The sequence below is a fragment of the Nostoc sp. GT001 genome, assembly GCF_030382115.1.
GTDB lineage: Bacteria > Cyanobacteriota > Cyanobacteriia > Cyanobacteriales > Nostocaceae > Nostoc.
In genome coordinates this window covers 2,165,315-2,279,042 of record NZ_JAUDRJ010000003.1, presented here as the reverse complement: position 1 = coordinate 2,279,042, position 113,728 = coordinate 2,165,315, and the positions used below count along the sequence as shown (strand labels likewise).

93 protein-coding genes, 1 tRNA gene, 5 pseudogenes and 2 riboswitches (1 of these 101 only partly in view) are annotated in these 113,728 nt (G+C 42.2%); of the genes and pseudogenes, 50 read left to right on the top strand and 49 right to left on the bottom strand.

Features of this window, described 5'->3' with window-relative positions; all coding sequences use genetic code 11:
- Window positions 1-221: 221 nt before the first annotated feature.
- The gene (locus QUD05_RS12610; protein WP_289796350.1) at window positions 222-2,438 is read right to left on the bottom strand and encodes an FUSC family protein; all 2,217 of its coding nucleotides are present in this window, start codon (window positions 2,436-2,438) and stop codon (window positions 222-224) included.
- A gap of 550 nt (window positions 2,439-2,988) precedes the next feature.
- Here QUD05_RS12610 and QUD05_RS12605 point away from each other — a divergent pair.
- From QUD05_RS12605 to QUD05_RS12595, 3 genes and pseudogenes are all read left to right on the top strand, one after another.
- Entirely contained in the window at window positions 2,989-3,747 is a 759-nt protein-coding gene (locus tag QUD05_RS12605) for an SDR family NAD(P)-dependent oxidoreductase (protein WP_289796349.1), read from the top strand.
- A 740-nt stretch (window positions 3,748-4,487) separates the two neighbouring features.
- Window positions 4,488-6,701, top strand: coding sequence for an alpha-glucan family phosphorylase (gene glgP / locus QUD05_RS12600; RefSeq protein WP_289796348.1), 2,214 nt, complete (start codon window positions 4,488-4,490; stop codon window positions 6,699-6,701).
- A gap of 195 nt (window positions 6,702-6,896) precedes the next feature.
- A pseudogene (locus QUD05_RS12595) lies at window positions 6,897-7,674 on the top strand (Uma2 family endonuclease).
- Between the two features lie 465 nt (window positions 7,675-8,139).
- On the opposite strand, the gene QUD05_RS12590 reads toward QUD05_RS12595, so the two are convergent.
- The 7 genes from QUD05_RS12590 to QUD05_RS12560 form a co-directional block, all read right to left on the bottom strand.
- Window positions 8,140-8,301 carry a hypothetical protein gene (locus QUD05_RS12590; RefSeq protein ID WP_289794484.1) on the bottom strand — a complete coding sequence of 54 codons (162 nt, stop codon included), beginning with the start codon at window positions 8,299-8,301 and terminating at the stop codon, window positions 8,140-8,142.
- A gap of 195 nt (window positions 8,302-8,496) precedes the next feature.
- Window positions 8,497-8,769, bottom strand: a complete 273-nt coding sequence (locus QUD05_RS12585) for a hypothetical protein (RefSeq protein ID WP_289794483.1) — start codon at window positions 8,767-8,769, stop codon at window positions 8,497-8,499.
- 129 nt (window positions 8,770-8,898) lie between these two features.
- The gene (locus tag QUD05_RS12580; RefSeq protein WP_289795575.1) at window positions 8,899-9,306 is read right to left on the bottom strand and encodes a transposase family protein; all 408 of its coding nucleotides are present in this window, start codon (window positions 9,304-9,306) and stop codon (window positions 8,899-8,901) included.
- 299 nt (window positions 9,307-9,605) lie between these two features.
- The gene (ligA, locus tag QUD05_RS12575) at window positions 9,606-11,642 is read right to left on the bottom strand and encodes an NAD-dependent DNA ligase LigA (RefSeq protein ID WP_289796347.1); all 2,037 of its coding nucleotides are present in this window, start codon (window positions 11,640-11,642) and stop codon (window positions 9,606-9,608) included.
- A 453-nt stretch (window positions 11,643-12,095) separates the two neighbouring features.
- On the bottom strand, window positions 12,096-14,387 hold the full coding sequence (gene glgB / locus QUD05_RS12570; RefSeq protein ID WP_289796346.1) for a 1,4-alpha-glucan branching enzyme: 2,292 nt from the start codon (window positions 14,385-14,387) through the stop codon (window positions 12,096-12,098).
- Window positions 14,388-14,676: 289 nt separating this feature from the next.
- Entirely contained in the window at window positions 14,677-15,009 is a 333-nt protein-coding gene (locus tag QUD05_RS12565; RefSeq protein WP_289796345.1) for a hypothetical protein, read from the bottom strand.
- A gap of 731 nt (window positions 15,010-15,740) precedes the next feature.
- Window positions 15,741-15,935, bottom strand: a complete 195-nt coding sequence (locus QUD05_RS12560; protein WP_289796344.1) for a hypothetical protein — start codon at window positions 15,933-15,935, stop codon at window positions 15,741-15,743.
- Between the two features lie 490 nt (window positions 15,936-16,425).
- On the opposite strand from QUD05_RS12560, the gene QUD05_RS12555 reads away from it, so the two are divergent.
- The 4 genes from QUD05_RS12555 (at window position 16,426) to QUD05_RS12540 (ending at window position 21,174) form a co-directional block, all read left to right on the top strand.
- A complete protein-coding gene (locus tag QUD05_RS12555) occupies window positions 16,426-17,106 on the top strand; it encodes a hypothetical protein (RefSeq protein ID WP_289796343.1) in 681 nt (226 codons plus the stop codon).
- Window positions 17,107-17,126: 20 nt separating this feature from the next.
- The gene (locus QUD05_RS12550) at window positions 17,127-18,971 is read left to right on the top strand and encodes a peptidoglycan D,D-transpeptidase FtsI family protein (RefSeq protein WP_289796342.1); all 1,845 of its coding nucleotides are present in this window, start codon (window positions 17,127-17,129) and stop codon (window positions 18,969-18,971) included.
- A 192-nt stretch (window positions 18,972-19,163) separates the two neighbouring features.
- Window positions 19,164-20,261 (top strand): iron-containing redox enzyme family protein, encoded by a 1,098-nt coding sequence (locus QUD05_RS12545; protein WP_289796341.1) that lies wholly within the window; start codon window positions 19,164-19,166, stop codon window positions 20,259-20,261.
- A 217-nt stretch (window positions 20,262-20,478) separates the two neighbouring features.
- On the top strand, window positions 20,479-21,174 hold the full coding sequence (locus tag QUD05_RS12540) for a class I SAM-dependent methyltransferase (protein ID WP_289796340.1): 696 nt from the start codon (window positions 20,479-20,481) through the stop codon (window positions 21,172-21,174).
- Between the two features lie 287 nt (window positions 21,175-21,461).
- Here the strand turns inward: QUD05_RS12540 and QUD05_RS12535 are convergent, their stop codons facing one another.
- Window positions 21,462-22,586, bottom strand: coding sequence for a DUF3466 family protein (locus tag QUD05_RS12535; protein WP_289796339.1), 1,125 nt, complete (start codon window positions 22,584-22,586; stop codon window positions 21,462-21,464).
- A 35-nt stretch (window positions 22,587-22,621) separates the two neighbouring features.
- Window positions 22,622-23,680 carry a glycerophosphodiester phosphodiesterase gene (locus QUD05_RS12530; RefSeq protein WP_289796338.1) on the bottom strand — a complete coding sequence of 353 codons (1,059 nt, stop codon included), beginning with the start codon at window positions 23,678-23,680 and terminating at the stop codon, window positions 22,622-22,624.
- A gap of 756 nt (window positions 23,681-24,436) precedes the next feature.
- On the opposite strand from QUD05_RS12530, the gene ovoA reads away from it, so the two are divergent.
- The 4 genes from ovoA to QUD05_RS12510 all read left to right on the top strand — a co-directional run bounded on the left by ovoA (window position 24,437) and on the right by QUD05_RS12510 (window position 29,406).
- Complete coding sequence (gene ovoA, locus QUD05_RS12525; RefSeq protein ID WP_289796337.1) at window positions 24,437-25,774, top strand: 5-histidylcysteine sulfoxide synthase; 1,338 nt, start codon at window positions 24,437-24,439, stop codon at window positions 25,772-25,774.
- 315 nt (window positions 25,775-26,089) lie between these two features.
- Window positions 26,090-26,971: a DMT family transporter gene (locus QUD05_RS12520; RefSeq protein WP_289796336.1), complete on the top strand. Its 882-nt coding sequence runs from the start codon at window positions 26,090-26,092 to the stop codon at window positions 26,969-26,971.
- Between the two features lie 862 nt (window positions 26,972-27,833).
- Window positions 27,834-28,544, top strand: a complete 711-nt coding sequence (locus tag QUD05_RS12515; RefSeq protein ID WP_289796335.1) for a HalD/BesD family halogenase — start codon at window positions 27,834-27,836, stop codon at window positions 28,542-28,544.
- 379 nt (window positions 28,545-28,923) lie between these two features.
- Complete coding sequence (locus QUD05_RS12510) at window positions 28,924-29,406, top strand: SET domain-containing protein (protein ID WP_289796334.1); 483 nt, start codon at window positions 28,924-28,926, stop codon at window positions 29,404-29,406.
- Window positions 29,407-29,518: 112 nt separating this feature from the next.
- On the opposite strand, the gene ilvC is transcribed toward QUD05_RS12510, so the two are convergent.
- Both ilvC and QUD05_RS12500 read right to left on the bottom strand, forming a co-directional pair.
- On the bottom strand, window positions 29,519-30,514 hold the full coding sequence (gene ilvC, locus QUD05_RS12505) for a ketol-acid reductoisomerase (protein WP_289796333.1): 996 nt from the start codon (window positions 30,512-30,514) through the stop codon (window positions 29,519-29,521).
- A gap of 95 nt (window positions 30,515-30,609) precedes the next feature.
- Entirely contained in the window at window positions 30,610-30,864 is a 255-nt protein-coding gene (locus QUD05_RS12500) for a hypothetical protein (RefSeq protein ID WP_289800144.1), read from the bottom strand.
- On the opposite strand from QUD05_RS12500, the gene QUD05_RS12495 reads away from it, so the two are divergent.
- The 4 genes and pseudogenes from QUD05_RS12495 to QUD05_RS12480 all read left to right on the top strand — a co-directional run bounded on the left by QUD05_RS12495 (window position 30,791) and on the right by QUD05_RS12480 (window position 35,508).
- Entirely contained in the window at window positions 30,791-31,717 is a 927-nt protein-coding gene (locus QUD05_RS12495) for a DUF4349 domain-containing protein (RefSeq protein WP_289796332.1), read from the top strand. The genes QUD05_RS12500 and QUD05_RS12495 overlap by 74 nt on opposite strands.
- A gap of 234 nt (window positions 31,718-31,951) precedes the next feature.
- Window positions 31,952-33,379, top strand: a complete 1,428-nt coding sequence (locus tag QUD05_RS12490) for an NAD(P)/FAD-dependent oxidoreductase (RefSeq protein WP_289796331.1) — start codon at window positions 31,952-31,954, stop codon at window positions 33,377-33,379.
- Between the two features lie 140 nt (window positions 33,380-33,519).
- Window positions 33,520-34,756 (top strand): annotated as a pseudogene (locus QUD05_RS12485) (LL-diaminopimelate aminotransferase).
- 113 nt (window positions 34,757-34,869) lie between these two features.
- Window positions 34,870-35,508 carry a Uma2 family endonuclease gene (locus tag QUD05_RS12480; RefSeq protein ID WP_502911430.1) on the top strand — a complete coding sequence of 213 codons (639 nt, stop codon included), beginning with the start codon at window positions 34,870-34,872 and terminating at the stop codon, window positions 35,506-35,508.
- 62 nt (window positions 35,509-35,570) lie between these two features.
- On the opposite strand, the gene QUD05_RS12475 is transcribed toward QUD05_RS12480, so the two are convergent.
- From QUD05_RS12475 to QUD05_RS12460, 4 genes are all read right to left on the bottom strand, one after another.
- Window positions 35,571-36,185, bottom strand: a complete 615-nt coding sequence (locus QUD05_RS12475) for an RloB family protein (RefSeq protein WP_289796330.1) — start codon at window positions 36,183-36,185, stop codon at window positions 35,571-35,573.
- Window positions 36,178-37,428, bottom strand: coding sequence for an AAA family ATPase (locus QUD05_RS12470; RefSeq protein ID WP_289796329.1), 1,251 nt, complete (start codon window positions 37,426-37,428; stop codon window positions 36,178-36,180). Before QUD05_RS12470 ends, QUD05_RS12475 begins: the two co-directional genes overlap by 8 nt.
- Before the next feature lie 158 nt (window positions 37,429-37,586).
- The gene (locus QUD05_RS12465; RefSeq protein ID WP_289796328.1) at window positions 37,587-38,915 is read right to left on the bottom strand and encodes a voltage-gated chloride channel family protein; all 1,329 of its coding nucleotides are present in this window, start codon (window positions 38,913-38,915) and stop codon (window positions 37,587-37,589) included.
- A 60-nt stretch (window positions 38,916-38,975) separates the two neighbouring features.
- Complete coding sequence (locus tag QUD05_RS12460; RefSeq protein WP_289796327.1) at window positions 38,976-40,625, bottom strand: cation:proton antiporter; 1,650 nt, start codon at window positions 40,623-40,625, stop codon at window positions 38,976-38,978.
- A 95-nt stretch (window positions 40,626-40,720) separates the two neighbouring features.
- Window positions 40,721-40,805, bottom strand: a riboswitch (Fluoride riboswitch).
- A gap of 104 nt (window positions 40,806-40,909) precedes the next feature.
- On the opposite strand from QUD05_RS12460, the gene QUD05_RS12455 reads away from it, so the two are divergent.
- Complete coding sequence (locus tag QUD05_RS12455) at window positions 40,910-42,979, top strand: potassium channel family protein (protein WP_289796326.1); 2,070 nt, start codon at window positions 40,910-40,912, stop codon at window positions 42,977-42,979.
- 67 nt (window positions 42,980-43,046) lie between these two features.
- Here the strand turns inward: QUD05_RS12455 and QUD05_RS12450 are convergent, their stop codons facing one another.
- Window positions 43,047-44,258: an MFS transporter gene (locus QUD05_RS12450; protein ID WP_289796325.1), complete on the bottom strand. Its 1,212-nt coding sequence runs from the start codon at window positions 44,256-44,258 to the stop codon at window positions 43,047-43,049.
- 82 nt (window positions 44,259-44,340) lie between these two features.
- Between QUD05_RS12450 and QUD05_RS12445 the strand changes: the two genes are divergently transcribed.
- The 5 genes from QUD05_RS12445 to lnt all read left to right on the top strand — a co-directional run bounded on the left by QUD05_RS12445 (window position 44,341) and on the right by lnt (window position 51,997).
- Window positions 44,341-44,892 (top strand): Chromate resistance protein ChrB, encoded by a 552-nt coding sequence (locus QUD05_RS12445; RefSeq protein ID WP_289796324.1) that lies wholly within the window; start codon window positions 44,341-44,343, stop codon window positions 44,890-44,892.
- A gap of 273 nt (window positions 44,893-45,165) precedes the next feature.
- Window positions 45,166-46,035, top strand: coding sequence for a zinc metalloprotease HtpX (locus tag QUD05_RS12440; protein WP_289796323.1), 870 nt, complete (start codon window positions 45,166-45,168; stop codon window positions 46,033-46,035).
- Between the two features lie 316 nt (window positions 46,036-46,351).
- Window positions 46,352-47,656, top strand: a complete 1,305-nt coding sequence (locus tag QUD05_RS12435; RefSeq protein ID WP_289796321.1) for a chloride channel protein — start codon at window positions 46,352-46,354, stop codon at window positions 47,654-47,656.
- Between the two features lie 152 nt (window positions 47,657-47,808).
- Window positions 47,809-50,412, top strand: a complete 2,604-nt coding sequence (gene gyrA / locus QUD05_RS12430; protein WP_289796320.1) for a DNA topoisomerase (ATP-hydrolyzing) subunit A — start codon at window positions 47,809-47,811, stop codon at window positions 50,410-50,412.
- The gene (lnt, locus tag QUD05_RS12425; protein WP_289796319.1) at window positions 50,393-51,997 is read left to right on the top strand and encodes an apolipoprotein N-acyltransferase; all 1,605 of its coding nucleotides are present in this window, start codon (window positions 50,393-50,395) and stop codon (window positions 51,995-51,997) included. Before gyrA ends, lnt begins: the two co-directional genes overlap by 20 nt.
- Before the next feature lie 276 nt (window positions 51,998-52,273).
- Here lnt and QUD05_RS12420 read toward each other — a convergent pair whose 3' ends face one another.
- From QUD05_RS12420 to QUD05_RS12410, 3 genes are read right to left on the bottom strand one after another with little or no spacing between them, the layout of a single operon-like run.
- Complete coding sequence (locus tag QUD05_RS12420) at window positions 52,274-52,885, bottom strand: rRNA large subunit pseudouridine synthase E (protein ID WP_289796318.1); 612 nt, start codon at window positions 52,883-52,885, stop codon at window positions 52,274-52,276.
- A 54-nt stretch (window positions 52,886-52,939) separates the two neighbouring features.
- The gene (locus QUD05_RS12415; RefSeq protein ID WP_289796317.1) at window positions 52,940-54,202 is read right to left on the bottom strand and encodes a sensor histidine kinase; all 1,263 of its coding nucleotides are present in this window, start codon (window positions 54,200-54,202) and stop codon (window positions 52,940-52,942) included.
- 45 nt (window positions 54,203-54,247) lie between these two features.
- Complete coding sequence (locus tag QUD05_RS12410; RefSeq protein WP_289796315.1) at window positions 54,248-54,922, bottom strand: response regulator transcription factor; 675 nt, start codon at window positions 54,920-54,922, stop codon at window positions 54,248-54,250.
- 212 nt (window positions 54,923-55,134) lie between these two features.
- Here QUD05_RS12410 and QUD05_RS12405 point away from each other — a divergent pair, with 212 nt between their 5' ends.
- Window positions 55,135-55,794: a hypothetical protein gene (locus tag QUD05_RS12405; RefSeq protein ID WP_289796314.1), complete on the top strand. Its 660-nt coding sequence runs from the start codon at window positions 55,135-55,137 to the stop codon at window positions 55,792-55,794.
- Window positions 55,795-57,525: 1,731 nt separating this feature from the next.
- Here QUD05_RS12405 and QUD05_RS12400 read toward each other — a convergent pair.
- Window positions 57,526-60,264, bottom strand: coding sequence for a cation-translocating P-type ATPase (locus QUD05_RS12400; RefSeq protein WP_289796313.1), 2,739 nt, complete (start codon window positions 60,262-60,264; stop codon window positions 57,526-57,528).
- Between the two features lie 481 nt (window positions 60,265-60,745).
- Here QUD05_RS12400 and QUD05_RS12395 point away from each other — a divergent pair, with 481 nt between their 5' ends.
- Together QUD05_RS12395 and thiC are read left to right on the top strand one after the other, a co-directional pair.
- Window positions 60,746-61,738 (top strand): 2-hydroxyacid dehydrogenase, encoded by a 993-nt coding sequence (locus QUD05_RS12395; protein ID WP_289796312.1) that lies wholly within the window; start codon window positions 60,746-60,748, stop codon window positions 61,736-61,738.
- Between the two features lie 77 nt (window positions 61,739-61,815).
- Window positions 61,816-61,912, top strand: a riboswitch (TPP riboswitch).
- A 7-nt stretch (window positions 61,913-61,919) separates the two neighbouring features.
- Entirely contained in the window at window positions 61,920-63,293 is a 1,374-nt protein-coding gene (gene thiC / locus QUD05_RS12390) for a phosphomethylpyrimidine synthase (protein WP_289796311.1), read from the top strand.
- Window positions 63,294-63,522: 229 nt separating this feature from the next.
- Here the strand turns inward: thiC and QUD05_RS12385 are convergent.
- Window positions 63,523-65,511 (bottom strand): annotated as a pseudogene (locus QUD05_RS12385) (S8 family serine peptidase).
- A 116-nt stretch (window positions 65,512-65,627) separates the two neighbouring features.
- On the opposite strand from QUD05_RS12385, the gene QUD05_RS12380 reads away from it, so the two are divergent.
- The 3 genes and pseudogenes from QUD05_RS12380 to QUD05_RS12370 form a co-directional block, all read left to right on the top strand.
- On the top strand, window positions 65,628-65,750 hold the full coding sequence (locus QUD05_RS12380) for a hypothetical protein (RefSeq protein ID WP_289796310.1): 123 nt from the start codon (window positions 65,628-65,630) through the stop codon (window positions 65,748-65,750).
- A gap of 71 nt (window positions 65,751-65,821) precedes the next feature.
- Window positions 65,822-66,106, top strand: coding sequence for a hypothetical protein (locus QUD05_RS12375; protein WP_289796309.1), 285 nt, complete (start codon window positions 65,822-65,824; stop codon window positions 66,104-66,106).
- Between the two features lie 75 nt (window positions 66,107-66,181).
- Window positions 66,182-66,733 (top strand): annotated as a pseudogene (locus QUD05_RS12370) (hypothetical protein); the annotation flags it as partial.
- A gap of 383 nt (window positions 66,734-67,116) precedes the next feature.
- On the opposite strand, the gene QUD05_RS12365 reads toward QUD05_RS12370, so the two are convergent.
- On the bottom strand, window positions 67,117-67,332 hold the full coding sequence (locus QUD05_RS12365; RefSeq protein ID WP_289796308.1) for a hypothetical protein: 216 nt from the start codon (window positions 67,330-67,332) through the stop codon (window positions 67,117-67,119).
- A gap of 166 nt (window positions 67,333-67,498) precedes the next feature.
- On the opposite strand from QUD05_RS12365, the gene QUD05_RS12360 reads away from it, so the two are divergent.
- Window positions 67,499-67,852 carry a hypothetical protein gene (locus QUD05_RS12360; RefSeq protein WP_289796306.1) on the top strand — a complete coding sequence of 118 codons (354 nt, stop codon included), beginning with the start codon at window positions 67,499-67,501 and terminating at the stop codon, window positions 67,850-67,852.
- A gap of 11 nt (window positions 67,853-67,863) precedes the next feature.
- Here the strand turns inward: QUD05_RS12360 and QUD05_RS12355 are convergent, their stop codons facing one another.
- From QUD05_RS12355 to QUD05_RS12285, 15 genes are all read right to left on the bottom strand, one after another.
- Entirely contained in the window at window positions 67,864-68,229 is a 366-nt protein-coding gene (locus QUD05_RS12355; RefSeq protein ID WP_289796305.1) for a hypothetical protein, read from the bottom strand.
- Window positions 68,230-68,306: 77 nt separating this feature from the next.
- Complete coding sequence (locus tag QUD05_RS12350) at window positions 68,307-68,753, bottom strand: hypothetical protein (RefSeq protein ID WP_289796303.1); 447 nt, start codon at window positions 68,751-68,753, stop codon at window positions 68,307-68,309.
- Between the two features lie 2 nt (window positions 68,754-68,755).
- On the bottom strand, window positions 68,756-69,067 hold the full coding sequence (locus QUD05_RS12345) for a hypothetical protein (protein ID WP_289796302.1): 312 nt from the start codon (window positions 69,065-69,067) through the stop codon (window positions 68,756-68,758).
- Window positions 69,067-69,381 (bottom strand): hypothetical protein, encoded by a 315-nt coding sequence (locus QUD05_RS12340; protein WP_289796301.1) that lies wholly within the window; start codon window positions 69,379-69,381, stop codon window positions 69,067-69,069. The genes QUD05_RS12345 and QUD05_RS12340 overlap by 1 nt, the downstream gene beginning before the upstream one ends.
- A 4-nt stretch (window positions 69,382-69,385) precedes the next feature.
- Entirely contained in the window at window positions 69,386-69,751 is a 366-nt protein-coding gene (locus QUD05_RS12335) for a hypothetical protein (protein WP_289796300.1), read from the bottom strand.
- Window positions 69,744-70,109, bottom strand: coding sequence for a hypothetical protein (locus QUD05_RS12330; RefSeq protein WP_289796299.1), 366 nt, complete (start codon window positions 70,107-70,109; stop codon window positions 69,744-69,746). Before QUD05_RS12330 ends, QUD05_RS12335 begins: the two co-directional genes overlap by 8 nt.
- 50 nt (window positions 70,110-70,159) lie before the next feature.
- Entirely contained in the window at window positions 70,160-70,516 is a 357-nt protein-coding gene (locus QUD05_RS12325; protein WP_289796298.1) for a hypothetical protein, read from the bottom strand.
- 113 nt (window positions 70,517-70,629) lie between these two features.
- The gene (locus tag QUD05_RS12320) at window positions 70,630-71,448 is read right to left on the bottom strand and encodes a hypothetical protein (RefSeq protein WP_289796297.1); all 819 of its coding nucleotides are present in this window, start codon (window positions 71,446-71,448) and stop codon (window positions 70,630-70,632) included.
- 2 nt (window positions 71,449-71,450) lie between these two features.
- Window positions 71,451-74,138: a hypothetical protein gene (locus QUD05_RS12315; protein ID WP_289796296.1), complete on the bottom strand. Its 2,688-nt coding sequence runs from the start codon at window positions 74,136-74,138 to the stop codon at window positions 71,451-71,453.
- Window position 74,139: 1 nt separating this feature from the next.
- Window positions 74,140-74,445, bottom strand: a complete 306-nt coding sequence (locus QUD05_RS12310; protein ID WP_289796295.1) for a glucose-6-phosphate dehydrogenase — start codon at window positions 74,443-74,445, stop codon at window positions 74,140-74,142.
- Window positions 74,446-75,108: 663 nt separating this feature from the next.
- Complete coding sequence (locus QUD05_RS12305; RefSeq protein WP_289796294.1) at window positions 75,109-77,493, bottom strand: VapE domain-containing protein; 2,385 nt, start codon at window positions 77,491-77,493, stop codon at window positions 75,109-75,111.
- A gap of 132 nt (window positions 77,494-77,625) precedes the next feature.
- Window positions 77,626-77,967 (bottom strand): hypothetical protein, encoded by a 342-nt coding sequence (locus tag QUD05_RS12300; protein ID WP_289796293.1) that lies wholly within the window; start codon window positions 77,965-77,967, stop codon window positions 77,626-77,628.
- Complete coding sequence (locus tag QUD05_RS12295; protein ID WP_289796292.1) at window positions 77,964-78,242, bottom strand: hypothetical protein; 279 nt, start codon at window positions 78,240-78,242, stop codon at window positions 77,964-77,966. The genes QUD05_RS12300 and QUD05_RS12295 overlap by 4 nt, the downstream gene beginning before the upstream one ends.
- Window positions 78,239-78,454 (bottom strand): hypothetical protein, encoded by a 216-nt coding sequence (locus QUD05_RS12290; protein WP_354666129.1) that lies wholly within the window; start codon window positions 78,452-78,454, stop codon window positions 78,239-78,241. Before QUD05_RS12290 ends, QUD05_RS12295 begins: the two co-directional genes overlap by 4 nt.
- Window positions 78,455-78,568: 114 nt before the next feature.
- Entirely contained in the window at window positions 78,569-78,715 is a 147-nt protein-coding gene (locus QUD05_RS12285) for a hypothetical protein (protein WP_289796291.1), read from the bottom strand.
- Window positions 78,716-78,812: 97 nt separating this feature from the next.
- Between QUD05_RS12285 and QUD05_RS12280 the strand changes: the two genes are divergently transcribed.
- Window positions 78,813-79,139, top strand: coding sequence for a KGK domain-containing protein (locus QUD05_RS12280; protein ID WP_289796290.1), 327 nt, complete (start codon window positions 78,813-78,815; stop codon window positions 79,137-79,139).
- A 221-nt stretch (window positions 79,140-79,360) separates the two neighbouring features.
- Here QUD05_RS12280 and QUD05_RS34025 read toward each other — a convergent pair whose 3' ends face one another.
- On the bottom strand, window positions 79,361-79,552 hold the full coding sequence (locus QUD05_RS34025) for a ribbon-helix-helix domain-containing protein (protein WP_354666128.1): 192 nt from the start codon (window positions 79,550-79,552) through the stop codon (window positions 79,361-79,363).
- Between the two features lie 233 nt (window positions 79,553-79,785).
- On the opposite strand from QUD05_RS34025, the gene QUD05_RS12270 reads away from it, so the two are divergent.
- From QUD05_RS12270 to QUD05_RS12215, 12 genes and pseudogenes are all read left to right on the top strand, one after another.
- Window positions 79,786-80,001 (top strand): hypothetical protein, encoded by a 216-nt coding sequence (locus tag QUD05_RS12270; RefSeq protein ID WP_289796288.1) that lies wholly within the window; start codon window positions 79,786-79,788, stop codon window positions 79,999-80,001.
- A gap of 187 nt (window positions 80,002-80,188) precedes the next feature.
- On the top strand, window positions 80,189-80,533 hold the full coding sequence (locus QUD05_RS12265) for a hypothetical protein (protein WP_289796287.1): 345 nt from the start codon (window positions 80,189-80,191) through the stop codon (window positions 80,531-80,533).
- A 6-nt stretch (window positions 80,534-80,539) separates the two neighbouring features.
- Window positions 80,540-80,905 (top strand): hypothetical protein, encoded by a 366-nt coding sequence (locus QUD05_RS12260; RefSeq protein WP_289795062.1) that lies wholly within the window; start codon window positions 80,540-80,542, stop codon window positions 80,903-80,905.
- Window positions 80,906-80,992: 87 nt separating this feature from the next.
- Window positions 80,993-81,223 (top strand): hypothetical protein, encoded by a 231-nt coding sequence (locus QUD05_RS12255; RefSeq protein WP_289795061.1) that lies wholly within the window; start codon window positions 80,993-80,995, stop codon window positions 81,221-81,223.
- The gene (locus tag QUD05_RS12250) at window positions 81,216-81,398 is read left to right on the top strand and encodes a hypothetical protein (RefSeq protein ID WP_289795060.1); all 183 of its coding nucleotides are present in this window, start codon (window positions 81,216-81,218) and stop codon (window positions 81,396-81,398) included. The genes QUD05_RS12255 and QUD05_RS12250 overlap by 8 nt, the downstream gene beginning before the upstream one ends.
- Window positions 81,395-81,517 carry a hypothetical protein gene (locus QUD05_RS12245; RefSeq protein WP_289796286.1) on the top strand — a complete coding sequence of 41 codons (123 nt, stop codon included), beginning with the start codon at window positions 81,395-81,397 and terminating at the stop codon, window positions 81,515-81,517. Before QUD05_RS12250 ends, QUD05_RS12245 begins: the two co-directional genes overlap by 4 nt.
- Entirely contained in the window at window positions 81,507-81,869 is a 363-nt protein-coding gene (locus QUD05_RS12240) for a hypothetical protein (protein ID WP_289796285.1), read from the top strand. The genes QUD05_RS12245 and QUD05_RS12240 overlap by 11 nt, the downstream gene beginning before the upstream one ends.
- The gene (locus tag QUD05_RS12235; RefSeq protein ID WP_289796284.1) at window positions 81,866-83,116 is read left to right on the top strand and encodes a P-loop NTPase family protein; all 1,251 of its coding nucleotides are present in this window, start codon (window positions 81,866-81,868) and stop codon (window positions 83,114-83,116) included. The genes QUD05_RS12240 and QUD05_RS12235 overlap by 4 nt, the downstream gene beginning before the upstream one ends.
- Before the next feature lie 307 nt (window positions 83,117-83,423).
- Window positions 83,424-83,918 carry a hypothetical protein gene (locus QUD05_RS12230; protein WP_289796283.1) on the top strand — a complete coding sequence of 165 codons (495 nt, stop codon included), beginning with the start codon at window positions 83,424-83,426 and terminating at the stop codon, window positions 83,916-83,918.
- A 22-nt stretch (window positions 83,919-83,940) separates the two neighbouring features.
- Window positions 83,941-84,219 (top strand): hypothetical protein, encoded by a 279-nt coding sequence (locus QUD05_RS12225; RefSeq protein ID WP_289796282.1) that lies wholly within the window; start codon window positions 83,941-83,943, stop codon window positions 84,217-84,219.
- Window positions 84,220-84,222: 3 nt separating this feature from the next.
- Window positions 84,223-85,392 carry a tyrosine-type recombinase/integrase gene (locus QUD05_RS12220; protein ID WP_289796281.1) on the top strand — a complete coding sequence of 390 codons (1,170 nt, stop codon included), beginning with the start codon at window positions 84,223-84,225 and terminating at the stop codon, window positions 85,390-85,392.
- A gap of 54 nt (window positions 85,393-85,446) precedes the next feature.
- Window positions 85,447-85,812 (top strand): annotated as a pseudogene (locus QUD05_RS12215) (DUF4351 domain-containing protein); the annotation flags it as partial.
- 98 nt (window positions 85,813-85,910) lie between these two features.
- Here QUD05_RS12215 and QUD05_RS12210 read toward each other — a convergent pair.
- The 6 genes from QUD05_RS12210 to QUD05_RS12185 all read right to left on the bottom strand — a co-directional run bounded on the left by QUD05_RS12210 (window position 85,911) and on the right by QUD05_RS12185 (window position 94,191).
- Entirely contained in the window at window positions 85,911-87,083 is a 1,173-nt protein-coding gene (locus QUD05_RS12210; RefSeq protein ID WP_354666127.1) for a toprim domain-containing protein, read from the bottom strand.
- Between the two features lie 169 nt (window positions 87,084-87,252).
- Complete coding sequence (locus QUD05_RS12205) at window positions 87,253-88,494, bottom strand: diaminopimelate decarboxylase family protein (protein WP_289796279.1); 1,242 nt, start codon at window positions 88,492-88,494, stop codon at window positions 87,253-87,255.
- Between the two features lie 39 nt (window positions 88,495-88,533).
- Window positions 88,534-90,432: an asparagine synthetase B family protein gene (locus QUD05_RS12200; protein WP_289796278.1), complete on the bottom strand. Its 1,899-nt coding sequence runs from the start codon at window positions 90,430-90,432 to the stop codon at window positions 88,534-88,536.
- A 5-nt stretch (window positions 90,433-90,437) separates the two neighbouring features.
- On the bottom strand, window positions 90,438-91,061 hold the full coding sequence (locus tag QUD05_RS12195) for a DUF3859 domain-containing protein (RefSeq protein ID WP_289796277.1): 624 nt from the start codon (window positions 91,059-91,061) through the stop codon (window positions 90,438-90,440).
- Window positions 91,062-91,838: 777 nt separating this feature from the next.
- Window positions 91,839-92,093, bottom strand: coding sequence for a DUF7219 family protein (locus QUD05_RS12190; protein ID WP_289796276.1), 255 nt, complete (start codon window positions 92,091-92,093; stop codon window positions 91,839-91,841).
- Window positions 92,094-92,376: 283 nt separating this feature from the next.
- Window positions 92,377-94,191 carry a ShlB/FhaC/HecB family hemolysin secretion/activation protein gene (locus QUD05_RS12185; RefSeq protein WP_289796275.1) on the bottom strand — a complete coding sequence of 605 codons (1,815 nt, stop codon included), beginning with the start codon at window positions 94,189-94,191 and terminating at the stop codon, window positions 92,377-92,379.
- A 207-nt stretch (window positions 94,192-94,398) separates the two neighbouring features.
- Here QUD05_RS12185 and QUD05_RS12180 point away from each other — a divergent pair, with 207 nt between their 5' ends.
- The 3 genes from QUD05_RS12180 (at window position 94,399) to QUD05_RS12170 (ending at window position 100,835) form a co-directional block, all read left to right on the top strand.
- Window positions 94,399-99,654: a CHAT domain-containing protein gene (locus tag QUD05_RS12180; RefSeq protein WP_289796274.1), complete on the top strand. Its 5,256-nt coding sequence runs from the start codon at window positions 94,399-94,401 to the stop codon at window positions 99,652-99,654.
- 116 nt (window positions 99,655-99,770) lie between these two features.
- Entirely contained in the window at window positions 99,771-100,391 is a 621-nt protein-coding gene (locus QUD05_RS12175) for a hypothetical protein (protein ID WP_289796273.1), read from the top strand.
- A 370-nt stretch (window positions 100,392-100,761) separates the two neighbouring features.
- Window positions 100,762-100,835, top strand: a tRNA-Val gene (locus tag QUD05_RS12170).
- Window positions 100,836-101,098: 263 nt separating this feature from the next.
- Here the strand turns inward: QUD05_RS12170 and QUD05_RS12165 are convergent.
- The 3 genes from QUD05_RS12165 to QUD05_RS12155 form a co-directional block, all read right to left on the bottom strand.
- Window positions 101,099-101,872, bottom strand: a complete 774-nt coding sequence (locus tag QUD05_RS12165) for a nucleoside phosphorylase (protein WP_289796272.1) — start codon at window positions 101,870-101,872, stop codon at window positions 101,099-101,101.
- A 109-nt stretch (window positions 101,873-101,981) separates the two neighbouring features.
- Window positions 101,982-103,058: an SAM-dependent methyltransferase gene (locus QUD05_RS12160; RefSeq protein ID WP_289796270.1), complete on the bottom strand. Its 1,077-nt coding sequence runs from the start codon at window positions 103,056-103,058 to the stop codon at window positions 101,982-101,984.
- 409 nt (window positions 103,059-103,467) lie between these two features.
- Entirely contained in the window at window positions 103,468-103,719 is a 252-nt protein-coding gene (locus QUD05_RS12155) for a hypothetical protein (protein WP_289796269.1), read from the bottom strand.
- A 49-nt stretch (window positions 103,720-103,768) separates the two neighbouring features.
- Between QUD05_RS12155 and fusA the strand changes: the two genes are divergently transcribed.
- From fusA to QUD05_RS12135, 4 genes are all read left to right on the top strand, one after another.
- Window positions 103,769-105,772 carry an elongation factor G gene (gene fusA, locus QUD05_RS12150; protein ID WP_289796268.1) on the top strand — a complete coding sequence of 668 codons (2,004 nt, stop codon included), beginning with the start codon at window positions 103,769-103,771 and terminating at the stop codon, window positions 105,770-105,772.
- A gap of 64 nt (window positions 105,773-105,836) precedes the next feature.
- Complete coding sequence (locus tag QUD05_RS12145; protein ID WP_289796267.1) at window positions 105,837-106,712, top strand: GNAT family N-acetyltransferase; 876 nt, start codon at window positions 105,837-105,839, stop codon at window positions 106,710-106,712.
- 123 nt (window positions 106,713-106,835) lie between these two features.
- On the top strand, window positions 106,836-107,717 hold the full coding sequence (locus QUD05_RS12140; RefSeq protein WP_289796266.1) for a GNAT family N-acetyltransferase: 882 nt from the start codon (window positions 106,836-106,838) through the stop codon (window positions 107,715-107,717).
- A gap of 62 nt (window positions 107,718-107,779) precedes the next feature.
- Window positions 107,780-108,520 carry a Uma2 family endonuclease gene (locus QUD05_RS12135; RefSeq protein WP_289799944.1) on the top strand — a complete coding sequence of 247 codons (741 nt, stop codon included), beginning with the start codon at window positions 107,780-107,782 and terminating at the stop codon, window positions 108,518-108,520.
- Window positions 108,521-108,566: 46 nt separating this feature from the next.
- On the opposite strand, the gene QUD05_RS12130 is transcribed toward QUD05_RS12135, so the two are convergent.
- Entirely contained in the window at window positions 108,567-109,286 is a 720-nt protein-coding gene (locus QUD05_RS12130; protein WP_289796265.1) for a molybdopterin-dependent oxidoreductase, read from the bottom strand.
- A 361-nt stretch (window positions 109,287-109,647) separates the two neighbouring features.
- Here QUD05_RS12130 and QUD05_RS12125 point away from each other — a divergent pair, with 361 nt between their 5' ends.
- Window positions 109,648-110,640, top strand: a complete 993-nt coding sequence (locus QUD05_RS12125; protein WP_289796264.1) for an NAD-dependent epimerase/dehydratase family protein — start codon at window positions 109,648-109,650, stop codon at window positions 110,638-110,640.
- A 379-nt stretch (window positions 110,641-111,019) separates the two neighbouring features.
- Window positions 111,020-113,728, top strand: the start of a protein-coding gene (locus QUD05_RS12120; protein ID WP_289796263.1) for an AAA family ATPase. The gene runs 2,937 nt beyond the window's last position; only the first 2,709 of its 5,646 coding nucleotides appear in the window; the start codon lies at window positions 111,020-111,022; its stop codon lies beyond the right edge, outside the window.

Genomic DNA, 113,728 nt, shown 5'->3' with positions numbered 1-113,728 from the left:
AATAACCCCACCCTCAACCCCCTCCCCGCTCTTCGGGGAGGGGAGACAAAGCACAGCTTTGGCGGGGTGGGGTTCTTCGGGTTTAATAAGCAATCAAGCGGACATGATATGATTTGGGTTATTGCGATCGCGCATGGTAAGCGCAAACCGAATTACTGGAAACAAAGAAATATTGAAATTTAATAAAAATACGGCGATTGCACTAAGAATTTTGTGGCTCTTTATTTACCTGATATTAGCCGTACCATTGCTGAGTGCATGGCAGTCAACCGCCGCACAATCTGGTCAATCTCCAAATCTAATATGCTGTAATCAATGACTGCCTGACGAATCGGTGTATGTCCTTGATTGAAAGCTAACTCTTCTATTCTGGCTGTACGCAGTGCTTGCAGGTGCGGCTGGATTTTTTGCAGTGTTTCTTCCAAATCAGGTAAGGGCGGTGGGGGAATTTCCTGCTGTACCGAATCAGCTAACTGCTCTAACACTAACGAAATTTGGCGGACAAAGGTTTCTAATTCCGGGAGTAGTACTGTTGCTCGGAAATGTTCGAGATGTACTGCCAAAACTGTCACGGCGTTAGTAAAACGTCCCATATACAGCAGTAGCGTCATTACTGGTTCTACTAATTCTTGGTGCATTTGGGGTTCGCGCAACAATCCTTGGAAGGAGGCTTGGGCATTGCCAATTGCTAGTCCAGTTTGTCGCCGTTGACTGATAATACTAGAGTCACGCTCCTTTATACCTTGGTAAACAGCCATCACATCCCGAAAGTATTTGTGACATTCTCGTAGCGCTGTGGCGAGTTGACTGGGTAAACGATCGCGTTCCCAATTTGGCCATAAAAAGTAATGACTCGCAAAAGCCAATCCCGCCCCAATTAATGTATTCAACACCCGAAAGCCAGCAAGTTGCCAACTAATAGGATGACCAATATCGATAATTAGTAAGACAAATATTGAGAAGAAAATCACTGAATACCCATAGTTGAAAGCGATTAGGGAAACACCAAAAAATACTGTCAGCAGAATAATGATGTCTAATACAGGCTTACTCGTGATGGTTGCAAGTAAGATAGCAGCTAAGACAGCTCCTAAGATTGTCCCGCCAACTCGCTGGAAAAACCGTTTGAAAGTTGCACCCAAGTTTGGTTTCAGGACTAATATAATTGTCAGTGTTACCCAATAGCCCATTGGTAAATTTGTAACACTGTATAATATCACGCCTACAGTTAGACTCGCACCAATGCGAAGAGCATGGCGAAAGATTGCTGAGTCTAAGGTAAGGTTTTCTTTGAGTAAACTTAAGAGCGATCGCTGTTCTTCTTCAAATAAAAGAAGTCTATCTATATCTCGTTGACTCATTTTGCTGCGATCTGCCAGAGATTTAGCTGTCTGAGCCGTGTATTGCAATTGCTCAATCAGCTTTTTGAGCGTCAGCACCAGGTTAGTGAAAGCAACGAGGGTTGTGTAGTCGGTTTCACTGCCAGCAATTGCTTTTCTTTGCAGACTTTCTTGTTCTTTCAGTGCTTCATAGATGCGCTTGAGATTTCCCAAGTCTATGCTAGCAGGCTTGCGAGATATGACTTTCGCTATGGCTTGAAGAATGACTGATATTTCTGCGAGTGCATCGTCTACTAATTGCTGGACTGTATGATATTGCTGTTGTTGGAAGTGAGTTTCTAGTAATTCTGTTAAGGCAACAACTAAACCAAGCAAGCGATCGCCATCCTGAATTAGCAGCAAAAATGGCTCATTTATCCAACTCCGAGACGACTGTCCAATCCGTAATGTACCTAAAGCAGTGCGTGCTGTTTCTAATGCTTTTCTAATTTCGAGAATATTTTCAGATGTTGCTACTTTACCTACAAATGCCTGAATGTAGTTGGCGATTGCACTGAAACAGTCAGCCAAAGCTAGCCGTATGGGATCGTAAGGTCTAAAAGGCCACATTACTAAGGAGAGTAGCATCGCCCATCCACCTGCAATTAGACATAACAGCGATCGCACGAGTGCAACTTCCAAGTTTCCTGGCTGTGCGATCGTGGTAATAAATGATATCCCTACTACCAGACCAACATTAGCACCAGCATTACCATACAGTGACGCAAAACCGGAAGCAAGCCCCCACAGAAGTGTCAGCACCACAGCTAGTACCGGAACTTGAGCGACTAGAGTACCCACAAATACTGAAACAGTTATTCCCAAAGTAGCCTGTGCCATTGTCTTAGCTTTGATTTGGTAAGGGCCACCAATATTCGCTAAGTTGACAAAGTGAGCCATTAAACCAACGAATAATCCGCTTTCTCTTTGGTTAATGAGTTGCCCAATTAGCATGGGAACTCCCAACGCTAACGCAGCTCGTAAGCCGTTGGATATTGCTGGTTTTCCTGGCTCTGATTGGATCAGAAATCTGAGGAAATTACTTCGATTCAACTGCATTATTTTTGTTAACAAAACAAAATTTTTATCGAAATTATCTTAATACTTTGATATATGCAGATTTATTTTAATTCATAGTAGGTACGTGAAAGCTTTTCCAGAAAGGTAATATTCAGATGCACATTTTGTTACTTTATAATTTATCCTTAATTCTTCGTTATACAGATATATATAACCCAGATTCCGCAGGTTAGTTTGAAAATTTTAGTATTTTCTATAAACTTACTCTGACAATGGTTTCAGACCTTGAACATCTATTCTGCACTCTGTGATCCCTTTCTTGCAGAACGCTACGCTAAGGCAACTCTGGTAAGTGTCAAAATTCAGGCGATTGATACTATTCTCAATAAACTTAGCCTGTTTGAGACTAAAAACTTCGCTCAGGGAAAAGGAAAATCTTGAATAAGAAAAAAGTTTTTGCCACAATGCCAAGAAGTCGATTTTTACTAACTATTGCTGATTTGTTGATAGCTTAGTCAAAATCTTGACAAAATTACCAGGTTGTTAAATAACTGAGGTGACAGGTTGCAACAATGAAGGAGCAAAAATCATGAATAGCAATATTAAGAAACTCACAGGTAAAGTTGCCCTCGTCACAGGTGGTTCACGGGGTATTGGTGCTGCGATCGCCAAACGTCTTGCTGAGGAAGGTGCAGACATTGCCATCAGTTACAGCGCCTCATCCGAAAAGGCCGCGCTCGTTGTCCGGGAACTCGAAGAAAATGGGGTTAGTGCCGCCGCCTTCAAAGCCGACCAAGCGGATTCTCTCCAGGTTGAGAATTTGGTTAAGATGGTCGCCGAACGCTTTGGTCGTCTCGATATTCTCGTGAACAACGCTGGAGTATTTGTCCTTGGTGTAGTTGGTGATCCTGCAAGCGATATTGCGTCCTTAGAACAGCAGTTAGCGATCAATGTGGGTGGCGTAGTGGCTGCCGTCCGCGCTGCTGCACCGCTTATGACTGAAGGTGGACGGATCATCTCCATCGGCTCCTGTGCTGGAAGCCATTCGCTCTGGGCAGGAATCTCCGATTATTCAGCAACTAAGGCCGCGATCGCTGGCTACACGCGGGGCTGGGCACGTGACCTGGGGCCGAGGGCGATCACAGTTAACACCGTACAGCCAGGTCCAATTGAAACTGATATGAACCCATCTGATAGTGATTTTGCGGTAATCCAAAAAGCAGCTACAGCGCTTGGGCGCTACGGCAAGCCAGAGGAAGTTGCGGCTGCGGTCGCTTTTCTGGCCAGTCCTGACGCGGCTTTCATCACCGGTGCAACATTCGATGTTGATGGCGGTATGAATGCTTAGATGTTTTAACCAATTGTGTGCAACAATCTGCTGCGGCTCTATTAAATGGTCGTATTACCAAAGTCTGTATTTGATTGATATCATGTCCGCTTGATTGCTTATTAAACCGGAAGAACCCCACCCCCGCCAAAGCTACGCTTTGTCTCCCCTCCCGAAGAGCGGGGAGGGGATTAAGGGGAGCCAGTGCGGTCTTCTCCCAAGGGGAGACGCCAACGGGCGATGGGGTCTCCCCAAGTGGAGCATCTGGCGTGTGGGGTGCAATGACTGTGTTTAGCATAACTAATTATGCGGACATGATATGAGTGGGGGTTTTAAACTCAAGACCCGTTTGATCGCAGCAAGCTCAAACTGGTCTTGTCCACTGGTTGCTTATTGCTAACATTTAAATAAAAATTAACAACTAAACAGAAAAGTTAAAATAATGTCAACGAATTTGATAGAAAAAAATATTAAATCTGTCCAAAAGTAGAGATAATTTTTAGAAGACGAAAACAATACAAACCATTTACTTGGATAAGGTTTGATGTCGAGAAACTGTTCCAACTTCAGGGGAGAATTCAGCACGTGAAGGCTCCGGTGTTATGAACCTGAAGAGTAAATAAAAGGGACTGGGCATGGAAAAGAGGCATTGGGGCGGGGTGCAAAAGGGAAAACTCTTCTCCCTTGCACCCTGCTCCCTTGCTTCTTCCCCAGTTCTTGATACATAGACAAAAAGTTAAGCGCGAGGACATAGATTTAGTATGGCTAATAGCAGTGCAATTACCGCAGCACGACACTTGAGTGAAAAGTTACCTTTACCGCTCAAGCGTTTGGCAGATTTGGCTTATAACTACTGGTGGAGTTGGAGTGGCGATCGCATCTCCTTATTCCAAACAATTGATCCCCAAGAATGGGAACGCTGTGGGCATAACCCAGTAGCGATTTTAGAGTCGGCAACTTATGAGCGTTTGACGCAATTAGCAGAAGACCCATTTTACCTAAAGCAGATATCCGCCCTCGCGCGTGAGTTTGACCAATACATCAACCAGCAAGATACTTGGGTCAGTCGAGTTGCACCGCAAGTATCCAAACAGCATCCTATTGCTTACTTTTGCGCCGAATTTGGCATCCATGAATCTCTACCCGTCTACTCTGGTGGCTTGGGAATTCTCGCCGGGGATCACTTGAAATCATCATCAGATTTGGGTGTGCCATTGGTTGGTGTTGGCTTGTTGTACCGCCAAGGTTATTTTCGGCAACGCTTGAACCGCCAAGGTTGGCAAGAAGATTATTATATTGACAACCCCTTTGGCCACATGCCCTTGGAGTTGATTAAAAATGAGCAAGGGGAATCAGTCACTATCGAGTTACAAGTTCGCCAGCGGGTTGTGAAAGTGCAAATCTGGCGAGTGCAAGTTGGGCGAGTCACCTTATATTTATTAGATACCGATCGCCACGATAACGATCCCATTGACCGTTGGTTGACGGGACACTTATACGGCGGTAACTTGGAAACCCGCATCGCCCAAGAAGTCGTTTTGGGAATTGGTGGTGTTCGCGCTCTACACGCCTTGGGAATTGAACCTTCTGTCTATCACCTCAATGAAGGACACGCTGCATTCTGCACCTTAGAAGTTGCGCGGGTAGAAATTGAACGGACTGGTAAATCTTTCTACGATATCGAAGCCAAGGTGCGGAACAGTTGTGTATTTACCACCCATACCCCCGTTCCCGTCAGTCATGATGTCTTCTCACCCGATTTAATAGATTCCTTCTTTGCCAGCTATTGGCCGCAATTGCGACTTTCTCGCGAGCAATTTTTGGCATTGGGTGCAAGGCGACTGGGCGATCCTTGGGAACCCTTTGGCATGACCGTTTTAGCATTGCGGATGTCGCGTGCTTGCAATGGTGTGAGTGAATTGCACGGTCAAGTTTCTCGTAAAATGTGGACAGTTCTCTATCCGCAGCGATCGGAAGACAAAGTACCAATTGGTTACATTACCAATGGCGTTCATGCACCCACTTGGACTGCACCCCTGTTAGGTGACTTATATAACGAATATTTGGGAGAAGACTGGAAAAATCGCGCCGTCGATCCCAAGATGTGGGCTAAAGTTGACGAGATTCCCGACGAGGAATTGTGGTCGCGGCATCTTATCCTCAAAGAAAGATTGATTGCCTTTACCCGTTATAAGGTGAAGAAATCACGGGAGTTGCGTGGCGAAAATCATGAACTCATTCAAGCAACTGAAAAATTACTCGATCCCAATGTATTGACTATTGGATTTGCCAGACGCTTCAGCCCTTATAAACGCGGCGATCTGATTTTACGCGATGCCCAACGCGCATTGAAGATTTTTGGTAATGCTCAACGTCCAGTACAAATTATCTTTGCAGGTAAAGCGCATCCAGCCGATGAAGAAGGTAAGCGGATTATCCAACGCTTAATGGAGTGGTGTCACAATTCCGGGATTATCAACCGAGTCGCCTTTATTGAAGATTACGACATTTACACTGGTCAAAAATTGGTGCAAGGTGTGGATGTTTGGTTAAATAATCCCCGTCGTCCTTTGGAAGCATCTGGTACAAGTGGGCAAAAAGTCTGCTTCAACGGCGGTCTTAATTGCAGCGTTTTAGATGGCTGGTGGTGCGAAGGCTACCAAACAGGGCCTGATGGTAAAGGAATTAACGGTTGGGCAATTGGTGAAGATGCTCATACTAGCGATCAAGAATTGCAAGATGGGATTGATTCGCGATCGCTGTATCAGCTGTTAGAAGAAGAAATCGTTCCTCTATACTATGACCAAGATGCCCAAGGTATTCCTCACCGTTGGGTGCAAATGATGAAAACGTCCATTAAAACAAATGCGCCGTTATTCAACACCGACAGGATGATTGCCGACTACGTTTCACAGGTGTATGTGCCAGAGATTTCTAAGAGTGTGGAACCGATTTTAGCTAAAGTTCTCCTGTAAAGGGCATTGGGAATTGGGCATTGGGCATTGGGTATGGGGTAAGGGGAAAAGGGTAAGGGGAAAAGGGGAAAGATTAAATTTATTCCTTTTCCCTTTAACCTTTAACCTTTTCCCCTGCCCCCCTGTCCCCAGTCCCCATTCCCTCCATAGCCCTCCCGCAAGCGATAAGATCGAGAATAAATTCATGCTGTGTTTATGGCAACCCAACTCAGCCAAGCCAAATCACCAACAGAACTGGTAATCTCTTGGGAAGCCTTGCCCAAAGATTTTCAACTAGAGGATGAACCAGTGGAGAATACCGAGTCAGCCACTTTTAGCTGGTGCTTTGCGTGAAAGTCTAGAAATCAGTGGATTCATTCAACCTCAGATGTTGATAGCTTCAAACTTTGGTCTTTGTGCGACAGTCAACGAGCAATTTATTGCCAAAGCACCAGACTGGGTTTATGTGCCGTCGGTTAATGAAGTCGTGGGTAATCGCAAAAGTTATACACCCAATTTAGAAGGAGATATCCCTGCGATCGCTATCGAATTTTTATCCGATACTGAGGGTGGAGAATATTCGGTCAAGCGAAGTTATCCACCAGGAAAATGGTTTTTCTACGAGCAAATTTTGCAGATTCCCATTTACGTAATTTTTGAACCTTATGGCGGTTTATTAGAATATTATCAACTGGAAAATAAGCGCTATGAGTTAAAGCAACCTGACGAAAATGGTCGTCATTGGATTGATGTAATGGGCTTATTTTTAGGAACTTGGCAAGGAACAAAAGAAGGTCGCACTGGTTGTTGGTTGCGCTGGTGGAATCGAGATGGTAATTTGTTACTGTGGGCTGTAGAACAGATTGAACAAGAACGTCAACGCGCCGAACAAGAACACCAACGCGCTGAACAAGAATGCCAGCAAAAAGAACGATTGATTGCTTATTTACAATCTCAGGGTATTGACCCGAATAACTTGCCCCCGTTTGAGTAGAGGCAATTGATAAATTGCCCTTACGAGAATCATCCAATTTTGCACTAGTTTGCTATAGCAATCCTCAATTGTTCCTGAAAAATAATATCGCCGACTTATAAGCTGTTCCACATTTAAATTGCATAATTACGGCGGGCAAGATGCCCACCCCACAAGAGTTATATAAATTTTAGATATGCAAACTAGATGTGGTTTAGCTTACCAATTCAATTAATGATTGCAACACATCCTTGGGTAAAGATGCGACACCAGTCGCTACAACGGGGGGAACCCCCGCAACGCGCTGGCTCATGAATCGCGTCTATACAAATGGTCTATTTGTCGCATTCTTTTTTCAAATTGGTATTATATCATGTCCGCCAAATTACCCATAATAAAATAACCCCACCCCCAACCCCACCCCCAACCCCCCTCCCTGCCTGCGGGGAGCAGGGTGGATTAATTGTCGGGAGAGAAAAAGTTTTCTCACTCGACCATTGGACTCACAGGCATTGGGCAAAAGGAGTCGGAGTGGTCAAATAGCGCATCAAAAATCATTTGAAGTTGGTTAGCCATCAGCCTTAACGCTTCGGGAAGAGTCCGACAATTTAACTGACGAGCCAGGGAAACTAAAAACTGTCTGACCATCGCCCAATTAGCTGGTGAAAAACCGCCAGTATGAATACAGTTATCTTCATTTAAAGTTACATCCTTGACCCAATGAAGTTGATTTTCAATTGACCAATGACCACGAATAATCTCCGCGAATTCTGAAGCTGAATAATTTCAGCTACTTAAATAAAAGTGTTGTTCATGATAGTCAACAATCTGGCGACGACAATTCTATCCTTGAGGTCGAGTTCCATATCTGTTAACCTCAATTAAACTTTTAGCGCCAACCCAATCAGGTAGTGACTCAAATGGAATTGGATAGACTTTGACTTGACGAGTAGTCTTTCGTCCATGTAAATTTTCATCATGGTAATTGGTATCGATAGCGATTGAGGATTCAGCTAGCTCAGTAGCTACTTTCAGGAGATTTGGCTGGTTTCTTTTAATAGTAATAATGTAGTCATTTTCTCCCTCGATAATCAGCTCAACAGTTTTTTTTGGCAATGTAGTGCATCGGCTGTAATCACGATATGATGCCCATAAAGCTTTTTAATTAGCTCTTCTACCACACTAATCTCACTGTTTTTGTTATTTTCCATAGCTTGATGTCTGATTACCCATCCTTGCTGATGACTATAAACTGAAAACTGAAACGATACTCACAAAGTTTTGATAGGATTGATTTCCCCCGGTTACAGTACTTTTAATACATTTCCCATCGATGGCAAATAATTCTTTGAAATTAATTGGCAAACTCTTTTCTGCCCAGACGTTAAACAGTTCAGCTAATATCTGAAAATCAATTGACATCATAATATTTCTGAATGTTGATGCTGACGGAAATTGAATATCTGGAGATAAATCTAATAATTTGATTAGAGATAATCGATGATTTTTTGTGAACTCAGCTAAAGGTTTATACCCCCAATATCCTGTACAACTACCTAACAAAACTATAGTTAGTATTATCCAAAGTCTATGTCTAATACCTCTAGCATGTCGATAATCGGGAACCCCTTGGATTGCTTCGATTAAATTCATTCCTAACTTTCCTCTGGGAGAACCGTGTTTTTCTTAAGGAATCATCCTTCTATGTTATATTTTCTCTCTCGACAATTAATCCACCCTGCCTCCCGAAGAGCCGGGAGGGGAGACAAAGCACAGCTTTGGCGGGGTGGGGTTCTTCGGGTTTAATAAGCAATCAAGCGGACATGATATTATTTGATAAATCGGGGATATGCAGGTTGTAGCGGTCATGCTTTTGGGCTGATTGATAAGTAGGGGTTAATTGTCTGGATTCGTTCACGAAATATATACCTTTCCAGGCTATTTACCTGATTTTAATCTTCAAGCATCTCTAAAAATTGCGCCTCACTTAACTGTGTAATTCCCAATGAAATTGCTTTTTCTAACTTGGAACCAGCATCTTCTCCTAAAACTAAATAATCGGTTTTTTTACTAACTGAATCAGTTACTTTCCCCCCAGCTTTTTGAATCAAATCCTTCGCTTCATCCCGCTTTAAGGTTGGCAATGTACCTGTAATTACAAAAGTTTTACCTGCAAATTTTTGATTACCATCCCCAACTATTTTTGTTTCCTCTGGGGCAGTTAATTGCAATCCTTCTGCTTGTAAGCGTTCTATTAACTTTTGGTTAGCGTCAATCCGAAACCATTGGTACACAGATTGGGCAATTTCAGCACCGATACAGTAAATTCCTTCAATATCTGATTGCTTTGCTGTCGCTAACTGGTCTACAGTGAAATATTTTTGAGTCAATAATTGAGCATTTACACTGCCAACGTGACGGATGCCTAAACCATACAGTACCCTTGACCAAGATTGATTTTTTGATTGAGCGATCGCATCCACTAATTTCTCTGCCGACTTTTTTCCCATCCTTTCCAATGCAGATAACTTCTCTGCTGTCAACTCATATAAATCGGCAACAGAATGCACCAAACCTTTATCAACGAGTTGATATACCAACTTTTCCCCCATACCTTTAATATCTAAGGCATCACGACTTACCCAATGTTCAATGGAACCTTTGAGAATTGCCGCACAGGAAGCATTGACGCAGCGAGTCACCGCCTCACCTGATTCTCGCACCACCAATTGACCGCAGACTGGGCAATGGGTGGGCATAACGAAGGGTTCAGTGTCAGCGGGACGGAGTTCTTTGATTACCCTCAGCACTTCTGGAATGATTTCTCCAGCTTTGCGGACGATGACAGTATCACCAATGCGAATATCTAATTGAGTAATGCGATCGCTATTATGTAAAGTGGCGCGGGAAACTGTTGTTCCCGCCAGTTGCACCGGGCGCATCTCGGCTAACGGCGTTAACGCTCCCGTTCGTCCTACATTTACAGCAATATTTTCCACACGGGTAGGTGCTTCTTCGGCTGCATACTTTAAGGCTACTGCCCAGCGGGGAAATTTCTGCGTAAATCCTAGCTGTTCCTGAAGTTTAAAAGAATTCAGCTTCACTACTACCCCATCAGTCATGTAGGGTAAATTCAGCCGTTCCGTGTCCCAATATTCATAATATTTTGCCACTTCTGCGATCGAAGCACAGAGTTTGTGGTTGGGGTTGACTCGAAAACCCATCTTTTCCAACAATTCCAACGCTTCCCATTGGGTATTGGCAATACTGGTGTCATCCCTACCAGGAATGTGCAAGGTGTAGCCAAAAAAATCTAACCGCCGTTTAGCGACAATGCGGGAGTCTAGTTGTCTGAGTGTACCAGCGGCGGCATTGCGGGGATTAGCAAATAATTGCTCGCTGGCTTTTTGTCTTTCCTCGTTGATTTGTTTAAATACTTCCAACGGCAAAAACGCCTCGCCTCGCACTTCTACCCTTTCTAAAATTTCTAACCCTTCAAAATTCAAACGTAAGGGAATTGAGCGAATTGTCCGTACATTTTGGGTGATATCTTCACCCGTTACCCCATCACCTCTAGTTGTCCCTCTAACTAGAATGCCATCTTGGTAAGTTAGAGCCAAAGCAGAACCATCAATTTTCAGCTCACTGACATATTCCACTGAATCTATTTTCGGTACTTGTCGCCGCCAACGCTGATCCCATGCTTGTAACTCATCAATATTGAATGCATTCTCTAGACTGTACAAGGGGATATTATGCCGCACCGAGGTGAACTGCGTTGCTGGCCTCTCACCCACGCGCTGAGTCGGACTATCGGGTGCTGTCAATTCTGGATATTGAGTTTCTAGTTGTTGCAATTCTCGATATAGCTGGTCATAGACTGCATCCTCCATGATTGGAGTATCTAAGACGTAATAAGCATAGCTTGCTTGTTGCAATAACTGGCGCAATTCTTCTGTGCGCTTTACTTGAGGCTTAATCTGTGTCATGAGAATTCTTATAAAATATCTAGGATTAGGGCTAACAAATCATACATTTGTACTATACAAAATTTTGGCTTTTCAGCCATATCTAAAGCTAAATAAGTTTTACCAAACTCCTTGCTACCTAATACTTGCATAGGGCGATCGCATCGCAAAACTTTGTCTCATTAGAAAAGTGCATCTATCGACAGATGGATTTATTATTACTTAGCAATTAGCTACTGTCAGCCTTCAGTAGTCTGCTTCCTCTGAGTACTAAGTATCATTCCACAGGTAAATGTAGAGCGATCGCAAGTCAATAAATCGCTATATAAAAGAATGTAGAGAGGTAGCACTGCTACATCTCTACAAGGGTAATAACGCATATTTAATTTCAACAGAGTCTATTAGAGAACTGGGTTGAGTAGCTGTGAATAGGCGAAATTATGTGTAGGATGGGGCATCGCCCCACCCAAATTGTTATCCAATTACCTCAGCAGTCTTATTCTTATCCAACTTAAGAATCAACACACCCAAAGGTGGTAAACACAAATCTAGCGAATAAGGACGACTGTGCAAAGACCAATCATCTGTCCATTTACCACCTAAATTGCCCATATTACTGCCGCCATACTGACGCGCATCACTATTGAACAACTCAGTATAAAATCCCTTTTGCGGTACACCGATGCGGTAATGAGAATGGGGTTGTGGTGTAAAATTACAAACGACGATCGCAAAATCATCAGAATCGCGATCGCGACGAATGAAAGAAACTACACTATGGCGGTTATCGCTACAATCAATCCACTCAAACCCCGGTTCAGCAAAATCCTGGGTATACAAGACTGGTTCAGAACGGTAGAGATGGTTCAATTCCCGGAAAAACGTTTTTAACTGTTGGTGGGCTTCATGCTGTAATAAATGCCACTCCAAATCAGCCCAAGCATTCCACTCACTCCACTGCCCAAACTCCATGCTCATAAACATGGTTTTCTTACCTGGGTGAGCAAACATATAGCTAAATAAACAACGGATATTAGCTAACTTCTGCCATGTATCCCCCGGCATTTTGCCGATGATATTGCTCTTACCATGCACCACTTCATCGTGGGACAGGGCCAGCATGAAATTCTCGCTGTGGTTGTACCACATACTAAAGGTGATGTTGTTTTGGTGGAACTGGCGGAACCAAGGGTCCATGCTGAAGTAATCCAGCATATCGTGCATCCAGCCCATATTCCACTTCAAGTTAAAGCCCAGTCCGCCTGTGTAGGTGGGCCAAGATACCATTGGCCAAGAAGTGGATTCTTCCGCAATTGAGAGAATACCGGGGAAATAGCTAAAGATAATGTGATTTACCTGACGCAGAAAATCTGCTGCTTCTAGGTTTTCTCTGCCGCCGTACTGGTTGGGTAGCCATTCTCCTGGTTTGCGGCAATAGTCGTTATATAGCATCGAGGCAACAGCATCGACACGAATCCCGTCAATGTGGTATTTATCAAACCAAAAGAGAGCGTTTGCTGCGAGGAAATTACTAACTTCATGACGACCGTAGTTGAATACCAAAGTCCCCCATTCTTTATGTTCGCCTTTACGGGGGTCAGCGTGTTCGTACAGGTGGCTGCCATCAAAGAAAGCTAAACCATGTCCATCTTTGGGGAAGTGACCAGGAACCCAATCCACAATTACCCCTAGATCATTTTGGTGACATTTGTCAACAAAATACATAAAATCTTCGGGTCTGCCAAAACGCGAGGTAGGGGCATAGTAACCAGTTACTTGATAACCCCAAGAACCATCAAAGGGATGCTCCGCAATGGGTAGCATTTCTATGTGGGTGTATCCTAATTCTTTGACATAAGGAATGAGTCGGTCTGCCAGTTCCCGGTAAGTAAGAAAACGTGCGCCCGGTTTCAGTTCTGAAACTACAACTACAGGTTCCGTTTCACCATTGGGGAGTTTCGCTGGTTCTGCACTCGAAGCGTGTAACCAAGAGCCTAAATGCACTTCATAAACTGAAACTGGCTGAGTCAGCGGGTCACTACGACGCCGCTTTTCCATCCAGTCTTCATCACTCCAACTGTAAGTATCTAAATCAGTGACAATGGATGCCGTTTTTGGACGGGGTTCCTGTTGGAAACCGTAAGGATCGGATTTTTCGTAAATGTGTCCTTCAAAATTTTTGATTTCATATTTGTAAGACTCCCCTACACCAATTTCAGGAATAAACAATTCCCAAACTCCGGTGGGGCCTTTACGCATCTGGTTTTTACGTCCATCCCAGAGATTAAAATCTCCCAACAATGAAACGTTGCGAGCGTTAGGTGCCCAAACGGCAAAATAAACACCTTTAACGCCGTCTATTTCCGTGGGGTGCGCTCCTAGTTTTTCATATATCCGGTGATGGTTGCCTTCACCAAACAAATGCAAGTCAAAATCTGTCAAGCGGGGAGAACGGAAAGCGTAAGGGTCATAGATGACACGCTCATGTTCTCCTTCTTTAATCCGTAACTGGTAGTTTGCCAGTTCGGTAGTTTCAATGGTGCATTCAAAAAAGTGAGGATCATGCACCGTTTGCATTGGGTATTCTTTGCGTTGTTCAGGAAGAACGACCCATGCTGCACTTGCATTTGGTAGGTAGGCCCGCACAGCCCAGACAGTTTTACCGTCTTGTTCTATGGGATGAGAACCTAGTATTTCAAAGGGATCGTTATGCTGATTCCAAACGATGCTGTTAACCTGTTCAGGGGCGATCGTGGTCATGGACATGAAGCTACCTAAGTGAAATAACGTGATTGACTAAATCTACTTTTTTAAAATCTATATATATTCTTTACATTTATTTGCAATTTTGTCGCCACCGTTATCCTACATCAGAATGGGGCATTGAGCATGAGGCATTGGGCATAGGGCAAAACAGTTCCGGGTTGCAAGTGCTGAGTAGGGAATCTTACTTCTTTACCCAGAACTCAGCACGGGCTAAACCCTAGCTATCCGCTAACATAACTGGACGGGTATTGGGCAGAGGATGAATGACTAATGACTAATGACAAATTTATCAAAAATTTAAAAATGGAAAAAACTGCAATAAGGTTTTACGTAAGCGAAGCAAGAAAATCTGTTCTCGAATCTTGGGGTCTAGTTTTGGTGGCGGTATCTCTTGCAGCTGGGCTTGCAATTGGATATACTCGGCAGCTGTTAGGGATTTTCCATCAATAGGCGATCGCGCTTCTATAATAATCTTTGTCCGTAATATTTCTTCTGGTATATCTTCTGGTGGCGGTAATGCTATTGCTGCCGATCTCCAATAGCTACCTAAAAGAATCGAAGTCACAGTAATTACAATTAAGCTCAGTAATTTTATAGATTTTCTTGTTTTAACTCTCCTCATCTCCTGAACTACCTTCACAACGCAGGATGAAAATCTGTTTTTCCCATACCCAAATTTTCCCAATAAAAATCTGGCAACATCAAGGGAGATTACCAAGTCTTTCCTGATACGGAATAGACTACAGGAATGCTCAAGAGCAATTGCCAGCGATCGCAATAAATTATTTTACCCTCTCAAAAATCAGTAGTATAAGCAATTTAAAATGCCAAACGAGGGAAGTACCTACCGACAAAATAGCTTAGGTTCACCCTGCCAATTTTAGATTTTAAATTTTGGATTTTGGATTATTTCTTTGGTACAAGTCCGAACAAATCTAAAAGACGCTCGTTCGCTCTTAGCGTCTTCCCTTGGGAGAAGACTCGCTAACGCTTCGCTATCGTCAATTTAAAATCCCCAAGTTGCATCCCTTTATGGGTGTAGTAAATCCAAAATCGCAAATCCAAAATCCAAAATTGATTGACTCAACTCTCTTGGACTAGTAACAAGGTTTGAGCGGGTGGGAATTTCAGAAGGACACTTGGTAGAGGACATAACCCTCTTTACCAGTGTCCTCTACTTACTGCCCTACTTAGTTGATATTTGAGCAAACTCTAGGCTCTGATAAACCAGCATAAAAATGAGGCTTTTTCGTGAACCCAATTAATTCGAGCAATATTTCGAGCTATGTAGTGAGGAATGCTGTCACTAAGTAGTTCTGGGGGCGATTTAAACTAAAGTTTAAAATGCCTTATTTAAGGTTTAGCAGGAGTAGTCGCTGCGGGAGTCGCTGCGGGAGTCGCTGCGGGGGTAGTTTTAACAGGTGCGTCAGTTGGTTCACCTGTAGCAGCTGGAGTAGCAGTACCACCACCTTCACCACCACCTTCACAGGCCCCAAGAATTGCAGCCAGACTTAACATTAAAGCAAAACCAAAGATTTTTGTTTTCATAACTCCTCTTTCACCAATTGTGGCTAGAACAATTTTTCGCCTGTTGAATACGATACCGTATTTATTGCTTTTTTTAAATTCTGCGAGATTACATACTAAAAAAAAACAATCCTTTGGGGTATTGTTTTTGGAATTACGTATCCTGGTTAGTTTCTCTTAACTCAGGAGCAAAACGAGAATTACCAACNNNTTTAGCAAACGGAGCTATGATAGCAAAAAATTTATTTTTTTCACAAGTATTGCATCTTGCTACGTGACGTTGCCATACTTTAGGTGCGATACCTAAAGGGTAAGCTGTNNNGTTTCTAATTGCTGATTGCAAACATTGCATATCTAGGGGATGCCAACATTGATACAGNNNCCTCTCAGAAAAGTTAAAAGGNNNTAGTCTGTTATGTGTGCTTGTTGCACAGAAGGTGATNNNAACCTGGCAAAAACAGACAATCAATCTAAAGTGCAGTATTTTCCATCTAAAAAAATTTAAAAATTTATGGTAGTTGCTCGTAAATCTACTGTTTCTACAAGGGGTAATTGGTTCCGGCGAGATTCTATCCTTTCTTTAGGAAGGCGACGCTCTGCGCCTATAGAGTCAGCAGCACGGAGCGCTTCTACACCAGTATCCTCTCAAAAACAACAGCGTTCCTCAAAAAAATTAGCGGTTTCTCCCACAAATGAGGCAGTTATAGCCAAATCAGGGAAACAGTCGGGTAGACAACAATTACCAAATCTCAATGAGCAGTTGAATGCGAACCAAAAGAGTCCGGGGGAAGGTTTTCTTGGGCTTCCCACAATGCCTAATTCTGGAGCCGCACCTTTGTGGTTGCTGCGCTTGTATACCTTTCATCGTTATTCGTCAGTTGTGGCGTTCTTGTTAGTAGCATCGACACTTGCTGTTTATGCTTGGACAGTCTATTCTCAAGAGCTTTGGGGTCAGTCATATCGAAGACTGCAAAACCTCCAACGTCATGAACGGCTGCTAACGACAACCAACGCGACGCTGAAAAATAAAATGGCTAATGAAGCAGAACAACCAACAGCAGGGCTGGTATCGCCAACTCCTGAAGGAATGATTTTCTTGCCGCCAGCATCTGGGAGTCCTAAGTCAGCATCGCCTAACACAACGCCAAATTCTGAAACCCAACCGCAAACACTCTCGCCACTGGGATACTAATCGTAATTCGTCAGAACCCAATGCAGAAGTCACCAAGCAAAACAAAATTCAGAAAGTTTCGGAATTCAAAATTTACAGGGCGACACAAGGACAAGGGTGAGAAACGAGGGCTTTTGGGAAAATTAGCCTCTAGTATGCAAGACCAAACATCCAACACTAAGTCCAGACTGTTCATCGTCTGGGGAATATTAATGGTATCAGGGTTGGGGTTGACTATTAACTTGTATAATCTCCAAATTGTCAAGGGACCAAAGTTAACTGAGTACGCACGCAACCAGCAAATGGTGAATGTGCGACCTTTTATGCCCCGTCGCCCAGTGGTAGATCGCAATAGCGATTTGTTGGCTATTGACCGTCCTGTATATACTTTGTACGCTCATCCCAAGCTGTTTGATAAGTCTAATGAAGATATGGCAGAGCGACTTGCCCCAATTTTGGCAAAAGATACTGCTGAATTGGTGAAAACTTTTCAAAGCAAAAGAAGCGGAATTATCCTTGCGCCAGCTTTACCAGAAGAAATTATCGATCGCGTCATCTCTTTGCGTTTAAATGGTCTGGAGTGGGCTCAAAAATACTCCCGATTTTACCCGCCAGACGATTTGGTTGCTGATGTGGTGGGCTATGTGAATGTTGACCGCCGTGGTCAAGCTGGTGTGGAATACTCTCAAGAGAAGTTGCTAGAACGTCCCGTGCAAACGGTGCGCCTCAGTCGGTCGGGAAATGGGGTTTTGATGCCGGATCGTGCGCCCGAAGGTTTTTTGCATTTTGACGATTTGCGATTACAACTCACTATCGATAGCCGTCTACAACGAATTGCTCGGATTGCGCTCAAACAACAGATGGAGAAGTTTGACGCCAAACGTGGAGCGGTAATTGTCATGGATGCATTGGATGGTTCGTTACTTGCCCTCGTTTCTCAGCCTACTTATAATCCTAATGAATATGCTAAATCTGATATTTCACTATTTAAAAACTGGACAGTAGCGGATCTTTATGAACCAGGATCGACTTTTAAGCCGTTGAATGTGGCGATCGCTCTGGAAAATGGCATCATCAAACCAGATGATATGTTTAATGACTCTGGTAATATTCGAGTCGCTAACTACACCATCAAAAATGCGATGAATAATGGGAATGGGCGAATCAGCATTGCTCAGATTTTGCAATATTCTAGCAATATTGGCATGGTGCAAATTATCCAACGTTTAAAGCCTTCAATCTACTACAACTGGCTAGAACGCTTAGGGCTAGGACAAAAAGTTGATACAGATTTACCTTTTGAAGTCGGCGGACGGCTCAAAAGTCAAGAAGAATTTATCGCTTCGCCAATTGAACCAGCTACTACTTCCTTTGGACAAGGCTTTTCCATGACACCCTTGCAGCTAGTGCAAATGCACGGTGCTTTAGCTAATGGCGGTAAGTTAGTTACACCCCATGTAGTTCGCGGGTTGATTGATAGCAAAGGGCAGATGCATGATTCACCTGCTCACACCATTCCCCGCCAAATTTTCTCAACCGCAACAACTCAAAAGGTTGTGGAAATGATGGAAACTGTTGTTACTCAAGGCAGCGGTAAGCTAGCACAAATTCCGGGATATCGCATTGCTGGTAAAACTGGTACAGCCCAAAAAGCTAGTCCCAATGGCGGATACATCAAGGGTGCAAGAATGACCAGTTTCGTGGCTATTTTACCCGTGGAATCTCCTCGCTATGTAGTGTTTGCACTGGTGGATGAGCCAAAAGGAGAAAGTGCCTATGGTTCTACTGTCGCCGCCCCAATTGTGAAGTCGGTGATCGAAGCACTTATTCCTCTTGAGCAGATTCCGCCCAGTAAGGCGATTGAGCAACGGACGCAAGTACCGTAGGGTTGGGGAGCAGGGGAAAAGGTTAAAGGTTAAAGGGAAAAGGAATAAATTTAATCTTTCCCCTTTTCCCCTTACCCCAAAACTTAATCTTTCTCTATAACCAGGGAAAGAGGTACAGAAAGCTACTGGTGTGGAAACTTAGATATTAGAGGTGAAAGTAATTTCTCACTTTTCCAAAGTACCGAAGATTCCATGCAAAGCAATTTAGTTATATTTCCTAAAACTGAGGCTGCGAAAAATAGCACGCAAACTAAAGAAAGAACAATTACTAAGTACGATCGTGCTGAGGAGCAATTTATAGAATTGCTAGCAATGGAAGATTTGGATAATAAATTGGATGCAAAACCTTCAATAGCTAGTGAGTTTGAACAGTCACTCTCTATGGCAATTGAGGCTGCTTATAAAAACGATCGCTCTGATGAACAGGCTCACCGTTTTCTGCAACGGATACTTTATCGAATTAATCGACTAAAGCTGTTTTGGTACGACGATTTGCGGCATTATATCAATGAGCGATCGCTATATTTGCACTCTTGTCGCGACCAAATTGAAGCTGCTTGGCAACAGTGGGAACTAGCACAAATCGATGTTGCCGCACTGCAACAATTGGATGTTAAACAAGCTTTAATTGAGCGTGCATCTGCCGATTTAAATCCGCCTTTGTCGGAGAATAGCCGCTACATTCGTGAGGAAATGACTGAAGCTGGTTATCGTCACTTGCTAGCGATCGGCTCCTTTGATGGTTTGGTGGAAGGTAGTCGCCTTTGCTACGTATTGGGTGGTGCTGCTAATGAAATCCAGTGTACGCTGGTGCGAGTACTATTAGAAGAATACGGCAATGGTCGTTTATCCCGCAAGCACTCGACATTTTTTGCTCAAATGTTGGCTGAGTTTGGGATGAACACTGAACCAGAAGGATATTTCGATTTAGTACCTTGGGAAGTCTTAGCTTGCGATAATCATAACTTTCTAACTACCGATCGCAAACGCTATTTTCTCCGTTACAATGGCGCGTTGACATATTTTGAGGTGGCTGGCCCTGCGGCTTACAAAAACTATCTAGCGGCGGCGCAACGATTGGGACTGTCAGAGGCGGCGATGGGTTATTGGGAACTACACATCAAGGAAGATGAACGCCACGGTCGTTGGATGTTAGATGATGTTGCTTTGTCTTTGGCAGAACGATATCCCAATGATGCGTGGGAACTCGTGCTTGGCTATGACCAAGAGAAACAAATGGGCGATCGCGCCGCTGGTGCTGTTGTGCGATCGATACGCGAAGCGGAATAAGCCGCTTTACTCCTATTAACAATCCCAAAAATTATAAATAGCAGGTTATTCTTAGCATTTTAATTTGACATTTTAAGTCATTTTATTGCTAACTCTCCTGCAAACAAATTTCTTTAGCAACCCTTTGCTAAAGGAACAGTTTTTTATTGCTTGAATGCAAGGTAATAAATAACCTCCTAATAGACTGATTATACCTTACACTTTGAATTTTCGTCAAATGAAAGATATCTTTTTTTGTCCTGAAGAATCTAATTTCTACTCAAATTGCTTAGAAAGTTTTGTGATCAGAAATTGCCAAAATTCCGAATCTATTGTGGAGTTTGGTTCAGGAGATGGCAGCCCTGTAATTAATTCGTTATTGAGAAATAAGTTTGATGGAGTCATCCAGGGATTTGAATTAAATACTTCTGCATGGAAAGTTGCAAATTCAACCATTGATGAATACAATCTCACTAATAAATACATCATTCACAACTCATCTTTGTTTAACTCTTCTCAACCCGATGCTGAGTATCTTGTAGCCAATCCGCCCTATCTCCCCGCACCAGATAACGATATTTATATGCCACTCTTATTTGGGGGTGTAGATGGAGCTACAGTTACCAATGAGCTTTTATCGTTAGGTTATGAAAATGTGTTGGTTTTAATATCTAGCTTTTCTAATCCAATCAATACGTTGAACATAGCAAAACAAAATGGTTATTATGTTCACAACTTCATGGTGTTACCTTTGCAGTTCGGCTACTATAGCTCTGACCCCAAGGTAAAGAAGCACATCGAAAAACTCCAAAAAAATCAGATGGCATTTTATTCTGGCGATTATTATTTTTTAGCTGGAGTTTTATTTAAAAAATACCGGGAGTCTGTAATTGATTTATCTAATCAATTAGCTCAGGTGATGACTAGTTTGTGAAAATCCAATACGGTTCAGTTAAGGCTAAAACTCTTTATCAAAGTCAATTTTTTTAACGAACCGCAGAGGCACAGAGGGAACAGAGAGAGGAAAACAATGCTTAACTGAACCGTATTGTGTGAAAATCAAGAACAACTTAAGTGATGTCATCCCTTGCCTAAAGTACAGATGTGTATCTGAGCCACGCTTCGAGACATATCTTCAAAGATTTTCAACGAGCATTTTTATAAATCCATATTCCCAAGTAATCATTTTGTCTGGCTGAAGTTATTGCATTAACTTCTTTGTTATATGGCTGCACTTTTAGAATGAGGTTTGCGCTTAAATGCAGCAAATAAAATTACACCAGCGCCAAACGACAAAATAGGAACACCTGAAGTTGGTTCAGCTACAGAGACAGATGAGATTGGCGTCAACAGAAAGGCGTGTAATTCACCATTAACTGCACCACGACCGACAATTTGTCCCTTATTATTAATGGCAGATGCCGCTGTCAAGGTAAAGCCACTCTGTGAACTAGGAGCAATCAGGTTATTTAAGTCGTACAGAGTCTTATCACTATAAAGAAAAGCCCGTAAACCATTGCCATCTGCGGCAAAAAAGTTATTGTTAGTGCCAGAAAACCCGACTACTTGATCCAAATTATTAATCCCCAAACCAGTACTAAACAAATCTGTAGGACGTAACCTACCAAGGTCTTGGAGTCCCGTGCTAGAAGTGTACACAAAAGCACGACTATCATTTACGCCAGTCAGTCCCGAACTACCAACTACTTGTCCTAAGTCATTAACATCGTTTGCTTGACTGTAGCTGTCACCTGGCAAAGTTCCCAAGTTAGTAGTTTGTCCGTTTTCATACAGAAAAGCTCTTCCTGAATTGAGAATACCTACTGCTTGTCCCAAGTTATTTAAACCGTAAGCAACAGTACCAGGAGTTCCTATGCTGGTTGCTACACCATCACCGTACAAAAAAGGCCCAAGTCCGCTCGCTCCCCCTACTACTTGGGTGCGATCGTTAATTGCATAAGGAATAGCATTTTGAATTGGAAGAGGTTGGGTGAGGCCATTGCTGTACAGGAAAGGGTTATTTCCAGTAAAGTTATTAATATTAACCGAATTACCAACTACTTGCCCCAAGTTATTGATACCAGTCACTGCAAGTTGATTATCACCAGGCAACGGACTAATTGTTTTGAGCGAACCATTGCTGTAAAAAAANGACTTACCCAAAGTATTAATGGCTACCTCACCTGAGTCATTAATATCTGTAGCGTAACTGTAGGCTTCTCCTGCAAGATTGCCTAAGTCAGTAACTGAGTATAAAGATACCGCCAATGCCGACTTAGATGCAGAAAGACTGATTGCGGTGAAGGTAATTGCTGCTATACAGGATTTCCACTTAAGTAAAACCATGTTACTTTTCTGTGATTTTGTATTACCCTACCAAATTACCACTGAAGAGTAGAGTGGCAAGCTGCCGTATCTGGGTAGTCGCTAAATACGCCATCAACACCTAAGCTGAAAAATAGTTCATATTCACCTTGGGGATTTCCTTGAAAATCCAGTGGCAAAAAACAGTCTTCATTGCGGAAAGTCCAGACATGAACCAGCAAACCAGCCGCATGAGCATCTATCACTAAAGATGTAGGCGATCGCAATTTACCATTGTTGTCTCTCGGAACCAGTAAATTTTTATGAATTCCTATCGCTTGTGCATATTTGGCAATTTCTTCTAAACCTGATGCAGTAACTAAATCTGCATAAGTGCGATGCCTACGGTGGGCTTCTCTACGTTCGCGCAGCGTGTCGCAGACAGAGGCTACGCCAACGCCTACGCAACCACTAACGACAAAATCATAAGGTTTACCACTGTTATTCAGCAATTGCACTAGAGGTAAATCAGTCTTTGTGGATAAATCTTGTAAATTACCTACTTCAAAAGACTGAATAAAAACAGGTGCGTTAGCTCCCTGATAACCGTTGGCTGTTAAAGTTGCAAGTAGGGGTGCTTCTAGGGCTAACCCAATAGATTGAAAGTAAGTTGGATGCTTAGTTTCTGGGTAAATACCAATCGTCCGATTAATTTCGCCACTTTTAACCTTGACTAAATCGATTATTTCTTGCAGAGTGGGAATTTCAAAAAGTCCATCATAGGGGATATTTTGCGATCGCACTTGAGGAATTCGCTCTTTAGCTCGTAGTGTTTTCAGTTCTGTTAGGGTAAAGTCTTCCGTAAACCAGCCAGTTTTTGATTCGCCATCAATTATTTTAGTGGTTTGAAGATGAGCAAATTCTGGATGGCTTGCAACGTCGGTGGTTTCAGAAATCTCATTTTCGTGACGAGCAATTAAAATACCATCTTTAGTGGAAACTAAATCAGGTTCAATATAATCAGCCCCTAGTGCGATCGCTAATTCATAAGCAGCTAAAGTATGTTCGGGACGATAACCGCTAGCACCTCGGTGTGCAATGATAATTGGAGATGCATTTTGCAAAGTTGTAGTCATTACTTTACCCACCTAAGTAGGACGATGTAAACAATTAAAGGTTTGTAGTGAGGGCTTTAGCTCTACTTTCAGGGCTGTTCGCGTTCATCAAATGCTCTGCTAATTCTTTAACTATTCTGAATCCTGAGTTCTGACTCCTGAATTTTGACAATTATTTTTAACTTAGCTCTAAATAAGTTAAGACAAATAAAACTGTCTAAAGAGGGTTGTAATTTTTCATTGGTAAGAGTTTAAAGAGTCTTTACTTTAATCATATAGTTATGTTTATTCTCGCTGAATTACTTGTTAGCTGATAGGTTAATTATTCAAGAAATATTAGGTTAGTCAAACATACTGGGTTACTACACTAAGTCGATAAAGCTTTAGTACTATTTGAAAAACTAATTATTGAACAACAAGTATTGCTATTAAATAATAAATCTGTCATATTTAAGAATCTTATTTGATCCCTCATTCAATCCGATTGTGTTTAACACATTCTATAGGAATCATATTTGGTTTTTTACAAAACTCAGTACATATCTATTTTTTTATTTCGTGTTCCCTACCTATGCAAGTAAATTCAAGAATCAAATCGGATTTCTAGATAATTAATTTTTTCATTAGACCTCTTGCATAAATCAAAAATAAGAAAGAACCCCACCCCGCCAAAGCTACGCTTTGTCTCCCCTCCCGAAGCGCGGGGAGGGGTTGGGGGTGGGTGTTAGAGACTTTTGCAAGAGGTTTATTGTTCTTTAACAACAACTTAGTTACACCATGAATAGTCTGCAATCTGCTAAACCTCCAAAACTTGATAATTGTAATAACCAAACGATCCTCGATTACTTTGAGAATGCTTGGCAACTGGAAGATATGTTATTGAAAAGTTTAGTTGGGGAAGAGACATTTTATCTCAACCCTGACCCTTTGAGAAATCCTCTAATTTTTTATCTGGGACATTCAGCAATTTTCTACATCAATAAATTAATTCAGGTGGGGTTATTAGAAAAATGCCTCAATCCAGAGTATGAAATTTTGTTTGAAATTGGAGTAGATCCAGAAAAACCAGAAGAGTTGAATGCAGCGATCGCGCATTTGGAATGGCCGCAAGTTGCACAAACTTGGGAATATCGAGAACGAGCATATTCCGTAATTTCCGAACTAATTAAGACAACCCAAATTACTCTACCAATTCATCCCAATCATCCCCTTTGGGCTTTAATGATGGGGATTGAACACCAACGTATTCACATTGAAACTTCTTCGATGTTAATTCGCCAACTACCAATTGAGAGAGTGAAACGTCCTCAAAATTGGCAATATGCCCCTTTTAATGGTTACACTCCTCAAAACGAAATGATAGAAGTTGCTGGTGGGGTAGTAAAACTCGGTAAAGCCTTAGATGATTCAACTTATGGATGGGATATTGATTATGGCGATCGCACTGTTGAAGTTGCACCCTTTTTCGCTAGTAAATATCTGATTACTAATTCCGATTTTATCTATTTTGTCAAGGCTGGTGGCTACGAAAATCAAGAATATTGGGATGAAGAATCTTGGAATTGGAAAACTCGATACAATATTCAATGTCCTAAATTTTGGTTACATGAAAATGGTAGCTACAAATATCGAGCTATGTTTGATGAAATCGATTTACCCTTAGATTGGCCTGTGGAAGTCAATCATTATGAAGCAATGGCTTATTGTCGTTGGCAAGGGAAAGATACTCGTTTAATGAGTGAAGCAGAATACCATTTAGCAACTTATGGTAATAGTTTGTTAGATCGTGTAGAAAATTATAATCTCAATTTAAAATTTGGTTCACCTAGTCCCGTTGGGATGTTAGAAACAGCCAAAAGTTCTTTGGGATTGTATGATTTACGCGGCAATGTTTGGGAATGGTTGAGTAATAACTTAAACCCTCTTCCAGGATATCAACCTCATTTTCTTTATGAAGATAATTCTGCGATATTCTTTGATGATAAACATCAAATGATGTTAGGAGGATGTTGGATAACCAATGGTACAGAAGCTTTAAAATATTACCGCAACTGGTTCCGTCCAAATTTTTATCAGCACGCTGGTTTTCGGATTGTTCAAGATATCAAAGATTAATAGAATATGCCTCAGCCACATGACACTAAGAATTGACATAGGTCAGAGCATTGGCACTTTTATTTTAACGGCGATCGCAAATCTTAAAATTAACACAGAGAATGATACAATTTGGATTGGATTAATACGAACTTCCTTTATCTTTTAATTGGTATGTGGAAAAAGACATGAGATTATGAAAATCCGATTAGTAGAACTTTTCCAAATAAAAATCTTAAATTCAGAAGGCGCTAACTGGACGCAAAAAAACTAATATTATTTATGCGATCGCATTCTCTATGGATGTAAAGAAACATTATTCAATCAATTATTTTGATGCAGACTGAAAATAACTTGCGTTTCAAGGGCATAATACTGCTTATTTTTGTTAATATAATTGGTTCTACAACTTTTCCATTGACCAAAGACATCGTTGGTAGCCTTTCACCAAGTGCATTGATTGCTACACGCTTTGTCATAGCCGCAGCAGTTTTTACCCTAAATTTACGTAATCTTAACAAACTTTTAGTTCGTGATGGTATATTACTAGGACTTTTGCTTTTCTTTTTCTTAGCGATAGAAACAATTGCGCTCAAGACTATACCAGCAAACCGGGCGGCATTCATTGGCAGTTTGAATGCCTTGATTGTCCCGCTGCTGGGATGGCTGATGAGTCAGCGCGTACCGTTGAAAACTTTCCTAGCCGCTGGAGTCGCTGTCATCGGTATTGGCGTGATGTTTTGGGAAGGGGGAGAACTAGGAATCGGCGATCTATTAATGTTCGTTGATGCTTTTGTCTATGCAGCCTACATACTTTTCCTAGAGCGAGTCGCCTCCCGTCACCCCACTTTAACGCTCACTAGCGTTCAACTTTTGTTCATTGCAACGATAGGGGTACTCTGGAGTAACACACAAATTATTAACCAATTTGAGGTAATTCGCCAGCACTGGGGAGCAATTCTTTACTTAGGGTTGTTGGCGACGGCTGCTGTCATCTGGCTTCAAACAATAGCACAGCAATGGGTTTCTTCTGACGAAGCTGCTTTACTTTTTACACTTGAGCCATTGTTCGCCACAATTTTTTCGTTTTGGCTACTTGGAGAACATCTGGGAATACGCGGTCTAATTGGCGCGATTCTTGTGTTAGTTGCTTTGGTTCTAAGTCAAAGCCCTCAAAAGATTGAGCCGGAAGCAAAAGTTGAGGTACAGAGCAGTTAACGGTTAGCTGTTTAAGCTAGGTGTATCCCACTTTTTATTTAGGTAAGTCGGCGCAATTAAAGCTAACTAGTGAAGTCCATCATTTGTCATTTGTCACTTGTACTGAGTTTCGACTGCGCGGTAATCGAGCGAAGTCGAGATTCAACTACCGCGTAGGTCGTAAAGCCTGCGGCATAGCTTCGCTTCGGGCGTAGCCTCTGTCTGCGACACGCTGCGCGAACGCAGAGAAGTATTAATCATTTGTAAGGGTTTTAAGCTTGTTTATGTTTGTCAACATAACTTTGTTTATTTCCGCCGACTTACTTAGCGAGCAAAGATTAGATTAATCCATATTTACTACTTATTCAATCTTGCCTAAGCTTGTTGGTTCCTCAACTGGAGCATTTTTGTAGAGTATTTTAGCGATCGCACGAGCATATTCAAACAAAAGTTAGTTTTCTTCTTCAGTCATAGTAGTTCTGGTAAATAATGATTGCTGTGATTATTCCTTCACCATCTCACATCTAATTTATATTTATCGGAAGAATAAAACTTGGATGCTCCCGTTTAAAGTTAGCTAAACAGGGAATTGACAAACATAATCATGCATTTGTCAATACGTAATTCCTGATAAATATTATGAAAACGTGCTTGACTTCTTTCAGTTAGTTATTAGATAATAGATAAAAGATTTGAACTGTTAAAAACATCTTACTACTTACATAAAAGATATTTGATATGCAGTTTACTAATTGAATTAGCCAAGCTTTGGAGTAATTGAATTAGCTAAAATCTTGATTTTACATTGAACCCAAGCATCAATGCTATTACTTAAATAAATAATTTTGATGCTTAAATTTATCATGATTTTGTAGTGAATATTGTGTATCATAACACTGCCAATTTTTTCAATGCTACTAAATATTCTCGTCTGAGCCGAGAAGCTGGAGCCTTATTACACAAAGAGTTTGCTCTCAACTGTTATGTAAAATTGCCGTTGTTTTTCAATGATGATTCATTTGCAATTTTGAAAACAGAAGTTCTCAGAATATTTGAGCAGCATTCTCGAAGAAGAGACTTCAACATGAAACATGAGCAAAATACTCCTAGACATCTTAGTACTGTTTCGGGAGTTGCTGTTGCTGAACACTCACAACTTATTCCGGCTTTGTACCGTGATTCTCACCTAATTGAGTTTCTCTGTGGTATTGCGGGAACTCAAGTTCACTTAGTACCAGATCCTTTTGATAGGCATGTAATCCATAGGCTTGACAAAATTGGAGATGTTCATGGGGGACATCTCGATACCTACGCTTTTGCTTTTGCTATTTTTATTGAAACCCCGCCAAAAAAAGCTGGAGGATGCCTAGAATTTGTTCCCCACAGTATGGAAATTAGCGATCTCGATACATCATTAGCTAAACGGGTTGGGCATCATGTTGGAGATTGCTACTTTATGAAAACGAACCAATCTGTTCATCGAGTTTTGCCTCTTTCGGAAGAAGTCAAGCGAACTAACCTAATCTTGACCTACGCTGATGATGAAACAATAAATATTGATATTTCTTACTCTAGTCAACCTCTTTACGGTTAACTAAAGGGAATACTGTCAGTAGACCAGAAATTTGTCTCTTCAAGTGGCTTGTAACTTTATTTTGGAACACTTTAAACAACGAGTGTTTGAATACACATACTCAATTTCCTATCAATGTGTAAGTTCTAATAAATACCCATTTCAAGGTGACTGATAAAATCTCTTTTTTCTCTGTTATCTCTGCGTCTGAAGCGCTCAGTACACTTATTTATTTAATCACAGAAGCACAGAGAATACAGAAATAAGAGGTTAAAGACGAATCTATTTGCGAAAATTTTTATCCACCTTGAAAGAGCTATTTTTAGTCAGGTGAACTGCAACTAAGCCAATTTTTAAAGTTTTAAATCCCAATCAATTTAAATCCACTGGGTCTTTATCTATGAATATACTAGAGTCGATTTCAGCTGCAAAGATCAATTCCCATATCACGATTCAAAAAACAGCAAAAGGACGAGGAGTTTTTGCTAGCAAAAAATTTGCCCAAGGAGAAACTGTCGTGGTGGGTATCCCCATTGAAGAAGTTCCTGAACGAACAATTTATTCCTTTCAGATAGATTTTAATTTGTATGTCAACCTAGACGAGCCTGCTGTCGTCATTAACCATTCTTGTGATCCAAATACTGGGGTAAGAAATAATCAGTTTGGAGGATATGACTTTGTTGCTTTGGGCGATATAGAAGCAGGTGAGGAAATTACCTGGGACTACGAAACCACTGAATATGAATCAATTGCTGTTTCTCGATGCTTGTGCGGATCTTTATCTTGTCGAGGGAAAACATTAGGATTCAAATTCCGCGAACAAATGTTGCGTGATACTTACGAGGAGTACATTGCAGATTATCTCAAAACTCAAAGCAAATGATGTTTAGACATCTCCAGAAATTAAATATGCTCTAACCATTACTCTTGTAGAGACGTAGCACTGCTATGTCTCTACATTCTTTTTTTGGAGATGTCTGATGTTATTTTTTTGCTTAAGCCTTTTTCAACCAGCTAAACATAGCGCGTAAATCTTTACCAACTTCCTCAATTTTGTGTTCAGCTTCTTTACGACGCATAGCGGTAAATCCTGGTTTACCAGCTTGGTTTTCCAGAACAAATTCTCGTGCAAATTGCCCAGATTGAATTTCGCTGAGAATCTTCTGCATTTCAGCTTTGGTTTGTTCGGTAACAATCCGTGGGCCACGGGTGTAATCGCCATATTCAGCAGTGTTAGAAATGCTGTCGCGCATCTTGGCTAAACCACCTTCTACAACCAAGTCAACAATCAGCTTGACTTCATGCAGACATTCAAAATAAGCCAATTCTGGTTGATAACCAGCTTCTACCAAAGTTTCAAATCCGGCTTTGATTAAAGCACTCAAACCACCGCACAATACTGCTTGTTCGCCAAATAAATCTGTTTCGGTTTCTTCGCGGAAAGTAGTTTCCAGAACACTAGCACGAGTACCACCGATACCTTTAGCATAAGACATGGCGCGATCGCGTGCCTGACCACTGGCATCTTGATAAACTGCAAACAGCGCTGGTACACCTTCCCCACCTTCATAAGTCCGTCGTACCAAGTGCCCCGGACCTTTGGGTGCTACCATCACCACATCGACGTTAGCAGGTGGTACAACTTGCCCAAAGTGAATATTGAAGCCGTGGGCAAAAGCCAACACATTACCTTCTTCGAGATTTGGTTCAATCTCATTTTTGTAAATCGTTTTTTGGACTTCATCAGGTAACAAAATCATGATGAAGTCAGCAGCATTAGCGGCATCTGCAACATTTTTCACAGTTAAACCAGCTGCTTCAGCTTTTGCAACTGACTTACTACCCGGATATAGTCCCACAATCACATTCAAACCACTATCTTTGAGATTGAGAGCGTGGGCATGACCTTGGGAACCATAGCCAATGATAGCAATAGTTTTTCCAGCCAAAAGGTCTAAATTGGCATCTTCGTCATAATACATCCAGGCCATAGAAGCATCTCCTGTCAGCAAGCATTGTCATTAATTGGCAGACTTACGATTTTACCTCAAATTGAGTAACACAGATGAATTATCAATCATGCAATTTATCTCTGGGGATTGGGGATTAGGGACTGGGGAGATGAGGAAGCAGGGGAAGAAAAACTATTAATCATTGCCCAATGACCAATGACTAATGACAAATCTGTTACATAAATCGCAACAATACAGGCTTTGAGTTTTACTTCAGTAATACTGGGGTTAACTTCATCTATCTGGGGGTAGATTATGTACGCTTCGACTAAATTACCGCGCACATCTGCTTTATTTTTAAGTGCGTTATTGGGAGGGGTGATTTTCACTAGTTGCGCTTCTTCTGAACGCTCAACCAATTCGGCTTTACCTCAAATGGCCGCCGATGGGATGGCAAATCGAGCATCTGCACCTGCTGGTGAAAGCAGTATTTCCCAAAAGGCGCAAGCTTCACCAATAGCGCGTTCTCGTCCCCAACTCATCAAAAAGGCAGCAATCTCTTTGACTGTCAACTCTGTAGATCAGACTGTTGATGCTGTTTCACAAATTATCAATAAACAGCAAGGGGATTTAATCGGGTTGAAACAACAACAACCCAAAAGTGACAACCCACGTTACACAGCAACAATACAATTACGGGTAGCAGAGAACCTGTTGGAACCTACCTTAGAACAACTAGCTAAATTGGGCACTGTTGAGAGTCGTAATATCACTGCCGAAGATGTAGGCGATCGCCTTGTAGATTTCCAAGCCAGATTAACCAATTTGCAGAAAACTGAAGCCAATTTACAAAAAATTATGGATCGGGCTGGTTCTGTCAGAGATGTGCTTAGTGTTGCCCAAGAATTAAGTAATGTCAGACAAACCATAGAACAAATCAATGCCCAATTGAAAAGCCTACAAAATCAAGTTGCTTATTCCACCATTACGCTGAACCTAGAAGCCGCAGTTTCTAGTACCAGTCCCCAACCTGCCTTGGGTTTGCAAGTTCAAGAAACTTGGAACAACTCTACCCACTCTTTGAGTGCATTTTCTGTTGGCTTACTCAAGCTGGGTATTTGGTTAATTGTTTACAGTCCCTATTTGTTAATTTTTGTTGCTCTTATCTATGGCTTTAACCGTTGGCGGCGAACTCATTCACCACGTTTGACACAAACACCAGAATCAACTAGCTCTGAGTAAACTTGCATAAATCTTACATCTACCTTTGATAAATTTACACAAGTAAAAAGCGATTCAAGTATTCCCAACTATGATTGTCTGCGCCTCTCTCTTGAAAAGTTCTGCTTATCCTGTAGTTTTGATTACTTTAATCATTCTTTAAATGTAAAGGGCAATACAAAATATATGATGACAAGTTTGATACAAATTTGTTAAGAATAGTTACAATAGTCGGCATCCCGGATAATATTTCTTATGGTAAATTCACTTGACAATAATCCACCCCATCAAGTTGTAATCGTTGGTGGTGGTTTCGGTGGACTTTATGCAGCAAAAACACTCGCCAAAGCGGCAGTAAACGTTACTCTGATTGATAAACGTAACTTTCATCTATTTCAACCTCTCTTATACCAAGTCGCTACAGGTGCGCTGTCTCCGGCTGATATTTCTTCGCCGTTGCGTTCTGTCCTCAGCAAGAGCAAGAATACGACAGTGCTGCTGGGAGAGGTGAATAATATTGATTCACAAGCGCAAAAAGTTATTGTAGGCGACGAAGCAATTCCTTACGATACGTTAATTGTCGCCACAGGTGCGAAGCATTCCTACTTTGGCAAAGATAACTGGGAAGAATTCGCCCCAGGCTTGAAAACTGTAGAAGATGCGATAGAAATGCGTCGCCGGATTTTTTCGGCCTTTGAAGCCGCAGAAAAAGAAACCGATCCAGAAAAACGCCGGGCTTGGTTAACTTTTGTAATTGTGGGTGGTGGCCCAATAGGTGTAGAGTTAGCTGGTGCGATCGCAGAATTAGCAAATCAAACCCTCAAAGAAGACTTCCGCAACATCGACACATCAGAAGCCAAGATTTTGCTATTAGAAGGTTTGGATCGAGTTTTGCCACCTTTTGCACCAGAGTTATCACAAGAAGCGGAAGCATCCCTGACGCGCTTGGGTGTGGTTGTGCAGACAAAAACATTGGTAACAAATATTGAAAATGATGTTGTTACCCTCAAACAAGGCGATGAAGTTAAAGAAATTGCCTCAAAAACGGTATTATGGGCAGCAGGTGTGAAAGCTTCCGCAATGGGAAAAGTGTTAGCAGAACACACTGGTGCAGAGTGCGATCGCGCTGGACGGATTATTGTTGAACCTGACTTGAGTATTAAGGGACATCCCAATATTTTTGTAGTTGGTGACTTAGCAAATTTTTCTCATCAAAATGGTAAACCCCTACCTGGTGTTGCACCTGTAGCGAAGCAAGAAGGTGAATATGTAGCAACATTAGTTCAACAGCGGCTTGCAGGTAAAAGTTTGCCACCCTTTGCTTATAAGGATCATGGTAGTTTAGCAATGATTGGGCACAATTCTGCTGTGGTAGATTTGGGCTTTATGAAGCTGAAAGGTTTCTTTGCATGGCTGTTTTGGCTAGTGATTCACATCTACTTCCTAATTGAATTTGACAACAAATTAGTAGTAATGATTCAGTGGGCGTGGAATTACTTTACTCGTAATCGCGGAGCAAGATTGATTACAGGTAAAGAATCAATTACGGAGTTTGTAATTAGCGATCGCAACAATTATTCAGCCGATAATAAACAGCTTAGTAAATGTCTAAATTGGGAATTGGGCATTGGGCATTGGGCATTGGGCATGGGAGAAAGAATTCTTATAACTCCTAACTCCTAACTCCTAACTCCTAACTCCTAACTCCTAACTCCTAACTCCTAACTCCTAACTCCTAACTCTCCACTTCTAACTCCCCACAACAAAGTTATCGCCCTCATAAATTAGCAGTAAGCTATTTGAGGGCGTTTTTTGTATTTACTATGGCAACCATTAACGACAACTACCTGAAACTGAAAGCGGGTTATCTGTTTCCAGAAATTGCTCGGCGGGTGAATGTCTTTGCAGAAGCGAATCCTGATGCTAAAATCATTCGGCTGGGCATTGGCGATGTTACTGAACCTCTGCCAGAGGCTTGCCGTACAGCGATGATTAAAGCTGTGGAAGAAATGGGCGATCGCAATACCTTCAAAGGCTACGGCCCAGAGCAAGGCTACGCTTGGTTACGGGAGAAAATTGCTACTCACGATTTCCAAGCACGGGGAGCCAATATAGATGCTTCCGAAATCTTTATCTCCGATGGTTCCAAGTGCGACACCAAGCAACATTCTAGAAATCTTTGGTCATGACAACATAATTGCCGTAACTGACCCAGTTTACCCTGTGTATGTAGACACTAACGTTATGGTGGGAAATACTGGGGATGCCAACGATAAAGGCGAATTTGAGGGTTTAGTTTATCTACCAATTACGGCTGATAACAACTTCACCGCCGAGATTCCCTCAAAGAAAGTCGATTTAATTTATCTCTGCTTTCCCAATAACCCCACTGGCGCAACTGCTACTAAGGAATATCTCAAAGCATGGGTAGACTATGCCAAAGCTAATAACTCGATTATTTTCTTTGATGCAGCCTACGAAGCTTACATTACTGATCCGTCAATTCCCCACTCAATTTATGAAATTGAAGGTGCAAGAGATGTTGCGATCGAATTTCGGTCTTTTTCCAAGAACGCAGGTTTTACAGGAACCCGTTGCGCGTTAACCGTAGTACCGAAGACACTCACAGCAAAAGCCGCCGATGGTTCCGATGTCGAACTGTGGAAACTGTGGAATCGTCGCCAGTCTACCAAATTCAACGGCGTTTCTTATATCATCCAACGAGGAGCCGAAGCGGTTTACTCCGAAGAAGGACAAGCGCAAATCAAAGGATTGGTGAATTTCTATCTAGAAAACGCCAAAATTATCCGCGAGAAACTCACAGCCGCCGGATTATCAGTTTATGGTGGCGTGAATGCACCTTACGTTTGGGTGAAAACGCCTAATGGTTTATCCAGTTGGGAATTCTTTGATAAGTTGCTGCAAACCGTGAACGTTGTAGGAACACCCGGTTCTGGCTTTGGTGCTGCGGGTGAAGGTTACTTCCGGATTTCGGCGTTTAACAGCCGGGAGAATGTCGAAGAGGCGATGAAGCGGATTACAGAGAAGTTTAAGGTGTAGAGCGATCGCTTTTGTTAAACTCATTCTATTAGTCTAAAGGTTACGGTGGGCTGTATTATCCACCGCAACCTGATAGATTTTGAATTTTGAATTTTGAATTGGAGCGAAGCGATGTGACTGCTGCTATCCCCGTTTTCAAAGCTGTTAGCCAGATGCAATTAGCACCTGGTAGCACGGTGACAATTCCTGATGTTAGCTGGCAAGAATTTGAATCTATTTTAGAAGAATTAGGAGAAAAAAGAACCACCCGAATTGCCTACAGCCAGGGTACTTTAGAAATTATGGCTCCTTTACCAGAACATGAAATTCCCAAAGATTTAATTTCTGATATTGTCAAAATATTGCTGAAAGCTAAAGATATCAGATATCAACCTTTTGGTTCCACCACCTTTAAACGGCAAGGTGTAGCAGGAGTTGAACCTGATGCTTGCTTTTATATTCAGAATTATCAACAAATGATTGGTCATCGCCGCTTGCAGCTTGATGATCCGCCGCCAGATTTAGCGATTGAGACTGATGTCACATCGAAAACTACTCTTGATGCTTATGAAGCCATTAAAGTCCCAGAATTATGGGTTTACGATAACGGAAACCTTTCTATTTATTTGCTGAGAGATGGGAAATACATAAAATCTAATACCAGTCCTAATTTTGCAGATATAGCTATTACTGAGATTATCCCTGCTGCGGTGGAACGTAGTTGGCAAGTAGGAAGTTTTCAAGCTTTGGAAGAATTGGAAGCGATGATTTAGTAAATAATAAAGTAGCCACTGGATGGTGTAAACAATAATTGATGTAATCTAAAAGATAAGAATTATCGAATGAATTTGTTTAGCTCCTCAATTAAAAGATGTACTGTTGTTGAAGGATTATCATTTACTGGATTGGGATGATTATATTGCTTCAGAAGACTTTTAGCGTGTTTGATGGCAGTAGATTGACGATTTTCTATTTCTTCATAGATGGTTGCACTATTTTTTTTATATTTGTATCCAAGTAATTTCTCTAATTTATCGATATAATCCTTGCGAGGAAGTCCAGTATTTAAAAACTCAAAATGCAATACATACCATAATTCAAAAGCTTCATTAGAATAAGCAACTTGAAATCCTTCTCTTTCAGCGTTTGCAATGGCGTTGTTAAAATCTTGCTTAGGCTCATCATCCCTATCAAATACGCACCAAATTTGATCGTAATCTCCTTGAGCTTTTAATTCTTTAGCTTCTTGTACTAGTTTACTTGGATTGTATCCAAATCCTCTAACATCAATCTTTTTCACAGTTGTGGAAACGCGAAAGCTCATGAAGTAATTTGGCTCGGTTTTTTCACCTTCACAAATAATTAAAAATATTTGCCTAAGCTCTCTTGTTTCAACTTTTCTATCGGTATATCCACGAGATGATGATCTCCTTGAATTATTTCTAGGCATTAGGCTCACCAATAAATGGAATAGCACCATATCTGCCTTTAAGATAGTCACTTTCAAAAGAGGCATCATTCCGTATTTTATATTCAACTAAGGAATATAAATCTGTAGCACCATATTTGTTTTTCTCAGTAAACCAAATCTGATCTCTCCGAAATATTTTATTACTGAGCAAATTGGTGTCATCAGTCATAAATATTAGTTGTGCATTATTAGAATTTGTCTTTATTGAATTAAATAATTCAACAATTGCTTTGCTGATTAGCGGGTGAAGTCTCGCATCCAATTCATCAAATATTAAAACTTTGCCATATTTAAGAGTATCTACCAAAAGTCCAGCAATAGAAATTATTTTTTTAGTTCCCTCCGATTCTTGATTTTCTAAATCGAAGAATTTTATAGAAACATAATTACCTTTTTTGTCAAATTTTTGATGCCCTGTCTTAATTAAATTTTCTGTTTTGAAATGATAAGAGCTTTGTTCTATAGGGATAATTTCTGCTTGCTTTATTCTTATTTGTTTAATGCCTAAATCTAGTTGTTTAATTAACTGAATGATTTCTGATTTATTATCATTATTTCTGGCTAAATAACTTACTGTATGAATCAAATGCTCTTGATCATCTAAACCTGAAACTATATTTACTTTTTTTGTAAGCCAATCTAGTATTCTCTCAGCTATTTCAACATTAAATTGAGCAGCTACTGATAGAAAAAGTGCATTACTCCTAGTTTTTGGGTAAATACCCTGAGCTTTAAACTTTTTAGATAGATATTTTAGCTTACGCGAATTTCCTTCAGAAACTCGCTCAAAAAGAGGAGTTTTTCTTGTGTTAGGAACGTAAGATAACCATTCAGAAATAACTCTTTTTTGATTAGCTTCAAACCCATATCTATACTTGATAGCATCTAATAAAAACACAATTTCAAAAAAAGATGGTTGTGCTTCAGTTTCTGTACTTAGCTCAAATGGCTCAACTCCTATTTTTTCTGTACTTTGAGTTTCCTTAGAGGAATTAATCATAAACCACTTCATGAAGCTCAAAGCTTTCGCAAGATTACTTTTGCCACTAGCATTAGCACCATAAATTGCAGCACTTTTGAGTAATTTTAGATCATCATCTATCGCAAAAACATTGTTTTCATCAAGTTCTTTTTCTTTGGCAACAATATTGGCAGCCACCATACTAAAGGTAACTTTATCCTTAAAAGATCGGTAATTGCCAATACTAAACTCTATGAGCATAGTAACTTTTTATCCTAAACAGCATATTTGTGAAACGATCGCAAATATATAAGTTAAGCATAGCGGTTATCGCACATAAAATATGACTACTCTGACTATGCGATGCCTACAACGGTAAACTATACACTTTCCCAATTATCCATTCATGCATCAATAAATTATTCCTGAGCATTACTTCCTCCTTCTTCACTATCATCAGGTAAATCAATTTTCGGTTGCCCATAATTAGCCAAAGTCACCCCTTCTTCTAAATATACAGCAGAGTATTTGCTCAACCCAATACGCTGTGCAGAATAAATTCCAGAATGACCGGAAAATAAATAGCTCACTACACAGCCAATAGCAATAAATACCCCCGATTCCAGACCAAATAATTCAATTCCCATTAAGGTTGATGCTAAAGGTGTATTTGCTGCACCCGCAAACACACCCACAAATCCCATTCCTGCTAACAGTGGTGCAGGTAATGCTAAAAGCAACGACAAAGCATTACCTAAAGTTGCACCAATAAAAAACAAAGGTGTCACTTCTCCACCCTTAAAACCTGCACCTAAAGTTAAAGCAGTCAAGCCTAGTTTGGCTGCAAAATCCCAAGGAGGTAGCTGAGTATAGAAGGAATCAACGATTGTTGGAATACCAAGCCCAATGTATTTGGTTGTTCCACTCAACCCAACAATTGCTGCTATTATCGCACCGCCTATAAAAGGACGCATTGGAGGATAAGATATCTTGGTTTTAAACAAATGGCTGATTTTGTGAGTTACTTTAGCAAAAAATCTCGCTACAATTCCAAAGATTACACCTGCAATAATTGCAGAAATTAGTCCCCAAATTGTGAGCGTCGGTATTAACGGAGCGTGTCGGTATGCGGTATGATGTAAACCCAATAGTAAGGTGACTTGATTACCAACGATCGCAGCAATCAAAGAAGGAAAAAGAGCATCATAATGAATCCTACCAATTGCTAAAACTTCCAGACCAAATACGGTTCCAGCTAAGGGAGTACCGAACACTGAAGCGAATCCTCCACTTATACCTGCTGTTAATAAAATTCGCCGATTAGCCCCTTTAAAATGCAGTATTTTAGTTACCTGATCTGCCAAAGAAGCACCCATTTGTAATGCTGTACCTTCACGACCGACTGAACCACCAAAAAAATGGGTGAGGTCTGTTCCTAGTAACACAAGAGGAGCCATGCGGAAGGGAATAACTTTTTTGGGATTATGAATTTCTTCAAGTAAAAGGTTATTTCCAGCTTCTACAGTCCGACCAAATCGATGATAAATCCAACCACTTAAGAAGCCGCCAAGGGGAAGGAAGGCGATAATCCAGCGATGTGATTCTCGCCAATCAGTTGCCCATTCCAATGATGCTAAAAGAGCCGCAGAAGCAGTTCCAGCCAGAATGCCAACTACAGCAGAAATTGGCAGCCATTTGATTAGGTGGGGTAAGGCAATAAAAGGTTCAAATTGACGTAGTTTTTTCATAAAAAAATCGTAATTAAAGTAGAATCCCGAAATTACTTTATTTTAGATTTATCTTTCAATCTAAAATCTAAAATCCAAAATTTCATTATGCTGACGATTTTCTAGCAAGATTACAGGTATTGGGCTGGCTTCTAAGACTGCTTGTGATACTGAGCCAATAAGCACTTTTTCCCAAGGTTGATGTCCGCGTTTTCCCATCACGATCGCAGTGACACGATACTCCTCGGCAATGCGAATAATCTCTTCTGGAATCGCGCCTGTAACAGTCAAAAATTCATACCTGATATCAGATAACAACTGTTTGCTTTGTTCTTTTATTTGTTCTATATCTTGCTGGTTTGAAGTGTTAACTACATGCAAAACGATCGCTTCCCCATTACTGCGGCGTGCTAAATCTGCGACTTTGGTTAAAACTTCTGTGGCTAAACTCGATGTATCTACGGCTGCCAGCAATACTGTACGAGTAGCAACTGTTACCTTGGTGGGGTCAACTTCGCCTTTGGTAAGCAATTTCGGCGCAAAGGTCATAGTTGCCCACGCGCCTAATGGTGCTGTGATTAAAATTGATAGAGCTGCGATCGCTAAAATTATCTCACCTCCGGCAATTCCTTGGGAGAGGGGTATTGCCCCAATGGCAGCTTGGACTGTAGCTTTTGCTGAGTTTCCTGGTAGCAGAAATAATCTTTCTCGCCAATTCCAATTACTACCCAAGGTTGAAAGATACCAGCCCAGCATTCGACCAATTAGTAAACCGATTGCCAGAATTATAATGCCAGGTAACAGAATCTTTTCTAATACTTGTAGTTGAATAGTTGCCCCTAACAAGACAAACAAAAAAATCTCCGCGACTATCCATAAACTGTCAAAACCGCCGCGTAATCTTCGGGCTAAGGGAGCATCTAATTCAATTAAGAAAAACCCCATCGCCATTGCTGCTAAATAGCCAGAAAAGTAAGGCAAAGCATGAGCGCTAATTACCAAGAATAAAGCTAAACTGGCAGCAATCACAGTATCTTGAACGGTATTTTGAGTCCAGTTTTGTTTAGTTAATAGTAAAACTAATAAACGGGCTGCTAAATAGCCAAACAAGACTCCCAGCAATATTTGCATGATAATTTGGAACGGCAGCAGTTGGAGAGCAGTCAAAGTCAATCCCCCAGGTAGGGTAATCTGCTCAACACCTCCGTCACCTAAGAAACTTAGCAGTAAGCTGAAGACTAGTAATAGCAGCACATCAGATAAAGCACTACCAGTTAAAATTGCATCGGGAATTCCTTTTGTGACACCCCAACCTAAACTTTTCAACCTCAGCATTCCTGGGACAATTACAGCCGGAGATTCAGCGCCAATCACACAACCCAAGAGTAATCCGGTGGGAAAGTCAAATTTAAAAATTATCATAGCGGTAATTGCGATCGCGATCGCTTCTGTTGCTGCTGGCAAAAATCCCAAGCGCAGCGCCACAGTTCCCTGTTGAGCCAGTTTTTCTCTATCTAAGCCCAGTCCGGCTTTCATTAAAATAATCATTACCGCCAAAGTTCTTAACTCATCAGCAGCACCCAGCACATCTTCACTGATGACATTCCGAACTTGGGGGCCGAGAATAATCCCCACTAAAATCATCCCAATTAAAGGCGGAGCGCCTAAACGACGGGCAAGTTGACCGACAAAAAAGCCCATCATTAAAATCCACAATACACTGGCTAGCATTCCATGACTCCTTGAGGCGCGATTTGTAGATTTACACTTTCTACAGGAGAGTCAGGTAATGCTTTTAGCCAAGCCCTACTCTCCCGCAGTTAGCGAAGAAAGTAGGAGCCATCAGCCTTCCATATCAGAATTTATCCGTTTGGAAAGGCGGTTTTGGCGAGCTCCATCACCATTGATAGTTTTTCATTAAATTAATAATACCATTTTTGCTGTGAGTCAATATCTTTGGTATTCTACGATATAAATAATATTAGTTAAATAATGTGTATCATTGGCGGTATTATATGCTGCCATCATCAGAAAGTAATTACCAGCCTGTTGAAGATTCTCAGACAAAACTAGATCAGTTTTTAGTTTGTGGGCTAGGAAGTTTGGGTCAGCATTGCGTTGCAGTCCTAAAAGAGTATGGTGCTGTTGTCAATGCTATTGATCAAGAACAACCCCAATATTTGGAAATACCAAATTTATTAAGTTTATTAGAAAACTTATTCATCGGAGATTGTCGTCAGAGCAGTGTTTTAGAACAGGCAAATATTTCTCGGTGTCGAACTGTACTTTTAGTCACTAGCAATGAACGGGTAAATATAGAAGCTGCCTTTGCGGCAAGGCTTTTAAATCCTCAAGTTCGCCTGGTTGTACGTTCTGATAAACAAAATCTCAATGAACTGTTAAGTCAGACCCTTGGTAATTTTATTGCTTTTGAGCCGAATCAAATTTCCGCTTCTGGCTTTGCTCTGGCAGCCCTTGGAGATGACAATCTTGGATATTTCCAACTGGAAGAACGTCAATTTCGGGTAGTAAAGCGTCAGATAAAAATAAGTGATAACTGGGCTAATAAATGGCATATACATGAATTAAATACTTTATATCGTCGGGTTTTAAATTACGCTAATGATTCATCTCCTTTGCCTAAAGAATTTCATCATTGGGAACCAGAAGCGACATTAAAACCAGGTGATACTATTATTTATATTGAAGTTACAGAGCAGCTTAAAAGTTTAAAACAAATTGCTACTGTGCGTAAACATAACTGGCAGCAGTTATGGCAAGAGATTGTATTAGGTAGAACCTGGAAAAATTTAAAAAATAAAATAGTATATCTCTCGCGGACATTCTCTCGTTATCAGAGTTTGCGGGTGGCAATTATTTGTGGAATTACAGTACTTTTTCTTTGGTGTTTTGGAACAATTATTTATATCTTAAATTATCCTGAAAGTAACATAATAGAAGCATTTTATGCAATTGCTGTCTTGCTTTTGGGAGGATATGGAGATGTCTTTGGTGGTGTTAATTTTAAAACGCCACCAGAGCCAGCTGAAAATATGCCAGGATGGTTGCGATTGTTTAGCCTCGCGCTAACTGTAACTGGTATAGGTTTTGTTGGGGTTTTATATGCGTTGCTAACTGATACTCTGTTAAGTTCAAGGTTCCAGTTTTTTAATAATTACCAGCCATCAATCCCCCAAAAAGACCATGTTGTACTTATTGGATTAAATCGAGTCGGTCAGCGAGTCGCGGCTTTGTTACAAGAATTCAAGCAGCCTGTGGTGGGTATTAGTAGCACAGCACTTAACGCCGATTTTCTCAACAAAATACCACTGATTATTGATAATATTACCGATGCTTTAGATAAGGTAAATCTCGCTAATAGTAAAAGTGTCGTTGTCGTTACGGATGATGACATGGAAAATTTGGAAATAGCTTTGATGGCATATGCTAAAAGTCCTAAAACTCGTGTGGTCATTCGGACTTACGACCGATACTTTCGTGATAATGTCGCACGATTGTTTCCTTATGCTCAAGTTATTTGTACCTCTGCTATTTCAGCAGAAGTATTTGCTGCTGCGGCTTTTGGAGAAAATATTCTCAGCTTATTTAACTTCGATACTCAAACTATTTTGGTAGTAGAGTACATGATTGAAGCTGGAGATACACTGAATGGATTACTATTGGCTGAGGTTGCCTATGGTTATGGAGTTGTACCAATTTTATATCAAAGCCTCAAGCGATCGCCTGTTAAATTAATGCCTGCCGATCATACACAACTGACTGTTGGCGATCGCCTGATTGTTCTGGCAAATAGTCATAGCCTCCAGCGGATTGAACGAGGTGAAATGTTTCCTCGAAATTGGCAAGTACAGATTGAGAAAGTTTTAGCTCAAGATGCTATTTTTGATGGTGCAAATGAAATAAGTATAATATCAGGATGTAACATCGGCACTGCTAGAGAGTTGATGCATAATTTGCCTGGACTGCTACCAACAGCATTATATAAACAACAAGCTCTTTTACTAGTAAGAAGACTTAGTAAATTAAGAGTTACAGCCCGGTTGAAATCATTCGTTGAGAATTAAAAACTTATTAGAATAACGAACCGCAGAGGCGCAGAGGACACAGAAAAATGAGAGTTTGAAAGATATTTTACGTAAGTCTTACTTGGATTTGCAAATATTTTCTTCTATTAATTACTAATAATAAGACAGCAGCGATCGCAAATAAGCTTCCAGTTATAAATGTTGCCTCTGCTCCCAATGTTTGCCACAATCCACCAGCTAGCAGACTGGCGGGTAAGAGCGCTAATCCTACAGCCAAATTCAGGAATCCAAAAGCAGTACCGCGCAGATTTGCAGGGATACTATTTGCCACTAGTGCCAATAGCAATCCTTTACTCATACCCAAATGCAAACCATAAAGGGCAAACAATCCCCAGACTTGCCAAGATGTCTGCACGAAAGCAAAACCCAGATACACCAGGGCGTATAAGAGAAATCCGCCTACTAGTAACCCAAATTTACCCACGCGATCGGAAAGTATTCCTATTGGGTAGGCACTGAATGAGTAGGTGATGTTCATCATCATTAATGTCAATGGGATGAGTGAGGCTGAAATACCTGTTTGCTCGGCTCGCAACAACAAAAAAGCATTACTGGAGTTGCCTAAATTGAATAGCAGCGCCACTGCTACAAGTACCCAGTATCCTTTACCCAAACTGCGTAAAGCTTCCCATTGCAAAGGGTTGCTTCGGTTCCCTTGAATTTCACTTGTTTTTGGTTCACTCACTCCCACTGCTAATAAAGCCACTGCGAAGAATCCAGGGATGAGTGCTAGCCAAAAAATCAGGCGGAAGTTGTTTTGGGAAGCAGCCATCAGAGCAAATGCTGCCAAAGGCCCTAAAAATGCTCCGATAGTATCGAGAGATTGACGCAATCCATAAGCTGCACCGCGTACTTCTGGATTAGTGGAATCGGCAACTAAGGCATCACGGGGTGCTACCCGGATACCTTTGCCAATGCGATCGCCAAATCGAGCTATTAATACTCCAGTTGGGCTGGTAGCTACAGCAAATAAAGGTTTTACAAAGGTTGACAATCCATACCCAAACACCGCTAATCCTTTACGATGTCCTAAGTAATCACTCAATACTCCCGAAAAGATTTTTAAAATTGAAGCTGTTGCTTCTGCAATACCTTCAATAATGCCCACTGTCAAAATATTCGCCCCTAAAACTGACACTAGAAATAAGGGCAACAGAGAATTAATCATCTCGGAACTAATATCTGTCAGTAAACTGACAAACCCCAAAACCCAAACAGTCTGAGGAATTTTCTGAACAAATTTATTTTGTAGCCGCATATTTACTTGCAATGCAACAAATGTTTCATTAGTTAACCTAACAATAAATTAAATTCAATGCAACACTTGTTACAATATCTCTATGGATAGACAATCTTGGAATCTATTGGTGTACAAAGTACCTGCACAGCCTTCGACGCAGCGGGTGTATGTATGGCGTAAACTTAAGGGATTGGGCGCACTTTATTTACAGCAGTCGGTGTGCTTGCTACCACAGCGAGAAGACTTGCAGAGCCATTTAAAAGAATTGAAAGCGGACATTACAGCAGGTGGCGGTGAAGCAGATTTATTCACCATTTGGATTGATGAACCTGAGCAAAATGCTATGTTGGTAGAGCGCTTCCAACAGCAGTCAGACCAAGAATATCAAGAGTTTTTGGGGCAATGTCGAGATTTACATAGCGAATTGAGCGAGGAACGGAAAATAAATAACCTCACTTTTGCAGAATTAGAAGAGAATGAGGCGGAACTAACGAAACTGCGTTCTTGGTTGCCAAAAATTCGCGATCGCGATTTGTTTGATGCCCCAAAATACTCACAAGCCACTGAAACTTTGAAGGCGTGCGAATTAGATTTTCAGCTATTTTCCCAACAAATATATCAAGCACAAGGAATAGACTCAGAATCTTTATAAGTAAATGGATCTTAAATAATTGCATAGGCATAGGCAACACCTCAGTATCGCCCTTGTAATTTCTGCCTAGATAAATAATTTATTCCTATAGATAGATGCGTTTTTAGTATTTATAAATATTAATTATATGACTAAAACTTAAGTAGGAAAACCGTACTTATCTGATAGGTTTTCTGTACCATATATCTAAGTTTAGCTGGGTAAAATCAAAATGTAGCTGAAGTAATGCTGTTTTCTGAAAAATTTACACAGCATTAGCAGGAGAGCAAAAATATGACAAATCAATTAAAAACGGCTGCAATGCTTGCTGCACTAAGTGGTCTTTTGATTGCAATTAGTTACTGGGTAATTGGTGGTTCTAGTGGTTTGATTATCGGGATTGGCTTGGCAGCAGCAACCAATCTGTTTTCTTGGTATCAATCAGATAAAATTGCCCTAGCAGTATACCAAGCACAGCCAGTAAGTGAAAGGGAAGCACCAGGACTTTATCAGATGGTGCAGAGATTGAGCGATCGCGCTAACATTCCCATGCCTAGAGTTTACATCGTTCCAAGCCTTGGCGCTAACGCCTTCGCTACAGGGCGCGATCCAGAACACGCTGCTGTGGCTGTCACCGAAGGTATTCTAAATATATTGCCAGACGATGAACTCGAAGGTGTTATCGCCCACGAGCTAACCCATATTATTAATCGTGACACCCTCACACAAGCCGTTGCTGCGACTGTGGCTGGTGCGATCTCATTCCTAGCCCAAATGGTTAGTTACAGCCTATGGTTTGGTGGTGGTTCGCGAGATGACAACAGAGGTGGAAATCCTTTAGGAGTTTTATTAACAGTCATGCTTGCGCCGATAGCTGCGACAATCATTCAGCTAGCAATTTCGCGCACACGAGAATTCTCTGCTGATGCAGGTTCTGCTAAATTAACTGGTAATCCCCGCGCCTTAGCTAGGGCATTGCAACGCTTAGAAGCCTCAGCAAAGCAGATGCCTTTAAATGCTAATCCAGCTTATGAGCCGTTATTAATTATCAATTCCATCTCTGGACAGTTTTTGGGTAACTTATTTTCCAGTCACCCAGCTACAGAAATGCGAGTTGCAGCATTGTTGAAATTAGAGCAACAACTGCCAACAAAAGCTTATTAATTTGTTATTTGTCATTAGTCACTTGTACTGAGTTTCGACTGCGCTCAACTACCGCGTAGTCGAAGGCGTGGTCACTAAGCGTAGTCGAAGGCGTGGTCACTGAGCGTAGTCGAAGTGCAGCCTCTCGTAGAGAAGGGCGGGCTACGCCTAAGCAGATAAATATTTTAGGGGCGTACATCTATCTGTACGCCCTTTTTTATAGCCCGTCAAAAATATCGCTCTTTGTAGACCAAAAATGATTCACTAAACTAAATAGCCTTTACCATAAAAAACGTAAATATTCAGTACTCTAGGTTTCACAAATAGGAAATAAGCAGTGTTACCAAACAAGCCCCCCGCCAACAATCAAACTCAACGTTGGACATTTGCTCAACTTTTTGGACTGGTAAAGCGTAATCCCCTAATGATTTCGCAGTGGGTTATCCGCTGGATAGTCGTGGGGACTGCTGGTGGTCTGTTTGCAGCGTTGTACTGGAATATTCTAGAGTTTTTAACTCACAGACTCCAGCGATTTGAGGGTTTTAGCCTCCTGATAGTGATGCCACTTAGCGGTTTACTTATCGGTCTGGTGATTCATTTTTTGGGAAATCCCGGTGAAATCGCTGTGATTGTTGATAATATTCATTTCCGTGGCGGACGCCTAGATGTTCGCAAAAATCCTTCCATGATTCTTGCTTCTTTAGTCAGCATCTCGGCAGGCGGTAGTGCTGGGCCAGAAGCGCCACTGGTACAGGTAACAGGTTCTTTTGGTACTTGGATTGCCGATCGCTTAAAACTCCAAGGTGAAGACCTCAGAACCATGAGTTTAGCAGCAATGGCGGCTGGCTTCACTGCCTTATTTGGCGCACCTCTTGGCGGTGCGATGTTCGCTTTGGAGATTTTGCACCACGAGCATATTGTGGAATATTACGAAGCCTTAATGCCAGCCATTGTTTCAAGTTGCGCTAGCTATCTGGTGTTTGCAGCAATTACACATTTGGGTATTGCCCCCACTTGGCATTTTCCTCAGTATCACTTAGAAAGGATTGATGATTTTGCGATCGCGATCGCATTTGGAATTATCGGGGCTGTAGCGGGATGGATTTTTATGGGCATTTTTCGCGGCTGCGATGCCTTTTGGCAAGCCGTTTCACCAACTTCTGTTCCCATTTATGTACGTACAACACTAGCAGGAGTGGGACTTGGCATTTTAGCAGTATTATTACCCCTCACCCGTTATTTTGGACATGAAGAGTTAGATTCAGTCTTGATTGCTAACTTTGGTGCTGTTTTTCTCTTAACTCTAGCTCTTGGGAAAATGGCTGCCATTAGCATTACGGTAACAGGTGGGTGGCGCGGTGGATTCATCATTCCCCTATTTTTCACTGGTGCTTGCATTGGTAAAGCAGTAGCAATCTTAGTTCCGGGACTCGATCCTGCCCTTGCGATGATTTGTACAATGGCGGCTGTCAACGCAGCCGTAACGCGCACACCGATAAGTACGACTTTGCTACTGTCAAAACTGACTAACTTAAGTCCCTTTACGCCAATCCTTTTTGCCAGTTTGGTGGGATTTTTTCTTGCCCCTAAAGTTCCCCTGATCGCATCTCAACTCAAATCCCAGAGAGAAGCTACAGATTGAACAATTGCCTGAGTTAGCTGCCCAGGCAATAAAAAGCAATATATGCTAAGATTGTATCAAATTATAGCAATTATTCAAGAGCAATTTAGAATAATTTTGCGCTTTGTTGAGTAAACAAGCTAAAATCTACGATTTTTGGAGATTTTTAGGTTATGACAACCTCACAGGAGAGGATTATCCCGATTGACTTGCGAACCGAAATGTCGCAGTCTTATCTGGAATACGCCATGAGCGTGATAGTGGGTCGGGCGTTGCCAGATGCCAGGGATGGTCTAAAACCTGTGCATCGTCGCATTCTCTACGCAATGCACGAGCTAGGTCTGCTCCACGATCGCCCCTTTAAGAAATGCGCCCGTGTAGTGGGTGAAGTATTGGGTAAATATCACCCCCACGGTGACACAGCAGTATATGATGCCTTGGTGCGGATGGCACAGGATTTTTCCATGCGATCGCCCCTAGTTAACGGACATGGTAACTTTGGTTCGGTAGACAACGATCCGCCAGCCGCCATGCGGTACACTGAATGCCGCTTGCAAGCTTTAACTAGCGCTGGTTTACTCCACGACATTGAGTATGAAACCGTAGACTTTGCCGATAACTTCGACGGTTCCCAGCAAGAACCCACAGTTTTACCAGCACGGATTCCCCAGTTACTACTTAACGGTTCCTCTGGGATTGCCGTGGGCATGGCCACCAACATTCCCCCCCACAATTTGGGCGAATTGATCGATGCTTTGGTGGCTGTAATCCACAATCCAGAAATCACCGATCTCGAATTAATGCAGTATGTCCACGGCCCAGACTTTCCGACTGGGGCGCAGATTTTGGGAACATCAGCCATTCGAGAAGCTTATACTACCGGGCGTGGTTCCATCACTATGCGTGGTGTCGCCAACATTGAAACCGTTGAACAACGGGGACGCCCAGATAGAGAAGCAATTATCATCACCGAATTGCCCTATCAAACCAACAAAGCGGCGCTGATTGAAAAAATCGCCGAAATGGTGAACGAGAAGCGTCTAGAAGGGATTGCAGATATCCGGGATGAAAGCGATCGCGACGGGATGAGAGTTGTCATCGAACTCAAGCGTGATGCTTACCCTCGCGTCGTTTTAAACAACCTTTACAAGCAAACGCCGCTACAAGCCAACTTCGGCGCGAATATGCTGGCGTTGGTGAATAGCGAACCCCAAGTACTCACCCTCAAGCAGTTTTTAACCGTCTTCTTGGATTTCCGTATCGAATCCATTGCCAGACGCACCCGCTACGAACTGCGGAAAGCCGAAGAACGCGACCATCTATTGCAAGGGTTATTAATTGCCTTAGCCCAGTTAGATCCAATTATCGTCTTGATTCGTCATGCTCCCGATGCACCTACAGCTAAAGGTGAGTTGATTACAACTTACGGACTCTCGGAAGTGCAAGCAGATGCGATTTTGCAAATGCAATTGCGGCGCTTGACTGCCTTAGAAGCAGACAAAATTCGTTTGGAACACGAGGAATTACAAGCGAAGATTACCGACTTGCAAGATATTTTGGCACGTCGGGAGAGAGTGCTAGAAATCATTGAAACTGAAGTCGGGCAACTCAAAACTAACTTCGCCACACCCCGCCGCACGATAATTTTACCAGGGGAAGGGGAATTAGACGATCGCGACCTGATTGCCAATGAAAAAGCGATAATTCTGGTGACAGAGCAAGGCTACATCAAACGAATGCCAGTTAACACCTTTGAAGCCCAAAGCCGTGCTACCAGAGGCAAAGCCGCAGCCAAGGTGAAAGATGATGATACCATTGAGCATTTCTTAACTTGCTGCGATCACGACAGTATTTTATTCTTTAGTGAGCGTGGTGTTGTTTATTGCCTGAGAGCCTATCAAATCCCAGCGAGTTCGCGTACCAGTCGCGGCACACCAATCGTCCAGATGTTACCGATTCCCAAAGAGGAAAAAATCACCTCAATTGTACCCGTTGACGAGTTTAGCAGCGAAGAATATCTGGTCATGCTCACTAAGGGCGGCAATATCAAGAAAACCGAATTGGCTGCCTTTAGTCACATTCGCGCCAATGGCTTGATTGCCATTTCCTTAGAAGAAGGCGACCAACTCCGCTGGGTGCGACGCGCTAGAGTTGAGGACAGCGTAATCATTGGTTCTCGTAACGGGATGGCGATTAACTTCCGGTGCAACCACGAACAACTGCGTCCTTTAAGTAGGGCGACTCGTGGGGTGAAAGCCATGAAACTTAAGAATAAAGATGAGCTGGTGGGTATGGATATTCTGCCCGCAGCAATTCTGGAAACTTTGGATGTTACAGAAGCAGAAATTGAAGATATCGAAACAATCGAAACAGAAGATATCGAAATTACCGAAATTACTGAAGAGTCCGCAGAAGTGCCTAGCAGTGGCGTAGTTGGCCCTTGGGTGTTGGTAATTACAATGGGTGGATATGGTAAGCGCGTACCAGTTGCTCAATTCAGGCTGCAAAATCGTGCTGGTCAGGGTTTAATGGCAACCAAGTTCAAAAACCGCAAAACCAAGGACAAGTTGGCAACCCTACGCATTGTGAACAACGATGATGATGAAATCATGATGGTGACAAATCGCGGTATTATCATCCGTCAAGCGGTGAATGCGATTTCTATCCAATCGCGATCGGCAACTGGAGTCAGAGTGCAGCGTTTAGACGAAGATGACGCTATTACCGGAGTAGCAATAGTTCCACCTGATGCTGTCGATGCAGAAGAAGCAGAATAAAAAGCAGGGGGAGAGGTTAATCGCCTTACTCCCCTATTTGATTGCATTCGCTAGCGGCATTTTAATGGGGCTAACCGTAGCCCCAGTAGGTGCATGGTTCTTGGCTTGGATTGCCATAGTTCCCTTATGGGTGCTAGTTGTCACTTCAGCCAAAGGTAAAAACAAATTCCCCCCGGCTTTCCTATGGGGTATTGGTTTTCACGGTGTCGCCCTATTCTGGATTACCGGAATTCATCCGATGACATGGTTGGGCGTTCCTTGGTTGCCAAGTTTGGCAATTACGATTTTTTGTTGGGGATTTATCAGCTTCTTGGGAGGGGTATTCCTTACTATTTGGGCGGCTGTGATGGTTCGCCTAGCCGGACAAAAACCGTGGCTACGTATACTAATTGGTACAGCCGTTTGGTGCGGTTTAGAAAGTCTGTGGAGTGCTGGCCCTCTGTGGTGGAGTTCTCTTGCGTACACACAAAGCCCGCATAATCTCGTAATTGTACATCTGGGTCAACTGTCTGGGTCTAATACTGTGACAGCAGCGATCGTTGCCATTAATGGTTTAATTGCTGAAGGATGGATGAACCGCAGAGAGGCAGAGAGAATTTCCTCTGTGTCCTCCGCGCCTCTGCGGTTCGTTAATAAATACTGGGTTATCGCCACAGGACTATTAATTACCTTACACTTGATTGGTTTTATCTTATACAGCCGCCCCATCGCTCAACCCCCAGAAGCGGCTTTAAAAGTGGGGATTGTTCAGGGTAATATCCCGAACCGACTTTTACGAAGTTCCGAAGGGTTTCGTCGCGCCCAAGAAAATTACACCAATGGATATCTAACTTTAGCAAATCAAGGTGTAGATGCAGTCCTGACCCCAGAAGGAGCCTTACCTATTTTCCAGCGTAACTTGATGCAAACTGCTTTAGTCGCAGCAGTGAAAGAAAAAGGCGTAGTTGCTTGGATTGGGGCTTTTGGCGAACGGGGAGATAGTTATACAATTAGTTTGTTTACTTTCAACAGTAAAGGTGAAATTGTCAGCCGCTACGATAAGTCCAAACTAGTACCTCTGGGAGAATATATTCCCTTTGAAGGGATTTTAGGTGGACTAGTTCAGCGCTTGTCGCCTTTGGATGCACACCAAGTTGCTGGCTCAGCAAATCAGCTATTTGACACTCCTTTTGGTCGCGCGATCGCTAGTATATGTTATGAATCAGCTTTTCCCAAACAATTTCGCCATCAAGCGGCGGCGGGTGGGCAGTTTATTCTCAGTTCTTCTAACGATGCCCATTACACTGCATCCATGCCATTCCAGCATCATGCACAGGATATCATGCGGGCAATTGAAACTGATAGATGGTCAGCACGGGCAACTAATACCGGATATTCAGCCTTTGTAGATCCTCATGGCAGAACCTTATGGATGTCTGGATATAATACCTACGAAACTCATGCTGAAACAATTTATCGGCGACAGACACAAACTTTATATGTGCGTTGGGGTGATTGGTTAACACCGTTGTTATTGATCTCCTCTGGAGGAACTTGGCTGGTAATTCGCGGTACAAAGAAATTTAGTAATGTTGGAAATCTTTAGCATATTAATGGCAAGTCAACGTAGAAACTCGACTTCCTGTTAAGGGACTTCTAAATAAAAAAATATCCAATTAACTCCTGTGGGGTGGGCGTCTCGCCCGCCCAGTTGATATGGCGGGCAAGATGCCCACCCCACAATATTGGATAATTTATTTCTTGAAGTTCCCTAAGCAATTTTTTCCTTCTCTTTCTTTTCTCTGCGTCCTCTGCGCCTCTGCGGTTCGTAAAAAAAAATGACTTTGACAAAGACTGCTAGGCTTAACCCAAGCGTATTGTGTTATTGGGCATTGGCTTTTGAGGGAAAACTTTTCGATTTACTAAAATTATGGATTTCAGAAGCGGTGAGGTCACGCCATTGACCCAATTGTAGGTCATCTAATTGTAGGTGAGCGATGCTAACTCTAACCAGTCGCAAAGTCGGAAACCCGACAGCCGCAGTCATGCGCCGAACTTGGCGGTTTTTTCCCTCTGTCAAAGTCATTTCCAGCCAAGCTGTCGGTACATTTTTACGAAATCTAATTGGTGGAGTGCGTTCGGGTAACTGTGGTTCTTCTGATAGAAGCTCAACTTCTGCTGGTTGAGTGCGGTAATCTTGAATTTCCACACCTGTTTGCAACCTTTTGATAGCCTCTGCATCTGGAATTCGCTCTACCTGTACCCAGTAAGTACGTTTATGACCAAAACGCGGATGGGCGAGGCGATGTTGCAATTGTCCATCATTTGTTAACAGCAGCAATCCTTCACTATCCCAGTCCAAGCGTCCCACAGGATACACATCAGACACATCAATATAATCTTTTAGGGTGCTATGTGTGGGGGCATCTTTTGTAAACTGGCTGAGAACGCCATAGGGTTTGTAAAAAATAATATATCGGTAATGATTGGGCATGGGGCATTGGACTTCTGAATTCTCTTTTAACAATAGAAGCAGAATTTATAAATCTTACTTTAGAGGCAAAGCAATTTGTAAAATTGTACCTTCTTGGAATACACTCTTAATAGTAATTTTACCACCATGAGATTCAACTATTTGTTGGACAATAGCTAACCCTAAACCAAATCCTCCAGTTTGACGCGATCGCTTTTTATCCACTCGATAAAATCGTTCAAAAATATATGGCAAATCAGCTTCAGGAATCCCAATACCATTGTCTATAATTTGAATTACACCCCAATGTGATTGGGTAAATAATTGCAATTGAACTTGGCCACCAGTAGGAGTATATTTACAAGCATTATTAAGTAAATTTATAACTACTTGACGGAGCAAGTCGGCATCGCCAAGCACCGTTATATTATTATTTGGTAGTTTGCAAACTAAACTAAGATGTTGTGCATCTGGTTGAGTGGCATAATCATCTGTTATCTGCGCAAGCAAATTATTTAAGTCAATTACTTGTAATGATTCAGTCGGTAATTGTCCTTGAGAACGTGCCAGAAACAGCAGATTATTTACTAGAATACTCATTGACTTAGCGATATCAAAAATCTTTTGGAAGCGCTGACGTTGCATCTCCAAATCGGTAGATTTAGATAAAAAGCCGTACTGAGCATTACTAATAATTGCTGTCAGAGGCGATCGCAATTCGTGGGAAGCATCAGCTGTAAACCTTTGCAGATGATGGTAATTGTGGCGAATTGGTTGCATTGCTAGCCCTCCCAACCACCAACCTGTGAGGGCAACTACAGCTAAAGTTATAGGCGCTGAGATAGCCAAAACCATACGGAATTCAGCTAAAGCGCTTTCAGTAGCTATCATCGGCATCGCTGCCTGCAAATAACCAATTAATAAACCATTTTGGTAAACAGGCAACGTTACCTGACGTAGCCAGACTTTACTATCAGTCTTGATAGTATCAAACCCACCTGAGATTGAAAGGCGATCGCTAGGAATCGTACCAAAAAATTGTACCAGCTGCTTTTGCTCATCGTACCAGCTTGCATACACTAGTTGACTATCCGGCAATGGTTGTACCATACTTCCCAACAATGGTACATGTTCCAAGTCTACCTGTCGCTGGCCATTATGCAGCTCCGACTTGACATTAGCTGCCATCACACTCGTTTTTTTATAAAGTAATCGATCTAGTTCCTCCAACTCATCTATGACTTCCCAGTAGTACACTACCGCCGCAAACACAATTAAAATACTGCCCATTGTTAGCGTGAACCAACTTGCAAGATTGCGACGGCTGCGATTAAACATAAGTAATCGTTAGTAATGTTATTATTCTTCTCAGTCTCCCAGTTTTTATTCTTGAGGATTTAAGCGATAACCCATACCATAAACTGTTCTAATCCAGTCTTCTGCACCCAATACTTGCAAGCGCTGCCGCAACTTGCGTATTAGCACAGTTAGGGCATTGCTTTCTGGTTCCATACCGTACTCCCACAAAGCTTCTTCAATCTGGTTGCGAGTTAAAACCTGATTGGGATGACGCATCAGGTATTCTAGTAATTGTCCTTCACGTGGAGATAATTCTACTTTTACCTGACTCCGTTCTACACTTAATTCAGCTAAATGAAATTGTAAATCTGCTATACGTAAACTATATCCCTGCCAATTAGGAACTCTTCGCCCCAAAGCACGTACTCGTGCTAACAGTTCTACCAAGTCAGCAGGTTTAACTAAATAATCATCGGCTCCTGCGTCTAAACTCATAACTTTGTCGGCTGTGGTATCTTTAGCAGTTAACATCAATACTGGTGCATTTTTACCAGAGAGACGATACTGGCGACACAAAGCCAACCCACTAATTGTTGGTAACATCCAGTCCACAATTAATAGATCGTAATCTTTTTGCGAAATCAGCCATTGGGCAATTTCCCCGTCTTCTGCGGCATCTACAATATATCCTGCCTCGGAGAGAATACCTTGTAGTGGTTCTAATTGTTCTAAGTCATCTTCTACTAGTAAAATCCGCATAAAACTTTTTGGTATGAAGCCTTGCCAGAGAATTATTAACTCTCTTTTAAAATTAGATATGTTAATTACCTCTATGTCTTCTATCTAATTTTAGATTTTAACTTTCAGATTATTCTTCATCAGGAATAAAGTATATCTGTCAACAGGTAGTTACAAACCATGCTATACTTCGTGACTATTGAAATTTAAGGTTATCTATAAAATTACAAAATATGCCTGATTTACGGCCAAAAATTTTACTATTGTTTCTACCTTTGTTATTAGTAGGAATTGCCTTTTGGGCTGGTAGTGATTTCCTAACAAAGCAATTATTAAGTTTCTCTTACAGAACGCCAGATAAATTGCAAGCTGATAAACTACTACAGGTTTTGCTCAAGCTTAATTTTACAGTAATTGATCTGAAGATACAGGAACAACAAAACTTTACTCAAGTTCAAATTAAAACGGCAAACTCCATCATTAAAAGGTTAGAACTAGAAATTCCTAATTCAAAATTTACCGAAGTAGCGATCGCACAAAAATTAGGATTGTATCCTCAAATTAAAAAACTAAAACGTAATCAACAAATACAAATACAAATTCCCTTGAATTTGACAGCAATCAAAGCTGAAATTCAAAAAAAACAAGGATTTAGCTTTGTCGAGGTTAGAACGGCTAATAGTCCTCTAAAAAAGTTGAATTTTGCACTGCCAATAACTGAAGTTAATATGTTAGAAGTCATGATTGCTCAATTACTTAATTTATCTCTTGAAGATGTCAGAAAACTTATAAGTTATCAAGTGAAAAATCAATCGCGTTTAAAACCACAACCTAAACAACGCATACAAATAGAAAAAGATGCTAAAACTGAGACAATCTCAATTAGTAATTGAAATTGCAAGGGAGCTAGAGCCAAACCCCAAATTAGAAGAATTGTCCCGCTGATCATAGCAGTAATGCGACTAATTTCGTCTTTAGTATTGAAAGCTAAGAAAAAAGTTGCTAAACCAATTAATAATAAGATTAAGCTACTCATAAACATATTTCTGAGTTGTACTGTTTTTTGTGAAGCTGTATATACAGCAGAATTCAGGAGTAAAACACACTTCATATCAGTCTTTAAGACGAATCGTTGTATTCTTTACCTTCCTTGAAACCTGTTGTATTTCCTCCTGTGTCTTACCGTTAGCTTGGGCGGACTACAGGGAAGGCTTGTTATGTGCATCTTAATACAGAATTGGTATTAGTAATTAAAAATCAATCAATACAAATTTACCATATCGCATACAGCAATCCTATTTGAGTTGTGAAAATTACCGAACCGCCATCTCTACGAGAGGCTTCCGCCAACGCGCAGCGTCTCGTTAGAGAAGAACGCCAAGAAAACAAGCAGATAATTAAGTATACTAAAAACCCCCGTTTCCATTCCTCTCCCCGAAGTGAAAATAAAGTTATTGTCTTCCTGTCACTTTCTGCTCACATTTTTTTTGTAGATTTTTTAATGTAAATACAATACTTGTCGGATTTTGGGGAAAGAAAAAACCTTTAACCCAAACTCAGTAACCTTTTTCTCAAACCAAATTCCAGTTTAAAATTCTTAACCTAGCAGGATTGAATGTAAATAGAATTAGTATGAAAGTTTCAGTAATAAACTAATTCACAACTATCTTTAAATTTATTTAAAGGATATATAGAAAAATTATTTTATATCAAAGGTAAATAACATGGAATCCAATAAAAATTTCAATATATATATACCAGATGACTTAAAACTTTATTCAAGTTCAACAAACATATCTAGAGAAATATCGAGTACAGAAAAGGGTGATAGCGAAAATTTAATTAGAGAGAATACAACTACTGCCATAACTTCAGATCCATCTCTAATTTTGGCTCCTTTTATATTGTTAGTAATGGGTGGGACAGTTATTCTTCATAAGATAAAACTGTCGCGTCAGACTTACGACATAAAAAATTCAAATGACTTTCCCTGTCAAAATTGCCATTTTTTTTCAAAGAACAGCTATCTCAAGTGTGCAGTGAATCCTTCTCTGGTTTTCACAAAAGCAGCAATTAATTGTTGTGATTATCAGCCGTTGTAATATCATGTCCGCTTGATTACTTACTAAACCCCAAGAACCCCACCCCGCCAAAGCTGCGCTTTGTCTCCCCTCCCGAAGAGCGGGGAGGGGCTGGGGGCTTTCAAGGGCAGGCTTTTAGGCTTTCGATAAATAGTTGAGAATGTTCTCAATTATTGAACGTAGTTTTAAGTTCTCAGACAATGGTTTTGGTTTTAAAATCCCAAAAATTTGTCTAATCAAAAAAACCTGCCCCAGAAAGGGGGCTGGGGGTTGGGGTGCAATGACTCTGGGAATCATAACTAATTATGCGGACATGATATAACCCATCATAAAAATTAGATATTCCAATATTTCATGCTAAAAGCAAAGTTAAATAAACAATTATTAAAACAATTTCTTCCTGGCACTCACATTGTTTTCTACAGCTTTGATATAGGTAAGTGAGAAGCAAAGCAAGTAATTAGAGTAAACGGCACAACCCTTTATCTATGAGTAGTGCCTGAGAATGTAGCTGTAAATTTGGGATTAGGTTAGGAGAGTAAATCAGTTGAGAGGATCGAAACGATTTACTATAATTGATACTCCAATCATTGGCAATCCTATAAGGAAGCAAATTAACCATTGATTCAAGTTCAGGGGAGCAGTAGAAAATAAGCTATTCATTAAGTTCCACTGACTAAAAACAATCTGTAAAACTATGGTAGTAGCGATACCAATTCCCATTGCTGAGGCATCACTAAATGTCTGTCTGACTCCCCGAATCGTATTAACTAGAGCAATTCCTAATTGACTAATACTTAAAAGATAAAAAATTCTCCCGGCTACTAAAGCCTGAATTGCCATTGTTCGGGCTAAATCGATATTTCCTGTAGTTTGTCGTATCCATTCAAATACACCAAAAATCAAAATCCAGTTGAAGAGAGAAATTGCCAGAATCCGCTTGACTAAACTTTTAGAAAGTAACGGTTCGCGGGGGCTGCGTGGTGATTGTTGCATTACCCGTTCAGACTTTGGCTCAAAGGCTAAGGGTACTGTCATGGCAATGGAATTAACCATATTCAGCCACAAAACTTGTAAAGATAAAATTGGTAATTCTCTGGCAAATAATACACTAATCAAAATTGTCATCGATTCGCCACCATTAACGGGTAGGATAAAGGCGATCGCTTTGAGCAAATTTCGATAAACAGTCCGCCCTTCCTCGACGGCGGCTTCTATTGAAGCAAAGTTATCATCAGTTAAAATCATATCTGAGGCTTCTTTGGCTACCTCTGTACCAGCACCTCCCATTGCAATACCAATATCTGCTTGTTTCAAGGCTGGTGCATCATTAACACCATCCCCAGTCATGGCAACAACCTCTCCTTTAGCTTGCAGGGCTTCAACGATGCGGAGTTTCTGTTCTGGTGCAACACGGGCGAATACTGCCCCATCTTCTATCGCTGTAGCCAGTTCTGATTGATCCATTTGAGCCAGTTCACTGCCTGTAAAAGCGAGAACTTCACCATTTTTATTAAAGCCCATACTTTGAGCGATCGCTCTTGCAGTCACAGCATGATCGCCTGTAATCATTTTGACTTGAATCCCAGCATTTTGACAGGCTTCTACTGCCTTGATAGCCTCGCTTCTGGGCGGATCGATCATCCCTTGCAATCCCAAGAAAACCAAATCCTTTTCGATATCTGCATGATCGAGTGAATCTTGAGCATGGGATACAGATTTATTCGCAAAAGCTAGCACCCGTAAACCAAGATTCGCCATCACATCAACTTCTTGATGTATGGTTTCTGCATCTACGGAGGTAAGGTTTCCCTCAGCATTTAACATCTGCTGACAACGTTTCAGAATTGCCTCTACCGAACCTTTAACGTAAATAGTTTTAACTCGTGAAGAATTTTCTCTACTCCCATCTTCATGCAAAGTTGCCATATATTGAAACTCAGACTCAAATGGGATAACATCTAGTCTGGGCATTTGGGCTTCTAAGTTATTGCGATGTAGTCCAACTTTATCAGCAACAGCGATCAATGCTCCCTCTGTCGGATCGCCAAAAACCTGCCATTGTCCTTCCTTTTGTTCTAAATACGAGTCATTACATAACAAACCGGCTTTGAGACATTCTGCTAAAGCGGGAAGATTCTGCCAATCTATTGGCTGTTCATCTAATAAAATTTCTCCTTCTGGTGCATATCCCGTACCAGTAGCCGTATATTGTTCACCACCGACATAAATTGCTTGTACAGTCATCTGGTTTTCAGTTAGCGTCCCGGTTTTGTCAGAGCAGATGACTGTAGCACCGCCAAGAGTTTCCACCGCTGGCAATTTCCGAACGATCGCATTTCGCCGCGCCATCCGCGAAACCCCGATTGCTAGTGTCACAGTTACTACAGCTGGCAATCCTTCAGGAATCGCACTCACAGCAAAAGCAACAGCCGCTTCAAACATTTCTGCCCAGGTATTGCCGTATCCCAACCCGACGGCAAATGTCAACGCCGCGATGCCGAGAATGATGTACAGCAAGGTACGGCTAAATTTATCAAATTTTCGAGTTAAGGGAGTTTTCAGACTCGTTCCTTGCTCGATGAGTTGGGAAATGCGCCCGGTTTCTGTGGCTTCTCCAATGGCCACCACAATTCCACTACCAGTACCAAAAGTTACAAAGCTACCAGCATAAGCCATATTGAGGCGTTCAGCTAAGGCTGTATCTGTATTCAATGGCTGTGTATTTTTTTCAGTAGCGACTGACTCACCTGTAAGCGATGATTCATTCACTTGTAGATTTCGGGATTTTATCAAACGCAAATCCGCTGGTACTTTATCGCCAGAAGTAAGTAGTACCAAATCCCCTGGTACTAACTCCGTTGAGGGAACTTGTACCTTTTGGCCGTTGCGAAGGATAGTTGCATTAGTTTGTACTGAAGAAGCTAAAGCTGCGATCGCACTTTCAGCTTTCGATTCTTGAATAAAACCGATAATCGCATTAATTAGGGTTACACCCCAAATTACCCAAGCATTTACCCATTGTCCAATTAAGGCTTTAATTGCACCCGCAATCAGCAAAATGTACAGTAACGGTTGGTTAAATTGCAACAAAAATCTTAATACTGGGCTGGTTCCACGTTTGCCCTTAAGTTCATTAGCACCAAAACGTTCTTGTCGTTTTACTACCTCATCTGAAGTTAAACCTGTTTCTAGATTTGCCTCTAAATGTTGAGCTACCTTTAATGCAGGTAGATTGTGCCATTCACGTGGCTGGATGATTTTTTCAGATGTTACTGTCATTTTGTTTCCGCCAAAATTGACTATTAGCCGATTGGTAAAATTATGAGAAATAAATGTGATGGAAATATGAGCGAAGTGCGGCATTCCATATCTGTAGTAATTCGGCAAACATCGCAATTTGGAGCAGTACGGTAGGGGCGCAAGGTAATTTTCAACAAAGAAAATACCTAGCGACTTTTGACAACTCTTGGAGACGCTACGCGTAGCTTGCTTAAGAGCAGGGGTACACTCAACTCTCGATCTATCAGTTGGTTGAGCGAACTTGTACTGAGCGACTCGTGCCGAGCGGAGCCGAGGTAAGTCGAAGTAGCCGAAACCAACGGCATCAGTATATTTATTCTTGTAAATCACCCAAGCCTTGCGTCCCTAGATAGCAATTAAAAATGTCCCAGCTACGCTCGTTGTAGACATCGCTTTTCTAAAGGTCAAGGTATTATGTACTCGAACGACCGTGCAGCATACATAAAATCTGAGGTTTTGCATGAAAGTAGCAGTTTTCAGTACAAAAGCCTACGATCGGCAGTTTTTGTCAGCTGCAAATTCTCCTATCCAACACGAATTAGTATTTTTTGAACCCCGTTTAAATCGAGATACAGCTATCCTGGCTGCCGAATTTCCGGCGGTTTGCGTATTTGTCCACGATCAGGTTGATGCCCCAACTTTAGAACTTCTCGCCTCACGGGGAACTCGTCTAGTAGTCCTTCGCTGTGCAGGGTTTAACAATGTAGACTTACAAGCCGCGGCAGACTTAGGAATTACCGTTGTGCGTGTTCCCGCCTATTCACCTTATGGGGTTGCAGAACACGCCGTAGGATTGATTTTAAGCCTAAATCGCAAAATTCATCGTGCCTACAACCGTGTCCGAGAAGGCAATTTTTCTTTAGATGGACTGTTGGGATTTAATTTGTATGAGCGTACAGTGGGAATTGTCGGCACTGGCAAAATCGGTCTGATTTTAGGACAGATTATGAAAGGGTTTGGCTGTCAACTACTCGCCTATGATGTTTATCGCAATCCCGAATTGGAGGCGCTAGGTGGAAAGTATGTAGAACTACCTGAGCTATTTGCCAATTCTGATATTATCTCCCTGCATTGCCCCCTAACTCCTGAAACCCATCACTTAATTAATACTGAGGCTATAGAAAAAATTAAGCCAGGTGTGATGCTAATTAATACTAGCCGAGGAGCGCTGATTGATACCCAAGCAGTAATTGAGGGATTGAAGTCTGGTAAAATTGGCTATCTTGCTGTAGATGTCTACGAACAAGAATCGGAATTATTCTTTGAGGATTTGTCTGGGGAAATTATTCAAGATGATATTTTCCAGCATCTGACAACGTTCCCCAATGTACTGATTACCGGACATCAAGCCTTTTTTACAGCAGAAGCTCTCTACAATATTGCAGAAACAACCTTTGCTAATATTACCGATGTTGAACAGGGTCGTCCTTGTGCAAATGAAATTCGCGCGTGAACCCTAAAATCCAAAATTGTTTTACCTCATAAATTGTTAACACCCTTGCTCCCAGATATAACGAAGGTGATACACTACATCCATGCTAGGGGTGCCTACATAACCAGGCTGAGATCACACCCTTAACACCTGAGTCTGGGTAATACCAGCGGAGGGAAGCTGTTTATTGAGGAATTACAATATGCGGACTGAATGGGTTGCTAAACGACGTGGGCAGGTTAATGTATCTCAAATGCACTACGCTCGCCAAGGTGTTATCACCGAAGAAATGCACTACGTCGCCAAACGGGAAAATCTCCCAGCCGATCTCATTCGTGAGGAAGTAGCGCGGGGAAGAATGATTATCCCGGCTAATATTAATCACACTAACCTAGAGCCGATGGCTATTGGCATCGCCTCTAAATGTAAGGTAAATGCTAATATCGGCGCTTCCCCCAACTCTTCTAATCTTCAGGATGAAGTTGATAAACTGAATCTGGCGGTGAAGTACGGTGCTGACACCCTGATGGATTTGTCCACAGGCGGCGGTAATTTGGACGAAATTCGTACCGCAATTATCAAGGCTTCACCTATTCCCATTGGTACGGTTCCTGTTTACCAAGCTTTAGAAAGTGTCCACGGCACAATTGAGAATCTGACTGCTGATGATTTTCTCCATATCATCGAAAAGCACGCCCAGCAGGGGGTAGATTATCAAACTATCCACGCTGGGATTTTGCTTGAGCATTTGCCTTTGGTGAGAAACCGGCTCACTGGTATTGTCTCTCGCGGCGGCGGTATTTTGGCGCGCTGGATGCTACATCACCACAAACAAAACCCGCTTTATACCCACTTCAAAGACATTGTTGAGATTTTCAAGAAGTACGATGTCTCCTTCAGTTTAGGGGATTCCCTGCGTCCTGGCTGCGCCCATGATGCCTCAGATGAAGCACAATTAGCTGAATTGAAAACTCTGGGACAGCTAACTCGCAAAGCCTGGGAAGATGATGTACAGGTGATGGTGGAAGAGGCTGGACACGTGCCAATGGATCAAATTGAGTTCAATGTCCGTAAGCAAATGGAAGAGTGTTCGGAAGCACCTTTCTATGTTTTAGGGCCATTGGTGACAGACATTGCTCCTGGTTATGACCATATCACTTCAGCCATTGGAGCCGCGATGGCTGGATGGTACGGTACTGCAATGCTGTGCTATGTAACACCTAAAGAACATTTGGGTTTACCAAATGCTGAAGATGTCAGAAATGGGTTGATTGCCTATAAAATAGCGGCTCATGCAGCTGATATTGCTAGACATCGCCCTGGTGCAAGGGATAGAGATGATGAACTTTCTAAGGCGCGTTACAACTTCGATTGGAACCGTCAATTTGAATTATCACTCGATCCAGAAAGAGCTAAGGAATATCACGATGAAACTTTACCAGCAGATATCTATAAAACTGCTGAGTTTTGTTCGATGTGTGGGCCTAAGTTCTGTCCAATGCAAACTAAGGTTGATGCTGATGCGCTGACAGAATTAGAGAAGTTCTTGGCGAAAGAGGCTGTGACTCAAAGTTAATTGAAACGGGGCATGGGGCATGGGACATGGGGCATAGGGTATGGGGAAAGAATGCAGCAACTTCTCTTTATCTCCCTCATCCCCCTCATCCCCTCACACTCCCTAACTCAAACGTATTGGTTTAAGGGACTTCCAGAAAATAAATTATCCCATTTTCATCGTGGCAGATTCTTTCTTCTCTGCTTCCTCTACATACACAACGATGGAATATTTTTTTAGTTGGAAATCCCTAAAATCCCATTTCAATAGTCAAACTGCGAATTTTTCCTGTATCTCCTTCAGCTTTATCTGCAACTTCCAGAGTCCAGGTTCCTTGGGGACTTTTACCTTTAAAGGCAGCAAGTTTTGGGGTATTTACCTCGTCATAGGTTGTTTTAATATTATCTGTAGCTCCGCCCTGGCGATCGTGCAGATTTATGGGAAGTATGCCTGTTTGCACCGGGGGAAGGAGAGTAACTATCAGATCCCCAATATAAGTATGCTCGATATCTACATTAACTTTGATGGATTTTAGGAGGGTGGTATTAGCGATCGCCACCGATAATGTTGATGTTTGCAAGTCGTTAATTGGCACATCTTGCACTGCTTGGAATCTGCTGATGGGCGATGTTTGCGGTGGCTTGGCCAATTCTACAGCTTTCAGAGCATTGATTCGACCGTAACCGTAGAAAGGACTGCGACCATTGGCATCATATTTACCTCCGGCTGAATCAATGCGATCGCAGGAGCGTTTAAAAATGTCTCGTACTTCATCCCAACGCAGATTTGGATTTCTGGCAAGAATCAAGGCTGCTACACCTGCTGCACCTGGACAAGCACTGGAAGTTCCGCCAAATTCGTTCGTATAGTTGCCTAAAGCCTCACCCAGATTTCGATTACCCGAATTATAGCCAAGTACACCAGAGCGATCGGTTGTCCAAATTCCAGTGGTTTGAGAAATATCACCATTGTTGCTGGGGAAGGCGCACCAAACCGCCTGACCAAAGTCACTGTAAGCGCTTCTCGTGCCGTAGTCGTTACAAGCTGCCACTGCAATCACCTTTTGGTAGCTGGCGTAGCCGTCGTTATCGACGCTTTCGTTACCATTGCCAGCTGCAAATAAAATTACACAGCCCTTGCCGTTGCGCCCTTTATTGATTGCAAAGTCTATAGCCAGCCGTGTGGAATCAGGCAAAGGTACTTTCTGGTTGTGTACAGGATCGTCTGGCTCAAACCAAGTACCATCTGCTGGGCCCTAGCTGCAAGAAATAACATCAGCACCATTTTGAGCCGCCCAAATAAAAGCATCTGCTTCATCCTGCGATCCCAACGCTGAAGCTAAACGAATCGGCATGAGTTTTGCCCCCGGTGCTACACCAGATGCCCCAAAGTTACCGTTTGCACACGCTACTCCTGCACAGGATGTACCGTGGTTATTATCGTTTCCCGGTCTGGGATTGTTCGTTTTACGTGTGACATCTCGTGGGGCAACAATCTTACCAGAAGAACGGAACTCTTCATGATCGAGATCCATACCATCGTCGATAATTGCAATAATTATCCCAGTGCCATTGCTCAACTTCCAAGCTGCTTCAACGTTGGCATGGGCGTTAATTGTCTTACCATTAATTGTTGTTTGCTTTAAGTGCCACTGCTGCGGGAAAACCTGACGTTGGCGTGACTCACGCGCTAGTTCGGGATGGCATAGTTCAACTGATTCCTCATTTAGAAGTCTCTCGGCGATGTCAAAGACGGCTATACCAGTATTTGCAGGGGCACTGACAAAGTAAGCATTTCGTGCATATTCAAGTTGGCGTTTAATTGTTAAGTTGTAACGTCTTAAAACCTCTTGGCAGACCCTTGACTCTTCTTCGCTATCAAATTTAACAAAAAGGTTTTCAGTGTAAATTACAGGTTGTTGAGATACTGGATCGATTAAGACACGTCCGGCAAATTGGACTTCAGACTCATTGTTAAGTATTTCACGAGCGCGATCGCGCAGAGCGACACCCTGATTCGGAACTTTCGCTTGTAAAATTTCTACACCCGCTTGCCGAAACCGTGTTTTTAACTCAAATTGATTAAGGATGCTACGAGCCGTGGGTGATACAGGTGCGACTTCAAAGGATCTTGCACCAACCAAAGTGCTGCGGCTTTCGGTACGCACTACAACGTATTCGTTACTGATAGCAAATTCATACTGTTGGCCGTTCTGTCCACCATAGCGAACCTGAACCATTGTTTAATCTCCTAAATGTTTTGAAAATGGGGAATTGGGAAAACCGTATTATGCCTTACTTTTAACGACGGTGCGATGTCTACGGTGTCACTGAGCCTGTCCTGAGCGTAGCCGAAATGAGCCGAAGTGCGGGCTACGCCTACGCAGTTTTTTCAGGCGAACCCAATCAATCAGAACAGGGTATATTAGACCTCTTGCAAAAGTGCTTTTTGCAAGAGGGGGAAAAGGGTAAAGGTTAAAGGGGAAGGGGACAATACAGAACCTTTTCCCCTTCCCCCTTACCCTTTTCCCGACTTATGCAAGAAGTCTATTGAGTCCGGTTTATACGCTAGAATCCAATGCTTCCTTAGCAGTACCAACTGGACTGGTTTTTATCCGCTTTGCTGAAGGCGTTGATGTGGAATCGCAACGCGAGGTAATTAATCGAGCAGGTTATGAAGTAGCTCAAAGCCTTTCTTATGCGCCTCATACCGCTTGGTTGCGTGCTAAATCAGGTAATATTATTGATGCAATCACTGGGATTTCTCAGTTAGAAGCGATCGCTAATGTTGAGAATGTCGAACCTCAAATGCTTATGGAAAGAGGTTTAAGATAAATTACAAAGTATACATCTGGTAAAGGTAAATAGGGCGATCGCCAATTCATTAGCTAAATAAATTTTTTTGATTGAATGACTAGATTTATCCATGATCAATTTGCAAAAGATTATTTGGAAGAATTACTAAAACCTTATGGAGAAGTCCAAGGTTCTAGCCGTGTGGCGGGAGAAGTTCGAGAAATCGATGTTTTATTTTCTCCTTTAACAGAACAAAGCACGAATTTAGAAACACTAGGATTATTAGGAAGGTTTGCCGCTACAGCAGCCATTTTTGAACCCTTCCGCAACGCTGCATCACAAGAAGAAATTTGTGATTGCCTGTTAAAATTATTAGAAGTAAGGGGTGGATTACAACGTCAAGCAAATCGTAATAAAACTTCCATTCCAGAATTAGAACTTCCTAAATTATGGATACTCACCCCAACAGCATCTACAACACTCTTGTCAGGATTTGGTGCTACTCAAAAGGTAGACTGGCTACCTGGAGTACATTTTATCGCAGAGTATTTGCGGACTGCGATCGTTGCGATTCACCAGTTACCACGCACCCAAGAAACTCTGTGGTTAAGGATTTTGGGTCGAGGAACAGTACAAAAACAAGCAATAGATGAATTAGAACTTCTATGTACCTTCTGCTGGCAAGGCTTTGAGCCAATACTTTCTTTTCGCTACTCAAATGCTACTCAAAAGCCCCATTCTTCTGCTGATTTTTAGCGATCGAAGCAGGAATTTTGCTACTCAAATGCTACTCATTTTGACTAATAGACTCTTAATCTATTGGTTGCGGGTTCGATTCCCTCGTCACCCACTACTTTCAGCCTCCAAATTTTGCCCTTGACTAAATCTTGACTAAATTAAGCCAACGCTCTTCTCTGAAAGTCTTGTCTATCAAGGGTAAACGCCACTAAAGCTTTGACTAATTTGAATAAAAACGCTTACAGTCCAGTGGACACTGTGATCGTGTCCACTGGACTGTAAGTTATCTCTGACTTAACTCCAAGTTGTCTTCAAGTTGCCGGAGTGAAGTCAACGTAATATTCAACACCTGCTTTAAAAAATTCTGTTGCCTTGGGATTGGTGATACACATCTCTAGCTTGCCGCTAGGTGTCGCTTGCCAAAAGGATTTGTTCTCTTCAGTGCTTTTAAGGACTGGAGCTAAGTTAACTACTGTGTTACCACTGGCATGATTAGTTACGCTTTCTGCTAAAAATTTAGCTCTCATTATATGGATCTCCAAGAGTTACTAGAATCGCTAATTTCCCTGCCATCGACCTTTATAGCCTATTACGATGATTTGTATGGGTATCCCTGGGGACGCATACAGCTTATAGGTATACTGTGCCTTGGCTTTGCCTTCTGGTTTGCAATTCTGAACGTAGTATTCAATCATGTCTAGTAAATATCACGAATTCCTTTACTTAATCATGTTTGATCGATACTACAAGTTAGAAGGCCATACACCTGTTGCTGTTAACTTTGAAGAATGGGCAATCTGGAGGACAGAAGCTAACACGCAGGTTTTGCTTTCTGTTCTTAAAGGTTATATCAGTGTTTCAACTATATTTCTTGGGATAAACCTTGGGACTAATGAAAAACCCCAAATTTTCGAGTCATTAGTAACTGGAGGCAGTTGTAATGGTGAAAAACGTCTCTACTCAACTTGGGATGAGGCGATTTCCGGTCATTTTGACCTAATTATTCAGTCCATTGCCACTACCCCAGAACCTAACTTACTAGAGTGAATCCCCAGTGACTAGAACTTGTCATCGCGGATCTGAAAGTTAGATTGCTTGTTCAAGAAGCTAGCTATCTGCTTAACCCAGTTGGCAAGCCTGTCAAACTTGTGCTTGACCATGTTTTCAATACCATTAAGCCGATACTCAACAAAAAGTTTCTTTTCGTTGTATTCGGTTAGATGCACGTCTACCTTTTTCTCAACTGTGTACAACCGATCAACAAAATTATCCTTCAGGTGATCAACAGCTGCTAATACAGTATTTTCAACTCTGTTGATTTTGGCATTGATATTTGCTTCTACCTGTGCCAATCGGTAAATAGCTCCTATCAAAGTAAGCAGCCCAAGAATAATAGTAAGCGCGTTGTTAATGTCAATCTTCATGAGTAAAGATATGTACTTGTAATCTCGAAAGTGCCCAAGGATTGCCAAGACATCTTATTCTATTGGGTCAGCTAAATTTAAATTTGCAATGCCCATATTTTTGTAATCGAGCAATAGTAATCAGTTGCCAAAGGGTTTTTCTCGAAGATAGTAAATTTGAATTCATGCAATCCATCTTCAGTAATAGCAATGTCCTTGGTTAATGTTTGGTGAAGACTAACTCCGTTTTGATAGAAATCTAAGTTGTCAAATGCCAAAGAATTATCTACTTCTAATTTGAGTTTTCCAAACTGATTGCCAACATTGCATAAAAAGTACAGGCGATAATTTCCAGGTTGTAGAGAGCGATAAAAAACCCAGCTATTATCAATTGCTGGTGGCTCTTGAAAGGCTATAAATCCATACTTATAAGAAGAACTTAAAGGTGATTGGATAACGCTGCCTGACAATATCTTTGCCTGGTCGTGAAAATATTCAAAATAAATAGGAGAATTACTTATAAATGCTGATTGAAATAAAGGCATTCTTAAGTCAACTCCCGAACAAGAGCGTTTCCGTTGACAGCAGACCAAATCCCACTAATTACGCCAGTGTAATTAAATGGCACTTCATAATATCCGCCAGCAAATAATTTAGCGGTAAAAGCGCTCGTTGTTGCTGTAGCACCAAATTCAATAAATAAGATAGCAGTACTTTCATTCCAAACCGTTGCACCTTTGCGGTTGGAATTGGCAGCCAAGATTGTCACACTAGTAGCGCTAGAAGCAACAGTGGTTGGGGTTGATGTGCCACTAGTTGATTCAGTTACTGTTACTACTGCCGGATTAACAAGACCCATTATTCAGTACACTCCACAAAAGAAAGTTTGCAAGAAAATTTAGAAACAGCGCAAACTGTTCCTACGTAAAGATTATTAAAGTTGATTTCGTAGCTGCCACCGGGCTTAATAAGTAATCCTTTGCTGTTGGTGACTTTATTCAGTTCACTCAACACCAAAAGAATTTCTATTTTGGAATTATTGATAAAAGCAGCATACTTTCTTTCTCCATTAGGCTTGAGAATCACTGAGGCGACATTAGCCGTAAGCTCTTTTTCGTCGTGAACGCAAGTATCAAAAATAGGAATTGAAATACTTGCTGGATTGTTAATCATTTATTTAATACCAAGCTTCTAACTTCAAATTCCACTGAGCAAAGTTTAAATTAGGTGTAATTGGCAAATACCTGGATGCTCTAATAATCGCAGGCGTTCTGATGTGATATCCTGCTGTCAGTAAAGGCTCTGGAATGGTAAATTCACGAAGAATTGCAGTATTGTTGACTTTTATGTAGTAGGCAGGGGAGGTGCTACCATCAGCATAGTAAAAGCGAAGATAAGCAGCGCTTCTAAATTTCCATTTATTCCAATCATCCAAATTTTGAATTGTTGTAGTAATTCGGAAAATTTCTGAAATTACCTCATTGGGGAATAATTGCCAGTTGTTACTAACAGTTAGTTCCCCCACCAATTCCCAATTACCCACGGGAGGTTACACGACGAGCAAAGCCTACCGACTTGATAACTCCAGATGTTCCTCCAGGGATTGTAATTGTGTTGTCAATCAAATCATCTAATGCTGTAGCCAACTTATCTTTTGCAACGAGCATTTTGATTGTAGTTCGCTTATTCGTGCTGCTATTTAGCACAATTGCGCTTACCCTGCGAAGGATACCTTTAAGAAGTAATTCTTTAACTGGATAATCGGGCAAATCCAAATCAGCTTCATCTAAAACAGCGATTCCGGTTGAAGTCGCATTTGCACCAACATATAATCCATCAGTGCCCTTAAAAGGATATTTGGCAGTTCCGATGGTAGCGACCAATCTTTTGAGTTTTGGCATTTTTAAATCCTAAAAAAGTAATTAATGTAAGTAGAATGAACTGTCCGCAATTAACCCAAGGTGATGCTAGTGGGGTAATAGGCAGTTTTGATTAGTTTGGTTCGGTAAGTTTTTCCTGTAAGAGTTGCCCGCGCCTGACCTGCTTTGTCTCCAGCTACTACTAAAGTGGCAGTCTTACGTTTTGTTCCGTCCATATAACTGACTTTTATCTTGCGAATCAACCCTTCGGCGATCGCGCGGCCAACGGTTGTAGAGGGAACCCCAGCAGGAGGATCTCCAACAAGTTTGACAACTCCTAAGTTAGTGCCAATTCCATCGTAGACATCTGGCAAAACCAGTAGAACCCTATTCTCTCCTGTGCCAATGACATGAGGCGCGTTTTCAACACCTTTAACTCGTGATGCCATAAAAAATACTCAGTAATGCCTGCAAATCTTTTATAGCAAGCAAAAAAGAGGTTCTAGGCTTTCGGAAACTTCTAAAGTTTCCTTGGATCATGGAGTGATTTTGTGGTTTTAATCTATACTGCAACTAAACCACCATAACGATATGTGGTGTCAACCAAAAAAACAGGATTAGCTCTACCCGGAATTTCGAGATAGGCGTACCGAAACCTCACATTAGCTGTTGGGCGGAATCGCTTCTTTTTAGTGGACTGTCCGTAAACAATTTGTGTCTCTGGTGCAGACGTATTGGATCTTTTGGGCACTGCGATAGTCAGACGCTCTTGATCGTAAGTAGTATTGGTTAGCTGAAGCAACTTTTTTATTACATCTACAGCATCAGCTTCTGTGTTGCCGTAAACTCTTAACCTGTAACCTTTCTCTTTATGAAAATACAAATATTGATTTTTACCTTTGGTTAGGATGATTCCTTCTTTAGCAACAACAAATAAATTTTTAATTTCTGTTGCTAGTGTTCTTGCTTTCGACTCTGTGATAGTTGATTGTGTCTCATCCATTAATCGAAAACTGCATTCTGCATCTAATTTTGATGTACCTTCTGCTACAGATGCAGCATCCTGAGAGAAGTAAAACCAGACTTTAGGATGTCCTGTAACTGGGATATCTTGACTTTCATTTCTACCATATAAAACAGCCAAGTTTGACCGACCATAGCCTAATACGTCGTATAGAAGTTTGTGCCTCATTGCCATGACTGGGGCGCTATCTTCATCAGTCATTGTGCAAGCTGTTCGCAGTGAACCGCGTGAGGTGTTAATTTCTGGTTCCCAAGTGTCTCCCAAATCTTTGAAATATTCTGAAACCTGACGATTAAATTGTTGACGATAGACATTCTGTAAATGCTCAAAACTGCCAAGGTTTTCAGGTAGTGCCATAGTTACTCATTTGCATTAAATACATCGCTTAAGCCAGTTAGTACACCTTGAGAAACAGTTTTAATTTCTTCCTGTGCAACTTTTGTTTGTTGCGCGTCTTGTATCTCAACACCACGATTAGACACTTCCGGATCTTCTTTAACTGCTTTGGCTAACTCTGTAGTTGAATTATTAAATTCAGTGACAGCATTTACAATGTCTATTGGTGCTTGAGTAACCATTTGAATCGTGCTTGCACCTTGTTGAGCATTTTCAAAAAAACTTAACATTCGACTGTGATAATTTGGTTGTGGATTAAACCATTGATAAGCCTTTTCTCCAACTACACCCCAAATTCTTAGAGCATTTCCTATCTTCCCTTGCATCCCACCAACAACCTCTAAAGCATTGGTAATTGTATGACCGATATTTGTAAATGAATTTGCAATATTAATTGTTGCCTGGTATATTCTATTGGCTTTAGCCCAAGCTGTTGTTAGCTCTTGATAATTTTCAGATCCTATGGCTCCTTTGATTAAGTTTTCAATAGAGCCACTGATGATTGAGCCAATATCAAATGCGCTCCCGTCTTCTTTCTTTAATCCTATGAATTGAAGAACATTGTTAATTGCTCCTATAAGGGTTTGTCCTATATCATTGGACAGCATCAAAGCATTGTGAACAGTGGCGGCAAGAATCATAATATTTAGCACCCGATCTAGATGCATCCAATCAGCAAAACGGGATAACTTCCCACCAATTCCCCCAGGAAGTTGATCGCCCAATCTTTCTAAAATAGTTTGCTGTCCTGCTAAGAGTGCAGCATTGGCTCCAGCATTACCAGCACCCAGCGCTGCGTTGATTTCGTCAAGTTTCGTTCCGTTTGCCTTTGCTGCATCCTCTGCCTGTTTGATGGGCGCACCAAGACATCCAGTAGGTTGAGATATCTCACAGACTGCACCCTGTACGTCGTCTCTATTGGCGGCGCGTACATTCGGGTTACTTGCGATCGCATCTGGCAACCCTTGAATCGCTGGTGTAAGTGCCGCAATTGCAGTTGCAATTGCTGTGATGCGTCCAATCTGTTCCTCAAAATCTTTCTTCTGCTGATCTAGTGCCGTTTCTGTTGGCGTTTTTGCAATCGGTGCTGACTTTGCCTTTGGCACGGGCGATAGAGCATCACTAATCGGTATAGGTTTCGCTGTTTCTGGCACGTATGCCGGATGGGCGAAAGTTGACGGATTTGTTGCTGTGGATGCTTCACCGCTTGAAAGCATGGGTGTAATGCGTGGTACAGCGATATCTTCCGGTTCAGCAAACGGCAGTGGTTGACGCTGTGGCAACGGCTGCATTTGCGGCAACATACCCCCACCGTTGGACGGCTGGTGTTCTGGATTGGGTAGGTACGACGGCGCAAGTCCACCATGACCAACAAAGCCGGGCGCTCCATTCGGCGTATTGTTTGACGGCATGGATGGAGCAATCTGCTTATCTTTGCCTTTATTTAAACCCGCTGTCGGTAAACCCGATGGTATGGTGTTGTCGCCGCCGATTGGCGAATAACTGTATTGCGGTGGCGTATTGTCCGCTGGCGCTGGGTTGTACCCGCGTCTATCCGGTGCGGTATCCCGTTGACCGTCTGCACGGGAAATAGAGGTCACATAAGGTTCACTGGTTGTTGCATTCCCAACGACTGACGCACCCGTGCTTACATCATTGGAGAAAATCTCTACTTGCCAACGTCCATCGCTTAATCGTGTGGTTTTAAAAGCGGTAATAGCCCCGCTAATTGGCGCTGACTGGAAATTACTGACAGTTCCATTACCCAATTTCATCGACCAGAATACGTAATACGATATGCCGATCCCCTGCCCTCCTATGTAAGGTTGATAGTTTGGCGTGTATTGTTCGTGCTTTGCTGCTGTCGATGGTAATTGCTGTGGGAAAAGTGCATTCGCGAGATAACCACCAGCGAAACCGCCGATCATTGAACCAACGTATCCGCCAATTAGCCCACCAACAGCAGTACCAACAAGTCCGCCCGCAACACTGCCTGCTGTTACGACTGCGGCAGTTGCAGCAGCTTGCTGAACGGACTGCCCAGCAATTAAAGCACCTGCGAACGTCAAGCCAGCGCCGACACCAGGAACAATGAGTCTTCCCGCCGCCTGGGGTAAGGACTTCGGTAGCGATTGACCAATGCCACCAACGGTATTGCCGATCGCTTCACGTATCGCCGCTGGTCGTGGTGTTGCTGTGGGTTCTACAAGAGCGTCAGCACGGACTGATGTACCGCCGATCGTGGGAGGTGGGCTACCCGTGGATGGTAATGGCTGGCGTTCCGGCGTCGATCGCTGTAATTGCGCGAGTGGTGATTCCGACTTTGGTGGCAGTAATTCCGGTGCATCGGTTCCCTTTACACGGTTAGCAATCGCCTGACGTTGGGATGCATTTCTGCCTAGTATTTCGGCTTCTCTAGCTGCTTCAGCGTTTTTCCGTGCCGTTCGCGCTGCTTCCGTTCGTTTCCACTCCTCATCCCACAGGCGCTTTTCCATCTGTCTCTCGCTGGCATTTTCACGCCCAGTAAGCACAATAGGCTGAGGTCGCTCCAAAGGCGTACCCGTTGCTGGACGCTCTAGTAATGCCCCATACATATCCGCGTCAGCGTAGTCTAAAGATGCAAATTGACGGGGATTAATAGCGTCCGTCATATCAATTAGCCTTAAAAGCAGCAGGAATAGGGGTATTGCTCAACGGCTGGATGAATGTCCACGGCTTGCCGCTACCGGATAAGTGATCTGCTGACACTTCGAGCGATAGTCTTGTAATATTTCGTGTTTTTGCGTCAGCAGCAACCCAGAAATTGTTAGATTGCGTTGCGCGTTCCGTGTATCCGACACCTTCAATTACGGTTAATGTAGGGTTGGTAGCAAACAATACCATCCCACACCACGCTGCAAGTTTTTCTACGGTATCGATTTGAGATGGAATATCTGTCGATATATTAAGTGCTGTCATTTTGAATCTTATTTATAAATAGTTACCATCCTGTTTTATGCAAGTTTAAAAAAATCGTAAATGTTCCACTTTTATGTAAAAGAGGAAGTAGTTTCACTTACCGTATGTGTTGCTGCGATTAAGTTACAGAGATATTGATTATTCTGACGATAAAAAATATACCTATTTAACCCTAGAAACAGGTAAAACAGGAACTCAACTAAAATACAAGGCAGATATCATAAGTATCTGTACTGAATTTGACAGTAAAAGAATTTATACAATCTTTAAAAAGGATCGCACTTGCCTTAACCCTCTAAGGCGAATACCTTGGGAAATATGAATTGCAACTGCGCGATCGCTTCGACTTGTAAGGTAGAAGGGCGATCGCGTTTCATTTTTTTTACGTCTCCTCAAACTCCCCAAAGTAAGCAGTGACGACTGTGTTCTTGGGAGTTTTGAAAATGAAGTGGGTGCTAGATGGCGAATTGGGTACACATTGAAGAGTACAATCACCAATCCACTCGTAATCCTCCTCTCCTAAAATTCTTACTTTGAACTTGCAAGTTTCAATTTTGGAACTGAAGTCTTTTCTTCGCCTCTCCTGCCACTGCTGAATCACACCACATTCTTTGGCTAATCTGGGCAGCACTCTTTCATCTGGATCTCCCTTGATACTCTTGGTTAGTGTCTGCCCTTCGGGAGTTTGGAATTCAAACCAGATTTTGCTATCACCAGTTCCAAACCTAGGTGATAGGGTTCAGCGCTGACGCTGACTGTCCCGAAATCTGTTTCGATTTTAAAGACGAAGGGTCTGACTTCGACTATTTGGTAGTAGCGGCACTTTGGCGGGCGAGTAACAGTAGTGCTGGCGACTTGGTTATTGTGTTCAACATTATTTTCGGAAAAGTTGGGAAAAACATCTGGATCATCTGGATCATCTGGATCAAGCTTGCTGTGAGCGGGTTCTGGATGATCCAGATGTTTTTGGGTATCTGGATCATCTGGATCACTGACTGTGGTATGTGTCGTTTCAATCAGTGAAAGCTGAGAATACTGATCCAGATGATCCAGATGTGGAAAACTATCTGGATCATGTTCAAACCCTTGCTGCGCCTGGGTTGATCCAGATGATCCAGATGATCCAGATGTTTTCTCAACTTTTCTGAACCAACAACGTAACGCATGACCGCTGACCCACTTTCTCTGCTGCTGCCAGCCGTTTTGTCTCATAACGGCTGAAACTCTTCTTTCTGCAACCTTGTCTTGGCGGCCTGTTTCTATTTGCAGGGCATTAAGGAGAATGTCATGGGTGGTAATCCCTTCCTTGTTTTTGACGTACAGTGATATCACTTCTTCCCACGGGTCTGACGATTGGTACTCCTTATTGGCTTCAGATTGCAACGCCTTTTCAGCATGAGTGAGATACCAGAGATGCCCCTGTTGATAAAGGTGATTGGCGGCCGCCCAAATCAAATCGCGATCGCGGATTAATTCCTCGGTGGGAATCATTTTAGTAACTGGGATGATGAAGAATCGGCGGTTGCCTGTGGGGTCGTGGAGTAATTCTTGCTCGTTTGATGTGCCCACTAGCAGGCAAGCTCTGGGATGTTCTTTGATTTCTCGGTCGTAGGGAATGCGGTATGGATCAACTGTGTTGCTGAGGAATTTCTTAATCGAGCTAACGTCTGCCTTCTTATATATATGTTCGATTTCGCCCAGTTCGATGCCCCAAAAGCGATGAAGCTTCATGAGTTCGTCTCTCTCTCCACTGGCGGTAAATTCATCCGTGAACCAGTCAGCGCCGAATAATTCCTTCCAAAAGGTGCTTTTGCGAAGTCCTTGCCCACCAACCAAAACACAAATATCTTCTGCTTTTTCTCCTGGTCTTCTAGCTCTAGCCACTGCGGCGATGAGTGACTTTTTGATGTACGTGTTGTGTAGCGGGTCGGTCGTCCCAAAGTATTTAAAGGCGAAATTATCCAGGATTGACAAGTCTGGGTTAGGGTATCTCGCTGCTAGCGAATCAAGATATTCAACGACGGGACTATAAGCGTTTTGTTTTGCTAATACCATGACTATTAAATGTGCATCTTCTTTTGAAATGTCCATACGAAATTCCTGAGCAATGTAGAACCTTAAAAGGTCTAAATCTATATTCGATTCATCCATCTCAACGTGTTGTTTTAGCTGGTTTAATCGAATAGAATCGCCCCATCCTTGCCTAATAATTTTGTAAGCACGATAAAGTTTTGATTTTTCCTCTCCATCCTCAAAATCAAATTCTTGTTCTTTGCGTTTTTCATCCAAGTCTTTTTTCCACTCCTCTATAGTGAGCGCTTCGTCAATCAGCTTTCTGAATTCGTCTTCACCTTTGGCTGCAATAAAGTCATCAATTCCTTTTAATTGAATAGAAGGTAGTGTGACAATCATCACTTTGGAACCAGTGGCGGACAAATCACGTGCTAATGATATTAGTGCATTTTGAACTGGTCTTTTATCTAAGACATCAGCGTCAAAAGCTAAGTAAAAAGTACGTCCAAAACCTGCAAATGATTCCAACCAATAATGTAGTCTGCCGTTTTTTCTACAGGTGCTAACGCCGGGGATACTAATAGCTGCTATGAGCAGAGATAAAGCAGCAGCAGCTTTTTTGGCTCCTTCAGTGATGAGGATGGGGATGCTTTTATCTTTGAGGATTTCTCCCCAGTATCCGGGAATTCCTGTGTTTAAGAATAGCGGTACAGCATTAGCTCCAGATGCACCGAGATATTTTTGAGGTTTACCCCTTTTATCAAGCGGGGATGTGTCTGGTTTTACTTGTACACCCTCTAGTGTGTTTTCTCCTGTTAAAGGATCTATGCCGGAAACACACCATGCAGGTACTAGGTTATCTGAGTGTTTATGACGGCTTTTTGTGTTGCGATTTAAAATTTTATCAATCTCTCTGGAGTCACAAATTGTTCGCACGTTTCGATTGATTATCTCATCATCAACAGCGCTACCCTTCCATTCATTCCAGTGAGTGGTAGCAATTGTTTCAACACCATCAAGGGTAGGTAAAATCATTGCTCTACCCTCCAATTAATGTTATAGTTGGCGTTAATAAAGAAAGATTCCTTAATCTTCCTTTGAAAGTATTTATTCATACATAAAAACCTTTTTGGCTCTAGTTAATAGCTGGGGTCTTTTTTTTTGTTGTTAGAAAGGGTCGATCGCAATTTCAAGGCAGCCATTAATCCACTGTCCAATTTCATCAACGGTAGATAGTGTTGCAGCCGATTGCCTTAACGCTGCTAGCTCATTAGGAAATTCCCCTGTAGCATCCCAGCAAGGGGCGTTGATGTAATGCTGGCAGTATTCGGCGATAAGGCTGATTTCATTGGGGGAAAGTGTTTGATAGCTAAAAAACTTGAAGACCGCCGATCGCAATTTTCCTGATGCTTCATCCTGCCAGTTCAGAGGCAGTCCCAGTGGTGGGCGATAAATATCAGGTATTCGCTTTGGCTTGTAGATAGTTACTTCGATAATTTCGTCACTCATTGGCGATTAGCTCTTATCTTTTGGCAGTCGGCTTTGATGCCAGCAATGATCTCTGGGTTGTCTTCAAAAAGCATTGGCAATCCCTGCAAGATAGCGCCTCCCAAGATGGTTGCCTCGTGCCGTTCTAGCTCTGGGTCTAGGGTTTGGAGGTAATCGACGAATTTGTTTAGCTGTTCGCAAGCAATCTCAATCGCATTGTTCAGTTCTGGGGAAGCTATGCCGATCGCTTCAGGGAAGACGACGATCGCAGCTTTTATCTGTTCTTCTGTACTCATTGGTTATTGGGTGTTGGGGAATCGGTAAGTTGCAAGTAAAGCAGAAAGTTGTCTAGCTCCTCTTCGGTCAACAGGAGGCGCGATCGCTTTCCGTAATATTTAATCAAATGCTCTCGACCTTGTTCTACCGTCCAGCCCAGGCGCTGCATCTCGGTATCTATCTTGGTCATGAGGTCTTCGAGTCTTTGTCCTTGGGTTTTTTGGTCTGTCATTGGGCATTGGTCGTTGGGGAACAACGATCGCACTATCTAGCAGGGGTAAAGTCAACGTAAAGGTCATACCCTACATAAAACTGAGAGGCTGCCTCTGGGTTGGTAATTTGGAGTTCAATTCGACCTAGCTGGTGTCGCTTTCCAGAAGGTCAGGTTTTCTTCACTGGGCGGGTTGGTGGTGACTGGGTGAAGGATGACTGTTGCTGTCTGGGTTTCGTGGTTGAAAGTATTTTGTTGACAGGTAAATTTAGCTCTGATCATTGGTTTTATTCCTTGGTGGTCAGTGGGGAAAGATTAGGGAAGGCGGATCGAGTTGGCGCTTGATCCGCCATTTTGTTTACCGAAAGAGAAAGTCAAAATGAGTGACGTAGTGATTTTGAGTGGCAATGAAATAATCAGCTTGGATAAAAATCTGAGTTTCATAAATGCTGAACTTGTCAAGTTTCAGCAGATCGACACACAAATTAAAAAAGCGATAAAGTCGAATTTTCCTAATTACAGGGTTTGGACTGCTGAACTTGAGGGATGCGACGGCGTTAGTGCTGAGGTTCTCCAACCGGGAAAAGATTGGCAGAAGGGGAGGCTCAAGTTAGTTATTAGTTATCGTGTGGAATTCACTCCCGACAAAGTGCCTGGTCTGGAATCTCCTTTAGACGATCTAAGATCGCAACTCAACCCCGAATAGTCACAGATGCGTCGCCTGCTATTGAGTAGGCGACATATCCATGAAAAGCCGTCCTTGCCAGAGTAGGCAGGACGGCTATTATGAAGCTTCTTGAAATTGTTTTTGTAGTTCGTCTCGAAGTACTTTAAACTCTTGAACCCTTGATTTAAGGCGGTTTACTTCGTCAACAAGGCGCTGAATTTCACTCTCTTTATTTGCTACCTGATCGCAATATTCATCGATCAGGTTGTCAAGGACTCCCCCAGTAATTGCTGTTCCGGGGCTGAAGATACTTGATTGCGAGCTATGCGCTCGATTATTTCGCTTTTGCTGATTCCTAATAGATTCGCTTTTTCCTCCAGCAACGCCACGGCCTCTGGAGAGACTGACAGATTCAAGTTTTGCTTCCTCTGTCCATGTAACGGTTTTCTCATCTTTGGTTGTACCCATGCACTACTCCTTATTGTATACGCACACTATCTTTACATTTATTGCGTGTAGTACTAGACTATATTTAGTTGTACGCGCAAACAACTAAATTTGCAAGCGAACACAACAAATCTCACCCACCCCAAACCAGGCAGAGATAGCAGCCTGCCAGCACTGAGCAAATACCAAAGACCTGCTAGGGGAAGCTGACAACCAACACCTTTTAGACGGAGTACCTATGACCATTGGTGAGCACAACGCCTTTCCCATTGCGTGGAACCAAGACGAGCAACTGACTGAAGATGGACTGAATAAGCGTGAGCTATTTGCAGCGATGGCATTGCAGGGATTGCTGGCGAATCCCAACAATTTCAGTTGGGAGTTACAAATAACCCGTGCAGTTGAAATCTCGGATGCTTTGATTGCAGCCTTAAGCCTTACCCAGAAGAGATAAGCAGCCTGCCAGCACTGAGCAAATACCAAAGACCTGCTAGGGGCAAGTGACAACGGACAACGGACAACTGCATTCACCCGTAAGTCGTAGCGATCGCAGGGTTAGCAGCCATTAAAAATCCAGAGCAAAGTGCCCTGGATATCCTAAACTCGGTCGGTTCAAAAAAAACATTGAAAGAGTGGACGAAATGAATGTAACAGAAATCAACCGACTAGACATCCTCGCCCATATCATGGGGAGCTTCAACCGCGCTCAAAACACTGGGCTAAATTGCCTAATCTTCCTTGCGCTGCGGGAACAAACCACCATTGCCTACCAGAAGAAAGAATGGGGATTTGAGGATATACCCCAACAAATTATCGTTTGGTGCGATTCTCTCGAAGAAAACGACCTGATTGAACTGGGAGCCGACATTGCAGCAGGCTTACTAGAGGAACTTGTCACCGATTCCAGAGATGCGCAAAAAGCTAAAAGACCCACAGTGCAAGGAATTGAGCCACAAAAACAACCCACTTTATTGAGCGACTATTAACGCACTATGACCGACCAACAGACGACAGATAAACCCCTTAACGGGCGACTGCCAAGCACCGTTAACAGCCGAAAAGGCAGAAAGAAGGAGTGGAAAGACTTAACTATAGACCCACTCTCGGAAGGGTACGAAAGCCATCAAGCCGACTATGTAGTGGGTAACTCGCCGATTACCTGGGCATTGCTCGAAGTCGGTCAACTCTTCTCCCGTTCCAAAAATGGGAAGAACTTACACGTCAAACTAAATGATGGTCGCGCTATCTGTTTAGATACCCGGCGTCCAATCGAGTTTAAGCCATCAATCCGCAACTCTACACAGGTTTGGGTTGTAACCAACTTCAACTCGACCAGTGCAAGTAAAACCGATTTTTAAAGGCGATCGCCATCCGCACAGATCCGCGATCGCCCACCAATACGATGTAGCCCCGCCGCTGCGAAAACTAAACATCATCCAAATTATATGACTCAACGACCAAATCCCAGTAACGAAATTCACCATGTTGGCTTCCCAGAGGGGCAGCTACTAGGCAATGGTGCAAATGCCCAGGAGTGCGCCGAAATCTCAGCCGCTTATCTCCAAGGAAAGCCACTGCCCATCAGTGATAACGAAGTTATCAATCGAATCAACGACCGACTCACCGAAACTAGCGGATATGGCAAGTACAGCACCTGGGGGAACAGCAATGACTGACAAAAATCTTGCTGACCTGGTTGTTGAAACCTCAAAACAAATCTCTGAAATATACAACCACCCTGATTATCAAAAAATAGAGACTGAGGGGTATGAAGCAGACGCAACACTCGGTGACGCTTACCAGGCGATGGTTGACCTGAATGCCCAGATCGCAAAGAAGGAGCAGGAGTGAATCAAGCAATGATATTAATTTGCACCATAGCGGCTCTGGTAATTGCGATCGCATCCCTGTGCAAACAGGAAAGCAATCGCCCCTTTTACCTCAAAATCGAGGTGCAGTATGGCAGATGAGCAAAAAATAGTCGTAGAGGTTCCGAGCAGCAGCGGTCACTACTCCCCAGTCCCTAACCCCCAGTTATCCAAACTGGAGGAATTTAAAAAGGGGTGGAGGGACGCGATTGCCCTCCCAGACAATCTGCCAGATTTGGCTTATACCCTTGTCTCCAGCGTGGCGATTCCCGCTTTATTGAGTAGCTGCTGGGTAAGTGTACCCATCCCTTGGTTTATCCGCTTGGGGGTATTGGGAGTATTGGCGATCGCTGGAATTCTCACACTTTACTTGCGGCAAGCCGTGCCAGAGGTCAAAGATATTCTTTTGCTCCGTGTTGGGTTAGTTGCTGTGGGGGTTCTGTTAGGGATATGAGCAGTGATTTACATCCCTCCCAGTTACACCAACACTTGCAGATGTACGCCTGTGCCAAGTGGTCATTCTGGGGTAGTTTAATTGTCAGCGGTGGCTTATTATTCCTGGGGGCAACTCAAAAGCCAGAGTCTAAGCCGTGGATATTAGCGGCCTCCGTTGGTAGCCTAGAAGTCGGTCGCAGACATCGCCAAACAGCCAAACTCCTGCAAGAATCGCTAGGCGATATCGACCGAGCATCACGGGTCAACTTCCAAGCGTGGGCTAGGGCTAACACCCAACCCACAGCACAGCTAGCGCTGACTGTAGGCTCCATCGATGCCAACTGGAAACCAGAGAACTTAATCACCGATCCAGTTGAGTACATCCAGAAGAAACAGAAACACGTTGCCCTGGTTGGCGGTACCGGGGACGGGAAGTCAACCTTTACCCAGTATCTATCGTCTAAAATCGGCGGTCGCGTTATCGTCTACGACAGCGACGCTAAACCGGATGATTGGTCGTGGATTGATCAAGCTGATGTCATTGGTAGAAAAGGAAACTTCAAAGCCATCGACACCGCTATGGGTAAAGACTTAGAAATCCTTGAAGACCTAGTTCAGCTTAGGGGTGAAGGAGGAGATAACGCGATCGCTGGTCGAGAACGGTTCATGATCGCGGAGGAATTTCCCATTTTGGTAGACGAATGCGACAATGCCACCACTTGGATCAAGCGACACGCCAAGCGCGGGAGAAGGTACAAACAGTTCATTTGTGCCTTAGCCCAGAATGACACGGCTGAGAATTACGGCTTGCAAGGAGACAAAGACACCCTTTCAAGCTGCTTCTGTTTAGTGAGATTAGGGCAGTTTGGGCGCGACTACGCCAGGACTAAACTCAAAGATCCTCAGCTAGAGCAGTGGTTGAAAGCTGGTGGTAAAAGGCGGTTTATGGTCGATGACTGCCCTTGTGAGCTTGACCTGAGTAATTGGGGAACAACTGCGATCGCAACACCAGAAACCTCCGGCGGGGAAAGTGAGGAGGTGCAATCGCAAGCCAAAGCCATGAATGAATTTGAGCAATTCATTCTTGATTGGGGTCAACAGCACCCAGGTGAGGTTTTAAAAGCCAGAATCCTGCTGCAAGCTAGCCGCTTGTTTGAGAGAATGCAGCCAGACGAGGTACGAATCATCTTTGCTTCTATGGCTGATAGGGGATTGGGGGAAGTTGAAGGAAATGGCGATCGCCTCGGCTGGAGGTGGTCAAAGTAATGTCTACAGTTTGCCTACAGCCTGTAGACGGACTGTAGGCAAAGCTTTATAGGCAATTTACCTATTAATTAACCAGTACTTGGGTGGAAGTGCGATCGCTCAATACCTCACTGCAAATCCATCAACAGTCCGTCTACACCGTCTACAATTTTTTTGCCCCGAAAATTCGGCTGTAGACGGCGAAATCCTGCCCCAGATAGGATTTTAGCGATTGTAGACAAAATTTTTGGGGTTTAAAAAACTTAAAAAATTTGAACAATTTTTAAATCTGCAATGACAGATTGTCCAATTAATTTAACTTGCGATCATGAGCAAAATTGATATTGATGGAGACTCAATTCCCGACGACAGTCATTCAAATAATATTTGCGATGGCTGGAATATCCTGCCAATAAATGAAAAATCCCTAGAAGAAATAATTAGCGAGATGGGGAATATAAACCCTACCGAGGAATTAGAGCTTTTACTACGCTTGATCCGGCGATTTGCGCTCAATGTTTGTGAAACACCATCGGCGAAAGAAGCAAGAGGCTTGTCCTTTCACATACTGAGCGAGCAGTATATCTCACGAATAACAATCAACCAAAGAATAGAAAAAATCCAAGAGCTAGCTAACAAAATACAGCTTCAAAGGTTTGATCAAAAGATTGACGAACAAAGTGAGCCGCTAACACAGGAAGAACTAGACGCGTATGAGAATTCTGTTTCCTGCTGGGATTGTTGGGGTACAGGGAAAATTTACGACGGCATAAGCATCAGCCCAACAAAATGCTCAACATGCAAAGGCACTGGATATTTGTAAGAGAACTTTGGGGAGAAAGAAAATGACTAATGAAACATGCCCAAAATGCAATTGCACGACGCTGCAATACCAAGAAAATTATGGTTATTGGGAATGTTTAGACTGTGGTCAGGCTTGGGCGCGGGATGCTGACGATCCAGACTACGACGACACTAAGATTGACAAGGAAAGCTTCAGGTTCTATCTTGCGGCAGCGGCTGACAACGCAACCCTGTGTAGTAGCTGTAACGGCGGCGGATTAATTCAGGAGGAAGGCGAATTGCTCTGCTGTCCTGAATGCGGCGGGACTGGGAGCATATAGGTAATGGACACTGAAGATAAGTGGATTACCACCGACTCCCGGACAACAAAACTAGTAATTCGTTTTTGGGTAAAGGGATTCCCCAAACAATTTTTTATCAGCACCGGACTTAAGGATACCAAGCGCAACCGTGAGATTGTGAGGAGCAAGAGAGATGCGATCGCAAATGACATCGCGCTAGAACGCTTCGACCCAAAGCTTGCTAGCTATCAGTTCAAAACTAAAAGTTCAGAAGTTGTTCAGCCAGAAATTAACACAATATCACTAGGGGAGTTGTGGGAGAGATTTAGGGGTTTTCAATCAACTCAGTTGGCTGAGACTACGATTTTAGGAAAATACACAGCAATTGGCTCCATCATCAGCAAAATTCCCACTCAATCGCTAGAAGATGCTCCAGAAATAAGGGACTGGCTTTTAAAGCATTACTCGCACTTTACAGCATATGAAACACTGGCATATTTCTCCAGGTGCTGCCAGTGGTCTAGTGAATCAAAATTAATTGTGAATAATCCATTTGCTAAAATTCAAATTCCAAAGCCAAAACGCAGAAGTGACGCTGAGGAAGATTTTCGAGCTTTTACTCTCGCTCAACGAGATTTAATTATTGCTGCTTTTGAGCAACATCCTGCTTACAATCACTACACCACGCTGATCAAGTTTCTGTTTTGGACAGGTTGCCGACATGGAGAAGCGTTTGCTCTTACATGGGCGGATTTAAACGAGGATTGCAGCCGAATTACAATTAGCAAATCCTGCAATAGCTACATGATTAATAAAGGGACAAAAAATGGGAAACGTAGAGTTTTCCCTTGTAAGCAGGGAACAAAGATTCAAGAACTGCTGCTATCAATAAAACCTAAAACTCCAGAGCCTAACAAATTGATTTTTACTTCAAAAACTGGCTGTCCGATGCGAACTCACACCTTGTTTCACGTATGGAATAAGCAAACTACATCTTACGGCGTAAAAAGTGGTGTGGTTTTGGATTTGGCTGATCGGGGAGATATCCCTTACTTGAATGGGTACGCGACCCGGCACACTTTCGCCACGTGGGCGATCGCATCTGGCTACACTCCTGACAAAGTAGCCTATTGGATAGGCGATAACGTCAACACAGTACTCAAATATTATTGTCACCCTGCGGTTTCATCTGTAGAGTGTCCAGATTTTTAGCTACTCAAAATGCTACTTAATTAATGTCTAGACCTGCTGTAAATTAGGGGTGTAATAGATGAATTAGAAGCATTACCATCAAATCATCCATTTCGCAGAGCAACGCTAGAATTACTTTATAACTTGCGACAAAACTTACAAGTTAATCAAAATTCAGAAGAAGACGATCGGGAGTTAATTATGCGATTAAAACCACTTTATCAGCAAGACCGAGAACAAGCTATACAAGAAGGAAATAAGCAAGGCGAAGAACGTTTAATTATACGTCAACTAAATCGCCGTTTTGGTGAGATTGATTCATCTACTATTGAGCGAGTTCAAGGATTATCTATTGAACAATTGGAGGCATTAGGAGAGGCTTTGTTAGACTTCTTAGATATTTCTGATTTAGAAGCTTGGTTAAATCAACAAATTGAATAAATCTAATCTGTAAATCAATTAAATAAATTTTATGTAAAACTAAGCTTTATTCGTGTAGGGGCAAGTTATGAATTACCCCTACAATTGAAATAAGAATACTAACCAAAACTTTCAACAACGTACATATCATTTCCTGTATTGCCGACTAAAAGCAAGCTACTGTCATCACTTTCTAAAGTTTGGCTACCAGCAATACCCTTTTGCAGAACTTTAATTATTCTTTGGGGAGTGAAAGATTCCAATTCTACAAATTTTCCAGATTCTAACCATGCTAATTCTTCAGCAGATAAACTTTGACGTATTTCTTCAGGCAATTGTTTAGCTGCTTGCGTTGACTCTGGGGAGGATTGAATGAACATTCCGCGCTTAGTAGCGATAATTTGACGTGGCGTTAGTCCAATATCAATAATCGCAATCTCGCTATTGAGAAACCAATTAGCGTTGGTTCTCAAATTATGAACTAAAGCAATTCCTCGTGGATTGCAATCATGTATTGCATAGACTTTCAAATCGGGATTGCGGCGCAGCATTTGCATTGTGGTGTCAAAAATGCTTTGAGGATATCCAGTAATGCTGAGGATTGCACAGTTATTTTCAAAGTGAAAATTATTAGCAATTAATAATTGAGCAATACTGGCAGTATCACAAACGACTAATCTATCAAAACTGTAAGCAGTTACATCAGGATTAATCGTGGCTGGTGTATTTTCCTGCTTTGGTGAAGGAAGAATTTTGAGAATGGAACCATTTATTTGCTGCCAGCGAGCTAGCCAATCTTGAAACTGAGATTGTGAAAGTAAAAATTCTTGTGTTAAAAATTTAATTCGACCTAATTGTCGAGTTCCTAAATATAACGAGAATAGTCCTGTAATAAGAATAGTAACAAAGAGAATAACTGTTCTCGAACTCAGACTGAGCGTGAAACTGAAGATAATTCCTATACAAAGAAGAATACCTCCTATAATTTGTAAATTTCTAGCATTGTCTTTGCGATTCGTAATGTTGAGTTTACTTGATATGGTATTATTACAAAACTTCCAAATAAATATAAAATTTATTATCAGTGGTACGACAATAAATATTGACGTAAATAAATTAAGAAACAAATAGAGAAATAGCCAACTAAATCGTGAAATTGACTTTGACTTTGACCTTAGACGATTATCTAGAAAATACAGCAGTTGTTTGGGTGTAAAAAATAAGGTATTATTTGCAGAAATATCAGCGATCGCCTTTGCAAAAAAAGGGTCGGTAATCTGAACATTACTCATACTAGTCGGTTCAAAGGCAAAGAGATGATTGCATTTTATACACCGACCTTGATTTGCTATCCGGTCTTTTAGTCTATTGTCAGTTCCGCAGTTAATACACTTCATAATGGTTGTTTTATGTTAGTTATTAATTGTTAGTCAATACGGTTGAGATTGGGCTTGATCCCCCCTAACCCCCCTTAAAAAGGGGGGAACTATCAAGGATCTGATTTGTTAGTAAAACACTGTAGTCTTCTCGTTGGCGAATCAAGCGATGTTTGTCATTTTCTAGCAAGACTTCCGTCGGTTTGGGACGGTGTAAAAAGTGAGAAGACATTGCATAACCATAAGCACCGACATCTAAAATGGCAACGATATCGCCAATTTCTAATGCCGGAAGTTGGCAATTTTTCCCCAGATAATCTCGTGAATAGGTGGTGTTACCACAAATATCAGTTGTGAATAGGGAGTGGGGATTGTCTGCTTGCTTCCAGGTGACGATTTCTCGGTAGCCGCCGTGTACTGATGGTACTGAAAGATTTGCAACAGTGGTATCAACTCCAACAATCTGTTTTTCTCTTTGCCATTTCACAGAAACAACTTGAGCAAGCAAAGTTGCACATCCTGCGATCGCACTTCGTCCCGGTTCAATCACCAAATCAATTTCCCGTCCTAACCGAGTAATTCTCTCGGTTAATTCAGCCCCAAATATTTCCCAGTCAAAGGCTGCTTTGTTGTGATGATAAGGGTAGCCAAAGCCGCCACCAAAATCTAGATATTCCCAGTCTGGTAACTGTTGGGCTGTGGCGATGACTGTATCAATCACCTGGGTGAATGCAACTGTAGCGTTAGTTCCCGTCCCTCGATAAAAATGTAAACCACTCAGCTTTAATCCAAACTCAGCAGTTAAAGCGATCGCATCACCAAATTCTTCAGGACGCACCCCAATGCGGCTATCCCCGGTAATTTCTGGCAAATTGAGGCGTAAACCCAGACGAATATTTTTCTCTCTGCGTCTAACTTCGCAGCACAATTGCAATTGAGCAAGACTATCCAGATTGAGAGTTGTAACTCCCCAATTCAGGACTTGTAGCATCTCAGCCCGATTCAAATTACTACCGCTATAAACAATCTCACTAGGATCGAAACCAGCTTGCAATCCCAGATAAATATCTCCTGGGGTATTGGCGTGAAGTCCCCACCCAAAGGAGCGAAAAATTTTTAACAGCGCAATGTTGCCATTAGTAACACTAGCAAAGCGAAATTGCGTGCGCGGATAACTGACTGCTTTGCTAATCCGCTTAATAGTTTCGCCCAAGCGATCGCCATTATAAACATAAAGCGGAGAACCGTAGTTATTCAGTAACTCCTCGGCAAGTTCCTTGGAGAATGGGGGATTAAGACGATTTTGAGTCAAATTATTTGATACCATTTACCAAAAATACTGATACAGTAAATTACGAATTACGAATTACGAATTACGAATTATTTTGTAGTTTCTCCATAACCAACGATGTAACCAAAAGGGATGATCCCAAGATTGTTTACTTAGTTTTTCATTTAAAACCTGCGATCGCCAAAGTTGCCACATAATTAGTAACCAGAGTGTTTCACCAATTCGACGCCCTTGAATAGCTGCTCCTAGTTTGCCTTCAACAATTTGGGCTGCAATATGAGGATAAAAGTGATTGTTGGCGCGAAGTATCTCAGGATTGAGCCAGATGCCCAGCTGATGCCAAAAATCATTTAAACACCAAGAAGTTAAAGGAACCCCCATCCCCCGCTTTTGTCGCCAGACAATTTCGGGTGGAAGCCAATTTTCTACAGCCCGTTTGAGGATATATTTTTCACAAGCTCCTTGCAAACACAGTTCTCCAGATAGGCTAAATGTCCATTCTGCTAGAGGTAAATCACAAAAAGGCGATCGCACCCACAACCCATGAGCAAACCCCAATGCAGTTGCACGAGGATGGATATTCTGCGCTCCTTTGAGCATCAAACTAGCACGGCGGAGGCGATGCAGCAAAGATGGACATTCATTGCGATCTAAAGCCGCCAACAGCCAATCTTCGGGATGCAAATTTTGGATCTGTGCATAGATATCTGGCTGATAAACTTGAGATTCGTATCCTCCAAGACGGTGAAAGGTGCGGAAATATTGCTGGATAAAAGTTTCCTCTCCGGCGGGATTTTCTGCTTGATAAACACCTGCGGCTATTAAAGGTTTATTCGTCCAACCAGCAAATAATTGATCTCCACCTTCGCCATTAAAAATTACCTGAGTTTCCTGACTCGCTCTCTCAGACAGGAGATACAACGGCACACACACACCATCTCCAAAGGGTAAATCTAATGCTTTTACAGTCGGAATTAGGGCATTTTTGATTGAATTTGGGTTTGCTGCAACTTTAACAAGCGGAATTTTGAGAAACTGGGCGACTTGTTCAGAATATCCATACTCTGAAATCCCTGTGTCACCAAAATCTAAAGTATAGGCGCGGACTTTCACCCCTGCTTGTACCAGCAGCGCCGCCACCACTGACGAATCGAGTCCACCAGAGAGAAACACCCCAACAGGCTCATCTTTTAAATCGGCAATCTGTCGCTCAATGGAGTCTTTCAGGAGAGTTTGCAATTCAGTAATTGCTGTAGCTTCATCTGTTAACTGTTCTGGTGCTTCCCGCCACGAGTGGATTTTTTTAGATTCAGGTGTTTGCAGCTTACCTGATTGGCGATCGCTCTGCCAAACTAATTCAGTTCCCGCCGTCACTGCAAACACTTGATTAATAGGAGTTAAGGGTGTGGGAACGTAAGAAAAACAGCTATAGCCATATAACCCAGGAATGCTAACTTCTGACTGTTGCAAAATCGGTAAAAGTAATTGCAGTTGCGATGCAAACCAAATTATTTGTCCTTGCTGAGTCCAATACAAAGGAACTCTTCCGAAAGGTTCTCTTCCCAAAATTAGGCAGTTGTTTTCCTGGAGACTTACCCAAGCATCGGGTGAACTAAATAATCCTGATGCGGAAATGGCAGCAATTTGATTTTTAGAACTTACACAGAAGAGATCCCCCAACCCCCTTAAAAAGGGGGCTTTCAAGGTTCCCCCCTTTTTAAGGGGGGCTAGGGGGGATCTAGATTTCAGGTGTTCAGCGTGTAAGTCCTGATTTTGTTGCCTTCTGGAATTTCCATCGATTCCTACATAAACAACATTCCAGATGGGAAGAGGATAATGGGGAAAAGGCTTTGAATTTTCCCTTGTAGGGGAGAGGTTTGGAGAGAGGTTTTCCACAACACTAGTTAACAGCGCTTCTAACTCCTGTTGAGTGCCGTAACCCCAATAGCCAAGAAAGTGATGCGGGTTGCCCATCTGGACTATTTCACTTCAAAGGTTGCATCGCTAATCTGCCGGCCTTCCAGGAACATCTGCACCTGCCAATTGCCAACAGTTGCAGCCGAGTTAATAATGTAGCGACACTGGGTATCCCAGACAGACGTATTAATTTCGCGGGTTTGATAGTTGTTTTGCTTGACAATTTGACCGCTTGGGTCAATCCAATTACAAGAGAGAGCCAGCTTTTTACCCAAAGGTGCATCCTTTAGAGTGACACGATACAACACTTCTGGATTGGTTTGGCGAGAAATTGTCTTTAAGTCGCCGCCATTATCTTGTGTCAAAGTGATGCGGTCTTGTTGAGTAGAAACACGAGAGAGTGTAGAACTTTGCTGCTGCATGAAAAATATTGTAGATGCAATGACAACCACTACAACTGCCACCACTCCAGAGGTAATCCATCGATTTCGGCGTTGCTGTACTTCTAGTGCTTGGCGGCGATTTAACTGAATCAGCGCTTCATCTAATAACTCAGGCGGTAAATTCAACTCCTGTAAAATTTCTCTCACCTGCTGTTGGTCTAGTTCCGCTTCCCGACGCAATTGCAGACCTTCTACTTCTGTAACTATTTGTGATAATTGCTCTTGAGTCAATCGCTGCGCCATAGCTTAACTCCTGTTGAAAAATTTGATTGCGATCGCTAAATCTCATTTTTGTAGGTACATCATAAGCTACAAAATAAAGTTGTTGCTTTTCGGATTTTTTAAGAGATACTTTTGTAAACACAAACGCGATGAATCGCCGTCTCTACAATAAACCTCTTGCATAACGGACGAAAGTACTTGTGTGTACACCGTAGCCTTAGCGAATGGCACTAAGAAAAGCCCAAAGACTTAGGGACTTCCAAATAAAAAAATATCCAATTATTTATTGTGGGGTGGGCGACACGATAGCCCTTGATTACGGGCGCTCATGTTGCCCACCCCACAAGATTGTATAGTTTATTTCTTGGAAATCCCTTATTGTATCCTCAACTACTAAAATTAACATTAGGACTTACGCAATAACTCTCTGAAACTCTTATTTCTCCGTGTCCTCTGCGGTTCGTTTTTTCATGATTTTGCGTAAGTCCTGAACATGACATAACAGAACTGGTATTATATCATGTCCGCATAATTAGTTATGCTAACCACAGTCATTGCACCCCACCCCCCTCCCCGCTTGCGGGGAGGGGAGACAAAGCGCAGCTTTGGCGGGGTGGGGTTCTTGGGGTTTAGTAAGTAATCAAGCGGACATGATATTACTTGTAAGAACTAGAATTAACATTACGAAAAAGATACTTCTTGCAAAAGCCAAAAAACCGCCCTAAAATCACTTTCTGGGCGGCTCAAGTATTTTTGCACTAGATTTAAAAAAATTACCAATACCTCCTTCACATTAGTTTAAATTTCCCGATTTCCGCCAATAGAGAGTTGTTTTTTGCTATGTTTCAACTCTTTCCAGAGAGACTTAATTTGCTGGTAAGCCTCTTCCTGAGACAATTTACCCCCTGTCTCTAGGCAAGTGATGTAACTAATTTTTTGAGAGAATTCTTGAAGGTTGGCATTAAACACTAAATTCTCTGGCTGAAATTTACCATAATACCGACTACGAGGGTAAAGCAAGCTGTTTTTGTCTTGCGAGTTAGGTTGCGTCATAAGTTTTCTCTTATAATTCTTTCCTTCTTAAATTTATAAACTAAAACTTTTCCCTTTGTGTATATACACAGGATAAAATTCAAATTCCTGAAGAAAGAAGTTAATTTTTTAGTTCAATATTAGGATAAAGCAGAAGAATAGGTAATTAACTGTGGAAAATACTGAATTAAGCACCTTATCTACCAAAAGGAATAAGTAAAATGACCTGTTTTTTGCGGAAAACACTAAAAGTAGTAAGTAATATCATGTCCGCAGAATTAGTTATGATTACCATAGGCTTTAGTTAGGGTTGATAGCGAAGGCTAAAGTAAAAGCCATCATCCTGAGCGTTATTACCACGATCGCTCAGATCGATAAATGGAAATCCATAATCGAGGCGCAAAAAGAGATTATCAATTCCCATTGCCTGATTCCACAATAATCCTAAGCCTGCGCCCACTAAAAAAGTTTGATTTGGTAGCGGATTGGGATTATCAGACTGATTCCAAACGGCTCCCATGTCCACAAATGGCGCAAGTTGAATTGTCGATAATCCAGATTCATTACGCTGCACTGTAAACCGATCTTCGATCGCTACCCGAAATCCATTATCCCCAGAACGGATATTTTGGCGATATCCCCTTACCGATTGTCCACCGCCAATTACAAATTGCTGGGAAGGTAAAAGGCTATCTGGTGTAAGCTGTAAGTCTGCTTGAATCAGCAATAGATGATCGTTGCTGAGTTGCTGCACGCGCTGTATTTGACCTAGCCAACTAAAAAAGCGACCATCGGGTATGGGATCATTGTTGATAGTTGCATTTAATATATCAACGCCAAAATTAAATTGCGATCGCAAAAACCAAGCTCCTTGAGGTTCGCGCTTGATATAATCTTGACCAAATTTAATTACACTGGTGCGGCTAACGCCATTGGCATCAGGCCCAATACCAAAGGGGGTTGCGAGGTTATCAAAAAGGAAGGTTTGACCATCTTGATAGGTAAATCCTAAAGATAGGGCAAATTCAACTCTAGGCGATCGGATCAATGGCTGACGATAATTGATTTCATAAAGATCCTGGTTTGCCCGAATGTCAAAGGCATCAAAGGGTGGCTCAGTAATTTCGTTGCGATTAAATGCGGCTCGAATCTGCACTTTGCCGTTCATAGCGTTCACGGGGACTTGATAACTAAAATCAAAGACATCGGAACCACCAGAGAGTGTATGGTAATAAGAGCCAGCTAACTCATCTCCCATACCGGTTAAATTGCGCGATCGCAATTCAACACCCAATCTTTCCGCCCCAATACTGGGAGGCGAATAATTATCTACACCCAAGCTACCAGTTAAAGGGTTTGCCTCTTCAACTCTGACAACGAGAATACTTTGACCAACCTTACCCGTTGGACGCAAACTCGCTTCCACATTTGTAAATAGGGGATCGAGTCGCAACAATTTCAACTGTTCTTCGAGCTTACCAGTATTGAGAGGAATACCAGCACCTAATTGGATGCGACTACGAATATAAGATGGGTTTAATCGCCGCGTCCCTTCGATATTAATCTCTGTCAAACGCCCTTCCAACACCCGAATTACCACAACACCATTTGCGGTACTAGATTTTTGAGTTTCTGGAATTGCTCTGGAATTTATATACCCTTTATTTAGGTAAAGCTGAGTAACGGCATCGGCGGCTTGTCTGATTTCTTCTAAAGTTAAGTCCCGTTCTTCAAACGGTTTCACTACTAGATTAAAATCATTTTCCTGAAAAACTGTGCTACCTACAACCTGAATTTTCCGAACCCGAATGCGTTGTGGTATCTCTGGTTGTGGGTTAGTTGCTGGAGTAGCTTCTCTTTCTTGTACTATTTGTAACTCTGACTGACTGCTATTTTGAATTGAGTCAGGTGTAAAAATATTAGCTCTAGCTCTCAGTCCATTTGCAGTTACAATCCAGACCGCAGGCAGAATTAACAAGCCGCACCGAAAACTGAAACTGTGCTTACTGCATTTAGTAATTGCCAAACTCCGCCAAGTGTCTAACTGATGAGATAAATAGACAATTCTTTGCTGAGTCGTTGCTCTAGGCTGAACACAAGTTTCTGTTTCTTTTCTCATTTCTCTTCAGGGGAGTGCCTTATTTAACGACTGGGCTGATTTTGATTTTGGAGTATGCTATGGCTGTATGAATATTTGAATATCATATTTTTGATATTCAAATTTCAAAAGATTTGTAACTAAAACTATAATTAACAGCGAATTATTCTAAGTGATAGTCCTTAGCATTATATTGTGGTAACAGGTAGAAAACTTGGGAAAACTTCGATGTCACCACTGATTTCCATTGTCATCGTCAATTACAACCGGGAGTCTTACCTTCAAGAAGCGATCGCTAGCGTCTTAACGCAGACATGGCAAAACTTTGAGTTATTGATTTGGGATAATGGCTCTACAGACGGATCAGTGGTGATCGCTCACGCTTATGCTCAAAAAGATGGGCGAGTGCGGGTGGTGGAAGCAGACAATCAAGGAGTTGCTGCGGCTTGTAAGGCAGCGATCGGCCAAACTAGCGGCACTTACGTCGGTATATTAGACAATGATGATATCCTTGCCCCCACAGCTCTTGCTCAAACCGCTACAGTCCTCAATAGACATCCAGAAACGGGATTTGTTTACACCGACTACTTAAATATCGATCCAAACGGCAAAGTTATCGGTTATGGTCATCGCTGTGACATTCCTTACTCTCAATCAGGTTTGTTGGTAGATTTCATGACTTTCCACTTCCGCTTGATGCGGCGATCGGTTTATGACCGAGTGGGAGGTGTTAACGAATCGTTCTCTTGCTGTGCCTATGATTATGACCTATGTCTGCGACTTTCAGAAGTAGCCCAAGTACGCCGAGTCAAAGAGCCACTCTATTTCTACCGAAATCATTCTCAAAGCATGTCTGTCACCAGGAGAACAGAACAAATCCTCTGGTCACAAAAGGCGATCGCTCAAGCACTTTGGCGGCGAGGATTAGCAGACAAGTTACAAATCGATGTAGAATTGCCTACAAGTCGCTTCATATTACGCCGCAAAGAATCTTTATTAGACCTCTTGCATAAATCAAAAATAAGAAAGAACCCCACCCCGCCAAAGCTGCGCTTTGTCTCCCCTCCCGAAGAGCGGGGAGGGGTTGGGGGTGGGGTGTTAGGGACTTGTGCAAGAGGTCTATTGTCTAATATCGCCGCTTCAGTCCTAGTTATTGCCTCGTTGGTAAATCCCAAATTAGCCCAAGCACAACAAATAGTTCCTGCTAACGATGGGACAGGTACAATTGTGACTCCCAACGGCAATCGACTTAATATCACTGGCGGCACAACTTCTGGTGATAATGCAAACCTCTTTCACAGCTTTCAACAGTTTGGAATTTCACCAGAACAAATTGCCAACTTTCAAGCTAGTCCGGCGCTGCAAAATATCCTTGGTCGAATTACAGGCGGGAATGCCTCGGTTATCAATGGTTTAATTCAGGTAACAGGTGGCAATGCTAACCTTTTCTTGATGAATCCAGCCGGGTTTATTTTTGGCGCAAACGCCAGTTTAAATGTGCCTGGTGCTTTTACGGTGACAACAGCTAACGGCATCGGTTTTGGGAGCAGTTGGTTTAACGCTATCGGTGTTAATGACTACATAAATTTAGTTGGAAACCCCAATGGATTTGCCTTTAGTACAAACCAGCCAGGAGCGATCGCAAATGCTGGAAATTTGGCAGTAAGTACTGGGCAAAATTTGAATTTATTAGGTGGTACTGTAGTCAACACCGGGCAACTTTCAGCACCAGGAGGGCAGATTTCTGTCACATCAGTACCAGGACAAAATTGGGTGCGTCTTAGTCAGCCAGGAAATCTGTTGAGTCTAGAAATTCAGCCCCTCGCCTCTAGTAGCAACCAACCTAATAACTGGACAATTCCCATTGCCTCAATACCCGAATTGCTCACAGTTGGTAACACAGGCTTAACTGCCAATCCTGATGGAACTGTAAAATTAACAAACTCCAATGTGACAATTCCCACAACTCCAGGTACAACGATTGTTTCTGGGAAAGTGAATGCAGCGAGTCAAACAGGCGGTAATATAACTGCTTTGGGTAAAAAAGTCGCGGTGATTGATGCCAATATTAACGCCTCTGGGAATAATGGCGGCGGTACTGTGCTAATTGGTGGAGATTATCAAGGTAAGGGGACTTTACCCAACGCAGATCGGACTTATGTAGACTCAAAATCTGTCATTAATGCTGATAGTAATTTGAATGGAAACGGCGGACAGGTAATTGTTTGGGGTAACGACACAACCAAGTTTTTTGGTAACATTTCGGCTCGTGGAGGAGCAAATGCTGGCAATGGTGGTTTTGTAGAAGTATCAGGTAAAAATTTCTTAAATTTTAACGGTTTAGTAGATACTTCAGCCCCTAATGGTAACTTTGGCACTTTATTGCTAGACCCCAGCACATTGACCATTATCGATGGTGCAGCAGGGACAGGTGATTTTGATGCTACAGCAGGCAATATTGCCTTTGGCGATGCAGATATTGGAGATAACACTGTTTCTTGGGGTGCGATCGCCTTATCGGGTACAAATATCAATTTACAAGCCACAGGCAATATTACCATCAATGACATCACCGGAGCGACACCCACAGTAACAACCGATGGTGTCGCTATATTAAACTTGGGCGGTGGTAGCTTCAGCCTCACATCACAAACCGGTTCTGTAAACTTTGTCGATCCCACCAACACCATCCAGACAACGGGAGGAGGCATTAACATTTCTGGAGCTAGCTTATCGCTGGGAAATCTAAATACAAGTAGAACTACTGGTAATAGTGGCAACGTAACGTTGTTTGCAACTGGCGATATTACTGCGGGCAACATTATTGCCAGTGGTCAGGGTTACTCAGCAGGTAATATTACAGTCCAAAGCACAAATGGTGGAATTACCCTAAATAACCTTGACACTAGCAATATTCAAGGGTTTTCTGGATTTGGATATGGTGGCATTATTATTACGGATGCAGGAACAGTAAATTTGACTGCCGCAGGCAACATCTTAACAGATGCTATTAATACCTCTTCAAATGATGCTAATAGATCAGGTAAGGCTGGCGATGTAGTTGCAACAACCACAGGCGGCAGTATTACCACAGAGGCAATTAACTCGTCTGTAGTTAAGGAAGGAGGTGGCGATTTTATTGGCACTGCTGGCGCGATAAGTTTAACTAGCAGAGATAATATCACCGTGAATGATGCCATAAATACCTCAGCGATCGCTACCGGAGTCGATGGTACTGCAAATGTTACAAGTGGCAACGTTACTTTACAGACTACCAATACTGCTGGCAGCAATATTCGTTTTACCAACATCAACACCCAGTCCATAGCAGACGATTTTGTTGATGGAAACACTGTTCAAGGTGGCAATGTGCAAGTGCTAACCAACGGACTGATTCAGGGAATCGGAACCGACGAAGCGATCGCAACTGGTGGATTTTTTACTGGCGAAGGAGGTACTAACGTTCAACCTTCAGCAGGAGGTACTGTTAGCATTCGCCATGATGGTGGCCCAAACAATGTAGATTTTATTGTCGGTGATGCAAGTGTCAATGCTACAGCAGGGTCAATCACTACAGGTGACAATTCAATAATCGCTAATAGCTTTCCAGTCTTGCCAAATGGTGGAGATGCTAGCGGTACACCACTAAGCATCACCATTACATCTGTTAACACCCCGCCGACATTAACAGCCAACTCATCCCTACCCGATACCCAGACCAATCAACCTGTTACCTTAACGTTCTCTAGTTTGGCTCCGCTAGTCAGCGATGTTAATAATGACATCACCTCCATCAAGGTCGATGTCGTGAATACGGGAAATATCACTGTCAATGGCGTTCCCGTCATCCCTGGTGTTACAACCTTATCTAGCGGCGATACTTTAGTATACACACCTCCAGCAGATACAAATGGGTCACTAAATGCCTTTGTAATTAGTGCAAATGACGGCGTTTCCTCTTCTGCACCTGTACAGATAGGAATCAACGTCAGTCAAATTCCTACTCCCAATCCTGAGACTCCCAATCCTGAGACTCCCAATCCTGAGACTCCCAATCCTGAGACTCCCAATCCTGAAACTCCCAATCCTGAGACTCCCAATCCTGAGACTCCCAATCCTAACCCCTGCACATTTCAGTGCAATCTACCAGGTAAACCGAATAACCTTGACCTTAATAATCCTAAGATTGATAACCCCATTCTTAATACCAACCCCACTCCCGAAGACAATTTCACAGATGATTTTGCCGACCATTTAGGCATACCCAGCCCTAGAATTAAAACCCTAGATGATGCCAAAGAAATTGCTCGCAAAATTGAAGAAGCGACTGGTGTGAAACCTGCATTTATCTACATCAGTTTTGTCCCTGTGGAAATTCTACCAGAGGAAAATTTAGGTAAAGCTCAAAAATTGACGAAACAGTTAAATACTGTAGCAGAAAAGGATAGCGACCAGCTGGAACTAGTAGTAGTAACAGGAAAAGATGATCCTATCCGCAAGCGCATCCCAGAAATAACTAAAGCCAAAGTTCTCCAAGTAGCTCAAGAATTTCGTGACCAAATCGTTAGTCCACAAAACCGTCGTCGCACCGGTTATTTGCGTTCATCTCAACAACTTTATCGCTGGATTGTTGCACCATTAGAGGCAGATTTACAAACGAGAGAAATCAACAATCTGGTCTTTTTACCAGACATTGGTTTACGTTCAACCCCAATGGCAGCACTTCACGATGGTAAGGGATTTCTAGTAGAAAAATACAGTATTGGCTTAATGCCTAGTCTTAGTCTGACTAATACCCTCTATAAAGACATCAAAAAATCTCAAATTTTAGCGCTGGGAGTTTCTCAGAGTACTCAGGGACAAGAGCCTTTACCAGCAGTCCCCGTTGAGTTATCAACACTAGTGTCTAAACTCTGGCAGGGCAAATTATTGTTAGACAAGCAAGCCACCTTAGAAAATCTCAAAACTATCCGCCGCCAACAACCTTTTGGAATAATTCACATGGCAACCCATGCCGATTTTGCTACTGGTGCTTTGAGTAATTCCTATATTCAACTGTGGGAAGACAAGTTACGCTTGAACCAATTACGACAATTGCGCTTGAATGAACCTGAAGTTGAAATGCTGGTGTTGAGTGCTTGTAGAACAGCTTTAGGGGATGAAGAATCCGAACTGGGATTTGCGGGTTTAGCAGTGCTGGCAGGTGTGAAAACTAGTGTTGCTAGTCTTTGGTCAGTTAATGATGCTGGCACAGCAGCATTGATGACAAAATTTTATGAGAACTTAAAGACTGCTCCCATTAAAGCAGAAGCTCTCAGACAAGCTCAAGTAGCTATGGTCAAAGGGCAAATTTATGTCAAGGATGGACAAGTGCAAGGTTTAGAAGTAGTTGGGAATTTGCCTTTACCTGCTGACACTGCTGATGAATCACTTATGCATCCTTATTATTGGGCTGGATTTACAATGGTTGGTAATCCTTGGTGAAGGTAGGGAATCGACATACTTCTAGCGGATACTACGGATGAAAGATGTGTCTTCTTGTAGATGAACGCTACAATCTATCAGAAAATCAAAGAAATAGTTAAATCCAGAGTGGCTTCATGACGGCTAATTTAACACCAAAAGCAACATTTGACTTTGTTAACGTGCTATCTCAGGCTGCGGCTAAGTATAGACAACCAAAAAGTATACGCCCTAATGCTGAAATATTAGTAAAGGCGTTGCTACAAGCCGAAAAAACTGCCAAGCAACAAAAGTTGACTTATCCATTTGAGTTTCTGCTCGGTAAATGGCAACTTTGCTTTGTCACTGGCACTAAGAAAAACAGAGGTAGTGGGGGAATTGTATTAGGCAACGGTTTCTATGTACCCAAATTTATAACAATCCATGTTTCCTTTAATGCCACTTTGGAACAGGATTCAGGCAGAGGCGAAATTGCTAATCAGGTTGAGCTGAACCCAGTTTCACTGAAACTCACGGGGCCAGTGCAATATTTCGGGAAGAAAAATTTATTGGCCTTTGACTTTAACCAGATGATTATCAGTTTGTTTGGTCGTGTTATTTACAACAGAGCAATCCGTGCTGGTAAAGTTCAAACAGAAGATTTCTACAACCAACCTATAGCTAAACTACCCTTCTTTGGCTTCTTTTTAGTCACAGAAGATTTCATTGCAGCTCGCGGTCGTGGGGGAGGATTGGCATTTTGGATTCGAGAAACTTAAAGACGCTTGCAGAAAATCAGGCAGTCTTGCTGGAGGCAAAAGGAAAAAAGATTTGACTTATTTGTTTGATTTGTAGCAAGTGGTGCAACCTTTTTACAAATCAAACAAATACTTCACCACATATTTGGGTCTGAATCCTAATGCTTCACGCAATGCTTTAAAGTAATGAGTGGATGAAAAATGAGTATTTACTCATTACTTATTACTCATTACTTATTACTCATTACTCCTTCTTAAGAGCGCCTTGAGGTCGGTGGATGTCAAATCATCTGCGCTTGATTACTTAGGGAGTGATAGAGTTTGCCTGATTTCGTCTTTTATCTTGACTTCTCAGAGAGGTATATGGTAATATTGATAATTGTGTGGTTAAGGACGTATAGCTCAGTTGGTTAGAGCGCTACGTTGACATCGTAGAGGTCACTGGTTCGAATCCAGTTACGTCCATTATTGATTTACATTCACAAATTGAATGTCGCAATTTCACAAATTAGTGTCGTTATATCTTCTCCATAACCGTTTACAAATTAATGTCGCAACATTTGAGACTAGTCTACTATTGATTGGGACGAGACATTATCAGGGCAGCCAAATTGAAGATTATAGGCTCAATTTTAACTTAAGCTAAAAAACTTTTACAATCTGTGTTGTCCGCGATCGCACCAAAAGGGAATCACAAACTTTGCCTCAGCTTCATTCCAATTGTTAGTTTACTCAAAGCTTGCTGCTGCTTTTACAGCAGTTGCGATCGCATTTCTAACAGCAATATCTCTTTGTTCTAGAATAATATTTTCACTATCAGTACGTGAAGCAACTACACCGCAAATAGCAGCAGCAGCAAAATTATACACTCCTGCCATTTTGAAGAGTGTGCCGCATTCCATCTCGTAATTCAAGATATTCAAGCGCCGATATTCTTCTGTAATGCCATGCAGCGATCGCATTAAATTTGGATTGGCGGAATCAGTGCGTTCTTGTCCTTCGTAAAAAGTATCAACTGATGCCGTAATTCCGATGTAATGTTCAACCTTTAATTCTCGTGCAGCTTTAACTAAAGCGACTGTCAAAAAAGGATCGGCTGCGGCTGGATATTCCACTGGTGCAATGTCATTCGCTGCACCTTGGCGACATAATGCCGCACTGCTAATAACAACACTACCAACTGGTATATAAGGTTGAATGGAACCGCAAGTACCAATGCGAATAATTTGCCGGATTCCTACTTGTACCAACTCATTGACAACAATACTTAATGAAGGCGCACCCATACCACTTGTCGCTGATAAGATGCTGTGACCATTGGGTAAGTATCCCATGTAGCTGTTGAGACCGCGATTTTCTGACAACACGCGTACATCTTGTAAATAAGTTTGAGCAATTAGGTGCGATCGCTCTGGATCACCAGATAATAGAGCAATGCTGGGAGGTGATGAACCTAAATCATCTTGCCCAAAGCCTATGTGATAGAAACGTTTATTTGCCATTCAATGCTACTCGCATACTTATTGCTGGCTCCTACAACTAAGGAACCAAGAATTGCTCTTAATATGGTTGGGCGATCGCTAAATTATTAGGACTTATGCAATTAACTTGTCACGCATGAACCAACAAATATTGACCGTTACCAAGAATTTCACCATCACAACCGTCAAAATACACAATGCACAAGAGCAAATAAAGTCTCCACATCCGGCAGAACTTGCCATAGTTCATGCCATAATTTAAATCTTTGACTTTCGCTTGATTTTGGTCAAAATTCATCAACCAATTTATCAGAGTCTTTGAGTAGTTAGCACCATTTAAATACCATTGATTAATAGTTTTCAGGTCTGTATTAATCTTTGGAATGAGATCATAACTCCACACCCGCATGTTTGGAAAAACATATTTGTCGATAAAAGGATGGGTTATATTATACAGTAATCTGGTTGTGATTATGTGAATTAACACCTTGCCATCATCTTTGAGGAAAGAAGCCAGTTTTTGAAATGATTTCGTTAAATTCCCTACATGTTCAAACAGGCCAATCGCCATAATTTTATCAAACTTATTCTCAAAATCAATATCATTAAAGTCCTTTTCATATAGAGTGAATCTATCTGAACTAAGGTAACTGGTAGGGTCTCGCATTTTTTTCCGCATATATTCGCATTGCCCGTGGCTCAAATTAAGAGCCGTTACTTTCACATGCGGAAACCGGGAAAGAATGTAATTTGATGCAGAACCCCAACCGCATCCCAAATCTAAGATTTCGTCTCCGTCTTCGATGCCTGCTTTTGCGATCAAATCATCAAGCATCTGCATTTGAGCTTGCTCAAGGTTAGATGCTCCTTTTTCCCATAAAGCCATTGTGTATTTGGGATATAAAAGTTCTGTCTCTTTTAACATCAGACTGAACATTTCTTCGGGTAGGTTGTATTGAATCTTCATTAGTTCGTGTGACCCTTCTGCAAGGCGATCGCTTTCTTGCAACAGCCATTCATAGGGAACTAAAAGAGAAGGAAAATATTTGTAGCTGATTTGCATGGAGAGATTTAAAAGGGATTTAAGCAGAGGATCGGGGATTTTTAGCCCATTGATATAAGCCTCTGCTCCTGCCATTACGATTGCATTGAATGCAGCGATCGCTGTGCGGTTATCTTGGTAAGCAATTCGGTTTTTGTTATTCACATTTACTAAAAGAGTATGTATTTAGATTTTATCTGTAATGCTGGAAGTCATGTATACATTACCTTAGATTTTTAGTTATATGAAATTTATGACAAAACTAAATACTCGTCTTTGACAATTTCGACCTGCGATAAATTCAAAACTCCTATAAAATAAAGGATTTATCACTCCCTGATGCTACTTAAAGTGGTAAAATACGAGAAGTAAAATTGAGAGTTAGAAAATCAATTTATGTATTAAAAATTAATACTTTTTTATGAAGCTTAATAAGGACATAACGCTCCCTTAATTAATAGTGTTTCTCTTTGGTTGCAAAAATATTTGATAAATTTCATTTAAATTTTTAACACCATAGGGAACACCATATTTTCCCTGGTAATGAACTCAGACTATTATCCAAAGCCCTGCGTTACCTAAAATCTCCTCCTTCCCATATCTGAAGTTGTCTTTCAGCCGCAACTATGCAATTGAGATGCTTGGGTGGGTACAGAAAATGATCGTAAGCTAATGCCATCTGTTTAGCAACTTCAGTATATGGCACTCGTCCTATTCCCGTACCCAATCCAGGACAGGCAATAACGTTAGCTAGGGCAAATATCAACGGTTTTTCTGTATTATCAGCCTTGTCTTTTGCTTGTAGTACATATATAATACAAAACATATCACCACTCAGTTGGTGACTGTTTGTCGCTTGAACAAAAGGAAATTTTATGATTCCCCGAACACGCATCCGAAATATTGGTATCTCTGCCCACATCGACTCTGGTAAAACTACGCTGTCAGAGCGAATTCTCTTCTACACGGGCAGAATCCACGCTATTGAGGAAGTGCGGGGAGGCGGTAAGGGTGCAACGATGGATTTTATGCCAGAAGAAAAGCTGCATGGTATAACCATCACTTCCGCTGCTACCACCTGCCAGTGGCACGATACTCAAATTAACTTGATTGATACACCTGGACACGTAGATTTCACGATTGAAGTGGAACGCGCCTTGCGGGTATTAGATGGGGCAGTGATGGTGCTGTGTGCTGTGGCGGGTGTGCAGTCCCAGTCAATTACGGTGGATCGGCAAATGAAGCGCTACCGTGTGCCGCGTTTGGCGTTCATCAACAAAATGGATCGGACGGGGGCAGACCCATTTCGTGTAGTACAGGGAATACGCGATCGCTTGCAACTAAATGCGGTATTACTCCAGTATCCTATCGGCAGTGAAGACCAATTCCAGGGAGTGATTGACCTGGTAGAAATGACTGCTGACTACTTTGAGGGTGAAAACGGGGAAAACCGCGTGAAAAAGCCAATTCCCGAACCTCTTAGGGATGAGGCGCAACAGGCACGTGACAAACTGCTAGATACTTTGTCGCTGTTCTCAGAATCGATGACCGAGATGTTGTTGGCGGGTGAGGAAATTCCTAAAGAATTAATTTGGGAAACCATCCGACAAGCAACCTTGAGCCTAAAATTCACACCTGTACTGCTGGGTTCGGCATTCAAAAATAAAGGAGTGCAAAACTTATTGGATGCAGTTACGCTCTATTTACCATCTCCCGTGGATAGAGAAGTGGTTAAAACCGCAGAGTCGGTGAGTGTCTACCCTAATCCCGATGCTTCCTTGGTGGCATTGGCATTTAAACTCACCGTTGAATCCTTTGGGCAGTTGACCTATACCCGGATTTACTCTGGGACGCTCAAACCCGGTGATACCGTATACAACTCGCGGACTGAACAGCGAGTGCAAATCGGTCGCTTGGTGAGAATGCACGCCAATAAGCGAGAAGAGGTACAAGTTGCCGTAGCAGGGGATATAGTGGCTTTATTGGGTGTCGATTGTGCTTCTGGTGATACATTCTGTTCTGGAGAACCACTGGTATCTCTAGAGAAGATGTTTGTACCGGAACCAGTGATTACGCTGGCAATTACGCCCAAAAAACAGGAAGATAGCGATCGCCTTTCCAAGGCACTCAATCGCTTTCAAAGGGAAGACCCTACCTTCCGGTTGAGCATAGATCCCGAATCAGGAGCAACTTTGATTTCTGGGATGGGCGAACTCCACTTGGAAATCTACCTGGAGCGCATTCAACGGGAATATAATGCCGAGGTCTACGTCGGTACTCCTGCTGTGGCATACCGGGAAACCATTGGGCAACAAGCTACCTTTGACTACCGATTCAAGAAACAGTCAGGCGGCCCTGGTCAATACGCCCATATTACTGGGTGGATTGAACCTACAGATGAGCCGTTTGTTTTCGAGAATCGGGTGGTTGGGGGTGCGATTCCCAAAGAATATATCCCGGCGTGCGAGAAGGGTTGCCGTGAGGCGATGCAATCAGGACAGCTGGAAGGCTATCCGGTAACTGGGGTGAAAGTCGTTTTAGATGGCGGTTCTTATCATCCAATTGACTCCTCAGAATTGGCTTTCCGGTCAGCTTCCCATCAAGCAATTGAGGGTGCGATCGCCAAAGCCAAACCCTACATCCTCGAACCCATCATGCTTGTAGAGGTGGAAACACCCCACGAGTTCATGGGAAGGATTCAGGGTGACTTATCCTCGCGTCGGGCTTTGTTGTTAGGTTCCGAGACAATGCAGGGATACACGGTGATTCGGGCAGAAGTACCGCTAGCGCGAATGTTTGGGTATTCTACAGAATTGCGATCGCTTACTTCTGGTATGGCTACTTTTACAATGGAGTTTGCCTGCTATCGCCAGTCCTAGCATCTTGAAGTAGCTTTTAGGGACACAGTTAGGCTGTGTCCCTTTCAATTATTAGGAGGTTTTTGTGCCTATTTTGAGAACTTTGCAACCTGGAGATGAAGTATCACTGGAAGCATTTCTCTTACAACACACCGATACTTCTATGTTTTTGCGCTCTAATTGGCGAGCTGCGGGACTGCTTGACCAAGGTGCAAGATTTCAAGGAACTTACATAGCGGCCTACATAGATGAAACTATAGTGGCAATTGCAGCCCATTTTTGGAATGGGATGATCGTAGTTCAAGCCCCTGTACATCTGCCAGAAGTGGTACAAGCAGTTGTGGCACAATCTGGACGTGCCATCTCTGGAATTAGTGGCCCAGCCGCACAAGTTGAAGCAACAAAAAGCATTTTGGGACTTAGCAACCGACCAACTCAGCTTGATGAGGCTGAGATATTGTTTTCTCTAGCACTGGGAGATTTGCAAATACCTGAAGCCTTAGTATCAGCAAAGGTGCAGTGTCGTTTACCATATCCAGAAGAGTTGGAATTACTTACTGAATGGTGCGTTGCTTATAATGTGGAAGCTTTAGGAAAAACAGATACTCCCAGTTTAAGACCTGATTGCGATCGCATAATTGAGGCACGTCAAGCTACAGCTATGCATTGGGTTTTAGTAGCAGGAGATACCCCAGTTGCTTACTCTGCTTTCAATGCTAGCTTACCTGATATTGTGCAAATTGGTGGAGTCTGGACACCGCCAGGGCTGCGGGGTAAAGGCTACGCCAAAAGTGTGGTAGCAGGTTCATTGTTAGATGCGCGATCGCAAGGAGTAAAACGTGCCATCCTGTTTACAGGTGATAATAACCAAGCAGCCCAAGCAGTTTATCGAGGAATTGGCTTTTTGCCTACTGGCGAGAAGTATGGCTTAGTCTTATTTGAAGTAATAAGTAATAAGTAATAAGTAATAAGTAATGGGTATTACTTATTACTCATTACTCATTACTCATGACTCATTTATTTTTTCTGGATTTGCTGGAATTGATTTTGTAGTCTCTACTGAATTGATTGTAATACTTGAATTATGAGCCAGTATCGTTTCAAACAGTCATTCTCTGATGATCCCAGCTTAAGCGATAAGCTTTTTGACTTGATGGAAGTCACATTTCCCGGACTCAGCAGTTTAGCAGAATGTGCAAGAAAACTAGGTGCATCCTGGGAAACAGCTTCAACTCCGTTTATGCGCTTTCATGATGATATAGCGATTACCCATGTGGGAGTGTTAGAAATTCCCATGCAAATTATGGGACAAAGGCTCACTGTCGGAGGAATTCATGGAGTAGCTACCCGTGCAGAGTATCGCCGGAGAGGGTATTACCGGGAAGTGATGGAGGAAGTGCTAGGGTATTGCGATCGCGATCGCCTTTACGAAACCCTGGTACTGACGACACCACAACCAGAGTTTTACTTACCTTTTGGCTTTCGTGTTGTCGAAGAACACATCTTTAAAGTTAAGTGTAACTCCACAGGTGGCACTGATAGCTTCAGAATACTGGATTTTGCAAATATTAAAGATTACACATTGCTACACAGACTTTTAGAAACACGCATTCCTGTCTCTAATATAGTTGGCGTAGTCAACGAAAAACCTGTATTCTGTGTCAATGAAGGAAGTCGTCCTTTATACTATGCAGAAGATTTAGATTTAATCGCCTGTATGGAGATAGAAGATAACCGACTTCATCTTTTCGATTTAGTGACAACGCAGATATGTTCTTTAAAGAATATTATTAGTAAGATAACTCAACCCATTGAAGAAGCGGTGATTTACTTTAGTCCAGAACTTCTGGATGTCAAAGATGTGCAAGCATTCACCCATACTTTTGATGAAACTGTGCTGATGGTTCGCGGCAAATTTGCGGCGGAGGGCGAGAAATTTATGCTACCCCGTTCTGCAAGGTGTTGAGTCACTCAAAAACAATTGAATCATAATAGAATTGATAGTTTCATCATTAGGATTGCTTTATGATGTATCAAACTGACCCGCCGCGATCGCCAAAAGATGTATTGCCGACCATGTATGATCTTCCCAGTGAAGATCCAGAGGAGCCTGGTTTGCCCGATCAGTTTCATTTATTGCAACCTCGTCTGTTAGACGAAACCTTTCGTCCACCAAATTATCCTAGCGACGAGATATTTGTTGCTAGCGATCTAAATCTTTATTATGACCCGCGCCATCCACTGTGGCATAAACGACCAGATTGGTTTGCCGTTTTAGGTGTTTCCCGTCTCTACGAACAACGAGATTTACGCTTAAGTTATGTCCTTTGGCAAGAGGGAGTTCAGCCTTTTATTGTGGTTGAATTGCTGTCTCCCGGAACTGAAAAGGAAGACTTAGGGCAGACATTGCGAGATGTCAAGCAACCACCAGGAAAATGGGAAGTGTATGAACAGATTCTACGTGTGCCTTATTATATAGTATTTGATCGGTACAAATATAAATTAAGGGTGTTTAAATTAGACGGTGGTCGTTATGCTGAGATAACACTGTCAGAGTCGCGCTTCTGGATACCAGAACTAGAATTAGGCTTGGGTGTCTGGCAGGGACGCTATCAAAATGTAGAACAGCCTTGGTTACGGTGGTATGATTGGACAGGCTGCTGGGTATTGACTTCTACAGAACAAGAAAGTCAACGGGCTGAACAAGAAAGACTACGGGCCGAACGGTTGATTGCACAATTGCGTAGACACGAAGTGGCTTGTCGCTAGACATCGCTAGGCGTTGAACCCGATTTAGATTAGCTTTTTGCCTTTTTTATAGCCCTGCAAACCACTCATAGCCTTGATCTTCCCAATAGCCTTTTTTAGTAGGTAACAAATTGCTGACGAATGTAATTTGAGTTACCCACTTGCTTTGCTTGTAACCTAGTTTAATTGGAGATGCTAGGCGCATCGGCGCACCATTATCAACTGATAAGGGTTGTCCATTCTTTTGATAAGCCATGAGAGTTTGGGGATGTATGACAGAGGCAATATCCCAACTTTCGTAATAGCCATCAGCAGATTTGAAATAGACATAGCGGACATTTGACTTAGGCTGTACTAGCGCTACTAAATCTCGTAATCGCACACCTCCCCATTGAACGATCGCAGCCCAGCCTTCAACACAGACATGGCGAATTACCATTGAAGTCAAGGGTAGTTTTTGAATATCTGCCATGCTCAATTGCATCGCATTATTAACCTCACCATCAATTATTAAGCGAAACTGTGCCGGATCGATTTGCGGGGTAAAATCAAAGGTATTAATCAGCAATTTATCTGCTTCTATGGCACTGACAGAAAATTCAGGTATGGGTTTTTGAGTTAATAGAAGTGCTTCAAGACTTTGGTTTAGTGGCTCAGATATTTGCCGCAGATTATCTGAGAACAAATTTGTTCCACAGCCACCAAGAAGAAAGCCTACCCCTGAAAGTCCAGATATTTGCAGTAACCGACGACGGGATAGGGTACGTTTGGGAAGAATCAGACTCATAAAACCTCTACAGAAACATAGATTTCACTAAACGGACGCTTCCTACCTTCAGGGCAAGTAAGGAATGAGCAATGTAAATAGTATGACAGTAGAAACAGTGATAAAGTGAACAGTGCGTAGAGTTTGCCAACTAAATAAATATTTGACTAAATTCAACGGTTAAACTCGATATTTCGCATTTATCTGCCTTGCGATCGGGAACCTAAAGATTGTAAGTTAGTTACACACATAAAAAATTCCCACGCATTTATTTTCTACTGATATCAGTTTCTACTTTATTAATGTAGACTACGGGTATTTAATTTGTCTTAACCGCTATTTTAAAAACATAAAAAACCTTAATTAGCTACAACTTTCAAATATGTCAAATAACAAAGACTTTTCATCCGAAAAAAGCTCTTCCGTTAAAAATGTCTTGATTATAGGTGCAGCCGGGTATATTGGCGGAGCGCTATGCCGAAAGTTTTCTCAGACACAAGATTTTGCCGTATTAGCACTTGTCCGTCCGAGTAGTGATATTGAGGGTATAAAGCCTTTCTGCAAAGAAATAATCCGCTCTCAAGAGGTAGAAATTTCCAGCAATGATGTTACAAGAGCAATTCGCAAGCATGATATTACAACGGTAATTAATGTAGCGTGGCACATACCTCTAGAATCAACCAAAGAAGCTCAATTCGGTTTCGACCGTATACCATTAGAAGCCGCTTTACACGGTGCTAGTGCAGTTTCGCCAGATATTCATGTAATTACAACCAGTGGGAATTTCTCTTTGATTACCGCCAATGGAGGACGAATAACAGAAATACCTCCGCCACTCGGTTATACACTGCCCGAATATTTAGTTAGTCTTGACTTACTAGCAGGTGTAAATGTGTTGAAAGATGGGCTAGTAGAAGAATATATCAGCAATGGAGGTAACGCCTCGATTGTGTATCCTTCATCAGTATATGGTTCAGCACCAACTCGTGGCAGTTTTTGGGATTTTGCAATTCAGCAGTTCATTACAGGGAAACCACACCAAGGGTCTCAGCCATTTCCACCAGATTTTATGACAGCATGGATTCATGTTGAAGATTTAGCAGACTGCTACATTGCGGTAGCGCAATTTGGCTCCAAAGGAGGACATTACCTTGCTGCGCCTGAAAATTTTAGTATTAGCCAGGTGTCAAAAATGTTTGCCCAGGCTGCTCAAGTAGAATTTATTCCGCCAGTCTTTGAAAACAAAGACAAAGTTATATTTGATGATTCTCATACTAGAGAAGTACTTCAACTTCAATGGAAGTATAAAGTGGCTGATGAGATGAAAGGTTGGGTAGAGAGAATAAAAGAGTTAGGAACTTATTTTTTAGAGTAAATAAGGGGTAAAAGTTAAGTAACTGCTGTGAATATTTGTGCAAATCAGATTATCACATCAGTGATAACTAGCAAGTAGGTTGGGTAATTTGCCATTGGTGTCAAGTTAAGAAAAATGGATGGCTGTCAAGAGTGGGCAAATCAATGGTAAAAATCAACATAGGGGTGTTGAAAAAGTCATGAGAAAACTACGGAAAAAGCAAGGGAATCCAGATTGTCACCCAGCTAGTGAAGAGATAAAATCAATCACGCCTGTTTGAACTAGTCAGCCCAAGTACACTCTAAATCAATGAATAATTAAGGGTTTGACTATTGTATAATCTGGCTTGCAAGTCAACCCTACTTTGCTACTCAATGTAAGAATTGAAGGCCGTTGAACCATGCTGGAAATTCCTGAATATAAAATTTGGGCAAAAATCCATGAAAGTGCTAATTCACGGGTCTATAGAGGAATACGGGAACGGGATCGTTTGCCTTTAATCTTCAAGATTTTGAAGAAAGACTACCCTACGCCAGAGGAAATCACACGCTATAAGCTGGAATACGAAATTACCCGCAGCTTATCATTGGAAGGTGTTATCCAGGCTTACGACTTGCAGCAATATCAAAGCACTTTTGCGATCGTTCTGGAGGACTTTGGAGGCGAATCCTTAACAAAAATTATCGCGACAAAAAGGTTTTCCTTAATCGAATTTCTGAAGTTAGCTGTTCGGATTGCTGAAATTTTAAGTGAAATTCATAGTGCAAATATTATTCATAAGGATATTAATCCATCGAATATTGTTTTAAATCTAGAAACACAACAACTTAAATTTATTGATTTTGGGATTTCAACTGCCCGATCGCGGGAGACATTGACTCTCAAAAATCCAACCGTATTAGAGGGAACATTAGCTTACATCTCTCCAGAGCAAACAGGCAGAATGAACCGTTCTCTCGACTACCGAACTGATTTTTATTCATTAGGTGCTACCTTCTATCAACTTTTGACTCATCGGCTGCCGTTTGAATCTAGTGATGCCCTGGAGTTGATTCACCACCACCTAGCTTTGGAACCCATTCCACCCCATGTTATCGATCCAGAAATTCCGGCGATCGTTTCCGAAATTATCCTGAAACTTTTAGCTAAAACAGCAGAGGATCGATATCAAAGTGCCTGGGGAATTAAAACTGATTTAGAACAGTGTCTAATTCAGCTAGAAAATACGGGACGAATAGAGCCTTTTTTGTTAGCGCAACAGGATATTTCTGATAAGTTTTATATCCCAGAAAAACTCTATGGCAGAGAAAGGGAGATTGAGACATTATTAGCAGCGATCGCCAGAGTAGCAGGTAACAGAGATGGATCTCAAGTTGAACTGATGCTGATAGCAGGATACTCCGGTATTGGCAAGTCAGTATTGGTGCAGGAAATTTATAAACCGATTACGCAACAACGGGGCTACTTTATTTCAGGCAAATTTGACCAGTATCAGCGCAATATTCCTTACTTTGCGATCGCTCAAGCCTTTGAATCACTCATCAAACAATTATTGACTGAAGAGGATGTACAACTGTGTCAGTGGCGAGACAATCTCTTAGCTGCCCTCGGCTCAAACAGTCGCGTCATTACCAAAGTAATTCCCACATTGGAATTAATTGTCGGCAATCAACCAGACGTACCAGTTCTACCGCCAACAGAATCTCAAAATCGCTTTAACCAAGTCTTTCAAAATTTCATTCGCGTCTTTACCCAGTCAGAACATCCACTCGTCATTTTTTTAGACGATCTCCAGTGGGCAGATAATGCCTCACTGAAGCTGATTCAACTGCTAGCTACCTCCACCGAGAAACAATCGTTGTTGTTAATGGGGGCATATCGAGATAACGAGGTGAATACAGCTCATCCCCTGATCCAGATGGTGGAGGAAATTCGCCAAGCTGGAGCAGTAGTGAACCAACTTTCTCTCGCAGCATTAAGCCTACCTGATATCAATCAGCTGATTGCCGATACATTACACTGCCAACCAGAGAATTCCCTACCCTTAGCGTCACTGGTGCAACAAAAAACTGGTGGCAATCCCTTTTTCATCAATGAATTTTTGAAATCTCTCTACACTGAAGGGCTAGTAGAATTCGATCGCCAAACAAAAAAATGGCAATGGTCGATAGAACTAATTCAGAATCGGGGAATTACCGATAACATTGTGGAGTTGATGGCAGGTAAGATTCAGAAGCTCAACGAAAAGACGCAGCAAGTGTTGCAGCTATCTGCCTGCATTGGCAACCAATTTAATCTCGAAACCCTGGCATTTGCCGCCCAATTATCCCAACGGGAAGCCGCGCAAGCTTTGGGAGTAGCGATCGCTCAAGGGTTGATTTTGCCCATGAGTAATGCCCACAAATCCGTTGTCTTGGATGTGCCACTCCCTAGCAACCCTGTCATTGAATATAAATTTGCTCACGATCGCATTCAGCAAGCAGCTTATTCTCTGATCCCCGAATCAGAACGGCGAAATGTTCATCTGCAAATCGGCAAACGACTGCTCCAGGAAGCTTCTGCCCAACAGCGAGAGCAAAATATCTTTGATATCACCAATCAACTCAATTTAGGTCAAGAGCTAATTAAAATCCAGGCAGAACGGCATGAACTGGCTCAACTAAATTTGATGTCAGGGGAAAAAGCGAAAGCTTCTACAGCATACAACTCTGCTTTAAAATACTTCCAAATCGGTTTAGATTTGTTGGCAGATACTTGCTGGCAAACTCAGTATGAATTGGCTCTAGCTTTGTATAGTTTGGCAGCAGAAACAGCTTACCTCAATGGCGAACTGGAGTTAATGGAACAATTGGTAAGCTGTGTGCTAGAAAATACCAAATCGCTGGCAGCCAAAATTAAAGTTTATGAGGTAAAAATTCAAGCCTATGCCGGACAGATGCAATTTCTGTCAGCATTGGCGATCGGTCTTCAAGCTTTAGAGGAATTAGGCGTACATCTGCCAGCTGCACCAACTCCAGAGGAAATTCAGCAAGCATTCTCCAATACTGCCCGCACCTTGCAGGGTAAACCCGTGGAAGATTTGTTTGATCTACCAACCATGACGGATGCA

Excerpts from the sequence above, each read along its gene's own strand:
- QUD05_RS12610 (WP_289796350.1), bottom strand. The coding sequence starts at position 2,438 with ATGCAGTTGAATCGAAGTAATTTCCTCAGATTTCTGATCCAATCAGAG.
- QUD05_RS12605 (WP_289796349.1), top strand. The coding sequence starts at position 2,989 with ATGAATAGCAATATTAAGAAACTCACAGGTAAAGTTGCCCTCGTCACA.
- glgP (WP_289796348.1), top strand. The coding sequence starts at position 4,488 with ATGGCTAATAGCAGTGCAATTACCGCAGCACGACACTTGAGTGAAAAG.
- QUD05_RS12590 (WP_289794484.1), bottom strand. The coding sequence starts at position 8,301 with ATGGTCAGACAGTTTTTAGTTTCCCTGGCTCGTCAGTTAAATTGTCGG.
- QUD05_RS12580 (WP_289795575.1), bottom strand. The coding sequence starts at position 9,306 with ATGAATTTAATCGAAGCAATCCAAGGGGTTCCCGATTATCGACATGCT.
- ligA (WP_289796347.1), bottom strand. The coding sequence starts at position 11,642 with ATGACACAGATTAAGCCTCAAGTAAAGCGCACAGAAGAATTGCGCCAG.
- glgB (WP_289796346.1), bottom strand. The coding sequence starts at position 14,387 with ATGTCCATGACCACGATCGCCCCTGAACAGGTTAACAGCATCGTTTGG.
- QUD05_RS12565 (WP_289796345.1), bottom strand. The coding sequence starts at position 15,009 with ATGAGGAGAGTTAAAACAAGAAAATCTATAAAATTACTGAGCTTAATT.
- QUD05_RS12560 (WP_289796344.1), bottom strand. The coding sequence starts at position 15,935 with ATGAAAACAAAAATCTTTGGTTTTGCTTTAATGTTAAGTCTGGCTGCA.
- QUD05_RS12555 (WP_289796343.1), top strand. The coding sequence starts at position 16,426 with ATGGTAGTTGCTCGTAAATCTACTGTTTCTACAAGGGGTAATTGGTTC.
- QUD05_RS12550 (WP_289796342.1), top strand. The coding sequence starts at position 17,127 with ATGCAGAAGTCACCAAGCAAAACAAAATTCAGAAAGTTTCGGAATTCA.
- QUD05_RS12545 (WP_289796341.1), top strand. The coding sequence starts at position 19,164 with ATGCAAAGCAATTTAGTTATATTTCCTAAAACTGAGGCTGCGAAAAAT.
- QUD05_RS12540 (WP_289796340.1), top strand. The coding sequence starts at position 20,479 with ATGAAAGATATCTTTTTTTGTCCTGAAGAATCTAATTTCTACTCAAAT.
- QUD05_RS12530 (WP_289796338.1), bottom strand. The coding sequence starts at position 23,680 with ATGACTACAACTTTGCAAAATGCATCTCCAATTATCATTGCACACCGA.
- ovoA (WP_289796337.1), top strand. The coding sequence starts at position 24,437 with ATGAATAGTCTGCAATCTGCTAAACCTCCAAAACTTGATAATTGTAAT.
- QUD05_RS12520 (WP_289796336.1), top strand. The coding sequence starts at position 26,090 with ATGCAGACTGAAAATAACTTGCGTTTCAAGGGCATAATACTGCTTATT.
- QUD05_RS12510 (WP_289796334.1), top strand. The coding sequence starts at position 28,924 with ATGAATATACTAGAGTCGATTTCAGCTGCAAAGATCAATTCCCATATC.
- ilvC (WP_289796333.1), bottom strand. The coding sequence starts at position 30,514 with ATGGCCTGGATGTATTATGACGAAGATGCCAATTTAGACCTTTTGGCT.
- QUD05_RS12495 (WP_289796332.1), top strand. The coding sequence starts at position 30,791 with ATGTACGCTTCGACTAAATTACCGCGCACATCTGCTTTATTTTTAAGT.
- QUD05_RS12490 (WP_289796331.1), top strand. The coding sequence starts at position 31,952 with ATGGTAAATTCACTTGACAATAATCCACCCCATCAAGTTGTAATCGTT.
- QUD05_RS12475 (WP_289796330.1), bottom strand. The coding sequence starts at position 36,185 with ATGCCTAGAAATAATTCAAGGAGATCATCATCTCGTGGATATACCGAT.
- QUD05_RS12470 (WP_289796329.1), bottom strand. The coding sequence starts at position 37,428 with ATGCTCATAGAGTTTAGTATTGGCAATTACCGATCTTTTAAGGATAAA.
- QUD05_RS12465 (WP_289796328.1), bottom strand. The coding sequence starts at position 38,915 with ATGAAAAAACTACGTCAATTTGAACCTTTTATTGCCTTACCCCACCTA.
- QUD05_RS12460 (WP_289796327.1), bottom strand. The coding sequence starts at position 40,625 with ATGCTAGCCAGTGTATTGTGGATTTTAATGATGGGCTTTTTTGTCGGT.
- QUD05_RS12455 (WP_289796326.1), top strand. The coding sequence starts at position 40,910 with ATGCTGCCATCATCAGAAAGTAATTACCAGCCTGTTGAAGATTCTCAG.
- QUD05_RS12450 (WP_289796325.1), bottom strand. The coding sequence starts at position 44,258 with ATGCGGCTACAAAATAAATTTGTTCAGAAAATTCCTCAGACTGTTTGG.
- QUD05_RS12445 (WP_289796324.1), top strand. The coding sequence starts at position 44,341 with ATGGATAGACAATCTTGGAATCTATTGGTGTACAAAGTACCTGCACAG.
- QUD05_RS12440 (WP_289796323.1), top strand. The coding sequence starts at position 45,166 with ATGACAAATCAATTAAAAACGGCTGCAATGCTTGCTGCACTAAGTGGT.
- gyrA (WP_289796320.1), top strand. The coding sequence starts at position 47,809 with ATGACAACCTCACAGGAGAGGATTATCCCGATTGACTTGCGAACCGAA.
- lnt (WP_289796319.1), top strand. The coding sequence starts at position 50,393 with ATGCAGAAGAAGCAGAATAAAAAGCAGGGGGAGAGGTTAATCGCCTTA.
- QUD05_RS12420 (WP_289796318.1), bottom strand. The coding sequence starts at position 52,885 with ATGCCCAATCATTACCGATATATTATTTTTTACAAACCCTATGGCGTT.
- QUD05_RS12415 (WP_289796317.1), bottom strand. The coding sequence starts at position 54,202 with ATGTTTAATCGCAGCCGTCGCAATCTTGCAAGTTGGTTCACGCTAACA.
- QUD05_RS12410 (WP_289796315.1), bottom strand. The coding sequence starts at position 54,922 with ATGCGGATTTTACTAGTAGAAGATGACTTAGAACAATTAGAACCACTA.
- QUD05_RS12405 (WP_289796314.1), top strand. The coding sequence starts at position 55,135 with ATGCCTGATTTACGGCCAAAAATTTTACTATTGTTTCTACCTTTGTTA.
- QUD05_RS12400 (WP_289796313.1), bottom strand. The coding sequence starts at position 60,264 with ATGACAGTAACATCTGAAAAAATCATCCAGCCACGTGAATGGCACAAT.
- QUD05_RS12395 (WP_289796312.1), top strand. The coding sequence starts at position 60,746 with ATGAAAGTAGCAGTTTTCAGTACAAAAGCCTACGATCGGCAGTTTTTG.
- thiC (WP_289796311.1), top strand. The coding sequence starts at position 61,920 with ATGCGGACTGAATGGGTTGCTAAACGACGTGGGCAGGTTAATGTATCT.
- QUD05_RS12380 (WP_289796310.1), top strand. The coding sequence starts at position 65,628 with ATGAGCCGAAGTGCGGGCTACGCCTACGCAGTTTTTTCAGGCGAACCC.
- QUD05_RS12365 (WP_289796308.1), bottom strand. The coding sequence starts at position 67,332 with ATGAGAGCTAAATTTTTAGCAGAAAGCGTAACTAATCATGCCAGTGGT.
- QUD05_RS12360 (WP_289796306.1), top strand. The coding sequence starts at position 67,499 with ATGTCTAGTAAATATCACGAATTCCTTTACTTAATCATGTTTGATCGA.
- QUD05_RS12355 (WP_289796305.1), bottom strand. The coding sequence starts at position 68,229 with ATGAAGATTGACATTAACAACGCGCTTACTATTATTCTTGGGCTGCTT.
- QUD05_RS12350 (WP_289796303.1), bottom strand. The coding sequence starts at position 68,753 with ATGCCTTTATTTCAATCAGCATTTATAAGTAATTCTCCTATTTATTTT.
- QUD05_RS12345 (WP_289796302.1), bottom strand. The coding sequence starts at position 69,067 with ATGGGTCTTGTTAATCCGGCAGTAGTAACAGTAACTGAATCAACTAGT.
- QUD05_RS12340 (WP_289796301.1), bottom strand. The coding sequence starts at position 69,381 with ATGATTAACAATCCAGCAAGTATTTCAATTCCTATTTTTGATACTTGC.
- QUD05_RS12330 (WP_289796299.1), bottom strand. The coding sequence starts at position 70,109 with ATGCCAAAACTCAAAAGATTGGTCGCTACCATCGGAACTGCCAAATAT.
- QUD05_RS12325 (WP_289796298.1), bottom strand. The coding sequence starts at position 70,516 with ATGGCATCACGAGTTAAAGGTGTTGAAAACGCGCCTCATGTCATTGGC.
- QUD05_RS12320 (WP_289796297.1), bottom strand. The coding sequence starts at position 71,448 with ATGGCACTACCTGAAAACCTTGGCAGTTTTGAGCATTTACAGAATGTC.
- QUD05_RS12315 (WP_289796296.1), bottom strand. The coding sequence starts at position 74,138 with ATGACGGACGCTATTAATCCCCGTCAATTTGCATCTTTAGACTACGCT.
- QUD05_RS12310 (WP_289796295.1), bottom strand. The coding sequence starts at position 74,445 with ATGACAGCACTTAATATATCGACAGATATTCCATCTCAAATCGATACC.
- QUD05_RS12305 (WP_289796294.1), bottom strand. The coding sequence starts at position 77,493 with ATGATTTTACCTACCCTTGATGGTGTTGAAACAATTGCTACCACTCAC.
- QUD05_RS12300 (WP_289796293.1), bottom strand. The coding sequence starts at position 77,967 with ATGAGTGACGAAATTATCGAAGTAACTATCTACAAGCCAAAGCGAATA.
- QUD05_RS12295 (WP_289796292.1), bottom strand. The coding sequence starts at position 78,242 with ATGAGTACAGAAGAACAGATAAAAGCTGCGATCGTCGTCTTCCCTGAA.
- QUD05_RS12290 (WP_354666129.1), bottom strand. The coding sequence starts at position 78,454 with ATGACAGACCAAAAAACCCAAGGACAAAGACTCGAAGACCTCATGACC.
- QUD05_RS12285 (WP_289796291.1), bottom strand. The coding sequence starts at position 78,715 with ATGATCAGAGCTAAATTTACCTGTCAACAAAATACTTTCAACCACGAA.
- QUD05_RS12280 (WP_289796290.1), top strand. The coding sequence starts at position 78,813 with ATGAGTGACGTAGTGATTTTGAGTGGCAATGAAATAATCAGCTTGGAT.
- QUD05_RS34025 (WP_354666128.1), bottom strand. The coding sequence starts at position 79,552 with ATGAGAAAACCGTTACATGGACAGAGGAAGCAAAACTTGAATCTGTCA.
- QUD05_RS12270 (WP_289796288.1), top strand. The coding sequence starts at position 79,786 with ATGACCATTGGTGAGCACAACGCCTTTCCCATTGCGTGGAACCAAGAC.
- QUD05_RS12265 (WP_289796287.1), top strand. The coding sequence starts at position 80,189 with ATGAATGTAACAGAAATCAACCGACTAGACATCCTCGCCCATATCATG.
- QUD05_RS12260 (WP_289795062.1), top strand. The coding sequence starts at position 80,540 with ATGACCGACCAACAGACGACAGATAAACCCCTTAACGGGCGACTGCCA.
- QUD05_RS12255 (WP_289795061.1), top strand. The coding sequence starts at position 80,993 with ATGACTCAACGACCAAATCCCAGTAACGAAATTCACCATGTTGGCTTC.
- QUD05_RS12250 (WP_289795060.1), top strand. The coding sequence starts at position 81,216 with ATGACTGACAAAAATCTTGCTGACCTGGTTGTTGAAACCTCAAAACAA.
- QUD05_RS12240 (WP_289796285.1), top strand. The coding sequence starts at position 81,507 with ATGGCAGATGAGCAAAAAATAGTCGTAGAGGTTCCGAGCAGCAGCGGT.
- QUD05_RS12235 (WP_289796284.1), top strand. The coding sequence starts at position 81,866 with ATGAGCAGTGATTTACATCCCTCCCAGTTACACCAACACTTGCAGATG.
- QUD05_RS12230 (WP_289796283.1), top strand. The coding sequence starts at position 83,424 with ATGAGCAAAATTGATATTGATGGAGACTCAATTCCCGACGACAGTCAT.
- QUD05_RS12225 (WP_289796282.1), top strand. The coding sequence starts at position 83,941 with ATGACTAATGAAACATGCCCAAAATGCAATTGCACGACGCTGCAATAC.
- QUD05_RS12220 (WP_289796281.1), top strand. The coding sequence starts at position 84,223 with ATGGACACTGAAGATAAGTGGATTACCACCGACTCCCGGACAACAAAA.
- QUD05_RS12210 (WP_354666127.1), bottom strand. The coding sequence starts at position 87,083 with ATGAGTAATGTTCAGATTACCGACCCTTTTTTTGCAAAGGCGATCGCT.
- QUD05_RS12205 (WP_289796279.1), bottom strand. The coding sequence starts at position 88,494 with ATGGTATCAAATAATTTGACTCAAAATCGTCTTAATCCCCCATTCTCC.
- QUD05_RS12200 (WP_289796278.1), bottom strand. The coding sequence starts at position 90,432 with ATGGGCAACCCGCATCACTTTCTTGGCTATTGGGGTTACGGCACTCAA.
- QUD05_RS12195 (WP_289796277.1), bottom strand. The coding sequence starts at position 91,061 with ATGGCGCAGCGATTGACTCAAGAGCAATTATCACAAATAGTTACAGAA.
- QUD05_RS12190 (WP_289796276.1), bottom strand. The coding sequence starts at position 92,093 with ATGACGCAACCTAACTCGCAAGACAAAAACAGCTTGCTTTACCCTCGT.
- QUD05_RS12185 (WP_289796275.1), bottom strand. The coding sequence starts at position 94,191 with ATGAGAAAAGAAACAGAAACTTGTGTTCAGCCTAGAGCAACGACTCAG.
- QUD05_RS12180 (WP_289796274.1), top strand. The coding sequence starts at position 94,399 with ATGTCACCACTGATTTCCATTGTCATCGTCAATTACAACCGGGAGTCT.
- QUD05_RS12175 (WP_289796273.1), top strand. The coding sequence starts at position 99,771 with ATGACGGCTAATTTAACACCAAAAGCAACATTTGACTTTGTTAACGTG.
- QUD05_RS12165 (WP_289796272.1), bottom strand. The coding sequence starts at position 101,872 with ATGGCAAATAAACGTTTCTATCACATAGGCTTTGGGCAAGATGATTTA.
- QUD05_RS12155 (WP_289796269.1), bottom strand. The coding sequence starts at position 103,719 with ATGTTTTGTATTATATATGTACTACAAGCAAAAGACAAGGCTGATAAT.
- fusA (WP_289796268.1), top strand. The coding sequence starts at position 103,769 with ATGATTCCCCGAACACGCATCCGAAATATTGGTATCTCTGCCCACATC.
- QUD05_RS12140 (WP_289796266.1), top strand. The coding sequence starts at position 106,836 with ATGAGCCAGTATCGTTTCAAACAGTCATTCTCTGATGATCCCAGCTTA.
- QUD05_RS12135 (WP_289799944.1), top strand. The coding sequence starts at position 107,780 with ATGTATCAAACTGACCCGCCGCGATCGCCAAAAGATGTATTGCCGACC.
- QUD05_RS12130 (WP_289796265.1), bottom strand. The coding sequence starts at position 109,286 with ATGAGTCTGATTCTTCCCAAACGTACCCTATCCCGTCGTCGGTTACTG.
- QUD05_RS12125 (WP_289796264.1), top strand. The coding sequence starts at position 109,648 with ATGTCAAATAACAAAGACTTTTCATCCGAAAAAAGCTCTTCCGTTAAA.